Raw genomic sequence first — 87814 nt, 5'->3', positions numbered from 1 at the left:
GAAGATAACTATTGGCTCTCTCTAGAGGGTTTGAAGGCCGCTTAAACTACCTGTCCACTTTCTTGAGTCAAGATCAATGTAGCGGTGAGCAACAACAGGCGCTGAAGCAAGCCGACGCTCTCAGTTGCCCAACAGCACCGCATTATGCTGAGGGGGCAGCAGTAGTCGAGATTGCTGTCGCTGGCAACTAATTGCTATGGCTAGTCAAAGGGCTGGCCTTTGTGAAAATCAGGTGGTCTTAGCTGACAATTGCTCGGCGTCGGTTAAGCGGTTGTCTTGATTTTCTAGGCCCGTGACTTTACCACGACCCATCTACCCGTAGTGGGATCGCGATACGAACTAAATGGGTTCTGTTTCAGCGGTCGGCGACAGGTGCTGGCCATCTCTTAACCAAATTCGAAAGATTTGTATCCTTAAATCGTATTTAGTTACGCGGCTCATTCCTGTGACGCTGATAAACCCACCCTGTGATTATGCTGCGGGTAGCATGTGATCCCACTCACTTTCCTGCACCGCTCGATGTGGCTAGCAAGGTGATTTTCAGGTTTGCAATACTTCCCCTGACAACTTCTGCCCCTCTCCTTAGGATCGCGACTGGTTGGCAATGCTGGGGCACCCGATGTTTGTGTTAGCTGAGCATGTTTTCCCCGGCCCACATGACCTTAGTGACTTGGGGTTAGGGATGACTCAGCATCATCAGGCACTGCAGTGACCTTGGCGGAGGCACAGAGATCGGCTAGTTGGCAGCGATCGCACTCCGGCTTGCGGGCATTGCACACCGCTCGTCCATGATAAATCAAGCGAATTGACCAGTTTTCCCAATCCGCTTGGGGAATGAGCTTCATCAAATCCTGTTCATTTTTTTTGGGATCGGTGTGCTTAGTGAATCCCATCCGACCGCTGAGACGCTTCACATGGGTATCCACCGTCACTCCGGCATTAATGCCAAAGGCGTGAGCCAAGACAACATTAGCCGTTTTACGGGCTGCCCCTGGCAGACTCGTCAACTCTGTCATGGTTTGGGGCACCTCGCCGCCAAAGTCCGTCACAATTTTACGGCAGGCATTCTGAATGTTCTTCGCTTTGTTGCGATAGAAGCCTGTGGACTTGACCAATTGCTCAATCTCCGCCAAATCCCCCTCTGCCATCGCGTGGGCATCGGGAAAACGATCGAACAAAGCTGGCGTCACCATGTTGACCCGCTCATCCGTACATTGTGCCGACAAAATTGTCGCGATTAGTAGCTGTACGGGGGTCTCATAATTAAGCGAGCAGGTCGCATCGGGATAGAGATGTTTGAGTCGAGTGAGCGCTTCCAATGCCCGCTTTTTCTTGGGCAGCAGCTTGCGGCGGCGGGAGCTCACTGTAGCAATTCCTGAAAGATCGCCAACTGTGAGGTATCACGCACGATCAGGAAGACGCCCAGACCCAGGAGTAAAACCAGCCCCGTCTGCATCACGTTTTCTTGGACGCGATCGGGCAAAGGCTTGCCGCGCAAAACTTCGATCAGCAGAAAAGCCAGCTGTCCACCATCCAGCGCGGGTAACGGCAAAATGTTGATGATGGCCAAGTTGATGCTGATGATGGCGGTAAAGGGGAAGAGGGTGGCCGCATTGGCCGCTACTAAGCCTGCCCCTTGCTCCACAATTTTGACCGGTCCCGCTACTTGCCCCGCCATCTGAGAGAAATTGGTGATGAGCATGGCAAAGCCCTGCACCGTTTGCAAGAGCATATCTTGAAATTCTCTCGCGGCAAGCGTGAAAACTTCGAAAACGGTGGTGGCGCGACGATACTCAAGCTCACCGTTGCGTTGTAATTGCACACCAATCACGGCGGTATTTTCAGGACTTAACTCTGGTGTGACTGTGAGAGCCAGAGTTTGCCCGTCACGCTCAATGGTGAGGTCGATGGGTTGATTGGGATTAGTTTGGATCAAATCAACGAATGATTTGACGGCGCTGTCTTCGGTGCCAAAGTCAGTTCCATTGGCCGACACAATGACATCGCCTGATTCGATCCCAGCTTGGGCGGCGGGTGAAGATTCGGAGATGACTTGAGGAATCAGAATGCCCGGTTCGGGGTTGAAAGCCTGGGGAATGCCGACTGATGCGAACTGAACGACGAATACCAAATAGGCGAACAGTAGATTGGCAATGACGCCAGCGCTAATGACGATCGCCCGATCCAAAATGGGGCGATTTTTCAGCAGGTTCGGGTCTTGGGGAGGAATCTCGCTTTCCGGATCGTCGTCAGGAAAGCCCACAAAGCCTCCCAACGGGATCGCCCGCAAGGCATATTCAGTTTCTGGCCCTTGGTACTTCCATAAAATGGGGCCAAAGCCAATGGAAAAGCGGTTAACGTGAATTCCTTGAAAACGGGCGGCCAGGAAATGTCCAGATTCGTGGACAAATACCAGCAGAGCAATGACGCCGATCGCGGCCAAAACGGACATAGATTTATTCAGTGTCGCAACAAATACGTTTTCCTATTCTATCTGCCCACACCATTTATCACCGCAAAACTTGTTTCGGGGATCGCGAACTGGTTGTTCGCTATGGATTTAAGACTGTGCAAGGCCGATCCCGAGGATTGGGTGCTACAGCCATTCACGGTTCAGGTAGGGCTGTAACACTTCTGGCACCTGCACCGAGCCGTCGGGCTGTTGATAGTTTTCCAAAATGGCGGCCATGGTGCGGCCGATCGCCAGCCCAGAGCCATTCAGCGTGTGGACGAATTGAGTGCCCTTCTTGCCCGTTTCTTTGAAGCGAATATTAGCCCGCCGGGCTTGATAGTCGCCGCAATTCGAGCAGCTAGAAATTTCACGATAGGTGCCAGAGGAGGGCATCCAGACTTCGAGGTCATAGGTTTTATTAGCGGAGAAGCCAAGATCGCCGGTGCAGAGTTCGATCACCCGATAGGGCAGCTTTAAGCCTTGCAGGATGGCTTCGGCGTCTTTGACCAGGGCTTGGTGCTCATCCTCGGAGGTTTCCGGACGGACGAACTTGTACATTTCCACCTTGTTGAATTGGTGCAGGCGAATAAGGCCCCGGGTGTCGCGCCCGTAACTGCCCGCTTCGCGCCGAAAGCAGGGGGTAAAAGAGCAGTAATGGAAGGGAAGTTCGGCGGCGGTGAGGATTTCGTCGCGGTGCAAGTTGGTGACCGGAACCTCGGCGGTGGGAGAAAGCCAGAGGTCGTCGTTTTTGCACTGAAAGCTTTCTTCCGCAAATTTGGGCAACTGTCCCGAGGCCGTTAGCGAGGCGGTGTTGACGAGATAGGGGGGAATGACTTCGGTGTAGCCGTGTCGGGTATGGCGATCGAGCATGTAGGTAATGAGGGCGCGCTCTAACGCTGCACCGACGCCCATCAGCGCCACAAATCGGCTTTGGGCAATTTTGGCCGATCGCTCAAAATTCAGAATGCCCATGCCCTCGCCCACTTCCCAGTGGGGCTTGAGAGCGGCGCTATCTTTGGGCAAATGTTCATCGCCCCAGCGGCGGACTTCCACATTTTCCGACTCGTCTTTGCCGTCGGGGGTGGTCTCACTGGGCAAGTTCGGAATGCCCAGGAGGATGGCTTCAATCTGGGCTTTCAGTTCTCGTTCTTGGGGTTCCAGTTCTCCCAGTTGCGCTTTGACTTGGTTGCCTTCCTCCCGCAAAGCAGCAACTTCGGGACCTTTGGGGTCAGCGCCTTCGCGAATTTTTTGCCCGACGGATTTGCCGATTTCGTTGCTGCGGGCTTGCAGCTGCGATCGCGTGCCTTCGATCTCGCGCTGTTGCTGATCCAGATCGATTACGGTCGGCAAATCGTAGTTCCCCCCGCGACGGTTGAGGGTGGCCTGCACCGTGTCAAAATTTTGGCGAATCGTTTTCAAATCCAGCACGCGATCGCTTCCCCTTATTGCACTCACCATCAGGAGGAGGCTTCCCTGCGCTGACCTGATCGACATGGCCAGTCGGCAGTTCAGAGCAGACCTCGCCCCATTTATTACAAGAATGTCAGGGTATCACGCCTTTGCCAAGATCACGGCGACTGGAGAAATTGCAACCCTGGCCTCGGGCTTTTATGTGGGTTCTGAGACTACAGACGTTGGGGTCAGCCAATCGCCAAATTCTTCCACAAAGCGATCGCTCAAAATCGCGGCCCGAATCTGCCGGGTAAAGCTCACTAACGCGGTGATGTTGTGGATTGATAAAAGCGTATGGGCGAGAATTTCGTGGGCGTGAATGAGATGGCAGAGGTAGGCCCGGGTGAAGGTGCGGCAGGTGTAGCAGTCGCAGGTTTCGTCTAAAGGGGTCAGGTCTTGGCGGAACCGGGCGTTCTTCAAGTTCCAGCGATCGCCCTGCACGATCGCGGTGCCGTGGCGGGCCAACCGGGTGGGAATCACGCAGTCGAATAAGTCCATGCCAGCGGCGATCGCCTGCACCATTTCGCGGTGGGTGCCGACCCCCATCAGGTACCGGGGTTTGTGGGTTGGCAGCAGCGGTGTTGTCGCGCGAACGATTTTTTCGATTAGTTCTGGTGGCTCCCCCACACTGACGCCGCCAATGGCGTAACCGGGCAAATCCAATTCAGTTAGGGCGGCGGCGGCCTGTTCCCGCAGATCCAGATAGACGCCCCCTTGCACAATGCCGAAGAGCGCCTGATCAGGTCGCTGGTGCGCGGCGATGCAGCGTTGCAGCCAGCGATAGGTGCGATCGGTCGCGACTTCGACGGCTTCCCGGCTGGCGGGATAGGGGGGACACTCATCGAAGGCCATAATTACGTCCGCGCCCAGGGCGTTTTGGATGCGAATAGATTCTTCGGGCGTCATGTTGATGATGCGACCATCGCGGGGCGATCGAAACTTCACTCCCGACTCAGAAATGGTGCGAATATCACTGAGGCTAAACACCTGGAAGCCCCCGGAATCCGTCAGCATCGGGCCATGCCAGCCCATAAATTGGTGTACTCCACCGGCCAGTTCCACCAAGTCTTCCCCCGGTTGGAGATGCAGGTGATACGTGTTGGCCAATACCATCTGTGCCCCAGTTTGCTGGAGTTGCTCAGGGGTAACGGTTTTCACATTGGCGAGGGTGCCCACGGGCATAAAGCGAGGCGTTTCGACGATGCCGTGGGGAGTCTGAAACTTACCTGCCCGAGCGGCGGTGTGGTTGCAGGTGGCTTCTACCTGATATTCAAACTGCTTCAACGTTTAGGACTCCAAGGCACAGGCTATTTAGGCTAGCGGCCCGTCGTCGTCAAGGCAAGCATCCCAACTAGCAGAAAGGGCTTCGGCCACAATTTCTTCGATCGCGGCGGCATCCAGGTCACGTTTTGCCTGCTCTTTGATGGGAGAGGTGAGCGGCACTAACTGTAAGCAGCGGCTTTCTTGAAACAGCTTGAAACAGCTCTGACCATCGGGCAATTTGTCGAGTTGAATGTAATCGAAGCTGTAAACGTTGAGATAAAGGCTCTGATTCGCGACCAGGGTAGAAACGCCCGGTTCAGCGAAAACGTCCATAACATAACCGGTGCCACTGCTGAGCACACCGTCTTCGTCCATATCTGTGTAGTTCACTTGCCCCAAATCACTGAGCAGTCTCAGCATGTCAGTTTTATTGACGACCAGGCCCTGATCAACCAAACATGGTGCAGGCACATTGGACAAACCAGCAGAATCGTGGGTCATTGGACTATCACAAATTCAAACTTTGATCCTTAAAATCACCAAAAAAGTTAGGTCATTTCTAAGGTCTATACCCAAGATAGTCGATCATTCCAGAATGGGACTCCGAAATGGGACGGTTTTCTAATTTTCAGCGGCGATCGCTTGAGTTGAATGATCAACTAAAACCTCATAACCCTTGTCTTAAATGGCTTTCAGATTTATCGGCAGGCGCGGTGAGAGGTGTGTCAGCTAGTCGCCAGCGCAATAAGTTTTTGCGATCGCGAGACAAAAGTAGCCGCCGGTCAAGTCTGTTTCAGAGCCGTGGCAAATGGTGGATTCCCGGCTCATATCAACTTCTCTAGTCGTATCGGCAATCGTCGTACGCTATATCTAGTAGCTAAAACGGGCAGCTGTCATTTTTTGGCTGCGATCGCAGATAGTTTGAGGACTCTAAAATATGTCGGTTTCAAACGATCAGCCGGATGATCAGATGCCGAATAAGCCGCTCCTATGGGGGCAGCAGTTGCTAGGGGCGGTGACTTTTTATACTCAAATTCCGATACCACACCACTGGTCAATGCGATTTGAGGGCATTGCTCGGTTTGCGCCCTGGGTTGGTTTAGGGATTGGGTTGGGGTTGGCAGCGGTGGATTGGGGACTCGCAACGTTGGCAATCCCGATCGCGTTGCGGAGCGCGGTGGTGGTGGCGTTGTGGCTCTGGGTGACGGGCGGGCTGCATTTGGATGGCGCGATGGATACCGCCGATGGCTTAGCGGTGCCCGATCCCAATCGCCGCCTGGAGGTGATGGCCGATAGCCGAGCCGGGGCCTTTGGGGTGATGGTGGCGATCGCCCTGCTGGGGCTAAAAACGCTGGCGTTGATGGATTTAGCAACCGGGCGCTGGATGGCGTTGCCCTTGGCGGCAGGCTGGGGACGCTGGGGCCAAGTGGTGGCGATCGCCCGTTATCCCTATCTGCGAGAGCAGGGCAAAGGCGCTTTTCATAAAACCCATGCCCACCCAACGACGGACTGGCTGTGGGGCTTGGTGCCACTCATTGGCGTTACCGGCTTGGCTGGGGCGATCGCGCCTGTGCCCGATCTTTGGCTGCTGGGAGTGACAATCAGCGGTGGTGCGATCGCTTTGGCCTTAGGCGCTTGGCTGCAATGGCAACTCGGGGGGCACACGGGCGATACCTATGGCGCGATTGTGGAGTGGACGGAGGCGCTGGTGTTGTGTGTGATGGTGGTTTTACAAGGGTGGGTGTGAGGGTGGATGGGTAGAAGGGTGGCCTGGGGACTGGTCTTGTGAAGTATTGAGAGCGGGCTGACTGGCGCTCAGGGCGATGTTCCCTCGCTATAGTTGAAACAGTGTTGGTGCAAGCATTAAGACGAGTTCGTTCATGGAAATTCCCTTGGTGGGTAAGGTGCGCCGTCCTGGTCTCTGGGTGGCGGGAGGGGTGACAGCGATCGCGGTGACATTAGGTGCGATCACCTTTGCCGTCCGCAGTCGGGAAGCTGGTTATGACTTGGCGGCGCTGACCGTCGCTGCCGAAACCACTGCGCTCACGGTACGCATTACCGCCAGTGGCACCGTTGAACCCGTACAGACGGTCAATCTGAGTCCCAAAACGTCCGGCATTTTAGAAGAACTGCTGGTGGAGCAGGGAGATGCGGTGACGGCGGGACAGTTGATGGCGCAGATGGAAAGCCAAGATGTGGCCGCATTGGTGCGGCAGCGGGAGGCGGCAGTCGCGGAAGCCCAGGCCAGCCTGGCGGATGTGCAGCGGGGCAGTGAGGCCGAAGCGATCGCCCAAGCGACGGCCCAAGTCGCCTCAGCCGAGGCCCAAGTGAGGGATTTGCGGGCACAGTTAGAGTTGGCGCGATCGCAGCTGCAGCGCAACCAGGCTCTGGCCGCCCAGGGGGCCATTTCGGCGAATGAACTGGATAATTTTGAGCAAGCGGTGCAGAGTGCCGAGGCCGGAGTTGAACGAGCGCAGTTTCAGGTGCGTGAAAGTGAAGAGCGACTGGCCGATTTGCAAAATGAGCCGCGCCCCGAAGCGATCGCCCAAGCCGAAGCCCGTCTCGCCCAAGCGCAAGCTCAGCTAGAGGCGGCGCAAGTCCAGTTTGCTGACACGCAAATTCGCGCGCCGTTTGCCGGCATCGTTACCCAAAAATTTGCCAATGAAGGGGCGTTTGTCACGCCGACGACTTCGGCGTCTAACGCCACCTCGGCTACCTCGACAGCCATTGTGGCGATCGCCAGCGATCTCGAAATTGTGGCGGAAGTGCCGGAAGCCGACATCGCCAAGATTCGACCGGGGCAACCCGTCGAAATCATTGCCGATGCCTACCCTGATCAGGTCTTTGAAGGTGCCGTGCGGCTGATTGCCCCGGAAGCGATCGAGCGGCAGAATGTGACTTTATTTCAAGTGCGCATTGAGCTGACCTCGGGGCAAGATTTACTGCGATCGAACATGAACGTGACCGTGGCGTTTATCGGCGATGCCCTCGCGGATGCCCTCGTCGTGCCGACGGTGGCGGTGGTGACCCAAGAGGGACAAGCCGGAGTCTTAGTGCCTGACGATCGCGATCGGCCCCGGTTCCGCCCGGTAACACTAGGCACCCAGGCAGGCAACCAAATCCAAATTATCGAAGGCATCGGCGAAGGTGATCTGGTCTTTGTCGATCTACCACCGGGGGAAACGTTAGAAAATCTCACTTTTGGTCGCGACGCCGCACCAGAAGAGGAACGCTAAACCATCGCTCAACGGTAGTCGTTGCATTGAGCCAGGCGTACCAGACGGTTGGAACCTATTAGTAAAGCGCAGGAGGGCAGAGCCACGGCAGCGTACCCGGGCTTCCAGTCATGCCGCCAAACGCTTTAAAGGCATCGGCGATGAGCGTTCTCCGCATCTTCTGGCCTTTTACTTTGCTGACGATCAACGCTCATGGCAAGGACTCTTTTCCCTGCCAAGGCACTTTGCATTTGTATCGCTCCGTAACAGGTGCAACTTTTCTTTAGGTAGGTTTTGTCATAGAGTTCTAAAAATTCTCGGGCAAATTACTGAGCCCGTTGTTCATTTGCTGGAAATTTTGCAGAGATGGTTAGCGACGCTGGCGAGTCGAAAAAATTCAACCTCAGACAGCTACTGCGCGACGATCGCTTCTGGAAGGTGGCCTTTCAGGTCATTACAGTCGTCGTCGTCGCCGGAATTTTGAGTTATTTCCTGTTCAACTTAAATGCCAACTTGGCGCAGCAAGGGTCAAGCTTTGGCTTCGGCTTTTTATCCAGTCCCGCTGGCTTTAGCATTGGCGAAAGCGTCATTGAATACCGCCCTAACGATGCCTACGGCAAGGCGCTCATCGTGGGCTTGGTCAACACCATCACCCTGGTGATTGTGGGGATTATGCTGGCCACCACCGCAGGGGTTGCGGCCGGTGTTGCCAGCTTTTCGCAAAACTGGTTAATCCATAAAATCAGTCGAGCATATGTGGGTTTGATTCGTAACGTGCCGCTGCTCTTGCAATTATTCTTTTGGTACTTCGCGATTTACGGTTTAATGCCCACCCCAGACGAGCAAATTAATGTCGGCAATTTGCTAATCGCGAGTAATCGAGGCATCTACGTTCCTTGGCCTAGTGCTAGTGGCGCTTGGGCCTGGCTACTGGTATTAATCGCTTTGGCGATCGCGGCTTCCTTTGTTTGGCAGTGGCGCATCAAAAAAATGGTTGAGCAGGGCGACTCGGGTCAGCAGCAGCTCATCATTCTTGGCGTCATGGCTTTGGTGGGCTTGGGCATTTTCTTCTTTGCTTTGGGCTGGGCACCACCCGAGGTGCTAGACGGCGGCGGCGCAACTGGCGGCCTGCGACTCTCGCGGGAATATGTAGCGTCGCTGACGGCGCTGGTGTTTTATACCGGAGCGTTTATTGCGGAAATTGTGCGGGCCGGGATTCAGTCTGTATCGAAAGGCCAGTGGGAAGCGGCGCGATCGCTGGGCTTGCCCTCTGGCCTATCCATGCGACTCGTGGTGTTTCCCCAGGCGTTGCGGGTGATCATTCCCCCGCTCAACAGCGAATTTATGAACCTGGCGAAGAACTCATCACTGGCCTTCGCCGTCGCCTATCCCGAGCTGTATTCCGTGGCGAATACCACTTTTAACCAGACGGGCCGACCGATTGAGGTCTTTGTAATTTTGATGGCGACTTATCTCATCATCAACCTCATGATCACTTTGGGGATGAATACGCTGAACCAAACCGTGCAGTTTAAGGAGCGTTAAACCATGACCACAACTACACCTGACAACATGTCAACCGCTCCTGCAGTAAAACGGCTGGGCGCTAGGGAGTGGCTAAAGAAGAATTTATTTAGCGACTGGGTCAACAGCATCTTGACCATTGTGGTGGTCTCGATTTTGGGCTATGGCCTTTTCAGTATGTTCACATGGGCAGTGACAGTGGCCCAGTGGGTCGTCATTCCCAACAATGTCGGCCTGTTTATGTCGGGTCTATATCCGATTGACCAATACTGGCGCATCTGGATCTTGCTGGGCTTGATGTGTGCCCTATCTGGATTGTCTTGGGGCGTCTTGGCCCGCAATCTGCCCAAACTCTTTAGCCGCAATGTGTTGATTGGTTTTGCCATCGTCGCGGCGGGGTTTGTGATTTTTCCGCCGACTCGGCCTAGCAGTCCCAAGCTGTTGCTGATGGTGGCAATCGTCGCCGGTATGGCCTGGGTGGGTCGCACTTGGGGACAAAAAGCATCCGGTTTGGGTACTTGGGTATCGTCCCTATGGTTTGTCGCTTACTTCGTTTCGATTTGGCTGATTGGCGGTGGCCCCTTTAGTCAAACGCTGCTGGCTGGCTTGATTGCTCTGGTCGTGGGATTAGGGGCAGGCTGGATCTTGAGGTCAAAGCTAGTTCCTGTGATTAATGAACGGGGGCAGCAAGCTGGGGAAATGGTGGCGATCGGGCTCTCCGCGATCGCTTCCTTAGCCTTGCTATTCGTGTTGCCAGGCATTCTATTCCAGTACCTGATTCCGCCGGTGGCTTGGGTGGTGGCGATCGCCGTCGTTGCCAGTTTGTTGGGCTTGGTGGTCTTCATCATTCCCCGCAGCTTCCAGGTCTCCTTGTGGGTCTTTGCCATTGGGTTTGTGGTCACCTTTGCAATTTTGCGATTAGTTCTGGGGTTTGTCGGGTTTTCGTTTGACCCGGTGAGTACCAACGACTGGGGCGGCCTGGTGCTAACGTTGCTGATGGCCGTGAGTGGCATTTCCCTCTGTTTTCCACTGGGAGTGATTTTGGCCCTGGGTCGCCGCAGCAGTTTGCCGGTGGTGAAATGGATTTCGATCGCCTACATCGAATTGATTCGGGGCGTGCCGCTGATTGCGATTCTGTTTATGGGTCAGGTGATGATTCCCCTGTTCCTGCCGGAAGGGATGCGCCCCGACCGAGTGCTGCGAGCCATCATCGGCTTGACCATTTTTAGTGCCGCTTATTTGGCCGAAAACGTGCGGGCCGGTTTACAGGCGGTGCCTCGGGGTCAAGGAGAAGCAGCGGCTTCTTTGGGCTTAAACACGCCACTGACCTTGAGTTTGATTGTGCTGCCCCAGGCGCTGAAGACGGCCATTCCGGCCATTGTCGGTCAGTTCATTAGTTTGTTCCAAGACACAACCCTGCTGGCGATTGTCGGCTTGGCGGAACTGCTGGGAATTAGCCGCTCGATTCTGGCGAACCCGAGTTATTTGGGGCGGTACGCCGAGGTGTATTTGTTTATCGGCATTATTTACTGGTTCTTCTGCTACGCCATGTCCCTCGGCAGCCGCAAAATTGAAGAACTGCTCAACACGGGACACTAACTGGCTTCGTGTAACAGTTGACAGCTCGAAAGTCAGCCGACCGGTATCCTGATGCACAATATGTATAGTTGTTGACCTGTGTCACCAATTTTGCTCCAGTGTGATTACCCCCCTCCTGACTATCCAATTCCTTAGGTATATAGAGATTTGACCCATGACTCAGTTTCAAACCGAGACCATTCCCGCTAGCAATCAAGCTGGCGAACCTGTAATCGTGGCGCAGGACGTGGAGAAATGGTACGACAACGGTTTCCACGTCCTCAAGGGCGTCAGTATGAACGTCTACAAGGGGGAGGTGCTGGTGGTGATGGGGCCATCGGGTTCGGGTAAGTCCACCTTTATTCGCACGTTCAACGCTCTAGAGCCTTATCAAAAGGGCAGCATTGAAGTCGATGGCATCAAAATTTCCCACGACTTGAAAAACATTGAAACCATTCGCCGAGAAGTCGGCATGGTGTTTCAGCAATTCAACCTGTTCCCTCACTTGACGGTGCTGCAAAATGTCACTCTGGCACCGATTTGGGTGCGGCACTGGCCCAAGGCCAAAGCGCAAGAGGTCGCCATGCAGCTCTTAGAGCGGGTCGGTATTTTGGAGCAGGCGCAGAAGTTTCCTGGTCAGCTCTCGGGCGGTCAGCAGCAGCGGGTGGCGATCGCCCGTTCCCTCGCGATGCAGCCCAAAGTGATGCTGTTTGACGAGCCGACTTCCGCCCTTGACCCGGAGATGGTGCGGGAAGTGCTGGACGTGATGCGCAAGCTCGCCACCGAGGGCATGACCATGGTCTGTGTGACCCACGAAGTGGGCTTTGCGCGGGAGGTGGCAGATCGCGTGGTGCTGATGGATGGCGGCTACCTGATCGAAGAGAACACACCGGAAGCGTTCTTTAGCAATCCGCAAGAAGACCGGACGAAGAAATTCCTGTCGCAGATTCTCTAATCGGGCGCAAATTCGGGAGTTGCCTGCGTAATTATCGCTAGCATGGGGGGTGGGCCATTGTGCCCACCCTTTTTGTGTGCTGGGGTGCGACCGCATGGCAGGCATTCAACCACTGCCGCCCGACATTGTGCAACTCATGGCGGCCGGAGAAGTGATCGACTCTCCGGCGGCAGTGGTACGAGAACTCGCCGAAAACGCCATTGATGCCGGGGCGACGCGCATTGTGCTTGAGGTGCGATCGCCGCCCTGGCAACTGCAAATGACCGATAATGGCTCCGGCTTAGAGGTGGCCGATTTGCGCCAGGTCGCCACGGCCCACAGCACCAGCAAACTCGCCCACAAAGCTGACCTCTGGAATATTCATAGCTTGGGCTTTCGGGGGGAGGCGCTGCACAGTCTGAGTCGCCTGGCGCGCCTGACTGTGTGCAGTCGCCCCCAAGCTCGGGCGGCCAGCGGTTTTTGCATGAGGTGAGATCGCACTGGCCGCCCCAATCAGGTCACGCCCGTGGCCATGGCTCCCGGCACCCGAGTGTTGGTCGAGGAGCTGTTTTATCCCATGCCGTCGCGGCGACAAGCGGGGTCTGAGCGATCGCAGTTGCGCGTGATGCAGCAAAGCATTCAGCACTTGGCCTTGTGTCATCCTCATGTGACCTGGCAGGCACTATTGAACGATCGCCCCTGGTTTACCCTGTGGCCGGGGGCCTCGGCGCTCAACCTGTTACCGCAGGTATTGCCCCGCCTGAACGTTACCGATCTGCGCGACCAGTGCCAGACTGTGGCACTACCCGACATCAACGGCAGTCTATACCTGCTGCTGGGGTTGCCCGATCGCTGTCATCGCCGTCGTCCCGATGGCCTGTTCACAGCGCTGAATGGTCGCATGATCGCGGTGCCGGAGCTCACCGAACAGATTTTGCGAGTGCTGCGGCGATCGCTGCCCCGTGATCGGTTTCCGGTGGTCTTTTTGCACCTGCAAGCCGCGCCCCACCACATCGACTGGCACCGCGCCCCGGATAAGTCCAAGGTCTATCTACAGCATTTGCCGCAGTGGTTAACCGGGGTAGAAACGGCCATTCAACACCTGTTGCAAACCGCTCAGATTGAGACCACTCCGGGCGACGGCCATCAACGCCTGACCCAGTTGCTCAAACTAGCTGAACCCGGTGGTCAGTACCAGACCGCCGATGAGGACGGGGACGACGTGCCCACTCCCCTGGGCCTGAAGGCGATCGCTCAAGTTCACCATCGCTACATTTTGGCGGAACACCCGGCGGGGCTTTGCTTAGTGGAGCAACATATTGCCCATGAGCGCGTGCTGTACGAGGCGTTGTGCGATCGCTGGGAAATCGTCGAACTGCCCGTGGCGATGACCCTGGCAAACCTGAGTGATCGCCAAGTGGAGCAGCTGCAAACTATTGGTCTGACGGTGGAGCCGTTTGGCCCGGATTTGTGGACAGTGCGCACGGTGCCCGCCCCCCTGCGCGATCGCCCCGACTGCGCCGCCGCCCTCCGCGAACTCAGCCAAACGGGCAATCTCGACAGTGCCCTGGTCGCTACGGCCTGCCGCACCGCCATCCGTAACGGTACCCCCCTCGAGCCCGCCGCTATGCAGCAGATTCTCAACGCCTGGCAGCGTACCCGCAAACCTCAGACTTGCCCCCACGGTCGCCCCATCTGCCTCACCCTCAATGAGTCGAGCCTCGCTCGCTACTTTCGTCGCAGTTGGGTCATCGGCAAGAGCCATGGTCTGGAGCCCTAACCAACCGAGTTCGAGATCAGGAAGCAGCGGCATTGTCAGCCTCATCCGCAGCCTGAATCTCCGCCATTGACGGGGAACATAACCGGATTTGGCTGCATCCGAACTGACGTTAAAAAATCAAAGGCCAGTCTTGACGCTGCACTGGTACTCAGCGGCCTTACGCCGAGCTGCACTCGCTGCTCAGGCTGCACTCGCAGCAACATAGTGTGCAGCTTCTCCTAAAGGTGGGACTGCCGTTAACCGCGAGAGAGCAACACCGGTTTGGGCCGGGGGGAGCGCTCCGTCAAAAAGCGGGGTTTCAGCAATGACGTCACAATCAGCCAGAGCGACTGCAACTCATTGGGGGAGCAGCGGCTTTGCCACTGGCCCGGACGGCAAAATAGGAGTTCGGTAAGGTGGCGGTGCTGCGGCAAATCGAGTGCGGCGAATTGAAGAGTCAGGCTGGGCAGGCCGTCGGTGACTCGTTGCTGCACTAAGGTGGCGGGCAGAGTGAAGTGCTCGTCAGCGAGATCCATCGCGATCGGCGTCCCCGTCGCGATGGGAGTATGCAGCAAATCCGCTTTCGTCAGCTCGACCTCGGCGGCCACCTCAGAAATCATGGTGGTTGTACCCCACACACTCTTTTGGGTGCCATCGGGCATCGTGATCTGGAGGCGGGCGACACGGCGCACATTAAACCACTCGTAAGGGCTCGGACGGGGGGCATCGAGCAACACCAACAAGGCGAGTCCTAGCATCATCAAGTTGTAGCCGCTCCACAGCCAACCAATGCCGAGCCCTCGCCAATGCTCGGTGGGATTCGCCATCGTCATCAAACAGTGACCCAAGTTAAGCCACAAACTCAGCGCTGTGAGCCCAAATACCAGCATTAAGGGCCAAGCCAAGGCCCAGTTGAAATGGTAGCGATCGCTGGCGGTGCCCTTGGGCGTGACTTTAAACCCTTTGCCAAAGGGTCGCATCATCACCTGAAACACCGTAATGGCCAGGGGAAAGGCCAGCACGAGGGAATACACGTCGGAGAGCAGGGCCGATCGCGATCGATAATTGAGCCAGGAAAATACGCTAAGCTGCACCAGATAAAAGGGCAGGAAAAAATACAGCAGTTCCGACTCGGTGGCCCGCAGCGGAATGACCCCGAGAAAGGCGTAGGCCAAGGGCATCGCCAAGAAGCCCACGCGGGCGATGCTGCTAAACCAGTGGATCAATCCCTCAAAATACGCCAACCGTTGAATCGGGGTGAGCCCTGGAATGGTGACCGGATTGGATTTGATGAAAAAGGCTTGTAGGGTGCCTTGCTCCCAGCGCACCCGCTGGAGCGCGTGGGCGGCGATGTTTTCCGCCGCGAGGCCAGCGCTGAGCTTTTCGTTCAGATAAATCAGTTGATACCCTTTGGCCGCGAGTTGGATGCCCGTAAAAAAGTCTTCACTCACCGCTTCGGTGACGAAACCGCCAATGTCGGTCAGGGCAGAACGGCGCACCACAAAGGAGGTACCGGCACACACCACGGCTCCGGCACCGTCTCGCACCCGCTGAATTTGCCGATAAAACACCTCTTCTTCTGGCGTCAGCACATCTTCTAGCCCCAGGTTGCGGGCAATGGGGTCAGGGTTGTAAAAGCTCTGGGGGGTTTGCACCAAGCCCACTTGGGGATCTTGAAAGAAGCCCACGGTGCGGGTGAGAAAGTTTCTGGTCGGCACAAAGTCCGCATCAAAGCAAACGAGCAGCTCACCCTGGGTTTGGGGAACCGCGTGATTGAGGTTACCGGCTTTGGCGTGCTGGTTGTCGGGGCGGGTGAGGTAGGCACAGCCGAGTTCTGCCGCGAGGGCGCGAATCTCGGGGCGACGGGTGTCGTCGAGCAAGTACACCGTTTTGGGCTCATAGTCCATCGCCTGACAGCCGATGACCGTGCGCCGCAAAATGAACTCCGGCTCGTCATAGGTCGGAATCAGCACATCGACGGTGGGGCGATACTCGCCACTGCTGACCATTTGCGAGAGTTGGTCGGCGGCTTTGTGGCGATCGCGCACCCGCAACAGCAAAAATAGCTGCACCAGGCCGCTAAACAGAATCAATAATTCCAGCGCCAGTAAACCCAGACTAAAGACGCCGTTTAATGGCGTGCTGAGGTTGAGGGTTGAGGTGATGCGCCAGCTCAGATAGCGCAGCGTTAAGACGCCTAAAATGCCCACCACGACTGTGCGTGACCAGGGGCACGGCGTGGGCGAAACCTGCATAATGCCCCACACCAATAACATCAGCGCCGTTGCCCAAAACCAAAAATAGTGACCAATGACCATCGGTGTCATGGCCCACCCGGGGGGATGCTGCTGTAAATGATCGAGCTGTTCAAAAATAGTGTTAATGGCATCGTTACCGCTGAACCAGGCGATCGCGATGCCAGCAGCGATCGCCAAGCCCCCCATCATGAACAGCGTTGCCAGTTGTGGACGCCAAAGCTGGCGGGGAAATTGAGTAGAAGTCATAACCCTCAAAAGACCCAAAAATGACCGTGTGAACGCCTGCATTAATGCCGTCGCGAAGCGGCAGTGCGCAAAGCTAGCTAAGGAGCCGATCATCGTCCTCAACCAACGCGTCACTTTACGCAGATAGAAAAATCTCTATCCAGAAAATAACGTTTCTCCAGTGTCTTTGCATTCCTTGACTCTCGGGTGAGCGATCGCTGAGAGGGCGATGAGAAATTGTTCTGGGCGTCAGAATTTTGGCGGTCTCTCACCCCGCGCCATTGCGGAACCACACGGCCTTCCTGGGCCAAACTAGCAATGGTGCTGTCAGCGTTTGGCGTTCAACCGCCACGGTAGAGAGGCTGTTTCACAGCTATGTTGTGGGCGAGAAACGCACTGATTCCCCGCGACCACCCGACGGTCAGCCGGTGGCGACAGCACCGGGAGCCGTCTGGGCCTGGACAGCCGTAATCGCGACGGTATTGACAATGTCTTCAACGGTGCAGCCCCGGCTTAGGTCATTCACGGGTTTACGGAGTCCTTGCAACACGGGGCCGATCGCGATCGCCCCCGTTTCCCGCTGCACGGCTTTGTAGGTGTTGTTGCCCGTGTTCAAGTCCGGAAAGATGAGCACCGTCGCCTTGCCAGCCACAACGGAGCCCTTCATCTTTTGTGCGCCCACTTCCAAGTCCACCGCCGCATCGTATTGAATCGGCCCTTCGAGGAGCAGATCGGGACGGCGATCGCGGGCTAACTTCGTGGCGGCCCGCACCTTTTCCACCTCTTCACCCTTGCCCGATTCCCCCGAAGAGTAAGACAGCAGCGCCACCTTCGGATCAACGCCAAACACCCGGGCCGTATCGGCTGAAGAAATGGCAATTTCCGCCAGTTGCTCCGCCGTCGGGTTGGGATTAATGGCGCAGTCGCCATACACCAGTACCCGCTGTTCTAAACACATGAAAAACACTGACGACACGACTGAAACGCCAGGCTGAGTTTTGACAAATTGCAGGGCCGGACGAATCGTATGTTGCGTCGTATGCACCGCGCCCGAGACCATGCCGTCAGCATCGCCCTGGTAAACCATCATGGTGCCAAAGTAGGAGACATCCATCATCACATCCAGGGCATTGTCGAGGGTAACGCCCTTGTGTTGCCGCAGCTCAAAAAAGGTTTGGGCATAGTGCTGTAGGGCCGGACTCTCGGAGGGATGCACGACGTTGACCTGATCGAGATTCAGGCGAATCTGATGTTTGTCGATCACCCGTTGCACGTCTTGGCGATGCCCCAGTAGTGTGAGTTTGACAATGCCCCGGTCGAGCAACATGGCTGCCGCTTTGAGAATGCGGGGATCGTAGGCTTCGGGCAGGACAATGTGTTGGAGTTGGGATTTGGCCCGCTCCATCAGGTTGTAGGTAAACATTTTGGGCGTCATGCCCCGCACCCGCACCGCACTAATTTGCTGCTCCAGGCGCTGCAAGTCCACATGCTGATCAAACATCTGAATGCTGAGGTCGATCTTTTCGCGATCGTCGGGCCAGAGCGTACTGTGTACCTCATTCACCTGGGCAGCGGTGGTGAAGGTGTCGGTCTGGACGGAGAGAATCGGCAGCGGGTCAGGGATCCCTTCAATGAGGCGGGCGATCGCCGGATCAGGCTTCATGCCAGTGGAGAGCACAATGCCCGCTAGAGCTGGATAGCTACTCGATTGATGGGCCTGCAACATGCCCGCGATAATGTCGCCGCGATCGCCCGGTGTAATGACCAAACAGTCCGGTTCCACCCAGGTCAGGCAATTTTGCAGCTGCATCGCCGCCACAATGCGCTTCGTAGCCAGATTTTTGAGGCGGCGATGGCCATACAACACCTGGGCTTGCAGCTGTGCCGCAATATCCCGCATCCGAGGACTCGCGAGCCGGGGATGCCGGGGAATTACCGACAGCAGCAGACCGCGCAGTCCAAAGTGGCGAAATAGTTCTTCTTTTAATTCATTGACCCTTTCAGGGGCCGCATTATTGAGAATTATGCCCGCAATATCGCACCCGACTTCCTGATAGGCTTCCATCGCCATTTCCACCGGGCCTAGGGCTTCGGCGACTGAGCGATCGTGAGCCGTGCCCAAAATCAGCACGGGGGCTCCCAAGTTTTTGGCAATCTCTTGGTTGAAGCTAAATTCAAAGGCCAAATTTTCCGCTAGATAATCCGACCCTTCGCAGAGCAAAAAGTCGCCCCGCGATTCCAGAGCCTTGAACTTCCGAATAATCGTGTCGATGACTTCGTCGGCGCGGTGTTGGGCGATCAGGTCTTGGGCTTCTCGCGATCGCAAGCCAAAGGATTCTTCGTAGCTTTGCTTCAGTTCAAAATGATTGACGATGAGGTGAATGTCTTCGTCTTGCTCCTGCTCCGGGGCAATCATCGCCGCTACTGGACCTGGGCCTTGAATCAAGGGGCGAAAAAAATGCACTCGCGTTGTCCGCCGCAACAGCAGTTCAATAATGCCCAGGGAGACTAACGCCTTGCCGCTGCCCGCTTCCGCTGTACTGATAAACAATGAATTCGTCATCGGGAATTCTCCTTGTCAATGCGCAGCGGCGAGATCAACTCTTTGCAAACCACCTAAATTGAATCGCGGAAAACGCTCTGACCAGCAGATATTAACCATGACTTTTGAATTCAAAGCGCGATCGCCCCAAGAGCGGTATTAAACTTTGCGTGGATTGTGCTTTTTTGCGCTGGGCATCGGCTATGATTTTATAGTTCAAAAGAACTATCTGGATCGTTATGGTTCAATACACCCTGACTCAGAGTCCCGAAGTGATTCTCAACGTGGCGGGTAAAGATTCTCGTAAAGCCCGTGAAAAGGCCATGGATCAGTTGGTAGAACTGATGGATGATGGTCAGTTGCCCACCAACTTGGCCGATGGATTTGACCCTCAACAGTTTATTGAAGTGAAAACGCCTGAACCGACGGCTGATGTCAAAAACCAGGAAGACACGGTGGTTGAAGCCGTGCAGATTCTCAGTCACCTGGCGACCCTCAAACTGAAAATGCAAGACTCGCGCGAGGAAGCCCTCGAAGTGCGTAAGCTCATTGACTTGCTATTTAGCGATGAGCCCATTAGCGAAGCGCAAATTGCCAGTTTGAAAGATGGCTTTAAAGCCTTAAAAGGATTTGCTCAAACCAACCTCAAATACCGTGACGCGCGATCGCAGGCCGAAACCGCTCGCCAGATTTTGGATGAAGCGCTCAAGCCATAACGTCTCTCACCTCACCACTGGCCTCGCTTCATTGGGTTTTATTGCAAGTTGCGATCGCATGTTAAGCCCTGCTCGGCAGCCGAAAACCGCTGCTTTAAAATGAGATCAAAGAGACCCATCGTTTACGAATCGCTCTTTGCAGCGCTCTCCGTAAACCAGCGGGATTCTAGCAGCGATGCCGTCCAGATAATGGCGAGCGGTTCGCCCTTGGCTCATGCCACTGGCCCCATGTTCGCGCCGCCAAGTTAGCGAAGGTTGAGGCATCGCCGTCGCCCCCAGTGGCGGATCACCTAGTCAGGAGGCTGTTATGTATCGCAAGATTTTGGTGGCTGTCGATCACTCTGCTCTACAAACTTATTTGTTGGACAAGGCGATTGGCCTAGCCAAGCTGATGAAAGCAGACTTGATGATTGTCCACGCCCTATCGGCCTATGAGGAAGGCAGTCCGGGCCTCCCTGTCCGCGCCTATCATTCCTACTACCCCATCAGCGATAGCATCGCTTGGGAAACCTACCAAAAACGATGGGAAACCTACGAGCATGAGGGGATTAAAGAACTGCGACAGTTAGCGGCTGAGGCGACCACCCAGGGCGTTAAAACCGAGTTTACCCAAACGGCAGGCGACCCTGGCCGGGTGATTTGCGATATGGCGGAAAGCTGGCAGGCTGACATGATCGTGGTGGGCAATCGGGGCCGCTCCGGCCTGAGTGAGTTTTTTCTCGGGAGTGTGAGCAACTACGTTATGCACCATGCCCCCTGCTCGGTGCTGGTTGTGCATAACGCCGAAGTGTCAGACACCCCCGCGACAAGCGCCGAGACCGGCACGACAACCGGCGCGACCGCTGGAGCGATCGCCTGATCTAGCGCCCCGCCGCAGGGGCGGCACTGACCCGTGTGGTTCCACTCATGTGAAGTCGCCGTAGCGCCAAGGTTGGTAAACCTTGGCGCTACAGTTTTGCGTGGCCGGTCGGCTGGATTCAGCTCGGGCCAGCAGCAGCATTTCAACCGAGCGACGCAGTCTCAAAATCATGGTCCCTCTCGGTCGGGATGGGCAGCGGCCCTGCCCCCGATCAAGGTCAGCGGCTAAACGATCGGCGGCCTGCTCATCCAGGGCGTTATCACCGCCATGCTCGATCGCCGACAGAAGTCTCTACAATTCATAAGGGCACGAATCTTTGAGCACTATGGCGGGGCAAGACTCGATTTCGCAGCAGAACAGCAAGGTGCCCAGGCGCGATCGCGCCTGGCCCTTTTGGCCCGTGGTGCCGCTATATCCCTACGGCCAGCGACCCACCCTCAGGCAAGAGGTCGTGCCCGACACTATTTGGACGTTTGATCAGTACCAGGGCATTTTTTATGTGGTGGTGCCCATTCGCATGACGGTGGTGCGACTGCAATCCGGGGGGCTATTGGTCTACGCGCCGGTGGCTCCCACGGGAGAATGCGTAGCCATGATGCGATCGCTCGAAGCCCGTTACGGCTCAGTCCGATACATTATCCAGTCCACTACGACGGGCATCGAGCACAAGGTCTTTGTTGGCCCGTTTGCCCGGCGCTTCCCCCAAGCGCAGATTTACGTCGCGCCTGATCAGTGGAGTTTTCCAATCAATCTGCCGTTGAGCTGGCTAGGCTTGCCCGCTCGGCGCACGCAGGTGCTGACGGACGATCGCCCCGTGCCCTTTGCCGATGAGTTTGACTGGGCCACCTTAGGCCCCATCAAGCTTGGGCTAGGCCCCTTTGTCGAGGTGGCCTTATTCCATCGCGCCACACGCACCCTGTTGTTGACCGATGCGCTCGTGTCGGTGCCCAATGAGCCGCCAGCGGTGTTACATCTCGATCCCTATCCGCTGTTGTTTCATGCCCGCGATCGCGCCGATGAGGCGATCGTTGATACCCCTGAGGCGCGGCGACGGGGCTGGCACCGCATTGCGCTCTTCGCCTTTTTCTTTCAGCCCAACTCCCTCGACACACCGACCCTCGGCACCGCTTTCAAAGCAGCGAAGGCGGCCCCTGATCGGTCGCGGCGGGCCTACTTCGGCCTCTATCCGTTTTGCTGGCAAGCCGATTGGGCCGCCTCGTTTGAAGCGCTCCATGGCGGGGGGCGGCCCTTTGTTGCACCCGTTTTACAAACGCTCATCTTCAACCGGGGTCTACAGGAGTTGCAAGCTTGGGTCGAGCAGGTGAGCCAATGGCACTTTGAACGCGTCATTCCTTGCCATTTGACTGCCCCAATCGCCCTGGGGCCAGCCGAATTTCGGGCCGCGTTTGCGACGATTTTGCAACCGCAGGCGACGAATCGCGATCGGCCACTGCCCGCCCAAGATTTCGCCTTTCTCAAAGCGCTGGATGCGGGCTTGGTGCGGCGCGGCATCACGCCGCCAGCCGACGCGGTTGCCGCCCCCAATGATGCGCCCTAATTGATGACACGCTCTAGGATTTCCTCTGTCCTTTACTAAAATGCACTACCCGGAGCTTAACCACCCTCTCAAGTTGTTCAATCTTGCGGGGACTCATCTCCCAGACGTACAGCGCCGAATTTGGAGCTTCGTAAAGACCCGCCGACCCCCGCCATCCTGCGCCGTATGATGGGCCTATGACAGAACTGACCATTACTCGGCCCGACGACTGGCACCTACATTTACGCGATGGCGCTACCCTCAAGGCGGTGCTGCCTTACACCGTGCGCCAGTTTGCCCGCGCCATTGTCATGCCCAATCTCAAACCGCCGGTGCGTTCCGTAGCTGACGCCACCGCCTATCGCGATCGCATTCTCGCGGCGATCCCGCCAGGGCAGACCTTTGAGCCTTTGATGACGCTGTATCTGACCGATAACACCAGTCCTGACGAAATCCTCGCCGCCCAAGCCACGTCGTTCATCAAAGCGGTGAAATACTATCCCGCTGGGGCGACCACCAACTCAGACTCGGGCGTGACGGATATACGCAAATGCGATCGCGTGTTTGACGCGATGCAACAAGTCGATCTGCCCCTGCTGCTGCACGGCGAAGTGACCGAGGCCGGGGTGGATATGTTCGATCGGGAAAAGGTCTTCATTCAACAGCATCTGGTGCCCTTGAAAGAGCGGTTTCCAAAGTTGCGCGTTGTGCTGGAACATGTGACCACCGCCGACGCCGTGGAGTTTGTCAACGCTACGGATCGGGTAGCCGCCACCATCACCCCGCAACATCTGCTGTTTAGCCGCAACGTGCTGTTTCAAGGCGGCCTGCGTCCCCATTACTACTGCCTGCCCATTTTGAAACGCGAAACCCATCGCCAAGCCCTGTTGCAAGCGGCGACTTCCGGTAGTCCCAAATTTTTCTTGGGGACCGACAGCGCTCCCCACACGCGGGACGCTAAAGAAAGTGCCTGCGGTTGTGCAGGCTGCTTTTCGGCCCTCCATGCGATCGAGCTTTATGCCGAAGCGTTTGAAAGCGTTGACGCCCTGGATAAATTAGAAGGATTTGCCAGCTTTCATGGCCCCGATTTTTACCAACTGCCCCGCAATATCGAGCAAATTACTCTGACTAAAAAGACCTGGCGCATTCCCGAGGCCGTACCGCTGAAAACATCGGCACTGGTGCCCCTGAAAGCCGGAGAAGAGATGACGTGGCAAATGGTCTAAATCGCACCCAACTTGGGCGGGCTCTCATACCAAATCCTTCTTAGTTACCCCCGCTTGCCTGGGGCGAATGCCATTCGCCCCTACGGTTTGTTCTTTTTGGAATCGGGATTATGTGATCCGGATTTGATATCAGCTAGGATTTGGCAGCAAATCTCCTACCGTTTCCGGGTCAACTGCGCGCAACTCTGCGGCGGCTAGCGTCACAAGATGCAGCGTAGATCATGCGCCCGATAATTGATAATTCACCTGCCCCGCGGTTGAGGAGCTTAAATCTAGCCCTGGCGCACCGGAGAATTGCCGGTGATTGCCGGTTCCCACCGGTTACTGATTCACGACCAAATACCAATCGGCAGCCATCCCCAGGGCTGTCGTCTGGGGGGCTCCGCTTTGATAGGGTTCGAGATTCTGAGTCAACACATACATCGGCGTTGCTTGGGGCCAATTTTCTAGCAAAACCGCTGACGGTTGGGCGACGACGCGGCGATCGCAATAAAAATCCAGCGATGGGCGATCGTAAAAATCCGCCATGTATAAAGCTGCCTCGGGGGGCACCTGCGCATTGACCAGATTAGCGACTGGCAAGACCGGAAACGCCTCTCCTAACTCCCATAGCCAATGGTCAGACAGCATTAAGGTGAGGAAACTCGCATACAGGCCAATGAGCAAAATAGGGATAAAGCGCGTTTGTTGCCGGGCCGCTAGGTAGGCCGCGAGGCCCGTCGTCACCATGATGCCCAGACCAGTAGCCGCCAAGGCGAGTGAAGGCTCTGGTCCCCATGGACTGGCATAAACGAGCCCGATCGCCCCGCCCACACTGAATAGAGCGAGTAAAATCGCCCAACCCAGGGGAATCCGTTTTAGCGTTAACTCGCGCCCGCTCCAGTGTCGGTGGCGATTCCACGTCGCGGTGAGGGCTACCCCCACCGTCATCGCCATGGCCGGATACAGTGGGTAAATATACCAAGGCAGTTTGGTGCTCATCACGGAAATCGTGAGCAGATAAACCACTGTCCAGACCAAGATGAGCTTGGCCCAAGGGGTGTAGCGCGATCGCCAGGTCAACCACAATCCTGTGGGCCAAAAAATCAGCCCAGGCCAACTATATTTCAAGAGCTCCAGTAGGTAATACCACGGTGGGCCTTGATGATCATCGACAGTCTCCCAAACGCGACTAAAGTTTTGGTTCAACAACGTGACATCAATAAATTGGTCGCCATAGTATTGCCATTGCAGGGCATACCAACCGAGTACCGGGATGCCCCCCAGCACCAAACTGCCCCATAGATAGGGCGATCGCCATTCCTTCGGCGCATCCCACAGCACCCACAGGAGGGCGATCGCTAGCAACAAGCCCCCCAAAATACCTTTGGTCAGACACATCGCCGCAAAACACCCCCCCACCCCCAGATAGGCCCACGGTTGGCGCTGCGATCGCCGCAACAACCAGAGCAGGGTAATAAAAAAGCACACCACTGCCCCATCAAGCATGGCTAAACGACCATGGCGCACCACTGGCAACCAGGTCAAATAAGCTCCTGCCCCCATCAGGGCATAGAGCCGGGCGGGAAAGATCTCACGCCCGAGCAGATATAGCATCGGCACCGAAGTCGCAGTCAACATGGCCCCGGGTAGTCGCGCCGCCCAGGTTTGCACCCCAAAGAGTTGGAAGCTGACCGCAATGAAACTGTGCAACAGCGGCGGTTTGTTGAGATACGGCTGGCCCCATAGTTGGGGATGTAACCACGCTGACCAGGTGCCTCCTCGGCTCATTTCTCGGGCAACTTGCGCGACCGTGCCCTCATCCCAGTCCCGCAGCGGCACTCCCGCTAAATCGATGCAGCACAGCAACAGCGCCGCTCCCCATAGCAGCAACAACCAAGTCCAGTCATTTTGTCGGGCCGTCAATTTTGAGATCATGCAGGTGGTGGCAGGCGTTTGTAACAAGATTCTCACCTGCTGATGGCGATTTCGCACATCAGCATCAACCAAGTCATGGTCGGGCTCGTGTCGCCCTGACAAATCTGCACAACCGCATAATCAGCAGCCCAGATCCGGGATGTTCGGCCAGCCGACAACGCCAGCCTTATCAAAAGTTTACAAAGTGAGCTGTTATTTAGAAAGTGTGAAGACAGCTACCTTTTTGGGCAAGATTTCTTAAAGCTCATTGCCAGTTCTCGAGATCAGATCATGGGTTTTTTGACAGTTTTTAACCGAAAGATGTCAACTGTCTTTTTGAGCCCTTACAAAAAAAAGTTTTTCCAGAAACTCTTATAAAGATTCCGTGATTTAAACTATTTTGATCCGGATTTTTTTGACCTCGAAATCAAAATTCGCATAATTACGGAAGGCATTTGGCTTCTAGAGGAGGCTCTGAATCCCTTTCATATCAGGCTTGAACATGCTTATCCAAATATGTATTCAGCAGATCTACGGAGACTTTTTTGGCAGTGTACTGAGAGTCCCGTATAACAACGATGGTGTTATACGGGCTAGATGTTGAAAATGAATCTAGTTTCCTAAAACTGTCGCTCTAAACGCAAGGAAATCCATCGAAATGGCTAACCAGACTTCTGCTTCTCTTCGCTCTCGCGGTATGGAAATGCTGATTGCATACAAACATCAGCCTTCTGTTGAATTGCGTAATCGCTTGGTTCGTTTGAATGCTGGCCTCGTGAGAAAGATTGCCCACCGGGTCAGCCATCAGTGCTCTGAGCCCTATGAAGACCTTGAGCAAATTGGTTATTTAGGACTGATTCGTGCCATCGAGCGCTTTAACCCGGTGCAAGGCTGTGCCTTTAGCTCCTTTGCCGTCCCCTACATTCGCGGCGAAATGCTACATTTCCTGCGCGATCGCGGCACTACCGTTAAGATTCCCCGCCGTTGGCAAGACTTGCAAAAAGAAGCTCAAAAGTGCCAAGGCGAAATGATTCGCCAACTGGGCCGCCAACCCAACGATCATGAAATGGCTCAAGCGCTCTGCGTCTCGGTTGAAGAATGGCGTGAAGTCAAAATGGCCAGCAAGAACCGGATGCCCCTGAGCCTCGATGCCACCGTTTGCCACCAGATTGATTCCAGCATCACGTTAGGCGATACGCTGCCCGATACTTACTACCTGCGGATGCAGTTGCTCGAAGAAGATCGTCAGCAGTTGCAGCGAGCCATGGCTCAACTGGAAGACAAAACTCGTTCCGCCATTGAATATGTGTTCTTCAATGGCCTATCCCGCAAGGAAGTCGCCGAACGGATTGGCGTGAGCCCCATGACAGTGACCCGCCGCATTCAACGCGGTATCGACCAGATGGTCGCCTTTTTGCAGCCTCAAGCTTTGCAAACTGAGCCATAAGTCCAGGTCAATTATTCAGTTATTTGAAGTCTCGTTTTGACTGGGTTGGAAACAACCAAACTTGCGTATAGGGTGTCTTTAAGGAGCATGGCGTATTAGCTGTGCTCCTTTTTGTGTGCCTGCTGGCGGCTTGGGCGATCGCTGCCTGCCCCTCGTTCAACCTCACGGTTAGGAGCAGGGATTAGGGATTCGGTTGCCAGCGTTTGGGCAATACTGATGTTGTCAGGTCGGCGTTGTCGGATTGAGGCTACCCTCGACGCTTGAATGCAACGCTTGCCTGGTCAGCGCCTGCCTGTCAATTGTCCTGGTTGCCTCTACGGGGACGCACACTGCTCGCCATCGGTGGTGAAGGCCAGCGGATACTCAGGGCTGAATGGATCAGCGGTCATTCCCTCAGCTTGAAAGTCGTTCCCGCGCACCAGGGTGTATTGCTTGATAAAAGTGCCCCAGTGCTGCGCTGAAAACGTGGTGGGCGAAGTCGTCTCATCAAACATCGTCAGGTGGGTTGGACAAATCGGATGCCAGTCATCTCCTAGTAACAGACCCGATCGCCCATTGAGTTCAGCGGTCTTGTACCAAAAGTCGAATTGATCAACGCGACCTGAAATTGCCAGCACCGTCGGGTCATTCAGGATGTAAGCCAAGGCTGAAGCTGACCGATAATCTGTCGTCAATAACAGTGGCGGCTCGGCGAAGGCGGCGGCTTCGCGCTTGAGCCACTCAGCGGTTGGCAGCCAGCCGTAAACCATGCGGGTGTCATCATCGCCGGTGTCTGAAATCAGGGCTGTCAGCGGCATGAAGGTGAAGTGAACTACCAATACAGTCGCCACAACGATACCTAAGCCCAGGGTGGTGTGGAGCAGGCGGCGATCGCGCACTCCGTGGAGTCGCTGGGGGCTAAGAAAATGCCCCGCTAGCAACGGCAACAACAGCGGGTAGGCCAAAATATTCCAGTAATACAGCACAGGGGCGATCAGGGACAACGCCGCCAGCAGCAGCGAAGACGTGGCGAAAACGCTGAACGCGACTCGCTGATAGGTCGCCCCAAATGGCGACATCAATCCCCGCTGACGGCATTGCCAGGTGAGCCAGCTATGCAGCGGGCCAAAGAGTAAGGCGCTGAGCAACACAAACCCAATCGGCCCAAACCAATCAATCGTGGACGACTCGGCCTGTACGCTACGGCCTAGGTAAAACTGAAATGAAGCCCAGTCATGCTGTGAGTTCCACCAAAAGACTGGGGTCATCACTAGCAGCGCCAGCCCGATCGCGCCATACAGGTGTCCGTTGGTAAAGAGCGATCGCCAGCGGGGGTGGGAAGCGATCGCCACCAAGTAGCCCAAACCGAGGAGCAGTGCAACATATTTGCATAGCCCGGCCAATCCCATGAGCAGTCCAGCGGCGTACAGCCAGGCATAAACTGGGGGGCGATCGCAGCTCAGAAAGCGAATCAGACAATAGCCCGATACCGTCCCAAACCAGATCAGCCAATGGTCATGCCAGGCCATCGCCAAAAACAAAAAAAATAATGGCGAAGACAGCAGCAGTAAGACCGTAAGACCAAAGGCGTTTGCCCCTTGACGACCATACAAGCGTTGGCAAATGACCCCATACAGCCACAGCAGCAAGCCCGTGGTGAGCAAGTTGGGGAGCCGCAGGACAAACGGCGATCGCCCGAAAGCCGCCGTAAATCCACCCTGCACCCACGCATGCCAAGGAGGATGATCAAAATATGACCAGTCGAGGTGCTGCCCCCACAGCCAGTAATACGCCTCATCGGGATTGGGAAACGCCCCCAGCCAGTAAACGAGCCGCAAGCCCAGCAGCATGACAAGAATGGGCCAGTAGCGGCGCAAAACAAAAGCATTCATGGTGGTTTGGGTAGCAGATCAAGCGGGGCGGCAGGGCAAACAAACGTTCTCAAAGCATCATATTTGACCGTGGCTGTTCCCCAGACTGCGTAGCCAACAGAAACGATCGCTCAGCTGGGGCATATTTCCTGAACAATTTCATGGGTACGATTCGCGAGGCCCTGACAGCTAGGCAAACCCATCAGCTCTCTGAGCATCCCACCACCCAGGCGATTTTGCAGCAGCTCCGCGACGACACCTAGAGCCCCCTTCAACGATCCTCAGCCCTTACGCCCCCTGGCGGAGTTTATCGAGGACGCTTTGGTCTTCCATCGTGCTGGCATCGCCGACGATGTCTTCGCCACTCGCGAGGTTACGGAGGAAGCGACGGATGATTTTGCCCGATCGCGTCTTGGGCAGCGAGTCCGCAAAGCGAATATCGGCGGGCCGAGCAATGATGCCAATCTCCTTAATGACATGCTGCTTCAGCTCGCCCTTCAACGCTTCGCTGGGTTGGTGATGACTTTCTAACGTCACGAAAGCAAACACCTCCTCACCCGTAATCTCGTTTTTGCGACCCACTACGGCAGCTTCCGCCACCGCCGGATGCGATACCAGCGCCGACTCAATTTCCATGGTGCCCAGGCGGTGACCCGAGACACTGAGCACGTCATCCACGCGGCCCATCACCCAAAAATAGCCATCCTCGTCGCGCCGCGCCCCGTCCCCAGCAAAGTACAGATACTGACCATCTTTGGGCGGAATGTGCTCCCAATAGGTGCGCCGGAAGCGATCGTCGTCACCGTAGACCGTCCGCATCATGCTAGGCCAGGGATGCTTGATCACTAGATAGCCCCCTTCATTGTCGCCAACGGAATTGCCATCCAAATCCACCACGTCGGCAATGATGCCGGGGAAGGGCTTGGTCGCGGAACCGGGTTTAGTGGGTGTGGCTCCTGGCAGCGGCGTCAGCATGAACCCGCCTGTCTCCGTTTGCCACCAGGTATCGACAATCGGGCAGTGGCCGCCGCCGATTACCTGCTGATACCACACCCAGGCTTCGGGATTGATCGGTTCTCCCACGGTGCCGAGAATGCGCAGGGAAGACAGGTCACGGGCTTTCGGCTCATCCTCGCCCATTTTCATAAAGGCGCGGATGGCGGTCGGGGCGGTGTAAAAGATGTTGACGCCGTATTTTTCCACCACATCCCAAAAACAGCCGGGATTAGAGGGTCGCGGCACGCCTTCGTACATCAGGCTGGTGGCCCCGTTCGACAGCGGCCCATAGACGATGTAGCTGTGGCCCGTAATCCAGCCCACGTCTGCCGTACACCAGTAAACGTCCGTGTCTTTGTGGTCAAAAGTCCACTGGAAGGTCATGTGGGTGTACAGGTTGTAGCCGCCCGTGGTGTGGACGACGCCCTTGGGTTTGCCCGTGGTGCCACTGGTGTAAAGGATGAACAGCATGTCCTCGGCGTCCATTTCTTCGGCGGGGCAGTCGCCGGAAGCCGTGGGCTGGAGATCGTGCCACCAGTGATCGCGCCCCTGGACCATGGGGACACCGGATTTGGTGCGCTCAACCACGAGCACGTTCTCGACACTGGGAACCGAATCGTTCTCTAGGGCTTGATCCACCGCCGCTTTGAGGGGAATCACTTTATCTTTGCGAAAGCCACCATCGGCGGTGATGACTAGTTTGGCTTCGGCGTCGTTGAGGCGATCGCGCAACGCATCGGCACTAAAGCCGCCAAAAATTACCGTATGGGGTGCGCCAATGCGGGCACAGGCCAGCATCGCGATCGCCGCTTCAGGAATCATGGGCATGTACAGCCCGACGCGATCGCCCTTCTTCACGCCCAGGTCTTTAAGCACATTGGCCATTTGGCAGACTTCGCGGTGCAGTTCGCCATAGGTCAGCGTCCGCGAATCGCCCGGCTCGCCTTCCCAAATCAGGGCGGCTTTATTGCGCCGCCAAGTGGTCAGGTGTCGATCCAGACAGTTATAAGAAATGTTGAGCTTGCCCCCGACAAACCATTTGGCAAAGGGCGGTTGCCAGTCCAGCGTGGTGTCCCACTTTTTGAACCAATGCAGTTCTTGCTCCGCTAGTTCGGCCCAAAATGCGGCGGGGTCAGCGGCGGCTTTGTCGTAAAGGGCCTGGTATTCCGCCATGCTTTTGATGCGAGCATCGGCAGAAAAGTCGGCGGCGGGCTCAAACAAGCGCTTTTCGTTGAGAATCGATTCAATCGTCGGTTGAGACATAACAGTGATGTAAAACTGCGAAAGTTGAGGACGAGTGCTGTCGCAAGCAGGCTCATTTCAAACCATACTGTGTTTCCTGACACAGCAAGATTGGTCTGTGCAATTTTGTTAAATTCGGCAAAGCATTGTCGCCGATATCAGCAGTGCCAACCGTGCGGTTACAGCCGCTGATATTGCGTGGAGTTTTACGGAAATCGTCGCTCGGCAATCAGACACGGGGAACCGATCCGTCTCCGTCTGGGACATCAAATTTGCAGGATGGTGAACAATTCGCTCGCTGCGGGGAGAAAATCAGACAGTGGCGACGTCAATATTTCAGCCACCATCGGCCAATTGTAGGCCCATGGATCGGTTGAGTGTGGTCACTCGCAATTGGCGGTCTGAGAATCATAAAGATGCCATCATAGATTGTTCCAACTGGGGCGCGATCGCAAGGCGGATTTAATTCCGTTACGCTCATTTGTGGGGTGATCCAGTTGGGGACCTGGTTGTTGTTAGCACCGCGCCCAACCCAGTGGGTGATCATCACCCCAAGGTTGCCATCCCCCGCTCGCTGGGATTCGCGTGATCCCTAGCCTTTGTGATTAGCTTCGTTTTTCCAACTGTTTTGTTAGACCATGGCGCAAGACCGCATTCCGACTCCCCCGAAGCTGACTTCGACCTTGCCGCAGTGGCGCTGGCTCATTGCCCCGATGTTGCTGGTCTCATTGGGGTTGCATGGTCTCGTTTTATTCATTCCTACCGGGCCAGCGGAAGAGGAATTGCTACCGCCTCCGGATCCAGAGGAAGACGGGGTGGCAGTAATTAAAATTGATGCCCCGTCGGAGCGACCCACTGCGGCCAACACCGACCCTGGGACAGTCAAAACGGCTCGGCCTAGTAGTGCCACCCCTCGTCCCACGGCCACGGCCCCAGCGGGCCGCGCCGCGCCGCGCCAGCAAAATCCCCAAAGCGGGAATCGCCGCCCGAGCGATCGCCCTTCACCCAATCCAAATAATGTCGGCTCACCGGAACTCATTGGTGACCTGCCCAATGCTGACCAGGCCACCGAGCCCAATCCGCAGCCGTCTCCCACCGACGGTCGGGCCACCAGTGACATTGGTCGCAGACCACCCGATCGCCCTGGCGATGCCACTGCTGCTGAGGCTGACCCATTTGGCGACTACATTGAAATTTTCAAAACCTACAGTGGCTTGCAACTAACCGAGGGCCAAGCGGCAGAAAGACGAGAGCTATGGTTGCAGAGTCTACGGGATCGCGGTCCTACATTTGCTGACTTAGAAATCCGTCCGCTCAAAATATTCGAGCCTTTACCGTACGCCGCCAACATTTGTTTGCCAGCGCCCCCAGATGCGGCACGAATATTAGTCTTGGTGGATGGTGACGGTACTCTCGACTCCTATCAACCCTTCGTTCAGCAGACCCAGTACCGCGCCTTTGATAACGCTGCTGAAGACCGAGTGCGGCAGTATGCATATCCAGAAGTGGCTGAACCCAGAGCTTACCGAGTTGAGCTTGCCGTAGACTACGACGACACCGACTGTGACTGGCCCCCTGACGTCGATCGCCTGCCCGATGGTTATTTCACCGTTTTGGCAAGCTATGTGGGGCCAGCTGTCACCACGCCCCGAGCGGCTGACGCGACGAAAGCAGCCTGGTTGCAAACCTTGCGCGAGTCAGCTGCGATCGACTTGCCTGAGGACGATGATCTGGAGATCCCAAAATGGGCAGGCTTTATCCCGGATGTGTCGTATCCGCTCGGCATTTGTTTGCCCGTGGACCCAAAAGAGCAGGTCGAGGTGGGCGTCCTGGTGCAGCCTGACGGTACCTTGGGCAGTGACCCTGTGACATTACGATCCACGGGCTATCAATACTTTGACGATCGCGCCCGTGAGTTAGTCAAAACCGTGGCGTTTACTCCCTCAGACGCGCCGCAGATCTGGGTGATCGAGGTGCCAATTGCGTATGACGCCGATGACTGCCAATCACTAGAATCAGATACGTTTGACCGCCCGCCCGACAGCACCCTTGACCGTAGCAATCCAGATGCAAGGCCACCCAGCGATCCAGGCAGCGATGTCGCGATCGCCTTTAATCCACCGCAGCAAACCACCTTATTAGAAACTGGCCGACAACGGGTGGCAGCCTCCCCAGTCGGTAGCTTGAATCAACAACTGGCACTAGCCGCCGCTTCGCTAGAAAGCGGTTGGCCGGTGGACATTGAACAAAGTTGTTTCTTGGCTGATCTCACCACTGAAACTTTTCGCCCCGTTGAAACCGCCGCCGATGCCCTTATTTTGTCGGAGGCGGCGGACCAAGTGCCAAGCACGTTGTCACGGTTGTATACCACTGAAGCGGCCGATGCTGGCGAATATTGCGGTGCGCCCCTGATTCAGATGTCACTCAACGGCGCAGTGCAACTCTTGGCGTCAGTAATTCCTTTAAGGAATGAGGCGGCCAGCACTCTGGTCGTATTTTGGACTGCTGATCCCCGCGATTAGTAACGGCTTCACGATTTAGCGGTGGGTTGGCCGACTGTTCAAGGACTGCTGGAGCCAATCGCTAGAGACCGCTGCGATCAGTCAAAATTTCATACCCCGTTTCCGTCACCAACACTGTGTGTTCAAACTGAGCTGAGATTGAGCGATCAAGGGTTACCACCGTCCAGCGATCGCTGAGCGTCCGGGTGTGTTTGTTACCCGCATTCAAAATTGGTTCAATCGCGAGCGTCATGCCCGCTTCTAACCGCACATTGGGCAACTGCCGGGTACGGAAATTGAAGACCGACGGCGGTTCATGCAGGTTGCGCCCGACCCCATGTCCCACGTAATTCTCCACAATGCTGAAGTTGGCGGCTTTAGCGACATCCTCGATCGCCCCGGCAATGTCCATCAGCGTGTTCCCCGCTTTGACCTGCTCAATGCCAGCGTATAAAGCCGCCTCCGCCGTCTCGATTAAGCGTTGAGCCGCTGGCGACACCTGGCCCACAGGAATCGTTATGCACGAATCACCATGAAACCCTTCAAAGTAAGCACCCGTGTCAACTTTGAGCACGTCGCCCGCCCGAATCACCTTGCGCTGTCGAGGAATACCATGAACCACCTCATTATTCAGACAAGCGCAGATACTCCCAGGAAACCCGTGATAACCCTTGAAACTGGGCGTTGCCCCCAGTTCACGAATGCGAGCTTCTGCAAAGGTGTCTAAATCAGCCGTCGTCATTCCCGGCTGCACTCGCTGGGCCACTTCATGCAGCACGGTCGCCACGATATTGGCAGCTTGCCGCATCGTCGCAATCTCGGCGGCATTTTTGAGCTCAATCCCCTTAACGCGCCGCCGTCTGGCTTGGGTTTGAGCACTCGGTCGGGAAAGCAGTTGGGACAACAAATTCATAAATTAAATCGGTGCAGCCTCAAAAAAGTTGGATATTCGCTCAGGTGTGAATTCACGTTACTTGCACGAAAGCTCAGGAACTCGGGAGTTCGGCCGGCGCTCAGCTGCTGTCACCTTGAGACAACTCAGCCCCGGCAACCAGAACCCAAGGTCGCCTGATCGATACTCACGAAAACTTTCGCGAATGCTCACCGCCAGTAACCCCTAAGTGTTAGACAACTCGCTAGAAAGCAGTGTAACTTGAGATTCCGACACTATGTGGCAGGTTGTCTGGCGGTTGCAAATGTCCGCGATCGCCCTCAACGGAGTGAATCATAATTCTTTGTCGTTGGGGCTAGACAACTATAAACAGCTTGTCTTAGTATTAAAGACTGTGCGCTTTTCTAAAAATTATGAATGCCGAGCAAGCTATTCGTTCGCTAGAAGCGGACTACATCAAGACTGATCTTCCTGAAATCTACGTGGGCGATACTATCCGTGTCGGCGTCAGTATTCAGGAAGGGGGCAAAGAACGGATCCAGCCTTACGAGGGTACGGTCATCGCTAAGCGTGGCGGCGGTATCAACGCGGCCATCACCGTTCGGCGCGTTTTCCAGGGCGTTGGTGTGGAGCGGGTATTTTTGGTGCACGCGCCGCTGATCGCCAGCATTAAGGTGCTGCGTCGAGGCAAGGCTCGTCGTGCCAAGCTTTACTATTTGCGCGATCGCGTGGGTAAGGCGACCCGACTCAAGCAGCGGTTTGACCGGAGTTTGTAGGGGTCGGGCCAGGTCATCCGTGATACTATTAAGTCCCCCACGGGGCTTTGACATGCGTCCTTAGTTCAGTTGGTAGAACGCAGGTCTCCAAAACCTGATGTCCGGGGTTCGAGTCCTCGAGGGCGCGCTGGGTGAATAGCACCACTGACCCAAAGGTTTTGCCCGCAAAATCTTTGGGCTTGGTGATGTTTGAATAATAATTTCTTGTCAAAATAGCAGTTGATGTCGTTTCGATTTTGGACTTTATAGGGCGATTCGCGTGGCTAAGAAAGAAGCTGAAAAAAAAGAAAGCACTCCTGAGGCGTCGGCCAAGCAGTCGTCCTCAAATGCTAATGCGGTGGCTTTCTTAAAAGGCACCAAAGACGAGTTGGCAAAAGTCGTCTGGCCTTCTCGGCAGCAGCTTATTAGCGAGTCGGCGGCAGTTATTTTGATGGTTAGCCTTTCGGCAACTCTGATCTATCTGATTGATCAGCTGTTTGGCTGGGCCTCAAGGCAGGTATTTTAAATGGTTTCAGACGCAGACTTTAATGCGGGGCAAGAGCTAGAACATTCGCAAGCAGAGGAAGGTTCTCAGAGAAAGAGACCTCTACGCTGGTATGCGGTTCAGGTCGCCTCTGGCTGCGAAAAAAAAGTTAAGGCCAGCCTGGAGCAGCGTTTGCAAACGCTAGATGTAGTTGACGATATCATCCAGATTGAGATTCCTCAGACGCCAGTCAAGAAGGTGCGCAAGGACGGCAAGCACATCGATGCCGAGGAGAAAGTCTTTCCGGGGTATGTGCTTATCAAGATTAAGCAAAAGCGGGACGAAACTCTGGAAGAGTGGAAAGTGCCTGAAGATGCTTGGTTGGTGATTAAAAACACCCCGCACGTCATCAATTTTGTGGGCGCTGAGCAGCGTCGGGCTATTGGGCGGGGTCGGGGTCATGTCAAACCCATGCCGCTGGGGCGATCGGAAGTAGAGCGCATCTTCAAGCAGACCCAAGAGCAGCAGCCAGTTGTGAAGGTCGATATGGAAGCCGGCGATCGCATTTCGGTGCTGTCCGGCCCCTTCAAAGACTTCGAAGGGGAAGTCATTGAAGTCAGCCCTGAACGTAGTAAATTAAAGGCTTTGCTCTCCATCTTTGGGCGCGATACCCCGGTGGAACTAGAGTTTAATCAGGTACAAAAAGAGAGTTGATCGATGGCAAAAAAGGTAGTTGCACTGATTAAGTTGGCGATTCCTGCGGGAAAAGCTAACCCAGCACCACCCATTGGCCCAGCTTTGGGGCAACATGGCGTCAATATCATGGCGTTTTGCAAAGAGTACAATGCTAGGACTGCAGAAAAAGTAGGCTTGGTGGTACCGGTGGAGATTTCGGTATTTGAAGACCGGAGTTTCACCTTTATTCTGAAGACGCCACCCGCTTCAGTGTTGATCAAAAAAGCGATCGGGATTGAGAGGGGTTCCGGTCAGCCGAACAAGGAGAAGGTGGGTTCTATTACCCGCGCTCAGCTAAAAGAGATTGCGGAAACGAAAATGCCTGACCTCAATGCTAACGACATTGAAGCCGCAATTCGCATTGTGGAAGGTACTGCCCGCAACATGGGCGTCACCGTCGCTGACTAGATTCATCGTTGACTATTTCAAGATCGGCGATCGCTGAGCGCTCGATTGTTCATTTAGTGGGGGAGAAGGTTTCCTTCGTGAGTACCCCAAGGAGATTAAACAATGGCAAGAAAGGTTTCTAAACGACTGACAGCCCTGCTGGAAAAGGTGGAAGACCGCCCATATGAACCGCTGGAAGCGCTTACCTTGCTCAAGGAAACAGCCACGGCAAAGTTTTCAGAATCAGCAGAAGCGCATATCCGTCTCGGCATTGACCCTAAATACACCGATCAACAACTGCGTACGACGGTGATTTTGCCCAAAGGCACCGGCCAAACTGTGCGCGTTGCCGTGATTGCGCGGGGAGAGAAAGTCGCCGAAGCGACCAATGCGGGGGCTGACTTGTCTGGTTCTGAAGAACTGATTGATGATATCCAGAAGGGCATGATGGACTTTGACGTCCTCATCGCAACCCCGGACATGATGCCAAAAATTGCTAAGTTGGGTCGCTTGCTAGGTCCCCGTGGCTTAATGCCTTCTCCCAAGGGGGGCACTGTAACGACCGATTTGCCCACCGCAATTGAAGAATTCAAGGCGGGTAAGCTCGAATTTCGAGCCGATAAGAGCGGCATTGTGCATGTGCAATTTGGCAAGGCTAGTTTTGACGCCCAAGATTTGCTGATAAATCTGAAGGCGCTTCAAGAATGTGTGGATCGCAATAAGCCGTCTGGGGCAAAAGGACGGTATTGGCGAAGCATGTACGTGTCTGCTACAATGGGTCCTTCGATTGAAGTTGATATTAGTGCTCTGCGCGACTATAAGCTGGCGGAGACTGACTAGGTTTGGTTTTTTGTCGTGATTTGGGATAACGCTACGGATACAAATTCAGTTCCCAATTGAATGAGTAACCGAAGACAGTAGGCATTCATAAGTCCTACCGAGGTTTGGAAATACTTTTGCTGTGATAGCTTGCTGCTTGACGTCGCAACTTATCTAGGAAGTGTTCTAAAGCCTCGGTGATTATCGGGGCTTTTTTGATGCTTGGTTTGACTAGATCGGGGCAGAAAGCTGATTGACGACTGGCTCTCAACCCAATAAGGAGGTGAGACCGAAATGGGTAGAACGCTCGAAAATAAGAAGGAGATTGTCGCTGAGTTACAGAAGCTTTTGAGCACAGCTCAATTGGCCATGGTGATTGACTTTAAAGGTCTATCTGTGGCCCAAATTTCTGACTTGCGCGATCGCCTGCGGGAAAAAGGCGCAATCTGCAAAGTGACTAAAAACACGTTAATGCGGATTGCGGTTGAAAATGACGAGAACTGGCAGCCGATGACGCAGTTCCTTAAGGACTCGTCGGCATTTCTGCTAGTTCAAGAGGATTTAGGTGGGGCGATTAAGGCTTACAAAGCCTTCCAAAAAGACACCAAGAAGACTGAACTTCGCGGTGGTGTGATGGAAGGTCGGGCCTTGAGCACGGCTGAACTAGACGCCATCACCGAACTGCCAACGAGAGAAGAGTTGATTGCCCGCATCGCTGGTGCCATCAATGCCGTTCCGACCAAGCTGGCAGTGGGTACCAATGCGGTACCGAAGAAATTGGCCGTGGGCATCAAAGAAGTTCCATCTTCGCTGGTGCGTGCCGTCAAAGCCGTGTCCGAAAAAGACCAAGAGGCGGCGTAGTCGGCCTTGGTGTGACTTGTCCAATTGTTTCGTGACTGATTTGTTCGCGATTTGTACTTAGGAGAGACCTCATGTCTGAAAAAACTGATCAAATTCTTGAAGAACTGAAATCTTTGTCTTTGTTGGAAGCTTCTGAGCTGGTCAAGCAGATCGAAGAAGCGTTTGGCGTTGATGCGTCTGCTTCTGGCGGCGGCATGATGATGATGCCCGGCATGATGCCCGGTGCCCCCGCTGGTGCTGACGCTGAACCCGAGGAAGAGAAGACTGAATTTGACGTGGTTCTGGAAGAAGTGCCCGCTGATAAGAAGATCGCCATCCTCAAGGTGGTGCGCGGTTTGACTGGTTTGGGTCTGAAAGAAGCCAAAGAAATCGTGGAGTCTGCTCCCAAAGCCATCAAAGAAGGCATTTCTAAGGATGACGCTGGAGATGCGAAGAAGCAGCTTGAAGATGCTGGTGCCAAAGTCGCTCTCAAGTAAGCAGCGATCGCGCATGGCGCATGTATGATCTAAAAAACTCCACAGCAACATTGAGCTGTGGAGTTTTTTTGTGGGGGAATGCAGATTTCTCCCAACTGGACTTTGGGCAATCGGGATGACTGAAGATTAGGAAAGTAGTAGAGGATATTAATCTTCATGCTCTACCACTGATGTCAAGCCATCTTGAAACACGACGCCAATTTCGCCAAGCGATTTACGAAAGTTTTCTGTATCATCGCGATCGCTGGTTGGACTCGTTGGATGTCTTCAGCTGCAATGATCGAGCCCCCAACTGGGGAATTGAGCCTGAGTCTCTGCTTGCATCGGTAGTACAGAAGTTTTACAGAGCGATCGCGCTGGCTGATCGGGAGAGTGATGCCCCCTTGTAGCTCAGACGCCTACTAGCAAGGGACGGTGCTGCTGATACTTCTAGCCCCTTCCAAATCGTGAGGGGCTCTCAAGCTAGGGAGTCCTAGAGATTTATCTCCTTTACCACTTGCCTGCTCATCTTTCACCCAGATTGTCTTAAATTCAGGTCTGCCAGCAATTTGGTCGCGGCGGCCAGAGATAACGCAGGCGAGAAAAAATAGCCTTGCACAGCATCACAGCCAAGCGCGGTAAGTTCTTGTACTTGCCGTTCGTCTTCAGCGCCTTCGGCCACGGTGCTCATGTTGAGATTTTGGGCTAACTCAACAATGGTGCGTACAATGCTGTGACTATTCTCGGTCATCTCGTCGACAAAGGACTTGTCGATTTTTAAAATATCAATGGGAAATTTGCTGAGGTATTTCAAAGAAGAGTAGCCAGTACCAAAGTCGTCAATGCTCAGACGAATCCCTCGCTGTTTGACTTTGGTAAGTGTATCTAGGATGTTGCTAGACTGCTCTAACAAAATCCGTTCAGTGATTTCTAGAGTGAGGCATTGCGGTGATATTGCCATTTTTTTTAGGCTTTGATCTAGCATGGGCAACAGTTCTGGATCGCGGAAACTTTGGCCGGAAATATTGACCGAAATGCGTAAATCTTCAGTCATTAAACTGTGATGTTGCCAGTGCTGAATCGCTTCACAGGTTTGTTGGATTACCTGCTGTGTCATGGCAACAATTAAGCCCGTTTCTTCGGCGAGGTCGATGAATTCTCCCGGCATAATTAAGTCTTGGCCGGGCTTAGACCATCGCACTAACGCCTCAAACCCAATCAGTTGATAGTCTGGCAAAGCATAAATAGGTTGATAGTAGTTAACAAATTGGTGTTGGTCGATCGCGCTGTGTAAATCATTTTCCAAATTGACCCGTTTCAGGGTCATTTGAAACATATCGGTCCCAAAGATCTCGTAGCGATCGCGCCCGCCTTCTTTGGCCTGATATAGGGCAATATCCACATCTCGGAGTAAATCGTCGCTAGCGCTGTAAGTATCATTGTTGATCAGAATGCCAATACTTGCCGATGTCCGTAAGATGCGGCCTTGAATGTTGAAAGGAGTTTGGAGACTGTGTTTGACGCGGCTGGCAACTTGAATGGCCTCCTGCACATCGCCCGTATTTTCTAATAAGACAACAAATTCATCGCCGCCGATGCGTACAATTACATCCGTTTCTCGCAAACAGCCTTGTAAACGTTCGGCGACGGCAATGAGCAGTTGGTCGCCCATTAAATGACCAAGGGTATCGTTGACTGATTTAAACTGATCTAAATCAAGCATTAACAGGCCAAACTGACAATTTTTCTGCCGCCGACAGCGCACCAATTCCAGATCGAGCTGCTGTGATAACCAATTACGATTGGGCAGCCCGGTCAAACTGTCGTGCAGGGCGTCATAGCGCAGTTGTTCCTCGATGTTGAGGCGCTGCGTTACATCGCGCGAGCTAGTCACCACTCCGGTCACTTGAGTCGCATCGTTTGACAAGGGGCGCGCCAAAGTCTCTAACCAAATGTAATGACCAGCCTGGCAGCGCAGCCGATAACAGCTAGTAATCAATGGCTCGGGGGCCGTTGGCGGCTGAAAGCATTGCCGCAGTAAATCGACATCATCCGGATGGCAGAACGACAAAAGGTTCTGGCCACAAAGGGTTTCTGGGTCGTAGCCCAGCAATGATTGGCAAGACGGACTGACATATTGCAAGGTCCCGTCGACCTGGTGTAAGCACACCAAATCACTCATGTGGTCAGCAATTAGCCGATAGCGCGCTTCGCTCGTCCGGAGTTCAGCCTCTACCTGCTGACGGGTCTGCATCTCCGCTTGCAGGGCTTGATTGGCCTGGGCTAATTCCGTTGTGCGCTGTTGTACCTGAGCTTCTAAATCTTGATTAAACTGCTGCAGTTGTAGGCGTGCTTTCACCAGGCTGAGCTGGGTTTTAATGCGGGCAATCACTTCAATGGTTTTAAGCGGTTTGGTGATGTAGTCGCTTCCACCGACCGCAAATGCTTGGGCCTTGTCCAACGACTCATCTAAAGCGCTGATAAAAATGATGGGGATGGACGCGGTGCTTTGGTTTGCTTTGAGCCGCTGGCAGACTTCATAACCATCCATATCGGGCAGTCGCACATCCAGCAAAATCAAATCCACCGGGGTGGAATGTGCCACCGTGAGGGCCATTTTGCCCGTTAACACACCGCGCACTTCATAACCATGCTGCTGTAGTTCTTGGGTCAGCAGCCGCAGATTTTCAGGGACATCATCGACGACTAAAATGGTCGCGGGAGGGTGGGTATCTGAAGTCATCTCAACCCTCGACTAGTGCCATGATTTTGTCATAGTTGAAATTAATGATCCAGTGGTAAAGCTTGTGACGGAGTGCTGTTTGATCGGCGGGTATTTGCTGCAACAAATCGAGCAGTGTGGCTTGATCGGCCTGGGTGGCAGTGCGATATAAAGCTTTGCGCCAGGCGGGATCCAGGGTTTTCCAGTGATCTAGTTCTTGCTCTGATAGGGGGCCTAATGACTGGGCTGTCGGCGGATCAATGGGCGGGGGTTGGGCGTAGATGAATTTAACGTCAAGACGCTGTTCTAGGATGGCAATAATGTCATCTCGTTGGAAAGGTTTGCGGATGAAATCGTCGCATCCCGCTTCCAAGACTAGGGATTTTTCTGATTCGAAGACGCTGGCTGTGAGGGCCACAACGACGGTCTCTGGATCAGTCGATTGAGCTTTGATCTGCCGAGTGGCCGCGTAGCCATCTAAATCTGGCATGTGTATATCCATCCAAATGAGATGGGGCTGCCAGGCGGCCCAGAGGTCGATCGCGGCTTGCCCGTTTGCCGCTGTTTTGACCTCAAAGCCGAGTGGATTTAACAGTTGGTACAGCAGTAAGCGGTTGCTGGGATGGTCGTCCACAATGAGTAAACGATACGACGGCTGGTTGGGGGCGATCGCGATCGCCTGCCGAGGCTGCGGCGGCAACTCATCGCCGCCATCTGAAATTTGTACGGGCACTGCAAACCCAAAGCAGCTACCTTGGCCGACGGTGCTCGTGACGGATAGATTGCCCCCCATCAGGCTGACGAAGTGATCGCTGATGCGGAGTCCCAAGCCGGTGCCCGTTTGACTATTTTTACCGGTTTGGGTTTGGTAAAAAGCTTGAAACAGACGCTTTTGATCGGCGGGGGGGATGCCCGGGCCAGTATCGCTCACCTCAAATTGTAGCCAAGCGCGATCGCCGTTCCCCGGCCCGCTGCCATCGAGAGAATGCGTCACTCTGAGGGTGACTTGTCCCTCCCGAGTAAATTTGATGGCATTGCCCAACAAATTAAGCAGTACCTGGCGGAGTTTCCGCTGGTCGGCCCGGATGAAGGTGGGCAATTGGGGCGATCGCTCCACCTCAAAGCGAATCCCCTGGGATGCGGTTTTGAGGCTGAACGTGGACGCCAAATGATCGATCAGTTCCCGCAAACTAAAGTGGGTTTCATGGAGTGTGGTGCGTCCCGCCTCAATCTTGGCCAGATCCAACACATCATTAATGAGTTCGAGCAAATGCGCCCCGCTTTGGTGAATCTGCTGTAACTCGGTGTGGTATTCCGCCAGAGTCGGGTTGCGGTAAAGCAGATCAGCAAATCCGAGAATGGCATTGAGCGGGGTGCGCAACTCATGACTCATCGTGGCCAAAAAATCACTTTTTGCCTGGTTAGCAGTTTCGGCGGTTTGCTTGGCCTGCTGAATTTCCTGGAATTTTTGCGTGAGCGTAGTCGCCATCTGCTGAAAGTTACGGACTAAAGAGGTGAGTTCATAAACCGGACTTTGGGGCCAGGCGATCTGGCGTTTTTCGATCAGTTGGTTCGGCAAATTGTGCGTCACTTGGGCCAACTGTGACAGGGGTTTCAGGAGTTTTTGGCTGACCAAGGTCGCCAAAGCAAACGCCAGCCCCGACACCAACATCAAAATTGAGAGGTTACGGGTATGAAAGTTTTCGATCATCGCGACCTGATCGGCGACCGGCGACTCTAGGGCTAAAGTCCACGGTGTGCTGGGTTGCAGGGGTGATTCCATGATCAATGAGGAATTACGCCAGCGCACCATAGCGACTGGGCTGCCATCGGTCGGCAACCATTGATAAATCTGAGGCGCAATCGGCAATCGTTCCCCTGATTGGTGAATCGTGAGTACGCTACCAGGGGGGGATCCGGCGACGGTACTGGTAACCACTTGTTGTTGGCGATCGAGCAGGGTGGCTTGCATCGGCAAGCCGATGAGCGTATCAGCCATCAACTGCTGTAAGCCAGTGAGATCAATTTGTCCCCAAATGTTACCGATTAGCTGGCCATGGCGAAAGATGTCTTGCTGTAGGATAACCACCTCCGACTGAGTAACCCCTTCGGTGATGAGTCGCGTATTCGGGATGCCTGATTCAGGGCTCGGGTCAAGGCTGGGCATCCGTTCTCCCTCACTGCCGCTGGGCGCTGCGGCAAGCACTCGATTCTGGCGATCGGCGATCGCGATTTCTTGAAAATCAGGAATCACCGTGGTGAGGATTTTGGCCTGCTGCTGTAGCACCTCTAACGTTTGCGGAAGGCGTGTAGCATCGGTAATCACATCCATCGCTAGGGGTTCCAGGGCGACCATGGCCTGCTGATGTTGTTGGTACCAATTATTGATCAGAAAATCCACATGGGCGGTCGCATCTTGAAGCTGTTGAGTTTTCTCAGCCTTAATATTGTCGACTACTTGGTAACTGCCGATCGCCATAAAGATGAGTGTGGGAAAAAAGACAAACGCCGCCAAAATATTGAACAGGGTTTGTTGCAGCGACAGGACACTCCAGGTTTGAGGCCGCCCCAACCAGCGGTGCAGCGATGTGTAAGTTAAGAGCAGGCTGGCAGTCAGGGCATTAAAGATGCCATTCACTGCCTGCTTGAGCATGACAATTTGGACTTGGGTCGGCTCGACCCCTAGGGCGTAACGATAAAACAGCCAGACCAAAGGGATGCCAATGGCAATCCAATAAATCCAATTCAGGATAGCCAGGTTGAGTTTGTAGCGCTCGTAGAGCAGACCGACAAACAAAAATTCGCAGGTAAAAATGATGATGGCGTAGGGATGATGCCACAGGAAATAGGTAACGCTGGCCGAAGCGATCGCAGCGATCGCCCCCCATCGCAAACCATAAAGACACAGCACCAACCATACGGCGATGGAGCCAAACAGAAAATCAATATTAAAGAAAAACGACCAGTGCCAATAGCTTCCCAACACCCCCAGCACCATCAGGCCCACGAGGCCAAAGGTTTCCCGTCGCCAGGTTGGAAAGAGAGGCCACCTCACTAACATGATTGCGTGCTCCTGATCGATGAATGGGGAATGCCCTGAGCGGCGTTAAACCTTATTCAGGGATAAAAGTGAAGGGTTGACATGGGGGTGGATTTCACCGCCTGCAGTTTCTCTCCTGATCCAGCTATCTGATACACACCAGCCACCTGCCCGGCTCGGAAGATGTCTTCTTGCCCCTTAAATCCCCGTACTCCGGGAGGCTGTGAACGCTGGTTTCCTCGCAGCATTTTGAGAAAGAAGGGGGCAACGTCGCATTTTGGAGTCTAGGGCGCGTCATCAATTAATTCCAGAGACCTGGTGGGATCAGCATTACCGCGCCCGCACTCCTGAACTAAACTAGGGCCTGTCGTCCTTTTGCCGCAAGGCTTTGATGACTAAATGATCACAGGTCCTAGGTACTCGATGGCATAAATTTCGTTATCCATCCGCCACCCTTGCGGGAAGCCGCGCCCACATCTACATCCTCCCTGTCCCTTCGTCCTCTGGGATCAGGGTAGGATGTGTGGACTTAATAGCCTCGCCGAGGAAAGGCAAAGTCTGCACCATTTCTGAAGCCTACCCAAATACTGACATCGCATCAGCTACAGTTGCTGATTTGTAATGTGTAACGGCCTTAAGACAACTATTGTCAGGTGCCCCGATGCAGCTCACGCTTTGGCCTACCCGCTAAGCTCATATTGCTACTTCCACTGGCGAACCACATGCCCACCCCAACCCCGATGAATGACCTACATGAGTTGCGGTGCTTCTTTTCTGCTGCTGGGGATACGCGCCCGTGCCGTTGACTGCTCCCCAAACAAGTCAAATACACGATGCCCAGCCAGATGCAAAATCTGACTGGGCAAGCAATCGTTCAAGTCAATGACCGGAGTTAATCTTTAATCAGATGACCGACGTTTAGGACGCTAAAGCCACTTCCACCGTCTCTTGCAGCTGACCATTTTGGTACAGCTCAATCAAGATATCAGAGCCACCAAGAAATTCACCGTTCAGGTAAACCTGGGGGATCGTGGGCCAGTTGGAATATTCTTTAATGGCCTGACGCACGTCGTAGTCAGAGAGCACATCAAACGTCTCAAAAGGAACGCCCAAAACGTTCAAAATCTGGACTACGTTATTGGAAAAACCGCATTGGGGCATCAACTTGTTGCCCTTCATAAACACCACGATTTTGTGGTCATTGATGAGGGTTTCGATGCGTTCTTTAACCTCTGGAGCCATGGGGGATTACCTCGTCGTTGGGATGCAAATACAAATACAAAAAGAAAAAGGAATCAGCCATTAAGCACTCTGGCCAACTTTTGACCACATGTCTGGGGTGTAAGTCTTCAGCGCGAGGGCGTGGATGGCCTCACTAGACATGGCGGATTGCACAGCCTTATACACCAGCTGATGTTGCTGCACTAAACTGCGCCCAGCGAACGCTTCCGACACTACCGTAACTTCCAAGTGGTCGCCTCCGCCAGTTAAGTCGTTAACGTTCACTTCCGCGTCAGGCATTTCGGTTTGAATCATTGATATGACTTGATCAGCTGTGACCATGCTTTTCCTCTGGTGAACGGGTGTTTGCCCTAGTCTATCAATTTCGTTTTCCCGACTTAATTAAATTGGTAGGGGGCTTCCACAAATCCCATTTCGAATAGTTGCTGATAGGCCTGCTCTCCCAAGTCCCGAGTGGGCTGTTGACTGCGCAGCACTTCCATGAAGAGGGGAATGGCTTCTTCAGGTTGACCCTGACTGCGATAAATCAGTGCGAGTTGGTAGGTGGTTTCGTCTCGCTTTTGGGCGGCTTCGATCGCCAGATCACGGTTGCTGCGGTTTTGCCGCGTATCTACCCCAAAGAACATTTGCGCTAGCTCTTGATAGAAAAGGGATAGCTGGTTGTAGAGTTCGCGGGCTTCGTCTAGCTTCGCGATCGCTTCGGTGTAGTCTTGAGTCGCGATCGCAGCTGTCCCCTCGGCGACTAGCTTGTCCGCATGGGGCACGCTAAATTCACTGGTCGATACCGAGTCGATGCGCCGCACTTCAGACTCGGGACTGTCATTCTCTTGTGCAAGCACGGTGGAGCCCAGGCCCCCGACTAGGCCGAGCGCTAGCAAGCTACCGCCAAGCCAACGGTGCAAATTACGAAAATCGGAAGAGAAATGAACAGCCATGGGGGAACCTGAGTGCAAATGTTGACGGAATGCAAAAATACCGATGTATCTTACCATTTCACTTGAAACTTGAAGTTAAAACCTAACTTGCGACCAACGGCGTTAGCGTTGACTACAGTTGAGGCACAGCGTCGGCGTTGAGTCTGATCAGCGACCGGATCGCGGGCCAAGGCGATTAGACGCTGACGGTCGATGCCAGGTTCCAGAGGTGCAGGGATGACCAATCGTAGCGACCAATCCAGACCCGGGCTCATCTTACAGCGGGGGGGGGAAGAACTGTTGCTGAGTCGGGTGAGCGATCGCTTCACCACGCGCCTGACGGCCCCGACCGCCGTAGATGAGCTGCGATCGCTCATTGCGCCACTGGCCGTGCGCCCGGTCGCCCGCGGTGAACTGGTGGAATGGCAAGTGGCCCCGGATCACTTAGAATCGGCCCTCGCGGCGGCTCGGCAAAGTGCATGGGTCCAATTCGCCAGTCGGGTTTATCGCTTAGCGGCGAGTCCCCGCAGCTGGATTTATCTCACTGACCAGATCACTGTGCAATTTGCCCCTGCCGTCATGGCAGCCCAGCGGCAGGCGATCGCGGCTCCGCCGGGATTAGCGATCGCCCAAACACTGGCAGGCATTCCCAACACGTTTGTGTATCGCGTGACGCCGTCAGCGAGTGAAAATCCCCTCAAAATTGCCAATCACTTGATGCGGCTGACCGAAGTGTTGACGGCAGAACCGAACGTAGTGATGGCCACCGCGCCGCAATATCGCCCTACGGACAATTTATTTCGGCAGCAGTGGCACCTGACCCCAGTGGTCAGCGCTTTAGTTCAGCCAAATGCCCACATTGCCGCCGAAGCTGCGTGGGATTTGACCCGTGGCACGCGCTCGGTGGTGGTGGCCGTATGTGACGATGGCTTTGACCTAGCTCATCCCGATTTGCAGGGCCTCGGCAAAATTGTGGCTCCCAAAGACCTCAAAGCGCAGGATGCCGTCCCCCTGCCCGATGCGACAACCGATAATCACGGCACCGCTTGCGCGGGACTGGCGATCGGCGAAGAAAATGCCAGCGGCATTGTTGGTGTGGCCCCCGGCTGTGGATTGATGCCTCTGCGGATGACGGGTTTTTTAGACGATGCGGCCATTGAAGAAATGTTCCGGTGGGCGATGCAGCAAGGGGCGGCCGTGATCTCTTGTAGCTGGTCACCCGCAGCGATTAAGTATCCCCTGTCGCTACGGCAACGCTTGGTGCTGACCCAAGCGGCCACTCAGGGCCGCGATGGCAAAGGCTGTGTGATTGTGTTTTCGGCGGGGAATGCCAACCGTCCCGTGCATGGCACCGTGAACGAACGGGACTGGCCGCGCAATGCGGTGAGCGGGCAGACGGCATGGCTGAGCGGGTTCGCGGTGCATCCCGACGTGATTACGGTGTCAGCTTGCACCAGTCTCAACAGCAAGTCGGCTTACAGCAATTGGGGGCGGGATGTGGCGGTGGCCGCGCCTAGCAATAATGGACATCCCACGGTGTCGTTGCCGGAGACGGGCAGCATCAAAACCGGGCCGCCGATCGCGACGGCAACCCCCGGTAGAGGCATGGTGACTAGCGATCGCACCGGCACCGCAGGCTACGATCTCGATGCCTATACCCACACCTTTGGCGGCACATCGAGCGCTTGTCCAGAGGTGGCCGGAGTCGCGGCTCTAGTCTTGTCGGCCAATCCATCACTTACGGCACGCGCAGTGAAGCAAATTCTGCAACAAACGGCAGACAAAATCACTGATACTACCCCCGACCCCCAACTGGGAACCCGTTACGGTACCTACGACCAGCAAGGTCACTCCCAATGGTTTGGCTACGGTCGGGTGAATGCCTACCGGGCCGTGATGGAGGCGAAACGGCGGTTATGGCAGGGCCGCACTTATACCCGCACGGTGGCGCTTAAGGATGATTTCCTGACCTCGATTCCGGATAATCAGGCTACTGGGGTGAGCCGTCCCCAGCAGGTTCGCACCACGGGGACGGTGCAAGATTTAACCGTTCACGTCACCCTGGCGCATGATTATTTAGGCGATGTCGAAGTGTATTTGCGCCTGCCGACGGGCCAGGAGTTATTGTTGCAAGGCCGCACCCTGGGCAACCAGCAGCAACTTAATCGGCAATACAACGTGCAAAATACCCCGATCTTGATCGGGGCCATTGGTAGCTCTGCCGCCGGACGTTGGGCGCTCCGAGTCAGCGATCGCGCCCCTGGTCACACCGGACAATTACTGAATTGGCAACTCACCCTCGCCTTGCTATGAAGCTCGTCGCTGGATGCCGTTAGAGTCACCATTACGGACTCCCCCTGGAAGGCTCACAGCGGCCTGGCTCATCACCGTTGCTGGCATGGCTCAGCGGGCGGGCGCGCTTCTCGTAATACAGTGGCTTAACTAATGCGCCCTGGGGAGCAAGGAGCTGGCGTTAGGAGCTTCCCCAAAATGTAATAACCCCCAGTGCACAAGGCACTGGGGGCGCTTAAACATAGAGTGTTAGGTTAAATAAGTAGCTAGGCTTAGAAGCGGTTCAGGATAAGTGTCTTTCAACAGTTTCATAATGCCCCCCGCACCTCAGAAAGGCCCACAATTTCTAGATAGATTTACGGGAAAAAGGTAATTGGTTCAAAGTGTTTGAACTTTTGGAAAAGTGTATCCGTCAACACTTGAACTCAGCAAAACTCGTGGTGAGCGCCACAGCCAAGCCATCAGCCTTATCTGCACGGTTGCGGATCAGCACGGTTGCGGGATGGCTGGAACCGGCAGAGCGATCGCCCACCGACCTGTCTTCAGGGGATACGTTCACCACAAAGTTGCCGATGCCTGACCAAAGATAGTCCCCCCAACTCAGCCCCCTCACGATCCAGTCACGCCCCTCAACTGGGATGTGATTTTCTCGCCGCGGCCTAAGCTGGCGTTTTTTGCAATTCCGGTTGTTCTTCGGGCAGAATTGCGCCCTCAACGGGACAAACTTGTAAGCAAATGCCGCAATCGATGCAGGTGGAAAAATCAATCCAGTACCAATCGGTGCCTTTGGCATTTTTGTCGGGGCCTTCGTGAATGCAGGCTACTGGGCAAGCATCGACACAATCAGCCACCCCTTCACACACGTTGGTCACAATTGTATGAGCCATATTCTCCTCTCTTAATCGGCGTCTTCTTTAACCTGATTTCCCAAAGTTTTACTTTGCCCAGAGAAATCAGCCTAGATTCAGTTTACCGCTTCGATTTCCGGTGGGTGGGTGTCCGTAATCCAAGCGATACGGCTGATGTTGCGATCGCGCGCCCGCTGGCGAATCACCGCAACGTCGTCTTCAGGTTCTAAATAAAGCTCCACCCTGACCAACGCTTCGGCTTCGCGAATGGTTTCGGCATACTGAAAGGCCGCGATCGCGGCCTGGGGCGTTTTGGGCACCACGAGCCAGTCGCTCGGCGGAATCACTTCTGGCAAACAGCCCGTCCCCGCCAGGGCTTGATGCAGCGTTTCCACATTCAGCATGAAGCCGATGCCGGGATAGCTGCGCCCTTTGGGATCAAACACGCCGAGCAGATTGTCGTAACGTCCGCCCTTGCCCACGACTTGTCGCCCTTGGGGCGTGTTGACCACCGCCTCAAAGATGATGCCGGTGTAGTAATCAAACGACTGCACCAAGCTCAGGTCAAGAATCACTGGAGAGGCCGGCTTGGCCCGATCTAAGAGTTCCAGCAAAGACTTGAGTTCATTGACGATCGCCTGCTGCTCTGGCGTGAGAGGCAGTTGGCTGACTGTTTGCAACACGTCTTGGGGTCGTCCGCGCAAATCCATCAGTTGCAAGGCTCGCTGCCGTAACTCATCCGGCAAATCCAGGGTTTCCAAGGTGATGCGGTCGAGTTGGGCGATCGCTGCTCGCACGGTGCCCCGCAACCTTTCGGGAAATGCTTGGAGCAGCGATCGGGTCAGATCCGCATTACCCAAAATCAATTGCCAATCCGTGAGTTGCAAGTTTTTGACACAGCTCAGCAGCAGCCGCAAGGTTTCGGCATCCGCCAGGGTGCCGCTCGTTCCCAGCAGTTCGACTCCGGCTTGATAATATTCGCGCTGCCCCGCCTGCGACCCTTTCGGTGCCCGGCTAAACACGTTAGCGGTGTAATACAGCCGTTGAGGATAGGTGACTTGCGCCATGCGGGTGACAGCAGCTCGCGCGATGGACGCCGTGAGTTCGGGCCGTAAGCCGAGTCGTTCTGGCCCGTCGCCCTGGAGCTGAATCACCGAAGACTGAGCGATCGCCCCCCCAGCCATCAACGTATCCAAGTTCTCCACCGTGGAGGTAATGATGCGGTGATATCCCCACCGCTGAAACATGGCCTCCAGACGCGCCTCAATCCAATACTTTTGGGCGACATCCAGCGGCAACAAATCGCGGGTTCCGGACGGTGGCTGATAACTCATTTACTTTTGCTTCCCTCCAAACAAGCCAAATAAGCCGCCTTTCGATTTTGGTGGCGCACTCTTGGCACTACTATTCCGCGTCGTCTGGCTGCCAGTCGCCTGATTTAGCTTGGGTTCTAACTCGCGGGCCAGGGTATTATCGGGAGCCAACTCTAAGGCTCGCTTGAGATGAATCTTGGCCATTTTGGCCTGTCCCGCTTGTAAATAATAGGCTGCCAGCTGGGCATGGCACTGCCCATTAGTCGGATTCGACTTGATAGCATCGCGCATTTCCAAAATGGCGCGGGAATACTCTTTTTTCGCGGCAAAACTGGCCGCGCGCCGCTGATAGCTCTCGATAATCGCTTCTCGCTGCTGTTTTGGTGAGGGCGGCGGGGCGGCGGGTTGACGGGGAGAGGTCGAGTTGGCCGAGGTTGCGGCGGGGGATCTACTGGTGCTGCTGGCGGCAGGATTGGCGGGTTTTGCCCCGCTGCCACTGCCCCCGGACGTACACATCAAGTAGGCCAGATTGAGCTCGCTAATTTGACCGATCACATCCAGGACTTGGTCAATTGCTTCGTACTGCTCCTCAGCCAGGGTTTGCAGGCTATTCACATAGGCCGAACTGGCATTGTTGCTTTGGGCGATCGCCTGCGCCGCCTCTGACTGCAAAGTCACCGAGGTATCTCGACTTAAGCGTTGCCCCCGTAGCCGCAACACAATCATATGTTCAGTTATGACCTTTTCTTGGGTCAGGCTTTCGTAGGCCGGGTTGACCATCTTGGAGAGCAGTTCGTTCGCCTTTTGCCGATCTTCGCTGGTGCTATCGCGCAAACTATCGGGGTGCAGCTTGCGCGCAATTTTGAGATACCGCTTACGAATGGCTTTGGCGTCAGCGTCCAGGGCCACCCCTAAGATGGCGTGATAGTCAGTCAGGTCAAATTGGAATAACCCTTGCTCTATATTCATACCTATTAACGTTTCCCTCGCCTATTGAGGCATTCTCCCGATTTCTGGCTGTAGTGCGGCGTGTGCTGCTTGAGATCTACGCTTCTGCCCTGCAAGGTAGAGTGCGCAGGCGTTCAGTCATTAACTCCCGGAGTTATCGTCAAGTCATCATGATTCAGCGATCGCCATGGGCTGAAAGTTTTCTAACGGTTGCACCTGTTTTAACACTTGGCTAAGGATAGTGTGGATGCGCTGGTTTGTCGCCAAGATGCGGCCGGATTTGATATCAAAATCAGTTTCATCATAGGCGGTTACGTGTCCGCCCGCTTCTTCGACTAAGACGACGCCAGCGGCCATATCCCAAGGCGACAACCCTCGTTCCCAATAGCCATCCAGCCGCCCACACGCCACGTAGGCCAAATCTAACGAAGCCGCTCCCCCCCGTCTCACGCCTTGGGTCAGGTGTGTCAGATGACAAAATTCGGCGTAGTTATTGTCGATGCGTTCGTGGCGATCGTAGGCGAAGCCAGTCACGAGCAGGCTATCGGCCAGTTTGTCGGTCGTGGAGACCTGAATTGAGCGCCGATTGAGGGTGGCTCCGTGACCTTTGGCGGCGCGAAAGAGATCTTCGCGAAAGGGGTCAAAGATCGCCCCCACGGCTGGATGACCGTCAATTAATAACCCGATCGATACCGCTGAGAACGGATACTGATGGGTGTAATTGGTGGTGCCATCGAGGGGATCAATGGCCCAAAGAAAGGGACTTTCGTCAGCTGCCCGGAGGCTGCCTGACTCTTCGGCCAGGATGGGATGGTCGGGTAAGTGCCGAGTCAAAACGTCGAGCACCACCGCTTCGGCGGCTTTATCGGCTTCGGTGACAAGATCACCGGGGCGACCTTTTTGCTCAATGTGCTCCAGTTTGCCCCAATAGGTTTGCAACACCGCACCCGCCGCCAAGGCCGCTTCAGTCGCGACTTCTAAATAGCGCTGCAAATCGCGATCGCTAACGGTAGTCATACATTTTCCCTGGCTGATCATCCCTAGTTTAAGGGGAAGGCGATCGCTCACGAAAACGTTGGGCCGTCTCTCGCAACGGATTTTGGGGATCCCAAATGCCTAAGCCCAGCAGGCGCGATCGCTCCTGCGCATAGAGCAATTCTTGATAATGCGGACTGAATTCATCCGTCGGATCGGCCAGATACGTGCAGCCCTGGGCCAAAGACGTCGCGTTGATCAATTCGCCCTGTTGCCAGCCATACGCCCACAGGCGATTGTAAGCATCGGGTTGGTTATCAACCAGTTCAAGCTGAATAATCTGATCCCGCAAGTCGGCCAAGCAGTCGCGAGCCTGCGATCCCCAAGGTTCTTGGTCGCGATCCGGCGCTTCGATCGCCGCTAAGCGAATGGCGGTCACCGGTTGCTCTGGACTCAGCTCAAACAACAGTTCCAGCGTGTTGCCACTCTTGGCATAATCGATCGTCACGGTCTGGGTGGCCGCCGCTGGGGGAATGAGCCACAGTATCAGGGCGAGCACTATCGCCGCGAGCCCGATTAGTCGCGATCGCCGTCTCAATATCGACGTGTCTCCCCTGCCCATGATGCCCCAGCGGAAAAGGTTGCCAAAGATAACGCTTCCCCGCTTGAGTATGCCCAGCCAAGGGCCTTAATCGTCTTCCAGTGGCAAGCCAAAGCGCACCTTGCCCTTGCCAAAATAGCGTCCAAACTGCAGCTCATAAACTTCGTCTTCGTCCTGGGTTTCCACTTCTAGCGCTGTGCGGGGATAGCTGACGCACAGCAAGGCATAGCCTTTTTCCCGCAAGTCAGGAGAAAGACCCATGGCTTCTGGTTGTTCCACCTCACCTGACAAAATCCGCACGGCACAAGTTGTGCAGGCTCCATTTCGGCAGGCAAAGGGCAACTTAGCTCCCTGGTTTTCCGCCGATTGCAAAATGTAGCGGTCTTCGGGCACTTCGACGGTGTAGTGCTGGTCGAGATCGCGATGATGAATGTTGATGCGGTGGGAGCGGGTCATGCTGATAGTCAACTGGTGAAAAATGAAAGCAGTGATCGATCAACCAAACGGCAAGTGTGAACGTTGGCCTCACCGTCTATGCTCTCACAGGATTTTGCGTTTGCGGGGCCACTCGGGCGGCAGGGCCAAGGAATCTCAGCTCGAAAATGGGTGGCTCAGGTTTTGCAGACTTTTCAGAGGCGATCGCGGCTTAGTCCGGCCATTCTCTGATAGGATTAAACACTGTGATTGGTTCACTGCGAATGGATCACGCCAAAATTTGGAGAGGTGGCCGAGCGGTTTAAGGCGCAGCACTGGAAATGCTGTTTAGGGGCAACCTTAACGAGGGTTCGAATCCCTCCCTCTCCGTTCTTTCTTTACAGAGAATTTTTGATCCGGTTCTGGAAACACTTGCTTAGCGTAGCCAAGCAATTTTTTAGTCCGGATAATTGGGCGAAGCGATCGCTTTAACCCCAGCCACAACTGTTAAGAGCCCAGGCTTTTACAAAGCCAATTTCGACCAAAGCAATAAAGACTTGGTCGGTCAGTGGACAGCCGCGACGACTATTCAAGCCTCATTCCTCAAGAAGATTTCCCAGCCTCATCGTTTCAGGATGGGCGACCTTACTATCGTGCTTTCGGCTCAGGCATCACAGCGTGGGGGACAATCCACAGTGACGATCATTGTTGCGGAGTTCAGCAGTGGGGCCATTGGGGCATGGCATCGCGTTTTCTTCCAGGTGTCATCGGGCTCGATCTTGAAAAATCATTCCGGTATTCTGCAATGCCTTATTTTCAAGCGCGCCCTGATTGATCAAGCACTGGCTGAGCGTCGGTCAAACAATCGCGTTCCGCCAACACCCCATTCAGAAAGACATCAGATAGCCCTCTCGCGAAAGCTTGTACCTGCTCTGATGTACTGGCGGGTGTATCCAAAGTCGAGTGGGTGAAGCCCGCGATCGCGAACATGCCTAAGAAAATTTGGGCCAGCACTCGCGGATTGAGGGGACGATAAATACCGCGATCGATCGCAGTTTGAAAAAAGGCTTCCGTCACATCGACCATTTTGGCGAGCATTTCGCCCTGCACCGGGCCTTGTAATTCCAGATGTAGCTGGGCCTCCATAAAGCACACCCGCATTAGGTCCGCATTCCGGGGAATATCGTTAAGGCGATGTTGCATGACCTGGTCGATCGCCTTATAGTTTGCCATTTCGCTCAGGTCAGTCAGTAGATCGGTCAGCAACTCGGTCCAGCCATCCGAGGCCACCTTCAGCAGAATGGCTTTCTTGCTTTCAAAATGTCGAAATAGGGTGCCTTCAGCAACGCCGGCCGCCTGTGCGAGATCTCGGGTCGTGGTGCCGCCATACCCCTGACGGGCAAACAGTTGCTGGGCCGCCTGCAAAATTTTGGTTTCCGTATCGTTTGCCAGGCCGGTTGCAACGGGAGAGTAATAAGCAACCATAATAGAGAACCGCCAATGACATCTATAGGGCACTGATGTGCTAAAGCCATTTTGCAGCGGGGGAGAACGCGATCTCTGCTCAGATACACATAACCTCACACTCAGCGACAAAAGTCAGTCAATCGCGACTCAATACACAACAATTGGACAATTTCGATAGAAAAATTTATCTTTGACGGCTTAATTTGGCAGCCTGAGTAGCCGTTTCTGCGAGCCCTCTAAGATGACCTCTGAGAGGATGCTTTAAAAGGGTTGCTTTGCGTAGCAAAAATGACCTAAGTCCCTTGAGATTGGTCTGGAACGCTTCTTTTCTCGTCATGTTTCTAGATGTCCCAGGTGGCAAAACCTGGGTGGGGAACTTTTCAAACACTCTCTAAGATGAGTCGTGAAGCACTCGCTGAGGATTGTTAAACGGCAAAATTTCAGTCTGCGGGTTTACAGGACTAATAAAAACTGGCCAACCGAATTAAGTTTTCTGAAAAACCGATCTAGCTCTAAACAGTTGGGAAAACCCTAATGCAATAGGTGCTAAAAACCGAAATTACAGGTTGCAGCGAATTGATAGAATTTAGATGTCGAAAGTTAGTTATCCAAGACTATTTGTCGGGACTGAATTTTCGCTAGCCGGAGTCCTATAACTTGATAGGAACTGTTGATTGAGAACTCAGGAGGTGAGTTCTATGACACTCGCACTTCGTCATACACCCTTTGGTGAATTTGGCTCTCTGCAAAGAGAAATGAATCGTTTGTTTGACTCTATCAGCCCCTTCAGAGATGATGATATCGACTTTAAGAGCTTTATGCCCGCCGCTGAATTGACTGAAACCGATGACGCGATCGCGCTTAAAGTTGAATTGCCCGGCTTGAAGCCGGAAGATGTGGATATTCAAGTCGCTGAAGATTCGGTTGTCATTAGTGGAGAACGCAAATCAGAAGAAACAACGGAAGAAAATGGCATGACTCGTAGTGAATTTCACTATGGTTCATTCCGTCGAGTAATCCCTTTGACGACTCGAATTGATAATAGCGGCGCAACAGCTGACTATAGCGATGGCATTTTGAAACTACACCTGCCAAAAGCAGCAGAAGAGCGCAACAAAGTTGTCAAAATTGCGCTGAGCTAACAAAGCCGTTAGCGCTAGACGATTAATTGATAGCTAGACTATGCAGGCACCTCTTTGTAGCTAGAGAGGTGCCTGTTTTTGTCCTATCCTAAAACTTAAAACTTCTTGATCGCTAAGGGATCTGCAACTAAAAAAGTACCCGTTCAATCCGGTTTCGACTTCGCTCAGCCTACCAGTATCGAGAGTTGAGCGGAGTCGAAACTCGGTTCATGGGGAGCTTTTTTGCGCGCAATTCCCTAACCTTGTCGAAAGGCTTTGGGCGTCATCCCCGTAAGTTGCCGAAACTGCTTGGTCAGGTGACTATGGCTGCTAAACCCACAGTCCAGGGCAATGTCGATGATGGCGCGATCGCTCTGGCTCAACAGTCGCTTGGCCCGCTCGACCCGTTGCTGAATCACATATTGATGGGGCGAAACGCCGATCGCCTGTTTGAACATGCGGCCAAAATGAAACGGACTCATATCCAGAAGCTGGGCTAAGTCAGCCAGTTTGATGTCTTGAGTCAAATGGGCATCCACATAATCCAACACCTGCCACAGTTGGTAAGTCGGCAAGCCCCCCGCATATTGGAACCACGTGCGCACCGTTGCGGCGGAGATCGCTGCCGTCCTCTTTACCCTCGCCCTCTGACCCCTCGCCCCCCAGAAACCGGGGGCTCAGAATTGAGAGCTGGGACTTTGCTCATGGCAAAACCGGAGGCTGCCCCTGGCACTAAAGCTCAGCAACCGCGTCAGAACTCTACCGAAAATCACGGATTCATAACACCATCGACCTTGAGATAGAGATTTCTCAGGCCTATTCCAAAGAAAACCTTTGGGATATTCGGTCTCTCAAAAAAGTTGACTAACCTGTACACATCTCGCTGTGACGCACTGCCCTGGGATGTGCATGGGCACAACACCCAAAGCGTCGTTTTGGGGGCACGGCTGCTATCAGCACTCATATTGTTCGCTTAGGCAAGTTCAGAGAGACCTTTTTATGGCACAGAAGTTTGGTGTAATCGGCCTGGCGGTCATGGGTGAAAACCTGGCCCTAAACGTTGAAAGCAAAGGCTTTCCCGTCGCGGTCTACAACCGTTCACCCGAAAAGACTGACAACTTTGTAAAACGGGCGCAAACCGAGTTCAATCTCGAAGTCGCCAAAGACAGTGATGCCGACCCCAATAAGCCGGTATTTGCGGCCTACAGCTTGGAATCTTTTGTTAACGCCCTAGAGCGTCCCCGCCGCATTTTGGTCATGGTGAAGGCCGGGCGAGCGGTGGATGCCGTGATTGAGCAGCTCAAGCCCCTGCTCGACAAAGGCGACATGATTATTGACGGGGGCAACTCCCTCTACACCGATACCCAACGCCGCACCGAAGAAATCGAACCCACGGGCCTAGGCTTTATTGGCATGGGCGTCAGCGGCGGTGAAGAAGGCGCACTCCTCGGTCCGAGTTTGATGCCGGGCGGCACTGAAGCGGCTTACAAGGAAATTGAGGCGATCGTCATCAAGATTGCTGCGCAAGTAGATGATGGCCCCTGCGTCACGTACATCGGCCCCGGTGGAGCGGGTCACTTCGTCAAGATGGTGCACAACGGCATTGAGTATGGCGACATGCAGATCATCGCCGAAGCCTATGACCTGATGAAGACCGTCTTGGGCTTGAACCACGAAGAACTCTACGAAGTGTTTAGCGAGTGGTATGACACGCCAGAACTAGACTCCTACCTCATCGAAATCACCAAAGACATTTTCACCAACATGGATGAAAAGACGGGTAAGCCGTTGGTGGAGTTGATCGTCGATGCAGCGGGTCAGAAAGGCACCGGACTCTGGACAGCGACGAACGCGCTGGAAATGGGGATCGCGATTCCCACCATCGGCGCGGCAGTGGATGCCCGGATTATGTCATCGCTGAAGGATCAGCGGGTGGCGGCCTCCAAAGAATTGAGCGGCCCGTCTTTCACCTTTACCGGTGATAAGAAGGCGATGGTCGATAAAATCCGCGATGCGATGTACTGCTCCAAAATCTGTTCCTATGCCCAGGGCATGGACTTGATTGCGAAGGGCAACCAAGAGCTGTTTGGCGGCAAGATTGACCTGGGCGAAACCGCTCGCATCTGGAAAGGGGGCTGCATCATCCGGGCGCGGTTCCTCAACAAAATCAAGCACGCCTACGACGAGAACGGTCAACTGGCGAACCTGCTGTTGGCACCAGAGTTTAAGCAGACGATTCTCGATCGCCAAGCCGCTTGGCGGGAAGTCATTGTCCTTGCTGCGCAGGCGGGCATTCCCGTCCCGGCCTTCAGCGCGTCGCTGGATTACTTTGACAGCTATCGCCGCGATCGCCTGCCCCAAAACCTCACCCAGGCCCAGCGCGACTACTTTGGCGCGCACACCTTTGAGCGGGTAGATGAGCCCCGAGGCAACTTCGTCCACCATGAGTGGACTCCGGCCCCCAGCAAGGCAGCAGTCTAAGTCATTCTTAGCTTAAGAAAATGGCCGACAGCAGGGGCAGAGAATGTTAGGGTATTAGCCCAGTTCTCTGCCCTTGTCGTTTGATTTGCGAATTATTGGCGAAATATGACTGAAAGCACCGATCAGGAACATCCGCAATATAAAGGCGATCGCGGTATCGTCAACCAGCTTTTACAAGGCGAGGTCACCGATTACAATCTCTCGGAACTGGCCCGCCTCATCATTCGCTATAAAGGCTTTCAGGGCGCACGCGATATTCAGCGCGATCTGGAAAAGGCCCTGACAAAAACTGGCCTTACAGAAGAAGAACTGTACGCTAAGACTCGTGAACTCCACGCCCAAGGCGGTATCTATCACAATCTCGGACGCAATCGTGAAGACTGGAGTTGAGGTTGCAAGTGGGGATGAAGCAAGGTTAATGGCACGGGTACGCGAAAAACCGTGCGATCGCTGTCAGACCGTGGCGACGGTGCTGTACCGAGTCCAGACGGACGCATCAGGCCGATGGCAGTTGGTTTGCCCCGACTGCTGGCCCCAAGTCCAACAGGACAATCCGCACTATACCTATGGCGGCACCTGGAAAGCCCGTAAACGCCACTAAACGGATTCTGGGCCGCCATGCTTATTGTTTTGATGGCGGCTAAATTCCCGCTGCGATCGCAGCGGGAATTTAGCCGATATTTAGTGACTTGAGCAAACCTAAAAGTCCCCATGGTGCAACAGGCGTGTCTGCAACTCGATGGTTCGTAGAAACCTGATTGCCCTTAATTTGGATTCTCTAAGACTCTGGCTGGTGATGCTTTGCATGATGTGCCGTGATAAACCAATAAGCAGCAATCACCATCATTAGCGTCAAGAATTTGACGGCGAGATAAAGTGTGGGGCTAAAAACGATGGTTTCAATCATGACGTTGACACCTCCAAGGCAATGGCTGTGGTGCAGGTTTTACGGTTTTATCCGCAATGTAGAGCAACCCCTCATGACGCTGCCGCACTATCCCCAATCACAAACAAGAAAGACGGCGATCGCAACAGCGTACAAGCCCATAATCTGTTAAGGGCAACCTGATGTTTTCTGGTCGCGATAAGAGGGAAATTACCCCCTAGCAGAGCATTTGAATCGCCCATCAGTTGGCTTTGAGGCGGCCAGCAGGGGCGGTCATGCTCTTGTTTTCATTATCCCCGGTAATCGGGCACATCAGCGCCAAACGTCATGATTCTTCGAGCCGCCGTCGCCCCAGACAACTGTTTTCAATCCCTCGCATCCCCTCGCATCCATGAGTCGATGTGACCGGCTCAAGTGGAACTAAGGAATGGGATTTAACTAAGTGTGGACAGCCGTCTCGGCTGTTCCAGAGCAGACAAGATGCCTGCCCGAGCAGGTGAACGTTTCAGTATGCGCGTGTCAGTGCGTGTGCGATCCGCGAGGCGCTGGTTGCCAAGGGCTGCCGATGCGGTACTTCCTTCCCGGCAGGCAATTGGGTGCTGGCTGAATCGCCTGCCGGGCTATCGTCTTGATAAATCTTCAAAACCAAGCCAATGACGATGGGCGACTTATTTGAGGGCAAAGCCCTGATTTCTGGAAGAGCATGGTTCTACGGCGTTTCAGGCTCTTTTTTCTCCCTCTTGCGCTGTTTGTGAATAATCCAGGCTAGTTGCGCAAAGCGGCCTGCACCTTGGCAACTTGTCGCGGCGCTTGGATGGCCTCAAAAATTTGCACGGCGGCGGCAAAGTGGGTTTGGGCGGCAATCTGATCGGGTTGGGCTTGGTGGGTCAGGCCCAGCTGCCAGTGGGCCTCCGCAAGGTCGCTCTGGGCACCCAGGTCTTCCAGCAATTCCAGCGCTAGAGCCAGGTTTTGAATGGCCGGACTAATGTTGCCCTGCTGTCGCAGTAGTTGGCCCCAGCCAATGAGGGCTTTGGCCTTGACCTGAATGTAGTGGCTCTCTTCGGCGAAGGCGATCGCGCGTTCGTATAATTTTGTCGCTCGCTCGCTATTGCCGAGAGTCGTGTAGGTTTGGGCCAGCAGTTGAATGAAGAAGGCAAAACGTCCGGTGTATTCGGGGCGGGAGGCATCAGCAATCTCTCGGTAGGCTTGCTCCGCCAGGGTTTCGGCCAATTCACGGAGGTGTGGCGTCTCACAGATGCTGGACAAATCAACGCGCTCATCATGCAGGCTATGGGAGGCCACTAGCGCCAGACACAACTGGCCTTTGTCAGCCCAGCTATGGTGCGCGGTACCTTGGGCAGTGGTGATCACGGTTTGAAAGAACTGCGCGGCCTCAGCCAGTTCCCACAGGTCGAGATGATAGAGGCCAAGGCTGAGCAGGGCATCGACTTCGAGCATCCGCCAGCAGTAGAGGCTGTGGGCGTCGGCGGGATTTTTTTCAGTGGTTTCGAGTCCCTGGCGGGCGATCGCTTGCGCCTGTTTTTGCATGGAAATCGCGGCATGAATTTTGCCGGTAATCCAATACACGTCGGCCAAAATATTGCGTAGTTCGCTGGAGTGTTGGTCGTCAGGCAGGTGCGGCAATAATGAAGGAATCGCCGCCAGCAGCGGTTGCAACAACCCCATGCGATACAGTGTGCTGCCCAGGGTAAGATGCTGTCCCCATTGATTGTGGCGACTTTTGAGCAACACATCGGCAGCGGCGGCATAATCAGCGATCGCCAGCGCATGATAATACGCCTCTAATGCTTGTATGGCTTCCCCGGTGGCGGTGATGGTTGCGACCTGGGCCGACCAGAACTGAATTGCTTGGCGATGGCTTTTTTGCCAATCGGGCCTCTGGCGCAAGCGTTCCAGGGCTTCGGCCTGAACGACGGGATGTAGCCAGTAATGTCCTCTGTGGCTTTCGAGCAGGGAGCGGTTGCGCAGGGAGGTGATCACCTGACGATGACGACTGGGGTCAACGTCCCACAGGAGGGCCAGCAAGCCATCGGTCGGGATTCGCGGCACATCCTGATAACGAAATGCCCCTAAGCGGCAGAACAGTTGGTATGCATCGGCATCCAAATCTTTGAGGCGATTGACCTGACTGGTGACCAGATTTTTTAAGTCCAGCGTCATGAGGGGATCGGTGCCCATTTCTTGCCAATAGGCGTTGCCATCGCCGTCAAAATCCCCCGCGATCGCCCCCCGCAAAATATTCATGGCCTTGGCATTGCCCCCGTAGGCTCGGTGCATGGCGGCCAACGGGGATGGACTCACCGTGATCGCCCCCTGGGCAAAAAACTGTTGCCACGTCTCCCGGCTGAGTCCGGGCAGGCGGTAATGGTGGACGGCAACGCCCGGTTCGCACAGGCGATCGCGGCTGGTCAGCAGGGTGACCGTTTGACCTTTGGGATCGCACAAGACCCGCATCAGGTCGCCGTAGCGTGAATACTGGGGCCAAAATCGCCCCTGGGCCTCCAACGCGGGTTCTAAATTATCGATAAGGAGGCCAACCCGCTGCTCTCGCAACTGTCGCTTGAGCCGATCCAAGGTGACGCCAAAGTCCTGCCCTGGCTCAATTTGAAAATCCTGCCGCAGCCACTCTTCCACGACTTGTTCAGTCGGGGTAATGTTCGTGGTTTCCTTCGCCATCAACAGTTCTAAGACCACATCAAAATCGTGATGTTCGAGATATTGCTGAGCCAATGTCGTTTTACCGATGCCCCCTTCCCCTTGCAGCACGATCGCCCGATGCCCCTGCGTAATGAGTTGATCCAGATGGGCGATCGCGGCCTCACGCCCCAGGAAACTCTGGGCTTCCATGATCACGGGAGGCTCGGGTAGCGGTGGGGTCAGCTTGACCTTGGCTTTTTGCAAATACCGTTCGAGCACGGCAAGGCTATTGCTTTTCGTCACCCGCTCATCCAGCGCTTGCGACAGCGCCTGCCACAGCTGCGACGCCACATCCTTGACATGGCCCTCGGTATAGCGCATCCGCTGGGCGATTTCGCCATAGGTCTGCCGTCGCCAGACTGCTCTCAAAATCTTGCGTTGGAGATCGTTCAGATGCTTGCCAGTGGTGCGAAACACTAGCGCATCTGCGAGTTCTAAAACCTTATCTGCGCTCATCTTTGGCATCCTGAGCTTTGGTCTAATCTAGCCGACGGGAGAGGGAAAGGCGTGTAAAGGTATTGGGTATGGGTATGGGTATGGGAGCAGACTACCCGCAACCTTCATCCCTAAACCTGCAACCTAGAACTCAAACTCCAGCCCCTCAGCCCTAAAGCCTGATCCCAACTTCACTGACCATAGCGAGAATTACTGACTACTGAGTGCGAATAAGCACAAGACAGACATTTTCCGACTTTGTGAGGGGCGATCGCAGGCTGCAACAGCCTGCGCCCGAGGGCCATTGGGATATGGATAATGAGGAGTTTCCAGCAGAATGTTTTCCCCGTTCCCCCATTCATCAAGGGGGGTAGGGTGGGCAAGATACCCGCGATCGCTACCCGCAATGCCAAATTGAGCCTCTCCCCAGTCGGTTCAACCAAGCGATTCTTAAACATGATTTATTTTCCTCCCGTAGGGAAAGTCTAACCACAGGAGTTGTTTATTGAAATTAACAGTTTCAGCTAAGATTTGTGGGATTTTCTCCGAAAGCGATCGCGATTTTCATACGATAAAAATATACGGTTGATCCATCAATTTTGAATATCTTTCGAAGAGAAGCTTCCTAATTAGGCTGAGGACTCAATTAGCCCTAAGGTTGCTTAAGGACTGACTGATGAAGCACTAGGAAGAACTGATCCCAGTTGAAATTGAGCCACGAAAAGCATTTATTGCTCATTTTGGAACGAGTGGTCTCCTAATGTGATTTTCGTTTCCGTCTGGTCAATCTCACCAACTGGGAAAGGGGATGTTGCTGGACTTCAGTTTTGGGTGACTACCTAAATCTAATTGATGGGCGTTTTGCAATTTGGCTAGACTCATCCCTTGGGAAGCGTCAGGCATTATAGACAGGAGTTAGCAAATGATTTCTACCACAGTTGAAAAAGCTCAAGATCTCGTATTGTGGCTTGATCAAATTCGGTTAGAAGATGTACCTATTGTCGGCGGTAAAAATGCCTCCTTGGGCGAAATGATTCAACAGTTAGTGCCGAAGGGCATTAATGTGCCGTCGGGGTTTGCGACCACCGCTTATGCTTATCGCCACTTTATTCAGTTCAATGAGCTCGATGCAAAGTTGCGATCGCTCTTTGCTGACCTGGATGTGACCCATGTGCCCAACTTGCAGGAACACGGCAGAATCGCGCGATCGCTCATTCTCCATGCACCCTTTCCCCCCGAATTAGAAGTCGCCATTCGCGACGCCTATCGGGAGATGTGCAACCGTTACGGTGCGGACACTGATGTGGCTGTCCGCTCTAGCGCTACAGCAGAAGATTTACCCGACGCCAGCTTTGCCGGACAGCAAGAAACCTACCTCAACGTCCACAGCGAATCAGAAGTCATTGAGTCCTGCAAAAAATGCTTTGCTTCGCTGTTTACCGATCGCGCCATTTCCTACCGCCAAGCTCGGGGCTTCGACCATTTCGAGGTGGCGCTTTCCGTGTGTGTGCAAAAGATGGTGCGGTCTGACCTGGCAACTTCCGGCGTCATGTTCTCGATCGATACTGAGACCGGCTTCAAAAATGTGGTGCTGGTGACGGCGGCCTACGGTTTGGGGGAAAACGTTGTGCAGGGCACCGTCAACCCGGATGAATATCGCGTCTTTAAGCCCACCCTCAAGACGGGCCATCAGCCGATTTTGAGCAAACGGATGGGCAGCAAAGCCCTCCGCATGGTCTACAACACCGGCGGCACCAAATTGGTGAAAAACATTCAAGTGCCCCGCTGGGAACGCCATCGCTACGCCATTTCTGACTTTGATGTGTTGCAACTCGCCCAGTGGGCCTGTGACATTGAAGACCACTACAGCCAGTTGCGCGGCGTTTATTCGCCGATGGATATTGAATGGGCGAAAGATGGTCAGTCGGGGGAACTGTTCATCGTGCAGGCGCGGCCTGAGACCGTGCAGTCCCAGCGGCAGGGCAACGTGCTGCGAACCTATCAGCTAGAGAAACCTGCTGATGCCGAGGTGTTGACGACGGGGCGCGCCGTTGGGGCTATGGTCGGCAGCGGTAATGCCTGCGTCATCTTGGACGTGGACGATATTGAGCAGTTTCAGCCGGGAGAAGTGCTGGTGACGGCCAAGACCGATCCCGACTGGGAGCCGATCATGAAGCAGGCAGCGGCGATCGTCACCGACCAGGGGGGCCGCACCTGTCACGCGGCAATCATTGCGCGGGAGTTGGGGATTCCGGCGATCGTGGGTTGCGGGGACGCCACGGCGGTGATTCATACGGAGCAGACCATCACCGTTTCCTGTGCCGAGGGTGAAGAAGGTCAAGTTTACGCAGGCGAATTGCCCTTTAGGGTGGAAGAGACCCCGCTGGATGATTGCCCCACGCCGCGCACCCAGATCATGATGAATGTCGGTAACCCGGAAATCGCCTTTAGCGTTTCGGCGTTACCCAACGCAGGTGTCGGCCTCGCGCGAATGGAGTTCATCATCGCGAACCACATCAAAGTGCATCCGATGGCGCTGATCAACTTTGAGGTGTTGACGGACAGTGCCGCTAAGCGCAAAATTGCTCGCCTAACGGAGCAATATGACGATAAGCCGCAATACTTTGTGGATAAACTCGCCCAAGGCATTGGCACGATCGCGGCGGCCTTTTATCCCAAGCCAGTGATCGTGCGACTGTCGGACTTCAAGAGCAACGAGTACGCTCACTTACTAGGCGGTGCGGCGTTTGAACCGGAGGAAGAAAACCCCATGATCGGCTGGCGAGGCGCTTCTCGCTATTACGACGATCGCTACCGCGAAGGCTTTGCCCTGGAATGTCAGGCCCTCAAGCGCGTCCGCAATGACATGGGGCTGACCAACGTGATTTTGATGATTCCCTTTTGCCGCACGCCGGATGAGGGTCGCCGCGTGATTGCGGAAATGGCCCAGCACGGTCTGGTGCAGGGGGAAAACGAGCTGCAAATCTACGTCATGTGTGAGCTGCCTAGTAACGTCATGATGGCCGAAGAGTTTGCCGAAGTCTTTGACGGCTTCTCCATCGGTTCGAATGACCTGACGCAGTTAACCCTGGGCCTCGATCGCGACTCTGCCCTTGTGGCTCATCTGTTTGACGAGCGCAATCACGCCGTGCAGCGCCTGGTCGCCAAAGCGATCGCCACCGCGAAAGCCAAGGGTCGCAAGATCGGCATCTGCGGTCAAGCGCCCAGCGACTACCCCGAGTTCGCCCGCTTCCTCGTCGAGCAGGGCATCGACTCCATGAGTCTGAATCCGGATGTGGTGGTGAAGACGACCCTCGCGATCGCAGAACTCGAACAGTCCCTGTAGTCAGCGACTTGAGTTAACGACCTACGCCTCGGAGTGGATAACTATTCACCCCGAGGCGATTCGATTTAAACGCCGGACGGCTAGAACACAAGCGCGTGAGATGCTACTTAAAGCGACCCAGTGAGGCCACACTGGCCGTCACAATGCCAACGCCCAAAAGCTGTACTGTAGCCAACGTTTCGCGAATGGCAACCCAGGCCAGCACCACCGTTAACGCTGGGTTGGCCGACCCCAGCATGGAGGCCAAGGTGGCCCCGATGTGTTTGATGCCCGAGTTGAAAAGCATGTGCCCAGCAAAAGTCACGATGCCAGAAATTAAGCTCCAGATCCAGATGGGCGTCCAGGCTAGGTCTTGGGGATGGGCAACGGGCCACACCACCAGACAGGCCGCAGAAAATAGCAGCGTCAGCGCAAAGCTAAGCCAGGTGTAGGTCAGGGGATTGAGATAGTCAAAACTTTTTTGGGCGTTGACGGTGTAACTGGCGTAGGCCACGCCGCTGGCGACCCCTAGTACCGCCCCGACCCAGTTACCGCCCCCGGACCATTGCTCTGCCGGAATCGTCAACGCACTGCCCACCATGATGCAGCCCATGATGCCCCACTGCATGGCGCTGGGTCGCTGCCCCAAAAAGCGCCACGACAACAGGGCGGTAAAGATCGGGAACGTGAAAAATAGCGTGAGGGCGATCGCGGTCGCAATGAGCCCAATCGAGACATACAGCAGCGCCAGGTAGGTAAACATCAGCAGTCCCCCCGCGATCGCGTGCCCCAACGCCCGCCGCTCACTCGGGTGTGCCAGCCTGCGGACCTCTTTCCAGATCGGGGGATGCAGCCGACTGGCGAGCAACCCCATCAACGGCACCGCTAGCACCATGCGCAACAGCAACAGCAGAAAAGAATTGTGCAACGTTGGCGTTAAAAAGCCCCCGGTAACGCCAATCCCGATGAGCGTTTGCTCGGCAAACAAAATCCGCACCACGACATTTTGAATGCAGAAGAATACTGATGACAGCAAAACTAAGATGAAACCGAGCACGCTAATTCCTGATTAAGTAACAGTAGGACGGAGGCCCTTACCTTGGTGATCGGGCAGTGACGACTCAGCCGCCAGTGCCTTCCCCAACCTCTAGCCCCAAAGGCTGGCGCGCCAGTCCAGCTTTGTATCATGACTGATTATTGCTATCGGCCCTAGCCCCAAAAGACAGATGACGATCGCGACTGTCATATCTATGCTCCTGACGACAATCTCTGAGATTTACACAGCCTTTCGATTGTCAACGCTACAGCAATATTTCAGCACCCTCGTCAGCCGCCCGGTGCAACAACGATGAAGATGCCAAGGCTCAGCCGCGATTGATGATCCATCACGAATTTTGAGAAAGGCTACAACAACCCGAGTAAAGGGGGTGGAGCGATCGCCTCATACAGTTTTATCTCGATCTTGGGCAACATCAACGGCCCCAGAATCTGACGGCAGCATTAAACGCGATTCAAGCCCTCTCAGCCTTTTTGGAAAGCCAAATTGGGGCCGGAGTGTCGATCCGCGATCGCCTCGAAGCTGAAGGTATCGTTACGACTGTCACTTGAATCGTTGGCTCAGACCATGCACGCGCAAACTTGTGTCGCCATCGGTCAAAAAGATGAGAATTTTCTATTGTCGTGATTTACACTTCTTAAATAACTTTGTTAAGTTATAAATATTCCGCCGGAGTTTTTTAATCTCATCTGTTGAATCCTATGCAACTCACTTCCAACGCTGCCAAGCTTTTCAGGCCCAATATCTCTGCCAACACCCTCTCTCAGGCAACCCTGGCAATTCTGAGAGTTACCCTGGGGGTGATGATGGTTCATAACGGCTTTGACAAACTAGCTGACATCGAAAGCTTTGCCCGGGCCTACGTCGAATATCTCGGCTTGCCCTTCCCCATCTTTTTGAGCTATGTCGCCGCCTACACCGAGGTGATCGCCGCTCCATTGGTCGCCATGGGTCTGTTCACCCGGTTTGCGTCCTTAGGTCTGTTTGGCACCATGTGTGTTGCGATGTATCACCACATTTCAGTGGCTGGTCTGAGCTTGCCTTATCTGGAACTCTCGGCCATTTACGCCGCTTCCTTCTTCTACTTCTTGGTCAATGGCGCAGGGTTGTACTCGTTCGACGCACTCATTGCCAACGCGCTTGACAGTGCATCTTTGACCCTCAAAGAGAAGCGGATTATGCGTCTGGAGAACTCATTTGAAGCTTCCGAAGCCGTTAAAGATGAGAATGCAGTCGTCTAGTTGATCGCCATCGCGGTCATAACGCAAGCAAAAAAACTTTTAAGGGAAGGAAGCTTTGGCTCTCCTTCCTTTTTTGTGGCTGCAATCAAGTTCTCTGCCGTGATGGCCTACCGCTGGGCGGCGTATTCTCTGTCTGATATTGAGGGCGCTGGGAGAGCCTGTTACCGATTATCAGCAATTCATTTCGACCAAATCTTGATAAACAAGAGCGATATCTGGCAACTTTTTGTGCCCCACCCCGTCATTTGTGTGTGAAAGTTTGCTGTCAGTGGGCTGAGGCCAGGCATTTGGGAAACGAACAATGCTGATTGGGCTCAGGATGCTGATCTGACCAGCCGCCTCTCCGGTTCACCACGGCCAGGCAAATCTTAAGTCATAATGAATTTACACTTCTTAACGAGTGATTGATTGTAAGGGCACTTTTGGCGTGCATTTTGGGCTGTGACATCATTGCAAGATTCCGACTTGGCGGCGACAGACGGTATGGAAATATCCTTTCCCAAAGGGGTAGAGAAATCTCCCAAAGGCTATGGAAAGTTGTTGATCGGCGTAGGCATTGGGGTGGCGATCGCCCTCATTGGCCCTCGCCTTTTGGCTGGTGGGTCGACGTCTACCGAAGAAGGACAACCCGCTGAATCCACCAGTCAGGTGAGTGCGCAAACGGTGACGGTGGCTCCGGTGCAGACGGGGCAGGTTAGCGCGCGCTTGACGGTTTCAGGGACGGTACAGCCAGCAGATTTACTAGCAGTGACTCCCCAAATCAGTGGGTTGCAGATCCGTGAGGTGTTGGTGAGAGAGGGCGATCGGGTGGCGGCGGGGCAACCGCTGATGATTCTGGACGACACCGAATTGCGAACCCAGATTCAGCAAGCGCAGGCGCAAATTGAGGTCGCCCAAGCCCAATTACAGCAGCAACAGGCAACCCTGTCACAGGCCCAAGCCCGGTTAGCTGAGGCAGACAGTAACCGCCAGCGTTATCAATCTCTAGCCAACCAGGGGGCCGTGAGTCGTGAAGAATTGGACAGTCGCGCTACTCAGGCTGTTACGGCTCGTGAAGATGTCGGGGTCGCGAGGGCGACTGTCGCCAGTGCCGAGGCCAATATCCGCAGCCAACAATCAGCGCTGGCAAGTCTGCAGACCCAACTTAGCCGCACCACTGTCGTCGCGCCTTTGGCGGGAATTGTCGCTGAGCGCCCGGCCAGTGTCGGTAATGTGTCTTCCACTAGCAACGCCGTGGTGTCGTTGATTCAAGGCAATCAATTGGAACTGCTAGCCGAAGTACCCCAAGCGCAGCTGTCGCAAGTGCAGGTGGGAGCCCCGGCGCGAGTCACTTCCAGTACGGATTCGGCGATTCAGGTAGAAGGTTCGGTGCAGGAGATTCAACCGCTAGTAGACCCGGAAACCCGGACTGCCAAAGTGTTGATTCGCCTGCCGGTGAGCGATCGCCTGCGTTCGGGCATGTTCCTCACCGCAGAAATTGAGTCAGGACAGCGTTCTGGCTTAACAATCCCGGCGCAAGCGCTACTGCCACAACCCGATGGCTCGGTGCGTGTTTACGTGTTGGGGCCAGAGCAAGCGGCGATCGCCCGCCCGGTCGAGATTGGCGCGCGCGTGCCTGGTAATGACGAAGCCGGCGATCGCGTCGAGATTCTCCAGGGTTTGGACTCTGGCGAACAGGTCATCGTCGCCGGGGCCAGTTACGTGCAAGCGGGTGATGTCGTCACCGTCGCGGAATAGGGGCGATCGGATTATCCGCCACATCCGTTCGGGGCGAGGCATTTTGTGCAAAGTGCTTGGCATCAATCCAAACCGTGGCAACCAGAATGCCTCGCCCCGACGAAACCCTGTAAGACCACCTACCAATCACCCAACCACCCTGCCACCCAACTACCCTCACCCCCCTCTATGTCTTTCAACGTTTCTGGCTGGTCTATCCGCCGTCCCATCCCCACTCTGGTACTGTTCCTGGTGCTCACCTTGGCAGGGCTGGTTTCGTTTGGGCGGTTGGGCGTTGACCTGAACCCCAATATCGACTTCCCGGCGGTGATTGTCACGGTGAACCAGACCGGAGCCGGCCCCGAAGAACTGGAGACCCAGGTCACTAAAAAGGTGGAAGACGCTGTGGCAGGACTGGGCAACATTGACGAATTGCGCTCTACAGTGACCGATGGCAGTTCGCAAACGGTGATTAGCTTTGACCTGGGCGTTGATACCGATCGCGCGACTAATGATGTGCGGGATGCGATCGCCCGCATTCGTTCTGACCTCCCCGCTGCCGCTCAAGATCCTGTCGTGCGACGACTCGACTTTGAAGGGGGGCCAATTCTGACCTATGCGGTGACCTCCGATCAGCGATCGGTGGAAGAATTGAGCGACTTAGTGGATCAGGACATCAGCCGTAGCTTGCTCTCGGTATCGGGCGTCGCCCAAGTTGATCGCATTGGCGGTGTCGATCCGGAAATTCGGGTGGATCTCGACCCCAAACAACTCGACGCGCTAGGCATCACCGCCACGCAAGTCAACGACCAGATTCGGGCGCTTAACGTTAACCTGCCCAGCGGTCGCGCCACCCTGGGTCAGCAAGAACAGGGACTCCGCACCCTGGGCAGTGCCCCGACTGTGGAAGCTCTCGCCAACTATCAGATTCAGTTGCCCAACGGCACTGCCGTCCCCCTCAACAGTCTGGGCACTGTAGACCAGGGCTATGCCGAGATCCGCCAGGCCGCCTACCTGGACAATCAGGGTGTAGTGTCGTTCTCCGTCCTGCGCAGCACTGGTAGCGTGCTCGTCTCCGTTGAAGAAGGGGTCACTGCTCGAATTGCGGAACTGGCAGCAACGCTGCCGGAAGACATCGAGTTTCGGCTCATCTTCACCCGCGCTACGGAAATTCGGGATTCCTATCGCGCCTCGATCGATGCCTTGGTGATCGGCTGTATTTTGGCCGTGGTGGTAGTCGGCGTCTTTTTGCGCGATTGGCGCGCCACCCTGATTACGGCCACCGCCCTGCCCCTCTCCATCATTCCGACCTTTATCGTGATCGACTGGCTGGGCTACACCCTCAACAGCATGTCGCTGCTGGGCCTCACCTTAGCCGTGGGCAACTTGGTGGATGACGCGATCGTCGAAATCGAAAACGTCGAGCGCCACATTCACATGGGTAAACCGCCCTTCAAAGCTTCTCTAGACTCCACTTCCGAAGTGGGGCTCGCAGTGGTGACAACCACCGCCACTATCGTCGCGGTCTTCATTCCGGTTGCCTTCATGGGCGGCATTCCCGGTCAGTTCTTCAAGCCCTTTGGCGTCACAGTGGCCACTGCGACCATGTTCTCCACGTTGGTGGCTCGGCTAATAATCCCCATGCTGGCCGCTTACCTGCTTAAGGCAAAACCCGCGATCGCCCAACCCGCTCTCAGCGGCAACGGCAACGGCAATGGAATCCTCAATGGTAACGGTAACGGCAAGGTCCCTTTGAATGGCTACGGCCAGCCGGTCCGGCGCTTTCGGCCTTATCAAACCTTGCTGAATGCGGGATTACGTCATCGGTTACTGACAATCGCTCTGGCCGTCATGTTTTTCATCGGTAGCCTGATGCTGGTGCCCTACATTCCTACCAGTCTGTTTGAATCCGGCGATACGGGGCTTTCCACCATTAATGTAGAACTGCCCCCCGGCTCCACCCTGCAAAATACGCATCAGGTGACGGAACGGGTGACCACCGCCCTTTTAGAACACGAAGCTGTTGCCACGGTGTTGTCTTCCGAAGGTACCGAGGGCATCAATACAGCGGCCATGTTTGTCAATCTGAAGCCCGACAACGAACGAACGGCGACCCAGGATGAGTTTGAGCAAGCGGCGCGCCAAATTTTTCAAACCATTCCCGGGGCTCGCATCAGCTTCGAAAGTCAGGGGGCGGGGGGCGCAGGCAAAGACCTGACCATTATTCTCAAGGGCGACAATCCGACGACGCTGCTGGAATCTTCGAACGCCCTCACTCGGCAAATGCGAGAAATTCCTGGCTTGGTGGAAGTGACCTCCAGTGCCAGTTTGGTGAAGCCGGAAATCTTGATCACTCCCGATCCACTGCGGGCAGCCGATTTGGGCGTGTCCGTGCAGGCGATCGCGACCACCGCTTTCCTCGCCACGCTAGGCGATACAGAATCGAACCTGGCGGAATTTACGCTGGGCGATCGGCAAATCCCCATCCGGGTGCAACTCGACCCTGCCGAGCGCGACCAACTCGATACCCTGCGCCAGCTCAAAGTCCCTGGTCAGAACGGCAATCTGGTGCCGCTGGTCGCTGTTGCCGACATCGCCTTCGGCAGCGGCCCTGCCCAAATCGACCGCTTCGATCGCGCCCGTCAGGTGACTATCGGCGGCAACCTCCAGGGCCTCACCCTCGGCCAGGGGGTCGCCTTGGTAGACGAGCTGCCAGCCTTGCAAACCCTGCCGGCTGATGTGCAGCAGCAGCCTGCGGGAGATGCTGAAATCATGGTCGAAATCTTCAGTCGCTTTTTGCTGGCGTTGGGGACGGCGGTGTTGATGATTTATGCGGTACTGGTGCTGCTCTACAACAACTTCCTCTATCCCTTTGCGGTCATGGCGGCGCTGCCCCTATCAATTGGTGGCGCACTCATGGGCTTGCTCATCACCCAAAAGCCTCTGGGCCTCTTTGCCCTCATCGGGATTGTGCTGCTGATGGGACTGGTGACTAAAAACGCCATTCTGCTGGTAGATTACGCCCTCATGGCCAAACAGCACGGCAAGTCTCGCCGTCAAGCGGTGATGGAAGCGGGCACCACTCGCCTCCGTCCTATCCTGATGACCTCAATTTCGACCATGGCGGGGATGGTGTTCATCGCCCTGGAAATCGGGGCCGCCGGAGAAACTCGCAGTCCGATGGCGATCGCGGTGATCGGCGGCTTCAGCACCTCAACGCTGCTAACACTGGTGGTGGTGCCGGTGTTCTTTACCTATCTTGATCAGTTTCAGGGGGCGATCGCGAATCTCTTCCGTCGCCTCAAAGATCCCGACGACTCCGCTCCGCTTCACAAAGCGTTAGAACCTGACAAAACTCTGACTGGGAAATAGCCGTATAATGAAGCTTCGCAAGTTTTGAGTGTTCAATGTTGAGTTTTGAATGCAGACTCGTGTTCTTAACTTAAAATCAAAAACCCAACACTCTTAACTTCCTCGCGGGTGTAGTTCAGTGGTAGAACGTCAGCTTCCCAAGCTGAATGTCGACGGTTCGAGTCCGTTCACCCGCTTCTCAAGAAAACCCCTGAAGATCATTGGTTTCAGGGGTTTTCGCTATTCAGACTAAGAGATCCTTAAATGTGGTCTGACCGATTTTTGGGTGTAGTTTGGGGATGATTAGGCAATTTTGGGTGTAATTTGGGTGTAAAGCGGGTGTAAGCGTGTGCCATATTTAAGTACATGCGATCTGATGAAAACTATGCACTCCAGCTCTTCAACCAAAGCATCCAAAGGTTCCGTTAAAGTCATCAACTCCAACAATCGGTTGCAACTCCGATTTCGCTATGCCGGAAAGCGCCACTACTTGAGCATGGGCCTGCCCGATACCACGATCAATCGCAAGGCCGCAGAAGCGAAAGCTCGCCAGATTGAGTTGGATATCGTTTCGGGCAATTTCGATGAGACCCTGGACAAATACAAGCCGCAATCGGCTCTCAGCACTGCCGAGAAGATTACACCCGAAATTACACCCGAGGTTTCTCTCAAAGAATTGTGGGAGGCATTTCTGGAGTTTAAGCGCCCCCAATGCAGCGAGAACACCATGAAATATACCTATGGGGTCTACACAGGCTACCTGGAGAAGCTGCCAACCCATAGCTTGAAGGAAGCCTCCCAAATTCGGGATCACGTTTTACAAACAGTCCCCCTGAACTCAGCCAAGCGATTCATCACCCGACTCAGTGCCTGCTGCAAATTCGCGATGAAGTCTGGCCTTGCCGACCAAAATCCTTTCGACGGCATGGCGGCAGAAATCAAACTGCCCAAGGCGTCAGGAGAAGAGGGCTTTACAGAAATCGATCCGTTCTCGATAGAAGAGCGAGACGCAATTCTCCAAGCCCTACGAAGCAATCAGTTTTGTTCGCCAAAATCAGCGCACAAGCACAGCTACTATGCCCCACTGATTGAATTCCTCTTTGCGACTGGGTGTAGGCCATCTGAGGCGGTCGTTTTACAGTGGAAACACGTCACTGAGGATTTCAGCCAGATTTTGTTTGAGCAGGCTTTGATCAATACCGATGGAGGTAGGAAAATCCGCAAAGGGTTAAAAACCCAAGAAAGACGGCGATTTCCCTGCAACGCAAAACTTCAAGAGCTTCTGAAATCCATCAAACCCGAGGAGGCATCTTCGGATGCCTGGGTGTTCCCCTCCCCCAAGAAAGAACCTATCGATCTCAACAACTTTAGAAATCGCACTTGGAAGAAAGTGCTGAAGGGGCTCGGGATTGAATACCGCAAGATTTATCAGACACGCCATACCTTCATTACCCATGCGCTAGAAACGGGCAAACTCGATGCGAAGGATGTTGCTCGTCTAGTCGGCAACTCTCCGGAGGTCATCTATCAACACTATGCCGGGAACAAGCGTGAACTGGTTGTTCCAGAGTTCTGATATATCAGTATCTTGCCAAGAATCATCAATCCCAAGCTCTTACTCAGGGCTTGGGATATTTTGTATAAGCAACCAAATGGCATTCACTTGGATTATTTTGTTCCATGAGACCTCTTACCTTGCTGATAGGATTCATATTCCTAGAATCCTAAGCTAATTGTCGTCGCAGTTTCTAAAAGCCCTTTTCTGAATGGATTCTGAAGACTTTAGATATTATTGGGTATGTGATTTTTGGCGGATTTAAGCACCAGTATAATAGTGAAATAGTCACATTTTTAATACCAACAATGACTTACTACGTTCCAGGCACCGTGCTCGATGTACTAGAGCTTTTTCAGGATTCAAGGATTTCTCAAGGCAATCCAAAATTGATCGGGAACTTGAAGACCACGCTGAGAAAGTATGTCCTTCCAGGATATGGATTCTCGCCAAGTGAACTAAAAAAAGAGGAGGATTTGCTTTCGGCGCTGAAGGAACTCCCGATCCGCGACTTCAAGAATCCCGAGACTCACCTGCTATCTATCGCCGCTGCCAATCAACTCAGCGACGGTACCCTGGCAAACTACAAGTCAGCCCTCAATCGATTTATCTGCTGGGCTCAAGACCAGGCTTGGTATCATGACGCCTTTGGCACATACGACGGAAAGCTAACGCCCCGCATGTGGGCGGGGTACAACCTGGGCAGAGAACGAAAAGGCAAGCGGCGGCAATTCTCTGCCAACCCATACGGGCTTAAGGAAGAAGAATTTAGCCCCGCACTTAAGCGCCAGGTCGATCAATTTCATCGCTTTGTGACAGCCCCCGAAATTCCTAAGCGAAAGGATTCGCCGCTACGGCAGACCACCTTTACAACTTATTGGCACGCAATTCGCCTCTTTTTCGGATGGATGCATCGCTTTCAGGATGTTCCCTTGGAAGAACTCAAGCTGGAAATGATGGCCGATCGCGAGTGGCTGGATGAATTCATTGCTTGGGGCATCAATGATCGCGGTAATGGGTACGGCTGGGCAACGCTTAAGGGGGCTGCGGCCTTAAATGTTGCCAAGTGGCAGCACTATCGCCGATCTAAGCAGGCGAAATACCGTGACATTGAGGAGATCGAAGAGATTCGGGCGCTGCTCCTCGAAATTGCCCACAAACGGGAAAAAGAACCCAAACGCACCGCCTCCAAGGAGATGCTGGAAGAGAAATTGCTCACCTTTGAGCAATGCGTCGAAGTGACCAAATATCTCCGCAAATGCTGTGCGCCTCAACGGACGCGATTGGAGCGGACAGGGGGCAAACGCAGCGTCGCTGGGCACCGACGACCCGACCGGGCCATTATGCAAAGCTGGCAACGGTATCTGCTCATCGCTATTTTGACCTACTGCCCCATCCGTCAACGCGAACTTCGCGAATTAGAAGTGGGGCGAACTTTGTTTCGGGAAGAGGATGGCTATGTGGTGCGGCTGCAACCTGACGATCACAAAACGGGTAGCAAAACTGGAAAGGATCGTGAATTTGCCCTCCCATCTAACCTCACCGCCGACTTAGATGAATGGCTCAACGTCTGGCGACCCAAGATTCCCACCGAGCATCAGCGAGTCTTTATTCGTCTAGCGCCTCAGAAGCCGAATGATGTAGGCAAACCCTACGAGGGCACTAAATTAAGTGAGGTCGTCTCCAGGGCCATGTATTCGGCAACGGGCGTTCTCTACAGAGAACCGAAGCGCACTTCAGCCCATGATTTCCGGCGCATTGCGATCACCTGGCAACGGAAGTATGGGAATCGCGATCACGATGAGGCTCTGGCCGAAATGATGGGGCACTCCGTCCGAGAAGCGGATCGCACCTACAGTCAGCTCACCAGCCGCGAAAGAACTGAGAAGGCGAAGAATTGGTGGAAAGTAGCCGATTAATTTGAACCAAGTCTGACTCTGTGAAAATCAGCCCAAAGCTGGAGCATCGAATGAGTACCTGCTCCTAGCTTTGGGCTAATTGCTGTGTTGATATTTGTCGAAAACAAATCATCAATCTCAAGAATCCCCCTCAGCACTCCCCTGTGCAACATCGCCAAGATAGCGCTGAACAAAGGTCTGGGCAGCATCAGGGTTAAGTGTGCGCAGAGCATTGGTGATTTCCACCAGAGTTTCAGCCGATGGGTCTCGCAATTCATGTACCCAGCGGTAGACGGTGCCGCGTTCTGTGCCTAGCGTGGTCGCGAGACCGTTTTGGCTAATCCCGTACTCTTCTAGCACCTGTTTTAAGACTTTCCCAGCTTTTCCCATGCCTCTAATCGTGTCAGAGGTTTTTGATGCGGTAAATGTGTGCCGGATGGCATACATTGAATTACACTGAGGATGTAAGCCTACTGGCATACGTCGAGGTCGTGAATGTCTGTCAAGTGTTTCGTGGAATCTGAGAATATGGCTGGGAAAATTGATATTACTGCGGCCTCTGCTCAGGGACCGCAAGAAAATGGGCGCGATAGGGTGCGCATCATGGTGATGGGGTCACCAGAGGGCGTTGAAAATATTGTGAAATCTCTCCACATCCTCCGGTTTGCTGAGATGAAGGAGTGGTCAAATCCTTTGCCAACGGGGCGCGCTGGCGAGGTGATGCGGATTTTGACCAAAATTGTCTTGCAGGCAGATATTCGCTAATGGTTGCAGACCAAGCAAAGGTTCCCGGTGATACTTAAAGGTAATCCTTGGGAAAATCCAACCTGCTTGGACAGCAGTTCTGCTTCTTGTTCACAGGTATAGAAAGCCCTTAAATCTCACCCAAGTAGACTTGCGAGTATCGCGAGTTTAGATTGCCAGCTCTCACTATATTTCAGAGTCAGCACATGGTATCCGGCGCTATATTTCAAGTTGTCGCGGTCTATCTGGTCTTGCTCCTGTCGTTCAGGGTGATCATGTACTGAACCATCGCAGAAAATGGCAATTTTTTTCTCGATATACACAAAGTCAGGTTTGCAGTTTGCCGCCTCGACCAATAACTGGGCTGAGTCAGGTAACTGAATTCCCCGTTGAAATATCTCGTCTAAGACTTGTCGCTCAAGCTCAGAATTGGGATCGGTTTGAGAACGGAGTAACTGATAGTGATCAAGCCGCGAATCCGTGTCGATAGAGGATGTGCAGACTTGGCTTGTAATGAGTTTTTCTAACCAAGATTTGATGAGGTACCGATTCAAAAGGGGATGATCAAACTGGTTGCGGTAAGAAAGCAAGCACTCATAGCAGGCTTGAGAGCAGTTTTCTTTTTCATGATTAAAGTGACAGATGTCTAGCGCCTCGGTTGCCAGTCGTTGGAATGATTCAGGATTTTCCAGAATCTGCGAGATCACTCCAGCACCCCCTTCAGATGCTTCCCAGAACAGCATGTGCTTTCCCTGACCAAGCCTTTCTGAGGCTAATTCATCGTCTTCCAACTTATAAACGGCCTGAATTGCTCGCTGTAAGGCATATTGGAAGCTAGCAAGGAATGCTTCTCCATCGTTAGTCGGCACCTGAGTTGGTTCAACCAGAAGCACATTACAAGTGTCATCTACTAGCAAATGAACCTCTGTATGAAGGGATTCCGGCATAGATGCCTCTTTATCTTGTATGTTTTCCCCCCATCGACCACTGGCTAAATCAAGTTTGAAGCCTTTTTCCTGACTGCGGGTTAATCCCCGGTTAATACGCCAAATTTTAGCTGTTTCACCAAAGGTCAAATCCATCAGCTTAGTGCCATCATCCGCGTGGACTCTTGCTTGCTGCTTGCGTCCGTTGCTGTAACGGAAATGGGTGGTGATGTTGTAACCATATTTCAGACGCTCTTCTTCATCGCAAGTGATACGTTCGCGGCGGCGGGTCAGCATAGTTTCCATTGTGAGTAGTCGGCTGACCTTGGCCGGGTTCCCCTGGCTATCTGGTCCCAATCGAGAGCCACAGTTCTCACACAACTCACGAAGAGAATTGTCGCCGTCATGGAAATAGCCACAAGTCGGACATAACGCGACTCGTTGATAAGCTGCATCGATTCCCCCGACAGGGATTCGAGTTTTAGCAATCTGAAACTTGTTACCTTCGTAGTAAAGAATGTTGCCTGGAGCAAATTCCCGAATCGCAACCACCCTTGGACGAGCAATAAACTCTCCTTCTTCTCCTGATTGCACATAAGTCCGCACCGGCAGCCGAGGAAAGTTGTATCCCGGCAGGAATCCTTCTGCCGCAAAATAACGATAGGGATAGAACTCAAATTGGGTCTGGCTGCTGCCTTTCTTTACCCGACCCACAAGCAGATCAACCTGGCGTCTTGCCTCTTTTTCAAGGGCTTCAGCATTGTTTCTATCTTCCTGAGTAACATTACCTTTAGCGGAGCGGTCAATAACTTGTCGTGCAGTGTTAAGCTGGGTAACCGCATCAATATAAAGATTTCGCCAGCGGTTACAGGCCCGATCAAAACTGTTCAAGGCTGTATCAAGGGTGTATCGCAACCAGTCTTCGCTGTACCAAGAAGCTTGAGTTAAATCTTCTTGGCAAACCCAATCAGACAGAATTGATTTTACTGCCTGGAAACAACTGTCTAAGCCAGCGGAGGTGAGGGTGAGCTGATTCCTGACCGTTTCTTTAAGAGGATAACTATCTAAGTCCAAATCAAGGACTTGATTCATGGAGTTCTCCAGAAAGAGGTCAGTGTGAGCCAACCAGATGGAGTGAACGTGAGATCGAATCAAGTCTTGGTTACCCAATTCCAATTTTGGCGGCACGACCACCCCAGCAACCATTTGGTCCTGTCGCTTGAAGAAATACTGATCATGACCACTGCCTATGGAAGCGTAAGTAATCACGATCGCAGCTTGCCCACTGCGTCCGGCCCGACCGCTGCGCTGGGCATAATTGGCCGGGCTTGGCGGTACATTTCGCATGTGAACCACATTCAGATCAGCAATATCGATGCCCAATTCCATAGTGGGCGAACAAAATAGGGTAGCTAGTTTGCCATCCCTGAACTTTGCTTCCCGCTCTTGTCGCTTTTCATTTCTGACCTGGCCTGTATGCTCTCTCCCCTCAAAAGTATGGATACCGGAACTGCTGCGTTCATAAAAGTCTTGGAAAAACTGGTTGACCCTAATTTGAGAATCTTCACTACCTTGTAACCGCCTTGAAGTCATCGGGTCTGGTGAAATATGAGTTGCTTTACAGGCGATCCACTGGAGAGAATCTACTCTGAGCTGAATCCGGTTCTCTTCCTGGAGAAAGTAACCTGCATCGGCGAGGGCAGTTACGAGGGCATGGATGAGTCGGCTGTAGTCATCTTCAGAAATTGGCTGGTTGAGCCAGGGCCAGGCTCGCTCAGACCGCAAGAATCGACCAATTTTGCTGCGGGCTGTAAGCTTGACTTGAACCTTGCGAGTCCCGTTTGGGGTTGTTGTCGCCCAACGGGCTTCATGGAGTCGCTCGAAGGCGTCAAAACACCAAGGATCAGCGATCGCTTGATTAACCTCTCTCAGTAATTGGTCAATATTTGCTGGTTGCAGGAGAACGGCATCTAGAACCAAATCTTTTCGGAGTTGATTCAGCAACGCTTTCACCACATCACACCGTTGCTGAGGAGTGGCTTGCCGCAATAGGGGATGAGGATGGCGCTCCCAAAGCTGTTCTGAAGCACACACTTCGTCGATGCCCTCGTATTGAATCGCCAGTAGACCACATTGCTCTAGATTCGGCTGAACGAATCGCCATCCTTTTCTTAAATCCTCATAGAGACGATATTCAACCAGCTTTTGAAAAGCTCGTTCATTGCGTCGCTTGCCCGGCCCTTCAATATCTGAAGCCTGCCGGGCGTAAACCTCTTGAGGGAGATTCATTTGCTGGATAACACACTTCACTAAGTCAGTATGAGTTAATCTTTTCTGTTTGGTTAAGGCTCCATTGAGGGAGGCTCGCAGTAGGCTAGTTTGCACAAAATCATTGAAGTGACCGGCCTGGAGGGAGGCATCCTGACGGTTATCGGTGAAGCTTAAGACCTTTTGGGCAGTTGGTTTCACCGCATCACTGCTTTTTAGCCGGTTGACAGTAGAGAGACAAAGCAGTGTCGTGGCTGTACTGCGTCCTTCACTACTGAGGCGAGACAACTTGGTAAATTCACTTTTACGACGGTCGTGGACCACTCCACAGTGAAGACATACGGTAAAGGGTTTGGGTGAGAACCAGAATTCTGTCCCGCTTAATAGGGAAGTCGTGATTTTGCCGTCAGGCAATACTCTTAGACGTTGAGGAATGAATGGTGCATATTCCTTCTTTGGAACTCGACCATCCCGCTTAGTTTCCTTAAACCAAGTATCCGGTAGTCGATCTGCTTCACTTTCATTCCACAGACCGGGTTCATTCAGAGTCAAATAGCCTTCCTGAATATCAGCATTATCAGGGTTGAAGGTGAGTTGGGTAGGCAAAAGAGGCTGAATCTGGTCTTGCTCTCGGTTGAAATAGACCAGATAATAGTCCTGGCCACATTCTCGGCAAAATACCAGGGGATATAACAGCCGTTTTTCGGTAGTAGCGTATTGCCCCTCTAAAGTCAGTTCCCGCTTGTTCGCAGGCTCTGCCGTGGAGTAGACACTTCCCCCCTGGGAAATAAACTGGTGCAACCTAAATGCTAATCCTCCAGTTTTGCTGCCCCACAAGAACATCCGACGGAGCATATCCTGGCAAGTATCTAGGGATACCTGGGTGATTTCTGAGAGCTGACTAGCTCCCTGAGATAAAGAAATAGGCGTGCGGCGTACCAGGTGACCTTCTTCATCTTCCAGGCCAAACGCCATCTCTATCCAGGCCGCCAGAGGATGCCCCTGAAATGCTTCCTTGACTAGGGTTTGGGTTTCTTCATGAGGGAGACTGCTCAAAAGAGCATCCCTTAGTACCTCGGCAATAGGAATTGGGCCTGGAATCGAGCGTTCCAGGGTTTCATCGATAACGTTATATGCTTTCACCTCAATCCCGAAAAGTTTGCTGGCAACCTTAGCAACGGTTTGGCGACGGTCATCGCGGGTGCCCTCCGTAGACATGGTGGCGCTAGTGCCGATACACAGCAAATTCTGACCGCAGCGTTGGCGGAGTTTACGCACCAAGATGGCGACATCGGCCCCCTGTCTACCCCGGTAGGTATGCAACTCATCTAGGACTAAAAACTTCAGATCTTGGGAGCCTACTAACTTCTCTTCATGGGTACGGCTGAGCATTAGCTCCAGCATCACGTAGTTAGTCAGGATAATCTGAGGAGGATTTTGCTGGATGCTGGTCTTTTGGGCCAGGTTTTCTTGGCCGGTGTACTGCTCTACCCGAATATGGGTGCCCCCCACTTCTCCAAGAAACTTATCGAACTCCTGCTTTTGGGAGTTAATCAGGGCATTCATGGGATAAACCAGAATGGCTCTCACTCCTTGAATCTGGGGGTTTCGCAGGATGTCGTCAATGATGGGTACAACATAGGTCATGCTCTTCCCCGACCCTGTACCGGTGGTGAGGACGTAGGGTTCCTGTCGGTGGGCGACACGAAAAGCCTGCTCCTGGTGATAGCGGAAGGGGTACTTACTGACGTAGTCGGGGAAATACCGGGCACAGTCAGGATGCAGCAGTCCTTCTGCTATTAGAGGGTGGATATAGGCCCCCGGCTTGTAAGAGGGGTTGAGCTGTACCAGGGAATCTGGCCAGAGTTCTCCTTTGTCGAGTTCGTTTTGAACAAACGCTTCAACCTTTGGATCTCGGATCTTTAGAAAGCTTTCGATGTAGGTGCGGTAGTCCTCAATCACTTCATCTCGCAGATTGAAGATATCCAGGGTCTTGGAGGGTTCATCCTCATCTGCAAAGGTGGGAGCCGATTGGACTGTCACCCGACCCAGGCGTAGGTCTATGGCTCCAACGATTTGTTCAGCCAGGGAGTCTGACAGAGTGTCTGCATCAATGACTTCGGAAAGCTCGATAATGTCCCAATCGGTGGGGATTTCCGACAACAGTAAAGCTAGTTTGTCATCGGCAACAACTTCCACGTCAGAACAGTCAACCCAGGCATTGCCGACGGCCATCAGTCGGCTAATGGAGGCGATTGACTCATCGCTTTGCTGAAGGAGTTCTTGTAGTTTGATTGGCAGCTTCATTGCAATACCTATCTTTGCCAGGAGGGAGCAGTCAGGGAATTGAGCAGAGTAGATGGATTTGAGCGGGAACCAATGACTGTGAGGGCTCGCATGGCTCGGGAGCAGCCGACGAAAAATAAGCGCCTCTGTTCATCTATGGCAACGGGAACTTCTTCATCAGGAAGGTTGGGATCTAGCTTGGGGAGTCGTCCTTCTTGTAGCCCAACAACAGCGACAAATGGGAACTCTAGCCCCTTGGCCGAGTGCAAGGTCAGGACTTTGACGCAGTTCGCATTAAGATCAAGCTTGTTGCCGTGGAAGAACTGGGTTTCCAACCCGAGATTGGATAAGGCTTGAGCCATGTTCTCACCCATCTGATTACTCGGACAGAGCACCGCCCCACCATGGAGGGGAATACGGTGATGTCTCGCTGCCTTAATCAGAAAGTCATGAATGAGTTTGGCAGTTTGATCTAAGCTATCTGTCAACCGCACAGTCGGGATGTTTCCCTGATGTGGCGAAGGTTCCTGCACCAGGCATTCCACATCGCCTGCCTCGGTATTCTGGAGAATAGCGGTGCAGGCCGTAATAATTTGCTCGGTGTTGCGGTAGTTTCGCTTGAGTAGCAGCGTTCGGCCTGTTACTCGCAAGTCCTGATGAATTTGCTTCCAGCTAAAGCCCCGCTGGTAAAGGGACTGAGAAGCATCAGCCGTTAGGTAAACGCCGTCCAGGGAGGGGAGCAAGGCCAAGAGAAACCGTAGAGATACAGGAGATAAATCTTGGGCCTCGTCAATAACAACAGCCTGGTAAGGCTTTTCCTCCAGTTTGAGAACGAGGTCAAGAGCCTGCGATCGCATTTGAGCAAAGGTAATAAACCCAGCTTTGGCCATGAGCTGACGCCAGCACTGGTAAGTGGCCCACACTGCTTCACGAACTGATGCTTGAAGGGGAATTCCTCGGCCCCGCCGCGCATGGGCTAAATATGCCTCAAGAGTGTCAATTCCCCAGCCTTCAATAACCGTGTCAAATTCCTGAAGTAAGTAAGTCGGCCCCAGCCGTTCCAGGGCTTGCTGCCGTGCCCGACGAGCAAAGAGATTTTGACCAGGCATCGTTGCGGTTTGGAGGGCTTCTTGTAGCATGGCCTCGCTTTGGCGGTCTTTAGCCAATTTAGGTTTGCCATAGGTGGTGACATACTGCCGATACACCAATCCATCGACAGTACTCACTTTGACCCCAGCTTTTTCAGGGGATTGTTCTAAAAGTTGAGCCAAAAGCTGCTCAGAATAAGCCACTAGGGCTTTGGTATAGGTGGTAAACAGAATCGACTTATATCCCCGGCTCAGGAGGGTTTCCACCCGATAAAGGGCCAGGGTAGATTTTCCGGTACCGGGACCACCTTTCACCAATACGGGGCCTTGTTTGCCAAACTCCCGCAGGTTTTCTTGTTCTGGATCGAGCTTGAGCAGAAAAGCACTCAGGTTACCTTCTACAAAGCGATCTAAATCCTCAGGTTGTTGAAGAATGTACTCCCGCTGAGCCGAGATTTCTTCGATAGGACGGGGATACAGGTTATCGACAATGCGGCTCATCAAATGCTCGGGGATGGGCAATTCTAGAATCTCTTCGGAGTTGTCGACCTTGAGAATGTCTGGCCAGTAGTCCGTTGGGATTTGCCACTGTTCCAAGAGTGCTGCTGTCAGCTCAATGGGCAGAGCTGTCGTAATTTGAGTGGTTTCAGCCGGGTTCTCTTGTTGAACTGTAGTGGCGATGCTGTGGTCTACAGGTGGAGCGACAGAGGAGGCTTCAAGCGGCTGGGGCGTCAGGACACCCTCGTTAGGCGGTGGGGTTGGAGCGTCGAACTCGGGAATTTCAGTTTCGTAGGTGCGCTCGTCACGCTTGCGGATGCTGAGGAGCTTAACCCAGCCCTGGCCGAAACTGTAGAACAGGCGATAGTCACCCAGCCGGACCCGATACACGTTATTGGTGTAGCCCTTGAGCTTTTTGGCATCCCCTTGAGCTGAGATCGGGTCTGCCTCAAGCACTTTGACGACTTTGCTGACTTTCTTCTGAATTGCCTGAGGCAGGTTCAGGAGTTCATTTAAGAAAGTGTTAGCTACGGAAATGGCCCAAGCAGTCACGGCAGTACAAGTTTCAGGGACTAGACGGATATTGAGCTGGCTACATGAAGCTCAGCAACATTATTCCGCTATAAGTAATTTTGCCCAATCGACTTGGGTAACCTTCAATAGGTTGAGATGAATTCAAGATTTCGTTTCAATCTGGTTCAGCTAGATCGCTTCACTCAGTCACAGAAGTTGATGTGTTGGCGAGTTCAAGTCTGTAAGCCAAGACTGAAATATTTAGCTTGATGGATAGGACGAACCATCAGATCTACACGAACTGAAACAGCATTTAGACACCTGGTGCATAAGGAGAGCAATCATGAGCGAAATCAAAAGTGAGAAAATTCTGGTCAAGGATATTTTCAGTAATTTGTGGTTTCGCATTCCAGAGTATCAACGACCTTATGTATGGGGCTATGAGGAAATCCATGATCTGCTTGATGACTTGACATTTGCTATGCAGAGCAAGCCCGAGTCCGAGTACTTTCTAGGTTCTTTTGTCTTCCAGGCTAAAGCCGCCAATCCTAAAGCTGGACAGGAGTTTGATGAGAACGACTTGCTCGATGGCCAGCAGAGAATGACCACACTTCTCATGTTGCTGGCTGTAATTCGCGATTTGTCGGAAGATGAAGAAGCTAGAGAAGATTGCCAGAGATGTATCTACCAAAAAGCAAGTAAGTTCAAGAAAATTCCAGAAAGAACTCGGTTGGTTTTTAGCATTAGAGAAAAAGTAGAAGACTTTCTAGATAAGTTCATCAAGCCCTATGGTGGAACCAATCTTGTAGACGCACTGGAGAGCTTTGGGAAATCAGCGACAGATATTTCTGCTCGAAATCTTGCTTTTGCCGTATTGGAAATCCGCAAGTTTTTTGAGAAGCAAAATGTAGATCCTGAAGAGCTACTAGGCTTTCTCTTGAATAACGTCTTACTAATTTTTGTTGCGACAGAAGATCTGGAAGACGCTTTCCGCCTGTTTACTATTCTCAACAATCGGGGGGTGCCACTCCGCAACAGTGACATCTTGAAGTCTGTAAATCTGGGGGCTCTAGAGCTAGAGAGCGACAAGAGAAAATATGCAGAGTTTTGGGAAAGGGCCGAAGGTGAACTTGGAGATGACTTTGACCGATTCCTGAACTATATTCGAACCATCTTGGTGAAGGACAAGGCAAGGTTGAATTTGCTTCAGGAGTTTGAAGACAAAATTTATCAACCTAAAGAGAAAAACAAATCAACGGGTGAGTTGAAGCAGCCATTACTCAAGAAGGGTAAAGAAACCTTCTTGATGCTGGAAAGATATTTGGACCACTATGGAAAACTATTTTCTGGCAGTAACTATGATTTTACGAATAGCTTCAAATTTGACAATCTAATCCAGGTTATGTTGACAGGTTTGCAATCTACAGACTGGATCCCTCCTCTTTTGAGATACCACGATAAATTTGGTGGTGACCAGATTTATCGTTTTCTGGTTGCTCTTGACAATAAAGCTTCAGCAGATTGGATCTGTCAATATAGTCCCACAGATCGAATTGAAGCTATGAATAATATCACTCGCATAATTGATCAAGCAGTCACTTTGGATGAGCTTTTTGAATCGGACTGCTTTGATATGGATAGTGACTCCTTTAAGCGGGTGATCCAAGAAGATATCTATGGACGCAGATTTGTGCGATATGTATTGCTTAAATTGGATTTTGTCTATACAAACCATGCTCACAAGATGAATTTCTCCACTTTATCGATTGAGCACATTTTGCCTCAGAACCCTAGTGAAGAGAGCCAGTGGGTAAAAGACTTCACTCCAGAGCAACGTGAGAAGATGACTCACAAACTCGGAAATCTAGTTTTGATTACTCGACGGAAGAATTCTGCCCAGGGGAGACGGGACTATCAAGATAAGAAGGTACGTTATTTTGAGAAAAATATTGATACCTGCCCTAACTCTCTGCGAGTACTTAACCATTACTCGACTACCCCTGTTAAGGTGACCAAATGTACTAAATAGTCGGGCTAAACCTGGGTTTTCAGAGCTCAACAGTTAGCTTAA

General features: G+C 53.8%; 63 protein-coding genes, 3 tRNA genes, 2 pseudogenes and 1 other annotated feature. Of the genes and pseudogenes, 36 read left to right on the top strand and 32 right to left on the bottom strand.

Annotated elements, in window-relative coordinates:
• Positions 1-662: 662 nt before the first annotated feature.
• The 5 genes from nth to JUK32_RS26025 all read right to left on the bottom strand — a co-directional run bounded on the left by nth (position 663) and on the right by JUK32_RS26025 (position 5668).
• Complete coding sequence (gene nth / locus JUK32_RS26045) at positions 663-1364, bottom strand: endonuclease III (protein WP_204141793.1); 702 nt, start codon at positions 1362-1364, stop codon at positions 663-665.
• Positions 1361-2452, bottom strand: coding sequence for an RIP metalloprotease RseP (rseP, locus tag JUK32_RS26040; protein WP_204141792.1), 1092 nt, complete (start codon positions 2450-2452; stop codon positions 1361-1363). Before rseP ends, nth begins: the two co-directional genes overlap by 4 nt.
• Before the next feature lie 144 nt (positions 2453-2596).
• On the bottom strand, positions 2597-3880 hold the full coding sequence (gene serS, locus JUK32_RS26035) for a serine--tRNA ligase (RefSeq protein WP_204141804.1): 1284 nt from the start codon (positions 3878-3880) through the stop codon (positions 2597-2599).
• 180 nt (positions 3881-4060) lie between these two features.
• The gene (gene tgt, locus JUK32_RS26030; RefSeq protein ID WP_204141791.1) at positions 4061-5188 is read right to left on the bottom strand and encodes a tRNA guanosine(34) transglycosylase Tgt; all 1128 of its coding nucleotides are present in this window, start codon (positions 5186-5188) and stop codon (positions 4061-4063) included.
• A 27-nt stretch (positions 5189-5215) separates the two neighbouring features.
• Positions 5216-5668 (bottom strand): hypothetical protein, encoded by a 453-nt coding sequence (locus tag JUK32_RS26025; RefSeq protein WP_204141790.1) that lies wholly within the window; start codon positions 5666-5668, stop codon positions 5216-5218.
• A 436-nt stretch (positions 5669-6104) separates the two neighbouring features.
• On the opposite strand from JUK32_RS26025, the gene cobS reads away from it, so the two are divergent.
• The 7 genes and pseudogenes from cobS to mutL all read left to right on the top strand — a co-directional run.
• Positions 6105-6914, top strand: coding sequence for an adenosylcobinamide-GDP ribazoletransferase (gene cobS / locus JUK32_RS26020; RefSeq protein WP_239113104.1), 810 nt, complete (start codon positions 6105-6107; stop codon positions 6912-6914).
• A gap of 133 nt (positions 6915-7047) precedes the next feature.
• A complete protein-coding gene (locus tag JUK32_RS26015) occupies positions 7048-8403 on the top strand; it encodes an efflux RND transporter periplasmic adaptor subunit (protein ID WP_204141789.1) in 1356 nt (451 codons plus the stop codon).
• Between the two features lie 345 nt (positions 8404-8748).
• Positions 8749-9927: an amino acid ABC transporter permease gene (locus JUK32_RS26010; RefSeq protein WP_204141788.1), complete on the top strand. Its 1179-nt coding sequence runs from the start codon at positions 8749-8751 to the stop codon at positions 9925-9927.
• A gap of 3 nt (positions 9928-9930) precedes the next feature.
• On the top strand, positions 9931-11505 hold the full coding sequence (locus JUK32_RS26005; protein WP_239113103.1) for an amino acid ABC transporter permease: 1575 nt from the start codon (positions 9931-9933) through the stop codon (positions 11503-11505).
• Positions 11506-11659: 154 nt separating this feature from the next.
• On the top strand, positions 11660-12439 hold the full coding sequence (locus JUK32_RS26000; RefSeq protein ID WP_204141787.1) for an amino acid ABC transporter ATP-binding protein: 780 nt from the start codon (positions 11660-11662) through the stop codon (positions 12437-12439).
• Between the two features lie 94 nt (positions 12440-12533).
• On the top strand, positions 12534-12911 hold the full coding sequence (locus tag JUK32_RS27785; RefSeq protein ID WP_239113101.1) for an ATP-binding protein: 378 nt from the start codon (positions 12534-12536) through the stop codon (positions 12909-12911).
• A gap of 12 nt (positions 12912-12923) precedes the next feature.
• Positions 12924-14198 (top strand): annotated as a pseudogene (gene mutL, locus JUK32_RS25995) (DNA mismatch repair endonuclease MutL); the annotation flags it as partial.
• 236 nt (positions 14199-14434) lie between these two features.
• Here mutL and JUK32_RS25990 read toward each other — a convergent pair.
• Both JUK32_RS25990 and pta read right to left on the bottom strand, forming a co-directional pair.
• The gene (locus tag JUK32_RS25990; protein WP_239113100.1) at positions 14435-16681 is read right to left on the bottom strand and encodes a glycosyltransferase; all 2247 of its coding nucleotides are present in this window, start codon (positions 16679-16681) and stop codon (positions 14435-14437) included.
• 400 nt (positions 16682-17081) lie between these two features.
• Positions 17082-19223, bottom strand: coding sequence for a phosphate acetyltransferase (gene pta / locus JUK32_RS25985; protein WP_204141786.1), 2142 nt, complete (start codon positions 19221-19223; stop codon positions 17082-17084).
• Positions 19224-19441: 218 nt separating this feature from the next.
• On the opposite strand from pta, the gene JUK32_RS25980 reads away from it, so the two are divergent.
• The 4 genes from JUK32_RS25980 to pyrC all read left to right on the top strand — a co-directional run bounded on the left by JUK32_RS25980 (position 19442) and on the right by pyrC (position 23540).
• The gene (locus JUK32_RS25980) at positions 19442-19918 is read left to right on the top strand and encodes a hypothetical protein (RefSeq protein ID WP_204141785.1); all 477 of its coding nucleotides are present in this window, start codon (positions 19442-19444) and stop codon (positions 19916-19918) included.
• Between the two features lie 307 nt (positions 19919-20225).
• Positions 20226-20777 (top strand): universal stress protein, encoded by a 552-nt coding sequence (locus tag JUK32_RS25975; protein ID WP_204141784.1) that lies wholly within the window; start codon positions 20226-20228, stop codon positions 20775-20777.
• A gap of 325 nt (positions 20778-21102) precedes the next feature.
• Entirely contained in the window at positions 21103-22335 is a 1233-nt protein-coding gene (locus JUK32_RS25970) for a DUF4336 domain-containing protein (protein WP_204141783.1), read from the top strand.
• A gap of 176 nt (positions 22336-22511) precedes the next feature.
• Entirely contained in the window at positions 22512-23540 is a 1029-nt protein-coding gene (gene pyrC / locus JUK32_RS25965) for a dihydroorotase (RefSeq protein ID WP_204141782.1), read from the top strand.
• A 321-nt stretch (positions 23541-23861) separates the two neighbouring features.
• On the opposite strand, the gene JUK32_RS25960 is transcribed toward pyrC, so the two are convergent.
• A complete protein-coding gene (locus tag JUK32_RS25960; RefSeq protein WP_204141781.1) occupies positions 23862-25559 on the bottom strand; it encodes a glycosyltransferase family 39 protein in 1698 nt (565 codons plus the stop codon).
• Between the two features lie 574 nt (positions 25560-26133).
• Between JUK32_RS25960 and JUK32_RS25955 the strand changes: the two genes are divergently transcribed.
• Positions 26134-26883, top strand: a complete 750-nt coding sequence (locus tag JUK32_RS25955; RefSeq protein ID WP_239113115.1) for an RNA polymerase sigma factor SigF — start codon at positions 26134-26136, stop codon at positions 26881-26883.
• 314 nt (positions 26884-27197) lie between these two features.
• Here the strand turns inward: JUK32_RS25955 and JUK32_RS25950 are convergent, their stop codons facing one another.
• Both JUK32_RS25950 and acs read right to left on the bottom strand, forming a co-directional pair.
• Positions 27198-28754 (bottom strand): glycosyltransferase family 39 protein, encoded by a 1557-nt coding sequence (locus JUK32_RS25950; RefSeq protein ID WP_204141779.1) that lies wholly within the window; start codon positions 28752-28754, stop codon positions 27198-27200.
• A gap of 267 nt (positions 28755-29021) precedes the next feature.
• Entirely contained in the window at positions 29022-30992 is a 1971-nt protein-coding gene (acs, locus tag JUK32_RS25945; protein ID WP_204141778.1) for an acetate--CoA ligase, read from the bottom strand.
• A 617-nt stretch (positions 30993-31609) separates the two neighbouring features.
• On the opposite strand from acs, the gene JUK32_RS25940 reads away from it, so the two are divergent.
• Positions 31610-33493: an energy transducer TonB gene (locus JUK32_RS25940; RefSeq protein ID WP_204141777.1), complete on the top strand. Its 1884-nt coding sequence runs from the start codon at positions 31610-31612 to the stop codon at positions 33491-33493.
• 61 nt (positions 33494-33554) lie between these two features.
• Here the strand turns inward: JUK32_RS25940 and map are convergent, their stop codons facing one another.
• Positions 33555-34385, bottom strand: a complete 831-nt coding sequence (gene map / locus JUK32_RS25935; RefSeq protein WP_204141776.1) for a type I methionyl aminopeptidase — start codon at positions 34383-34385, stop codon at positions 33555-33557.
• 392 nt (positions 34386-34777) lie between these two features.
• Here map and rplS point away from each other — a divergent pair, with 392 nt between their 5' ends.
• The 8 genes from rplS to rplL all read left to right on the top strand — a co-directional run bounded on the left by rplS (position 34778) and on the right by rplL (position 38881).
• Complete coding sequence (rplS, locus tag JUK32_RS25930; RefSeq protein WP_204141775.1) at positions 34778-35140, top strand: 50S ribosomal protein L19; 363 nt, start codon at positions 34778-34780, stop codon at positions 35138-35140.
• A 54-nt stretch (positions 35141-35194) separates the two neighbouring features.
• Positions 35195-35267, top strand: a tRNA-Trp gene (locus tag JUK32_RS25925).
• Positions 35268-35399: 132 nt separating this feature from the next.
• Entirely contained in the window at positions 35400-35645 is a 246-nt protein-coding gene (secE, locus tag JUK32_RS25920) for a preprotein translocase subunit SecE (protein ID WP_204141774.1), read from the top strand.
• Positions 35646-36317 (top strand): transcription termination/antitermination protein NusG, encoded by a 672-nt coding sequence (gene nusG / locus JUK32_RS25915; RefSeq protein WP_204141773.1) that lies wholly within the window; start codon positions 35646-35648, stop codon positions 36315-36317. It abuts the gene before it with no gap.
• Positions 36318-36320: 3 nt separating this feature from the next.
• Positions 36321-36746 (top strand): 50S ribosomal protein L11, encoded by a 426-nt coding sequence (gene rplK / locus JUK32_RS25910; protein ID WP_204141772.1) that lies wholly within the window; start codon positions 36321-36323, stop codon positions 36744-36746.
• 102 nt (positions 36747-36848) lie between these two features.
• Positions 36849-37565 carry a 50S ribosomal protein L1 gene (gene rplA / locus JUK32_RS25905; RefSeq protein WP_204141771.1) on the top strand — a complete coding sequence of 239 codons (717 nt, stop codon included), beginning with the start codon at positions 36849-36851 and terminating at the stop codon, positions 37563-37565.
• Between the two features lie 50 nt (positions 37566-37615).
• Positions 37616-37770 (top strand) — a sequence feature (ribosomal protein L10 leader region).
• Between the two features lie 68 nt (positions 37771-37838).
• On the top strand, positions 37839-38405 hold the full coding sequence (rplJ, locus tag JUK32_RS25900; RefSeq protein ID WP_204141770.1) for a 50S ribosomal protein L10: 567 nt from the start codon (positions 37839-37841) through the stop codon (positions 38403-38405).
• 71 nt (positions 38406-38476) lie between these two features.
• Positions 38477-38881: a 50S ribosomal protein L7/L12 gene (rplL, locus tag JUK32_RS25895; protein WP_204141769.1), complete on the top strand. Its 405-nt coding sequence runs from the start codon at positions 38477-38479 to the stop codon at positions 38879-38881.
• Between the two features lie 511 nt (positions 38882-39392).
• Here the strand turns inward: rplL and JUK32_RS25890 are convergent.
• The 5 genes from JUK32_RS25890 to JUK32_RS25870 form a co-directional block, all read right to left on the bottom strand.
• Complete coding sequence (locus tag JUK32_RS25890; RefSeq protein ID WP_204141768.1) at positions 39393-41603, bottom strand: bifunctional diguanylate cyclase/phosphodiesterase; 2211 nt, start codon at positions 41601-41603, stop codon at positions 39393-39395.
• Between the two features lies 1 nt (position 41604).
• Entirely contained in the window at positions 41605-44643 is a 3039-nt protein-coding gene (locus JUK32_RS25885; protein ID WP_239113099.1) for an ATP-binding protein, read from the bottom strand.
• A gap of 897 nt (positions 44644-45540) precedes the next feature.
• Positions 45541-45864: a Grx4 family monothiol glutaredoxin gene (grxD, locus tag JUK32_RS25880; protein WP_204141767.1), complete on the bottom strand. Its 324-nt coding sequence runs from the start codon at positions 45862-45864 to the stop codon at positions 45541-45543.
• A 60-nt stretch (positions 45865-45924) separates the two neighbouring features.
• On the bottom strand, positions 45925-46185 hold the full coding sequence (locus JUK32_RS25875; RefSeq protein WP_204141766.1) for a BolA family transcriptional regulator: 261 nt from the start codon (positions 46183-46185) through the stop codon (positions 45925-45927).
• Between the two features lie 56 nt (positions 46186-46241).
• Positions 46242-46799, bottom strand: a complete 558-nt coding sequence (locus tag JUK32_RS25870) for a lipopolysaccharide assembly protein LapB (protein WP_239113098.1) — start codon at positions 46797-46799, stop codon at positions 46242-46244.
• 216 nt (positions 46800-47015) lie between these two features.
• On the opposite strand from JUK32_RS25870, the gene JUK32_RS28300 reads away from it, so the two are divergent.
• Entirely contained in the window at positions 47016-49091 is a 2076-nt protein-coding gene (locus JUK32_RS28300) for a S8 family serine peptidase (protein ID WP_204141765.1), read from the top strand.
• A 391-nt stretch (positions 49092-49482) separates the two neighbouring features.
• On the opposite strand, the gene JUK32_RS25860 is transcribed toward JUK32_RS28300, so the two are convergent.
• The 7 genes from JUK32_RS25860 to JUK32_RS25830 form a co-directional block, all read right to left on the bottom strand.
• Complete coding sequence (locus JUK32_RS25860; protein WP_204141764.1) at positions 49483-49683, bottom strand: hypothetical protein; 201 nt, start codon at positions 49681-49683, stop codon at positions 49483-49485.
• A gap of 46 nt (positions 49684-49729) precedes the next feature.
• Complete coding sequence (locus tag JUK32_RS25855) at positions 49730-49957, bottom strand: ferredoxin family protein (protein WP_204141763.1); 228 nt, start codon at positions 49955-49957, stop codon at positions 49730-49732.
• A gap of 77 nt (positions 49958-50034) precedes the next feature.
• A complete protein-coding gene (locus JUK32_RS25850; protein ID WP_204141762.1) occupies positions 50035-51252 on the bottom strand; it encodes an ATP phosphoribosyltransferase regulatory subunit in 1218 nt (405 codons plus the stop codon).
• Positions 51253-52200: a J domain-containing protein gene (locus JUK32_RS25845; protein ID WP_204141761.1), complete on the bottom strand. Its 948-nt coding sequence runs from the start codon at positions 52198-52200 to the stop codon at positions 51253-51255. It lies immediately after the preceding gene.
• Between the two features lie 147 nt (positions 52201-52347).
• Positions 52348-53196: an inositol monophosphatase family protein gene (locus JUK32_RS25840; protein WP_204141760.1), complete on the bottom strand. Its 849-nt coding sequence runs from the start codon at positions 53194-53196 to the stop codon at positions 52348-52350.
• A 28-nt stretch (positions 53197-53224) separates the two neighbouring features.
• Entirely contained in the window at positions 53225-53776 is a 552-nt protein-coding gene (locus JUK32_RS25835) for a thermonuclease family protein (protein WP_204141759.1), read from the bottom strand.
• 66 nt (positions 53777-53842) lie between these two features.
• Positions 53843-54211 carry a 2Fe-2S iron-sulfur cluster-binding protein gene (locus tag JUK32_RS25830; RefSeq protein ID WP_204141758.1) on the bottom strand — a complete coding sequence of 123 codons (369 nt, stop codon included), beginning with the start codon at positions 54209-54211 and terminating at the stop codon, positions 53843-53845.
• A 261-nt stretch (positions 54212-54472) separates the two neighbouring features.
• On the opposite strand from JUK32_RS25830, the gene JUK32_RS25825 reads away from it, so the two are divergent.
• Positions 54473-54559: transfer RNA gene (locus JUK32_RS25825), tRNA-Ser, on the top strand.
• Positions 54560-54985: 426 nt separating this feature from the next.
• Here the strand turns inward: JUK32_RS25825 and JUK32_RS25820 are convergent.
• Entirely contained in the window at positions 54986-55654 is a 669-nt protein-coding gene (locus JUK32_RS25820) for a TetR/AcrR family transcriptional regulator (protein WP_204141757.1), read from the bottom strand.
• Positions 55655-56334: 680 nt separating this feature from the next.
• Here JUK32_RS25820 and JUK32_RS25815 point away from each other — a divergent pair.
• Positions 56335-56778, top strand: coding sequence for an Hsp20/alpha crystallin family protein (locus JUK32_RS25815; RefSeq protein ID WP_204141756.1), 444 nt, complete (start codon positions 56335-56337; stop codon positions 56776-56778).
• A 236-nt stretch (positions 56779-57014) separates the two neighbouring features.
• Here JUK32_RS25815 and JUK32_RS27770 read toward each other — a convergent pair.
• Positions 57015-57344: pseudogene (locus JUK32_RS27770) on the bottom strand (helix-turn-helix domain-containing protein); the annotation flags it as partial.
• A gap of 412 nt (positions 57345-57756) precedes the next feature.
• Between JUK32_RS27770 and gndA the strand changes: the two are divergent.
• From gndA to JUK32_RS25795, 3 genes are all read left to right on the top strand, one after another.
• Positions 57757-59238, top strand: a complete 1482-nt coding sequence (gene gndA / locus JUK32_RS25805) for an NADP-dependent phosphogluconate dehydrogenase (protein ID WP_204141755.1) — start codon at positions 57757-57759, stop codon at positions 59236-59238.
• A 105-nt stretch (positions 59239-59343) separates the two neighbouring features.
• Positions 59344-59628, top strand: a complete 285-nt coding sequence (locus JUK32_RS25800; RefSeq protein WP_204141754.1) for a DUF3288 family protein — start codon at positions 59344-59346, stop codon at positions 59626-59628.
• A 28-nt stretch (positions 59629-59656) separates the two neighbouring features.
• Entirely contained in the window at positions 59657-59839 is a 183-nt protein-coding gene (locus JUK32_RS25795) for a hypothetical protein (protein WP_204141753.1), read from the top strand.
• A 177-nt stretch (positions 59840-60016) separates the two neighbouring features.
• Here the strand turns inward: JUK32_RS25795 and JUK32_RS28180 are convergent, their stop codons facing one another.
• The 3 genes from JUK32_RS28180 to JUK32_RS25785 all read right to left on the bottom strand — a co-directional run bounded on the left by JUK32_RS28180 (position 60017) and on the right by JUK32_RS25785 (position 63735).
• Positions 60017-60145: a hypothetical protein gene (locus tag JUK32_RS28180; RefSeq protein ID WP_255538387.1), complete on the bottom strand. Its 129-nt coding sequence runs from the start codon at positions 60143-60145 to the stop codon at positions 60017-60019.
• A gap of 744 nt (positions 60146-60889) precedes the next feature.
• Positions 60890-63298, bottom strand: a complete 2409-nt coding sequence (locus JUK32_RS25790; RefSeq protein WP_204141752.1) for an NB-ARC domain-containing protein — start codon at positions 63296-63298, stop codon at positions 60890-60892.
• A gap of 170 nt (positions 63299-63468) precedes the next feature.
• On the bottom strand, positions 63469-63735 hold the full coding sequence (locus JUK32_RS25785) for a hypothetical protein (RefSeq protein ID WP_204141751.1): 267 nt from the start codon (positions 63733-63735) through the stop codon (positions 63469-63471).
• Positions 63736-64199: 464 nt separating this feature from the next.
• Here JUK32_RS25785 and ppsA point away from each other — a divergent pair, with 464 nt between their 5' ends.
• Positions 64200-66623 (top strand): phosphoenolpyruvate synthase, encoded by a 2424-nt coding sequence (gene ppsA / locus JUK32_RS25780; RefSeq protein ID WP_204141750.1) that lies wholly within the window; start codon positions 64200-64202, stop codon positions 66621-66623.
• A gap of 103 nt (positions 66624-66726) precedes the next feature.
• Here ppsA and JUK32_RS28530 read toward each other — a convergent pair whose 3' ends face one another.
• The gene (locus JUK32_RS28530; RefSeq protein ID WP_204141749.1) at positions 66727-67659 is read right to left on the bottom strand and encodes a DMT family transporter; all 933 of its coding nucleotides are present in this window, start codon (positions 67657-67659) and stop codon (positions 66727-66729) included.
• Between the two features lie 701 nt (positions 67660-68360).
• On the opposite strand from JUK32_RS28530, the gene JUK32_RS25770 reads away from it, so the two are divergent.
• From JUK32_RS25770 to JUK32_RS25745, 6 genes are all read left to right on the top strand, one after another.
• Complete coding sequence (locus JUK32_RS25770) at positions 68361-68900, top strand: DoxX family protein (RefSeq protein ID WP_204141748.1); 540 nt, start codon at positions 68361-68363, stop codon at positions 68898-68900.
• Positions 68901-69341: 441 nt separating this feature from the next.
• The gene (locus tag JUK32_RS25765) at positions 69342-70637 is read left to right on the top strand and encodes an efflux RND transporter periplasmic adaptor subunit (RefSeq protein WP_309224639.1); all 1296 of its coding nucleotides are present in this window, start codon (positions 69342-69344) and stop codon (positions 70635-70637) included.
• 168 nt (positions 70638-70805) lie between these two features.
• Positions 70806-73988, top strand: a complete 3183-nt coding sequence (locus JUK32_RS25760; RefSeq protein ID WP_204141747.1) for an efflux RND transporter permease subunit — start codon at positions 70806-70808, stop codon at positions 73986-73988.
• A gap of 104 nt (positions 73989-74092) precedes the next feature.
• Positions 74093-74164 (top strand) — tRNA-Gly (locus JUK32_RS25755).
• A gap of 179 nt (positions 74165-74343) precedes the next feature.
• Positions 74344-75543, top strand: coding sequence for a site-specific integrase (locus JUK32_RS25750; RefSeq protein ID WP_239113097.1), 1200 nt, complete (start codon positions 74344-74346; stop codon positions 75541-75543).
• Between the two features lie 455 nt (positions 75544-75998).
• Entirely contained in the window at positions 75999-77441 is a 1443-nt protein-coding gene (locus JUK32_RS25745; RefSeq protein WP_204141746.1) for a site-specific integrase, read from the top strand.
• 117 nt (positions 77442-77558) lie between these two features.
• On the opposite strand, the gene JUK32_RS25740 is transcribed toward JUK32_RS25745, so the two are convergent.
• Positions 77559-77867, bottom strand: coding sequence for a helix-turn-helix transcriptional regulator (locus tag JUK32_RS25740; protein ID WP_309224638.1), 309 nt, complete (start codon positions 77865-77867; stop codon positions 77559-77561).
• Between the two features lie 81 nt (positions 77868-77948).
• Here JUK32_RS25740 and JUK32_RS25735 point away from each other — a divergent pair, with 81 nt between their 5' ends.
• Entirely contained in the window at positions 77949-78185 is a 237-nt protein-coding gene (locus JUK32_RS25735; RefSeq protein WP_204141745.1) for a hypothetical protein, read from the top strand.
• Positions 78186-78301: 116 nt separating this feature from the next.
• Here the strand turns inward: JUK32_RS25735 and JUK32_RS25730 are convergent, their stop codons facing one another.
• Entirely contained in the window at positions 78302-83665 is a 5364-nt protein-coding gene (locus JUK32_RS25730; protein WP_239113096.1) for a DEAD/DEAH box helicase, read from the bottom strand.
• A gap of 8 nt (positions 83666-83673) precedes the next feature.
• Positions 83674-85782 (bottom strand): 3'-5' exonuclease, encoded by a 2109-nt coding sequence (locus JUK32_RS25725; RefSeq protein ID WP_204141744.1) that lies wholly within the window; start codon positions 85780-85782, stop codon positions 83674-83676.
• Between the two features lie 304 nt (positions 85783-86086).
• Between JUK32_RS25725 and JUK32_RS25720 the strand changes: the two genes are divergently transcribed.
• On the top strand, positions 86087-87772 hold the full coding sequence (locus JUK32_RS25720; protein ID WP_204141743.1) for a DUF262 domain-containing protein: 1686 nt from the start codon (positions 86087-86089) through the stop codon (positions 87770-87772).
• Positions 87773-87814: the final 42 nt, after the last annotated feature.

The organism is Halomicronema sp. CCY15110, from assembly GCF_016888165.1.
Taxonomy (GTDB): domain Bacteria; phylum Cyanobacteriota; class Cyanobacteriia; order Phormidesmidales; family Phormidesmidaceae; genus Halomicronema.
Note: the sequence above shows the minus strand (reverse complement) of the source record. Positions and strands in the feature narration are given on the sequence as shown.

What these genes read in the sequence shown, in the direction of transcription:
- rseP (WP_204141792.1), bottom strand. Translation starts at nt 2,452, where the DNA reads ATGTCCGTTTTGGCCGCGATCGGCGTCATTGCTCTGCTGGTATTTGTC.
- JUK32_RS26025 (WP_204141790.1), bottom strand. Translation starts at nt 5,668, where the DNA reads ATGACCCACGATTCTGCTGGTTTGTCCAATGTGCCTGCACCATGTTTG.
- cobS (WP_239113104.1), top strand. Translation starts at nt 6,105, where the DNA reads ATGTCGGTTTCAAACGATCAGCCGGATGATCAGATGCCGAATAAGCCG.
- JUK32_RS26015 (WP_204141789.1), top strand. Translation starts at nt 7,048, where the DNA reads ATGGAAATTCCCTTGGTGGGTAAGGTGCGCCGTCCTGGTCTCTGGGTG.
- JUK32_RS26010 (WP_204141788.1), top strand. Translation starts at nt 8,749, where the DNA reads ATGGTTAGCGACGCTGGCGAGTCGAAAAAATTCAACCTCAGACAGCTA.
- JUK32_RS26005 (WP_239113103.1), top strand. Translation starts at nt 9,931, where the DNA reads ATGACCACAACTACACCTGACAACATGTCAACCGCTCCTGCAGTAAAA.
- JUK32_RS26000 (WP_204141787.1), top strand. Translation starts at nt 11,660, where the DNA reads ATGACTCAGTTTCAAACCGAGACCATTCCCGCTAGCAATCAAGCTGGC.
- JUK32_RS27785 (WP_239113101.1), top strand. Translation starts at nt 12,534, where the DNA reads ATGGCAGGCATTCAACCACTGCCGCCCGACATTGTGCAACTCATGGCG.
- JUK32_RS25990 (WP_239113100.1), bottom strand. Translation starts at nt 16,681, where the DNA reads ATGACTTCTACTCAATTTCCCCGCCAGCTTTGGCGTCCACAACTGGCA.
- pta (WP_204141786.1), bottom strand. Translation starts at nt 19,223, where the DNA reads ATGACGAATTCATTGTTTATCAGTACAGCGGAAGCGGGCAGCGGCAAG.
- JUK32_RS25980 (WP_204141785.1), top strand. Translation starts at nt 19,442, where the DNA reads ATGGTTCAATACACCCTGACTCAGAGTCCCGAAGTGATTCTCAACGTG.
- JUK32_RS25975 (WP_204141784.1), top strand. Translation starts at nt 20,226, where the DNA reads ATGTATCGCAAGATTTTGGTGGCTGTCGATCACTCTGCTCTACAAACT.
- JUK32_RS25970 (WP_204141783.1), top strand. Translation starts at nt 21,103, where the DNA reads ATGGCGGGGCAAGACTCGATTTCGCAGCAGAACAGCAAGGTGCCCAGG.
- pyrC (WP_204141782.1), top strand. Translation starts at nt 22,512, where the DNA reads ATGACAGAACTGACCATTACTCGGCCCGACGACTGGCACCTACATTTA.
- JUK32_RS25955 (WP_239113115.1), top strand. Translation starts at nt 26,134, where the DNA reads ATGGAAATGCTGATTGCATACAAACATCAGCCTTCTGTTGAATTGCGT.
- JUK32_RS25950 (WP_204141779.1), bottom strand. Translation starts at nt 28,754, where the DNA reads ATGAATGCTTTTGTTTTGCGCCGCTACTGGCCCATTCTTGTCATGCTG.
- acs (WP_204141778.1), bottom strand. Translation starts at nt 30,992, where the DNA reads ATGTCTCAACCGACGATTGAATCGATTCTCAACGAAAAGCGCTTGTTT.
- JUK32_RS25940 (WP_204141777.1), top strand. Translation starts at nt 31,610, where the DNA reads ATGGCGCAAGACCGCATTCCGACTCCCCCGAAGCTGACTTCGACCTTG.
- map (WP_204141776.1), bottom strand. Translation starts at nt 34,385, where the DNA reads ATGAATTTGTTGTCCCAACTGCTTTCCCGACCGAGTGCTCAAACCCAA.
- rplS (WP_204141775.1), top strand. Translation starts at nt 34,778, where the DNA reads ATGAATGCCGAGCAAGCTATTCGTTCGCTAGAAGCGGACTACATCAAG.
- nusG (WP_204141773.1), top strand. Translation starts at nt 35,646, where the DNA reads ATGGTTTCAGACGCAGACTTTAATGCGGGGCAAGAGCTAGAACATTCG.
- rplK (WP_204141772.1), top strand. Translation starts at nt 36,321, where the DNA reads ATGGCAAAAAAGGTAGTTGCACTGATTAAGTTGGCGATTCCTGCGGGA.
- rplA (WP_204141771.1), top strand. Translation starts at nt 36,849, where the DNA reads ATGGCAAGAAAGGTTTCTAAACGACTGACAGCCCTGCTGGAAAAGGTG.
- rplJ (WP_204141770.1), top strand. Translation starts at nt 37,839, where the DNA reads ATGGGTAGAACGCTCGAAAATAAGAAGGAGATTGTCGCTGAGTTACAG.
- rplL (WP_204141769.1), top strand. Translation starts at nt 38,477, where the DNA reads ATGTCTGAAAAAACTGATCAAATTCTTGAAGAACTGAAATCTTTGTCT.
- JUK32_RS25890 (WP_204141768.1), bottom strand. Translation starts at nt 41,603, where the DNA reads ATGACTTCAGATACCCACCCTCCCGCGACCATTTTAGTCGTCGATGAT.
- JUK32_RS25885 (WP_239113099.1), bottom strand. Translation starts at nt 44,643, where the DNA reads ATGTTAGTGAGGTGGCCTCTCTTTCCAACCTGGCGACGGGAAACCTTT.
- grxD (WP_204141767.1), bottom strand. Translation starts at nt 45,864, where the DNA reads ATGGCTCCAGAGGTTAAAGAACGCATCGAAACCCTCATCAATGACCAC.
- JUK32_RS25875 (WP_204141766.1), bottom strand. Translation starts at nt 46,185, where the DNA reads ATGGTCACAGCTGATCAAGTCATATCAATGATTCAAACCGAAATGCCT.
- JUK32_RS25870 (WP_239113098.1), bottom strand. Translation starts at nt 46,799, where the DNA reads ATGGCTGTTCATTTCTCTTCCGATTTTCGTAATTTGCACCGTTGGCTT.
- JUK32_RS28300 (WP_204141765.1), top strand. Translation starts at nt 47,016, where the DNA reads ATGACCAATCGTAGCGACCAATCCAGACCCGGGCTCATCTTACAGCGG.
- JUK32_RS25855 (WP_204141763.1), bottom strand. Translation starts at nt 49,957, where the DNA reads ATGGCTCATACAATTGTGACCAACGTGTGTGAAGGGGTGGCTGATTGT.
- JUK32_RS25850 (WP_204141762.1), bottom strand. Translation starts at nt 51,252, where the DNA reads ATGAGTTATCAGCCACCGTCCGGAACCCGCGATTTGTTGCCGCTGGAT.
- JUK32_RS25845 (WP_204141761.1), bottom strand. Translation starts at nt 52,200, where the DNA reads ATGAATATAGAGCAAGGGTTATTCCAATTTGACCTGACTGACTATCAC.
- JUK32_RS25840 (WP_204141760.1), bottom strand. Translation starts at nt 53,196, where the DNA reads ATGACTACCGTTAGCGATCGCGATTTGCAGCGCTATTTAGAAGTCGCG.
- JUK32_RS25835 (WP_204141759.1), bottom strand. Translation starts at nt 53,776, where the DNA reads ATGGGCAGGGGAGACACGTCGATATTGAGACGGCGATCGCGACTAATC.
- JUK32_RS25830 (WP_204141758.1), bottom strand. Translation starts at nt 54,211, where the DNA reads ATGACCCGCTCCCACCGCATCAACATTCATCATCGCGATCTCGACCAG.
- JUK32_RS25820 (WP_204141757.1), bottom strand. Translation starts at nt 55,654, where the DNA reads ATGGTTGCTTATTACTCTCCCGTTGCAACCGGCCTGGCAAACGATACG.
- JUK32_RS25815 (WP_204141756.1), top strand. Translation starts at nt 56,335, where the DNA reads ATGACACTCGCACTTCGTCATACACCCTTTGGTGAATTTGGCTCTCTG.
- gndA (WP_204141755.1), top strand. Translation starts at nt 57,757, where the DNA reads ATGGCACAGAAGTTTGGTGTAATCGGCCTGGCGGTCATGGGTGAAAAC.
- JUK32_RS25800 (WP_204141754.1), top strand. Translation starts at nt 59,344, where the DNA reads ATGACTGAAAGCACCGATCAGGAACATCCGCAATATAAAGGCGATCGC.
- JUK32_RS25795 (WP_204141753.1), top strand. Translation starts at nt 59,657, where the DNA reads ATGGCACGGGTACGCGAAAAACCGTGCGATCGCTGTCAGACCGTGGCG.
- JUK32_RS28180 (WP_255538387.1), bottom strand. Translation starts at nt 60,145, where the DNA reads ATGATTGAAACCATCGTTTTTAGCCCCACACTTTATCTCGCCGTCAAA.
- JUK32_RS25790 (WP_204141752.1), bottom strand. Translation starts at nt 63,298, where the DNA reads ATGAGCGCAGATAAGGTTTTAGAACTCGCAGATGCGCTAGTGTTTCGC.
- JUK32_RS25785 (WP_204141751.1), bottom strand. Translation starts at nt 63,735, where the DNA reads ATGTTTAAGAATCGCTTGGTTGAACCGACTGGGGAGAGGCTCAATTTG.
- ppsA (WP_204141750.1), top strand. Translation starts at nt 64,200, where the DNA reads ATGATTTCTACCACAGTTGAAAAAGCTCAAGATCTCGTATTGTGGCTT.
- JUK32_RS25770 (WP_204141748.1), top strand. Translation starts at nt 68,361, where the DNA reads ATGCAACTCACTTCCAACGCTGCCAAGCTTTTCAGGCCCAATATCTCT.
- JUK32_RS25760 (WP_204141747.1), top strand. Translation starts at nt 70,806, where the DNA reads ATGTCTTTCAACGTTTCTGGCTGGTCTATCCGCCGTCCCATCCCCACT.
- JUK32_RS25750 (WP_239113097.1), top strand. Translation starts at nt 74,344, where the DNA reads ATGAAAACTATGCACTCCAGCTCTTCAACCAAAGCATCCAAAGGTTCC.
- JUK32_RS25740 (WP_309224638.1), bottom strand. Translation starts at nt 77,867, where the DNA reads ATGTATGCCATCCGGCACACATTTACCGCATCAAAAACCTCTGACACG.
- JUK32_RS25735 (WP_204141745.1), top strand. Translation starts at nt 77,949, where the DNA reads ATGGCTGGGAAAATTGATATTACTGCGGCCTCTGCTCAGGGACCGCAA.
- JUK32_RS25730 (WP_239113096.1), bottom strand. Translation starts at nt 83,665, where the DNA reads ATGAAGCTGCCAATCAAACTACAAGAACTCCTTCAGCAAAGCGATGAG.
- JUK32_RS25720 (WP_204141743.1), top strand. Translation starts at nt 86,087, where the DNA reads ATGAGCGAAATCAAAAGTGAGAAAATTCTGGTCAAGGATATTTTCAGT.